The organism is Streptomyces sp. NPDC052496 (assembly GCF_040679095.1).
Taxonomy (GTDB): domain Bacteria; phylum Actinomycetota; class Actinomycetes; order Streptomycetales; family Streptomycetaceae; genus Streptomyces.
The window spans coordinates 126,863-240,060 of the sequence record NZ_JBFAUH010000001.1; the positions used below are offsets into that span (position 1 = coordinate 126,863).

Annotated in this window: 102 protein-coding genes, 3 tRNA genes and 2 pseudogenes (1 of these 107 cut by a window edge); 50 read left to right on the plus strand and 57 right to left on the minus strand. The window is 72.6% G+C overall.

The genetic code is table 11. The features are described from left to right. The first annotated feature begins 303 nt into the window (after window positions 1-303). The 4 genes from AB0L45_RS00670 to AB0L45_RS00685 are packed head-to-tail and all read left to right on the plus strand — an operon-like array spanning window position 304 to window position 3,020. Window positions 304-1,119, plus strand: coding sequence for a methyltransferase domain-containing protein (locus AB0L45_RS00670; protein ID WP_365834634.1), 816 nt, complete (start codon window positions 304-306; stop codon window positions 1,117-1,119). A 4-nt stretch (window positions 1,120-1,123) separates the two neighbouring features. Further along, a complete protein-coding gene (locus AB0L45_RS00675) occupies window positions 1,124-2,077 on the plus strand; it encodes a hypothetical protein (RefSeq protein ID WP_365834636.1) in 954 nt (317 codons plus the stop codon). 3 nt (window positions 2,078-2,080) lie between these two features. Continuing rightward, window positions 2,081-2,317: a Trm112 family protein gene (locus AB0L45_RS00680; RefSeq protein WP_365834638.1), complete on the plus strand. Its 237-nt coding sequence runs from the start codon at window positions 2,081-2,083 to the stop codon at window positions 2,315-2,317. Window positions 2,318-2,345: 28 nt separating this feature from the next. After that, entirely contained in the window at window positions 2,346-3,020 is a 675-nt protein-coding gene (locus tag AB0L45_RS00685) for a hypothetical protein (RefSeq protein WP_365834640.1), read from the plus strand. A gap of 66 nt (window positions 3,021-3,086) precedes the next feature. Here AB0L45_RS00685 and AB0L45_RS00690 read toward each other — a convergent pair whose 3' ends face one another. Next, window positions 3,087-5,549, minus strand: a complete 2,463-nt coding sequence (locus AB0L45_RS00690) for an excinuclease ABC subunit UvrA (RefSeq protein WP_365834642.1) — start codon at window positions 5,547-5,549, stop codon at window positions 3,087-3,089. Between the two features lie 61 nt (window positions 5,550-5,610). On the opposite strand from AB0L45_RS00690, the gene AB0L45_RS00695 reads away from it, so the two are divergent. Beyond that, a complete protein-coding gene (locus AB0L45_RS00695) occupies window positions 5,611-6,627 on the plus strand; it encodes a YafY family protein (RefSeq protein ID WP_365834644.1) in 1,017 nt (338 codons plus the stop codon). A 174-nt stretch (window positions 6,628-6,801) separates the two neighbouring features. Further along, on the plus strand, window positions 6,802-7,833 hold the full coding sequence (locus tag AB0L45_RS00700; RefSeq protein ID WP_365834646.1) for a rod shape-determining protein: 1,032 nt from the start codon (window positions 6,802-6,804) through the stop codon (window positions 7,831-7,833). A gap of 46 nt (window positions 7,834-7,879) precedes the next feature. On the opposite strand, the gene AB0L45_RS00705 is transcribed toward AB0L45_RS00700, so the two are convergent. The 4 genes and pseudogenes from AB0L45_RS00705 to AB0L45_RS00720 form a co-directional block, all read right to left on the minus strand. Beyond that, window positions 7,880-8,476: a histidine phosphatase family protein gene (locus AB0L45_RS00705; protein ID WP_365834648.1), complete on the minus strand. Its 597-nt coding sequence runs from the start codon at window positions 8,474-8,476 to the stop codon at window positions 7,880-7,882. Continuing rightward, the gene (trxA, locus tag AB0L45_RS00710) at window positions 8,469-8,870 is read right to left on the minus strand and encodes a thioredoxin (RefSeq protein ID WP_365834649.1); all 402 of its coding nucleotides are present in this window, start codon (window positions 8,868-8,870) and stop codon (window positions 8,469-8,471) included. Before trxA ends, AB0L45_RS00705 begins: the two co-directional genes overlap by 8 nt. Window positions 8,871-8,987: 117 nt before the next feature. Continuing rightward, entirely contained in the window at window positions 8,988-11,654 is a 2,667-nt protein-coding gene (locus tag AB0L45_RS00715; RefSeq protein WP_365835586.1) for a molybdopterin cofactor-binding domain-containing protein, read from the minus strand. 204 nt (window positions 11,655-11,858) lie between these two features. Beyond that, window positions 11,859-12,662, minus strand: a pseudogene (locus tag AB0L45_RS00720) (FAD binding domain-containing protein); the annotation flags it as partial. Between the two features lie 277 nt (window positions 12,663-12,939). Here AB0L45_RS00720 and AB0L45_RS00725 point away from each other — a divergent pair. Then, a pseudogene (locus AB0L45_RS00725) lies at window positions 12,940-13,224 on the plus strand (helix-turn-helix domain-containing protein); the annotation flags it as partial. An 83-nt stretch (window positions 13,225-13,307) separates the two neighbouring features. Here the strand turns inward: AB0L45_RS00725 and AB0L45_RS00730 are convergent. The 10 genes from AB0L45_RS00730 to AB0L45_RS00775 form a co-directional block, all read right to left on the minus strand. Further along, entirely contained in the window at window positions 13,308-13,733 is a 426-nt protein-coding gene (locus AB0L45_RS00730; RefSeq protein WP_365834651.1) for a hypothetical protein, read from the minus strand. 388 nt (window positions 13,734-14,121) lie between these two features. Then, on the minus strand, window positions 14,122-15,564 hold the full coding sequence (locus tag AB0L45_RS00735) for a glycosyltransferase family 39 protein (protein ID WP_365834653.1): 1,443 nt from the start codon (window positions 15,562-15,564) through the stop codon (window positions 14,122-14,124). Between the two features lie 424 nt (window positions 15,565-15,988). Beyond that, window positions 15,989-16,750, minus strand: coding sequence for an ABC transporter permease (locus AB0L45_RS00740; RefSeq protein WP_365834656.1), 762 nt, complete (start codon window positions 16,748-16,750; stop codon window positions 15,989-15,991). Continuing rightward, a complete protein-coding gene (locus tag AB0L45_RS00745; protein ID WP_365834659.1) occupies window positions 16,744-17,715 on the minus strand; it encodes an ATP-binding cassette domain-containing protein in 972 nt (323 codons plus the stop codon). Before AB0L45_RS00745 ends, AB0L45_RS00740 begins: the two co-directional genes overlap by 7 nt. A 164-nt stretch (window positions 17,716-17,879) precedes the next feature. After that, complete coding sequence (locus tag AB0L45_RS00750) at window positions 17,880-18,602, minus strand: ABC transporter ATP-binding protein (RefSeq protein ID WP_365834661.1); 723 nt, start codon at window positions 18,600-18,602, stop codon at window positions 17,880-17,882. After that, window positions 18,599-20,206, minus strand: coding sequence for a hypothetical protein (locus tag AB0L45_RS00755; protein ID WP_365834662.1), 1,608 nt, complete (start codon window positions 20,204-20,206; stop codon window positions 18,599-18,601). The genes AB0L45_RS00750 and AB0L45_RS00755 overlap by 4 nt, the downstream gene beginning before the upstream one ends. A gap of 103 nt (window positions 20,207-20,309) precedes the next feature. Then, a complete protein-coding gene (locus AB0L45_RS00760; protein WP_365834664.1) occupies window positions 20,310-20,741 on the minus strand; it encodes a hypothetical protein in 432 nt (143 codons plus the stop codon). Window positions 20,742-20,867: 126 nt separating this feature from the next. Next, window positions 20,868-21,521: a hypothetical protein gene (locus AB0L45_RS00765; protein ID WP_365834666.1), complete on the minus strand. Its 654-nt coding sequence runs from the start codon at window positions 21,519-21,521 to the stop codon at window positions 20,868-20,870. Continuing rightward, on the minus strand, window positions 21,491-22,009 hold the full coding sequence (locus AB0L45_RS00770; protein ID WP_365834668.1) for a stage II sporulation protein M: 519 nt from the start codon (window positions 22,007-22,009) through the stop codon (window positions 21,491-21,493). The genes AB0L45_RS00765 and AB0L45_RS00770 overlap by 31 nt, the downstream gene beginning before the upstream one ends. A gap of 115 nt (window positions 22,010-22,124) precedes the next feature. Further along, window positions 22,125-22,409, minus strand: a complete 285-nt coding sequence (locus AB0L45_RS00775) for an uberolysin/carnocyclin family circular bacteriocin (protein WP_365834670.1) — start codon at window positions 22,407-22,409, stop codon at window positions 22,125-22,127. 566 nt (window positions 22,410-22,975) lie between these two features. Between AB0L45_RS00775 and AB0L45_RS00780 the strand changes: the two genes are divergently transcribed. After that, entirely contained in the window at window positions 22,976-23,569 is a 594-nt protein-coding gene (locus tag AB0L45_RS00780) for a DUF4232 domain-containing protein (RefSeq protein WP_365834672.1), read from the plus strand. A gap of 493 nt (window positions 23,570-24,062) precedes the next feature. Here the strand turns inward: AB0L45_RS00780 and AB0L45_RS00785 are convergent. The 3 genes from AB0L45_RS00785 to AB0L45_RS00795 all read right to left on the minus strand — a co-directional run bounded on the left by AB0L45_RS00785 (window position 24,063) and on the right by AB0L45_RS00795 (window position 24,470). Next, window positions 24,063-24,139 (minus strand) — tRNA-Ile (locus AB0L45_RS00785). Between the two features lie 180 nt (window positions 24,140-24,319). Next, window positions 24,320-24,392, minus strand: a tRNA-Asn gene (locus AB0L45_RS00790). A 5-nt stretch (window positions 24,393-24,397) separates the two neighbouring features. Then, window positions 24,398-24,470, minus strand: a tRNA-Asn gene (locus tag AB0L45_RS00795). A gap of 255 nt (window positions 24,471-24,725) precedes the next feature. Here AB0L45_RS00795 and AB0L45_RS00800 point away from each other — a divergent pair. Further along, the gene (locus tag AB0L45_RS00800; protein ID WP_365834675.1) at window positions 24,726-25,025 is read left to right on the plus strand and encodes a YtxH domain-containing protein; all 300 of its coding nucleotides are present in this window, start codon (window positions 24,726-24,728) and stop codon (window positions 25,023-25,025) included. Window positions 25,026-25,137: 112 nt separating this feature from the next. Beyond that, window positions 25,138-26,577 (plus strand): FGGY family carbohydrate kinase, encoded by a 1,440-nt coding sequence (locus AB0L45_RS00805; RefSeq protein ID WP_365834677.1) that lies wholly within the window; start codon window positions 25,138-25,140, stop codon window positions 26,575-26,577. A 198-nt stretch (window positions 26,578-26,775) separates the two neighbouring features. Here the strand turns inward: AB0L45_RS00805 and AB0L45_RS00810 are convergent, their stop codons facing one another. The 6 genes from AB0L45_RS00810 to AB0L45_RS00835 all read right to left on the minus strand — a co-directional run bounded on the left by AB0L45_RS00810 (window position 26,776) and on the right by AB0L45_RS00835 (window position 35,106). Further along, entirely contained in the window at window positions 26,776-27,972 is a 1,197-nt protein-coding gene (locus AB0L45_RS00810) for a sigma-70 family RNA polymerase sigma factor (protein WP_365834679.1), read from the minus strand. 192 nt (window positions 27,973-28,164) lie between these two features. Next, entirely contained in the window at window positions 28,165-30,087 is a 1,923-nt protein-coding gene (gene dnaG, locus AB0L45_RS00815; protein WP_365834681.1) for a DNA primase, read from the minus strand. Window positions 30,088-30,199: 112 nt separating this feature from the next. Beyond that, window positions 30,200-31,162, minus strand: a complete 963-nt coding sequence (locus AB0L45_RS00820) for a threo-3-hydroxy-L-aspartate ammonia-lyase (protein ID WP_365834683.1) — start codon at window positions 31,160-31,162, stop codon at window positions 30,200-30,202. Window positions 31,163-31,235: 73 nt separating this feature from the next. After that, window positions 31,236-32,513: an FAD-dependent oxidoreductase gene (locus AB0L45_RS00825; RefSeq protein ID WP_365834685.1), complete on the minus strand. Its 1,278-nt coding sequence runs from the start codon at window positions 32,511-32,513 to the stop codon at window positions 31,236-31,238. 317 nt (window positions 32,514-32,830) lie between these two features. Continuing rightward, entirely contained in the window at window positions 32,831-34,204 is a 1,374-nt protein-coding gene (locus AB0L45_RS00830; protein ID WP_365834687.1) for a deoxyguanosinetriphosphate triphosphohydrolase, read from the minus strand. Continuing rightward, window positions 34,201-35,106, minus strand: coding sequence for a CbiX/SirB N-terminal domain-containing protein (locus AB0L45_RS00835; RefSeq protein WP_365835587.1), 906 nt, complete (start codon window positions 35,104-35,106; stop codon window positions 34,201-34,203). The genes AB0L45_RS00830 and AB0L45_RS00835 overlap by 4 nt, the downstream gene beginning before the upstream one ends. A 316-nt stretch (window positions 35,107-35,422) precedes the next feature. Here AB0L45_RS00835 and AB0L45_RS00840 point away from each other — a divergent pair, with 316 nt between their 5' ends. Continuing rightward, a complete protein-coding gene (locus AB0L45_RS00840) occupies window positions 35,423-37,624 on the plus strand; it encodes a molybdopterin oxidoreductase family protein (RefSeq protein ID WP_365834689.1) in 2,202 nt (733 codons plus the stop codon). On the opposite strand, the gene AB0L45_RS00845 is transcribed toward AB0L45_RS00840, so the two are convergent. The 4 genes from AB0L45_RS00845 to AB0L45_RS00860 all read right to left on the minus strand — a co-directional run bounded on the left by AB0L45_RS00845 (window position 37,582) and on the right by AB0L45_RS00860 (window position 40,289). Beyond that, window positions 37,582-38,040, minus strand: coding sequence for a nuclear transport factor 2 family protein (locus tag AB0L45_RS00845; protein WP_365834691.1), 459 nt, complete (start codon window positions 38,038-38,040; stop codon window positions 37,582-37,584). The genes AB0L45_RS00840 and AB0L45_RS00845 overlap by 43 nt on opposite strands. Before the next feature lie 126 nt (window positions 38,041-38,166). Next, window positions 38,167-38,622 carry a MarR family winged helix-turn-helix transcriptional regulator gene (locus AB0L45_RS00850; RefSeq protein ID WP_365834693.1) on the minus strand — a complete coding sequence of 152 codons (456 nt, stop codon included), beginning with the start codon at window positions 38,620-38,622 and terminating at the stop codon, window positions 38,167-38,169. Between the two features lie 97 nt (window positions 38,623-38,719). Further along, on the minus strand, window positions 38,720-39,733 hold the full coding sequence (locus tag AB0L45_RS00855; RefSeq protein WP_365834695.1) for an adenosine deaminase: 1,014 nt from the start codon (window positions 39,731-39,733) through the stop codon (window positions 38,720-38,722). Window positions 39,734-39,809: 76 nt separating this feature from the next. Next, complete coding sequence (locus AB0L45_RS00860; RefSeq protein WP_365834697.1) at window positions 39,810-40,289, minus strand: gamma-glutamylcyclotransferase family protein; 480 nt, start codon at window positions 40,287-40,289, stop codon at window positions 39,810-39,812. 122 nt (window positions 40,290-40,411) lie between these two features. Here AB0L45_RS00860 and AB0L45_RS00865 point away from each other — a divergent pair, with 122 nt between their 5' ends. Next, window positions 40,412-41,125, plus strand: a complete 714-nt coding sequence (locus AB0L45_RS00865) for an ElyC/SanA/YdcF family protein (protein ID WP_365834699.1) — start codon at window positions 40,412-40,414, stop codon at window positions 41,123-41,125. A 52-nt stretch (window positions 41,126-41,177) separates the two neighbouring features. On the opposite strand, the gene AB0L45_RS00870 is transcribed toward AB0L45_RS00865, so the two are convergent. Both AB0L45_RS00870 and cutA read right to left on the minus strand, forming a co-directional pair. Then, entirely contained in the window at window positions 41,178-42,122 is a 945-nt protein-coding gene (locus tag AB0L45_RS00870) for a hypothetical protein (RefSeq protein WP_365834701.1), read from the minus strand. A 31-nt stretch (window positions 42,123-42,153) separates the two neighbouring features. Continuing rightward, a complete protein-coding gene (gene cutA, locus AB0L45_RS00875; protein ID WP_365835589.1) occupies window positions 42,154-42,450 on the minus strand; it encodes a divalent-cation tolerance protein CutA in 297 nt (98 codons plus the stop codon). A 334-nt stretch (window positions 42,451-42,784) separates the two neighbouring features. Here cutA and AB0L45_RS00880 point away from each other — a divergent pair, with 334 nt between their 5' ends. Continuing rightward, complete coding sequence (locus AB0L45_RS00880) at window positions 42,785-43,117, plus strand: cupin (RefSeq protein WP_365834703.1); 333 nt, start codon at window positions 42,785-42,787, stop codon at window positions 43,115-43,117. A gap of 30 nt (window positions 43,118-43,147) precedes the next feature. Here AB0L45_RS00880 and AB0L45_RS00885 read toward each other — a convergent pair whose 3' ends face one another. The 3 genes from AB0L45_RS00885 to fes all read right to left on the minus strand — a co-directional run bounded on the left by AB0L45_RS00885 (window position 43,148) and on the right by fes (window position 45,904). Next, complete coding sequence (locus AB0L45_RS00885; RefSeq protein ID WP_365834705.1) at window positions 43,148-43,933, minus strand: TSUP family transporter; 786 nt, start codon at window positions 43,931-43,933, stop codon at window positions 43,148-43,150. Between the two features lie 187 nt (window positions 43,934-44,120). Then, window positions 44,121-44,354: a hypothetical protein gene (locus tag AB0L45_RS00890; protein ID WP_365834707.1), complete on the minus strand. Its 234-nt coding sequence runs from the start codon at window positions 44,352-44,354 to the stop codon at window positions 44,121-44,123. Next, window positions 44,351-45,904 (minus strand): enterochelin esterase, encoded by a 1,554-nt coding sequence (gene fes, locus AB0L45_RS00895; RefSeq protein WP_365835591.1) that lies wholly within the window; start codon window positions 45,902-45,904, stop codon window positions 44,351-44,353. The genes AB0L45_RS00890 and fes overlap by 4 nt, the downstream gene beginning before the upstream one ends. 286 nt (window positions 45,905-46,190) lie before the next feature. On the opposite strand from fes, the gene AB0L45_RS00900 reads away from it, so the two are divergent. Continuing rightward, window positions 46,191-48,221 carry a glycoside hydrolase gene (locus AB0L45_RS00900; protein ID WP_365834709.1) on the plus strand — a complete coding sequence of 677 codons (2,031 nt, stop codon included), beginning with the start codon at window positions 46,191-46,193 and terminating at the stop codon, window positions 48,219-48,221. 113 nt (window positions 48,222-48,334) lie between these two features. On the opposite strand, the gene AB0L45_RS00905 is transcribed toward AB0L45_RS00900, so the two are convergent. Then, window positions 48,335-48,628 (minus strand): general stress protein, encoded by a 294-nt coding sequence (locus AB0L45_RS00905; protein ID WP_365834711.1) that lies wholly within the window; start codon window positions 48,626-48,628, stop codon window positions 48,335-48,337. A 117-nt stretch (window positions 48,629-48,745) separates the two neighbouring features. Further along, on the minus strand, window positions 48,746-49,687 hold the full coding sequence (locus tag AB0L45_RS00910; RefSeq protein ID WP_365834713.1) for a beta-ketoacyl-ACP synthase III: 942 nt from the start codon (window positions 49,685-49,687) through the stop codon (window positions 48,746-48,748). 150 nt (window positions 49,688-49,837) lie between these two features. Here AB0L45_RS00910 and AB0L45_RS00915 point away from each other — a divergent pair, with 150 nt between their 5' ends. From AB0L45_RS00915 to AB0L45_RS00945, 7 genes are all read left to right on the plus strand, one after another. Next, window positions 49,838-50,461 carry a TetR/AcrR family transcriptional regulator gene (locus AB0L45_RS00915; protein WP_365834715.1) on the plus strand — a complete coding sequence of 208 codons (624 nt, stop codon included), beginning with the start codon at window positions 49,838-49,840 and terminating at the stop codon, window positions 50,459-50,461. Window positions 50,462-50,474: 13 nt separating this feature from the next. After that, window positions 50,475-51,293 (plus strand): hypothetical protein, encoded by an 819-nt coding sequence (locus AB0L45_RS00920; protein ID WP_365834717.1) that lies wholly within the window; start codon window positions 50,475-50,477, stop codon window positions 51,291-51,293. Between the two features lie 117 nt (window positions 51,294-51,410). After that, window positions 51,411-52,715, plus strand: a complete 1,305-nt coding sequence (locus AB0L45_RS00925; protein ID WP_365834719.1) for an FAD-dependent oxidoreductase — start codon at window positions 51,411-51,413, stop codon at window positions 52,713-52,715. A 2-nt stretch (window positions 52,716-52,717) separates the two neighbouring features. Then, entirely contained in the window at window positions 52,718-55,354 is a 2,637-nt protein-coding gene (gene nirB, locus AB0L45_RS00930) for a nitrite reductase large subunit NirB (RefSeq protein ID WP_365834722.1), read from the plus strand. Then, window positions 55,351-55,713 carry a nitrite reductase small subunit NirD gene (nirD, locus tag AB0L45_RS00935; protein ID WP_365834724.1) on the plus strand — a complete coding sequence of 121 codons (363 nt, stop codon included), beginning with the start codon at window positions 55,351-55,353 and terminating at the stop codon, window positions 55,711-55,713. Before nirB ends, nirD begins: the two co-directional genes overlap by 4 nt. A gap of 118 nt (window positions 55,714-55,831) precedes the next feature. Continuing rightward, window positions 55,832-56,770 carry an oxidoreductase gene (locus tag AB0L45_RS00940; protein ID WP_365834726.1) on the plus strand — a complete coding sequence of 313 codons (939 nt, stop codon included), beginning with the start codon at window positions 55,832-55,834 and terminating at the stop codon, window positions 56,768-56,770. A gap of 86 nt (window positions 56,771-56,856) precedes the next feature. Continuing rightward, entirely contained in the window at window positions 56,857-57,450 is a 594-nt protein-coding gene (locus tag AB0L45_RS00945; protein ID WP_365834728.1) for an RDD family protein, read from the plus strand. Window positions 57,451-57,464: 14 nt separating this feature from the next. On the opposite strand, the gene AB0L45_RS00950 is transcribed toward AB0L45_RS00945, so the two are convergent. Continuing rightward, window positions 57,465-57,974, minus strand: coding sequence for a hypothetical protein (locus AB0L45_RS00950; RefSeq protein ID WP_365834730.1), 510 nt, complete (start codon window positions 57,972-57,974; stop codon window positions 57,465-57,467). A 556-nt stretch (window positions 57,975-58,530) separates the two neighbouring features. Here AB0L45_RS00950 and AB0L45_RS00955 point away from each other — a divergent pair. Both AB0L45_RS00955 and AB0L45_RS00960 read left to right on the plus strand, forming a co-directional pair. Beyond that, window positions 58,531-60,360 carry an APC family permease gene (locus AB0L45_RS00955; RefSeq protein ID WP_365834732.1) on the plus strand — a complete coding sequence of 610 codons (1,830 nt, stop codon included), beginning with the start codon at window positions 58,531-58,533 and terminating at the stop codon, window positions 60,358-60,360. 60 nt (window positions 60,361-60,420) lie between these two features. Continuing rightward, on the plus strand, window positions 60,421-60,714 hold the full coding sequence (locus AB0L45_RS00960) for a hypothetical protein (protein WP_365834734.1): 294 nt from the start codon (window positions 60,421-60,423) through the stop codon (window positions 60,712-60,714). Window positions 60,715-60,822: 108 nt separating this feature from the next. Here the strand turns inward: AB0L45_RS00960 and AB0L45_RS00965 are convergent, their stop codons facing one another. Both AB0L45_RS00965 and AB0L45_RS00970 read right to left on the minus strand, forming a co-directional pair. Continuing rightward, window positions 60,823-61,257 (minus strand): VOC family protein, encoded by a 435-nt coding sequence (locus AB0L45_RS00965; RefSeq protein ID WP_365834736.1) that lies wholly within the window; start codon window positions 61,255-61,257, stop codon window positions 60,823-60,825. 96 nt (window positions 61,258-61,353) lie between these two features. After that, window positions 61,354-61,917 (minus strand): hypothetical protein, encoded by a 564-nt coding sequence (locus AB0L45_RS00970; RefSeq protein ID WP_365834738.1) that lies wholly within the window; start codon window positions 61,915-61,917, stop codon window positions 61,354-61,356. Window positions 61,918-62,170: 253 nt separating this feature from the next. Between AB0L45_RS00970 and AB0L45_RS00975 the strand changes: the two genes are divergently transcribed. Then, window positions 62,171-62,842: a protocatechuate 3,4-dioxygenase subunit beta gene (locus tag AB0L45_RS00975; RefSeq protein WP_365834740.1), complete on the plus strand. Its 672-nt coding sequence runs from the start codon at window positions 62,171-62,173 to the stop codon at window positions 62,840-62,842. Here the strand turns inward: AB0L45_RS00975 and AB0L45_RS00980 are convergent. Further along, complete coding sequence (locus AB0L45_RS00980) at window positions 62,829-63,251, minus strand: ATP-binding protein (RefSeq protein WP_365834742.1); 423 nt, start codon at window positions 63,249-63,251, stop codon at window positions 62,829-62,831. The genes AB0L45_RS00975 and AB0L45_RS00980 overlap by 14 nt on opposite strands. A 194-nt stretch (window positions 63,252-63,445) precedes the next feature. Here AB0L45_RS00980 and AB0L45_RS00985 point away from each other — a divergent pair, with 194 nt between their 5' ends. From AB0L45_RS00985 to AB0L45_RS01000, 4 genes are all read left to right on the plus strand, one after another. Next, window positions 63,446-64,297 carry a helix-turn-helix transcriptional regulator gene (locus tag AB0L45_RS00985; protein WP_365834744.1) on the plus strand — a complete coding sequence of 284 codons (852 nt, stop codon included), beginning with the start codon at window positions 63,446-63,448 and terminating at the stop codon, window positions 64,295-64,297. A 7-nt stretch (window positions 64,298-64,304) separates the two neighbouring features. Next, window positions 64,305-64,493 (plus strand): DUF397 domain-containing protein, encoded by a 189-nt coding sequence (locus AB0L45_RS00990; protein ID WP_365834746.1) that lies wholly within the window; start codon window positions 64,305-64,307, stop codon window positions 64,491-64,493. Then, window positions 64,490-64,681: a DUF397 domain-containing protein gene (locus tag AB0L45_RS00995; RefSeq protein WP_365834748.1), complete on the plus strand. Its 192-nt coding sequence runs from the start codon at window positions 64,490-64,492 to the stop codon at window positions 64,679-64,681. The genes AB0L45_RS00990 and AB0L45_RS00995 overlap by 4 nt, the downstream gene beginning before the upstream one ends. A 375-nt stretch (window positions 64,682-65,056) precedes the next feature. Beyond that, window positions 65,057-67,291, plus strand: coding sequence for a VCBS repeat-containing protein (locus AB0L45_RS01000; RefSeq protein WP_365834750.1), 2,235 nt, complete (start codon window positions 65,057-65,059; stop codon window positions 67,289-67,291). Window positions 67,292-67,433: 142 nt separating this feature from the next. Here the strand turns inward: AB0L45_RS01000 and AB0L45_RS01005 are convergent, their stop codons facing one another. Next, window positions 67,434-67,817 carry a helix-turn-helix domain-containing protein gene (locus tag AB0L45_RS01005; protein WP_365834752.1) on the minus strand — a complete coding sequence of 128 codons (384 nt, stop codon included), beginning with the start codon at window positions 67,815-67,817 and terminating at the stop codon, window positions 67,434-67,436. A 277-nt stretch (window positions 67,818-68,094) separates the two neighbouring features. Here AB0L45_RS01005 and AB0L45_RS01010 point away from each other — a divergent pair, with 277 nt between their 5' ends. The 4 genes from AB0L45_RS01010 to AB0L45_RS01025 all read left to right on the plus strand — a co-directional run bounded on the left by AB0L45_RS01010 (window position 68,095) and on the right by AB0L45_RS01025 (window position 73,837). Further along, window positions 68,095-70,362 (plus strand): VCBS repeat-containing protein, encoded by a 2,268-nt coding sequence (locus tag AB0L45_RS01010; protein ID WP_365834754.1) that lies wholly within the window; start codon window positions 68,095-68,097, stop codon window positions 70,360-70,362. Window positions 70,363-70,727: 365 nt separating this feature from the next. Next, the gene (locus tag AB0L45_RS01015; RefSeq protein WP_365834757.1) at window positions 70,728-72,008 is read left to right on the plus strand and encodes a sugar ABC transporter substrate-binding protein; all 1,281 of its coding nucleotides are present in this window, start codon (window positions 70,728-70,730) and stop codon (window positions 72,006-72,008) included. A 26-nt stretch (window positions 72,009-72,034) separates the two neighbouring features. Continuing rightward, window positions 72,035-72,949, plus strand: coding sequence for a sugar ABC transporter permease (locus AB0L45_RS01020; protein WP_365835592.1), 915 nt, complete (start codon window positions 72,035-72,037; stop codon window positions 72,947-72,949). A 3-nt stretch (window positions 72,950-72,952) separates the two neighbouring features. After that, complete coding sequence (locus AB0L45_RS01025; protein ID WP_365834760.1) at window positions 72,953-73,837, plus strand: carbohydrate ABC transporter permease; 885 nt, start codon at window positions 72,953-72,955, stop codon at window positions 73,835-73,837. A gap of 16 nt (window positions 73,838-73,853) precedes the next feature. Here the strand turns inward: AB0L45_RS01025 and AB0L45_RS01030 are convergent, their stop codons facing one another. Continuing rightward, window positions 73,854-74,750: an SGNH/GDSL hydrolase family protein gene (locus AB0L45_RS01030; protein ID WP_365834762.1), complete on the minus strand. Its 897-nt coding sequence runs from the start codon at window positions 74,748-74,750 to the stop codon at window positions 73,854-73,856. A 211-nt stretch (window positions 74,751-74,961) separates the two neighbouring features. Here AB0L45_RS01030 and AB0L45_RS01035 point away from each other — a divergent pair, with 211 nt between their 5' ends. The 3 genes from AB0L45_RS01035 (at window position 74,962) to AB0L45_RS01045 (ending at window position 76,677) form a co-directional block, all read left to right on the plus strand. After that, window positions 74,962-75,423, plus strand: a complete 462-nt coding sequence (locus AB0L45_RS01035) for a GNAT family N-acetyltransferase (RefSeq protein ID WP_365834764.1) — start codon at window positions 74,962-74,964, stop codon at window positions 75,421-75,423. A 49-nt stretch (window positions 75,424-75,472) separates the two neighbouring features. Beyond that, window positions 75,473-75,616 carry a hypothetical protein gene (locus AB0L45_RS01040; protein WP_365834766.1) on the plus strand — a complete coding sequence of 48 codons (144 nt, stop codon included), beginning with the start codon at window positions 75,473-75,475 and terminating at the stop codon, window positions 75,614-75,616. Between the two features lie 113 nt (window positions 75,617-75,729). Further along, window positions 75,730-76,677 (plus strand): TauD/TfdA family dioxygenase, encoded by a 948-nt coding sequence (locus tag AB0L45_RS01045; protein ID WP_365834768.1) that lies wholly within the window; start codon window positions 75,730-75,732, stop codon window positions 76,675-76,677. Between the two features lie 24 nt (window positions 76,678-76,701). On the opposite strand, the gene AB0L45_RS01050 is transcribed toward AB0L45_RS01045, so the two are convergent. The 3 genes from AB0L45_RS01050 to dusB all read right to left on the minus strand — a co-directional run bounded on the left by AB0L45_RS01050 (window position 76,702) and on the right by dusB (window position 82,459). Continuing rightward, window positions 76,702-77,610, minus strand: coding sequence for a winged helix-turn-helix domain-containing protein (locus AB0L45_RS01050; RefSeq protein ID WP_365834770.1), 909 nt, complete (start codon window positions 77,608-77,610; stop codon window positions 76,702-76,704). 552 nt (window positions 77,611-78,162) lie between these two features. Beyond that, window positions 78,163-80,901: a pyruvate, phosphate dikinase gene (gene ppdK / locus AB0L45_RS01055; RefSeq protein ID WP_365834772.1), complete on the minus strand. Its 2,739-nt coding sequence runs from the start codon at window positions 80,899-80,901 to the stop codon at window positions 78,163-78,165. A gap of 430 nt (window positions 80,902-81,331) precedes the next feature. Further along, the gene (gene dusB, locus AB0L45_RS01060; RefSeq protein WP_365834774.1) at window positions 81,332-82,459 is read right to left on the minus strand and encodes a tRNA dihydrouridine synthase DusB; all 1,128 of its coding nucleotides are present in this window, start codon (window positions 82,457-82,459) and stop codon (window positions 81,332-81,334) included. Window positions 82,460-82,731: 272 nt separating this feature from the next. On the opposite strand from dusB, the gene AB0L45_RS01065 reads away from it, so the two are divergent. Next, complete coding sequence (locus tag AB0L45_RS01065) at window positions 82,732-84,222, plus strand: MFS transporter (RefSeq protein WP_365834776.1); 1,491 nt, start codon at window positions 82,732-82,734, stop codon at window positions 84,220-84,222. Here AB0L45_RS01065 and AB0L45_RS01070 read toward each other — a convergent pair. Continuing rightward, complete coding sequence (locus AB0L45_RS01070; protein WP_365835594.1) at window positions 84,195-85,073, minus strand: helix-turn-helix transcriptional regulator; 879 nt, start codon at window positions 85,071-85,073, stop codon at window positions 84,195-84,197. The genes AB0L45_RS01065 and AB0L45_RS01070 overlap by 28 nt on opposite strands. Window positions 85,074-85,186: 113 nt before the next feature. On the opposite strand from AB0L45_RS01070, the gene AB0L45_RS01075 reads away from it, so the two are divergent. The 4 genes from AB0L45_RS01075 (at window position 85,187) to AB0L45_RS01090 (ending at window position 89,197) form a co-directional block, all read left to right on the plus strand. Then, window positions 85,187-86,635, plus strand: coding sequence for an MFS transporter (locus AB0L45_RS01075; protein WP_365834778.1), 1,449 nt, complete (start codon window positions 85,187-85,189; stop codon window positions 86,633-86,635). A 189-nt stretch (window positions 86,636-86,824) separates the two neighbouring features. Continuing rightward, window positions 86,825-87,832 carry an aldo/keto reductase gene (locus AB0L45_RS01080; RefSeq protein WP_365834780.1) on the plus strand — a complete coding sequence of 336 codons (1,008 nt, stop codon included), beginning with the start codon at window positions 86,825-86,827 and terminating at the stop codon, window positions 87,830-87,832. 110 nt (window positions 87,833-87,942) lie between these two features. Continuing rightward, window positions 87,943-88,527 (plus strand): TetR family transcriptional regulator, encoded by a 585-nt coding sequence (locus AB0L45_RS01085; RefSeq protein ID WP_365834782.1) that lies wholly within the window; start codon window positions 87,943-87,945, stop codon window positions 88,525-88,527. 73 nt (window positions 88,528-88,600) lie between these two features. Continuing rightward, window positions 88,601-89,197 (plus strand): Uma2 family endonuclease, encoded by a 597-nt coding sequence (locus AB0L45_RS01090; protein ID WP_365834784.1) that lies wholly within the window; start codon window positions 88,601-88,603, stop codon window positions 89,195-89,197. Between the two features lie 5 nt (window positions 89,198-89,202). Here AB0L45_RS01090 and AB0L45_RS01095 read toward each other — a convergent pair whose 3' ends face one another. Continuing rightward, complete coding sequence (locus AB0L45_RS01095) at window positions 89,203-89,835, minus strand: response regulator transcription factor (RefSeq protein WP_365835596.1); 633 nt, start codon at window positions 89,833-89,835, stop codon at window positions 89,203-89,205. Between the two features lie 20 nt (window positions 89,836-89,855). Next, window positions 89,856-91,067 carry a sensor histidine kinase gene (locus AB0L45_RS01100; RefSeq protein WP_365834786.1) on the minus strand — a complete coding sequence of 404 codons (1,212 nt, stop codon included), beginning with the start codon at window positions 91,065-91,067 and terminating at the stop codon, window positions 89,856-89,858. Between the two features lie 175 nt (window positions 91,068-91,242). Between AB0L45_RS01100 and AB0L45_RS01105 the strand changes: the two genes are divergently transcribed. Continuing rightward, complete coding sequence (locus AB0L45_RS01105; protein ID WP_365834788.1) at window positions 91,243-91,650, plus strand: hypothetical protein; 408 nt, start codon at window positions 91,243-91,245, stop codon at window positions 91,648-91,650. A gap of 103 nt (window positions 91,651-91,753) precedes the next feature. On the opposite strand, the gene AB0L45_RS01110 is transcribed toward AB0L45_RS01105, so the two are convergent. After that, window positions 91,754-93,136 carry a glycine--tRNA ligase gene (locus AB0L45_RS01110; protein WP_365834790.1) on the minus strand — a complete coding sequence of 461 codons (1,383 nt, stop codon included), beginning with the start codon at window positions 93,134-93,136 and terminating at the stop codon, window positions 91,754-91,756. Between the two features lie 200 nt (window positions 93,137-93,336). On the opposite strand from AB0L45_RS01110, the gene AB0L45_RS01115 reads away from it, so the two are divergent. The 4 genes from AB0L45_RS01115 (at window position 93,337) to AB0L45_RS01130 (ending at window position 96,664) form a co-directional block, all read left to right on the plus strand. Continuing rightward, window positions 93,337-94,335: a metal ABC transporter substrate-binding protein gene (locus tag AB0L45_RS01115; RefSeq protein WP_365834792.1), complete on the plus strand. Its 999-nt coding sequence runs from the start codon at window positions 93,337-93,339 to the stop codon at window positions 94,333-94,335. Between the two features lie 67 nt (window positions 94,336-94,402). Further along, window positions 94,403-95,212 carry a metal ABC transporter ATP-binding protein gene (locus AB0L45_RS01120; RefSeq protein ID WP_365834794.1) on the plus strand — a complete coding sequence of 270 codons (810 nt, stop codon included), beginning with the start codon at window positions 94,403-94,405 and terminating at the stop codon, window positions 95,210-95,212. A gap of 16 nt (window positions 95,213-95,228) precedes the next feature. Next, entirely contained in the window at window positions 95,229-96,137 is a 909-nt protein-coding gene (locus AB0L45_RS01125) for a metal ABC transporter permease (protein ID WP_365834796.1), read from the plus strand. A gap of 98 nt (window positions 96,138-96,235) precedes the next feature. After that, window positions 96,236-96,664, plus strand: coding sequence for a transcriptional repressor (locus AB0L45_RS01130; protein ID WP_030021954.1), 429 nt, complete (start codon window positions 96,236-96,238; stop codon window positions 96,662-96,664). Window positions 96,665-96,742: 78 nt separating this feature from the next. Here the strand turns inward: AB0L45_RS01130 and AB0L45_RS01135 are convergent, their stop codons facing one another. The 4 genes from AB0L45_RS01135 to leuA all read right to left on the minus strand — a co-directional run bounded on the left by AB0L45_RS01135 (window position 96,743) and on the right by leuA (window position 101,230). Continuing rightward, window positions 96,743-97,558 carry an isoprenyl transferase gene (locus AB0L45_RS01135; protein ID WP_365834798.1) on the minus strand — a complete coding sequence of 272 codons (816 nt, stop codon included), beginning with the start codon at window positions 97,556-97,558 and terminating at the stop codon, window positions 96,743-96,745. A 97-nt stretch (window positions 97,559-97,655) separates the two neighbouring features. Next, the gene (recO, locus tag AB0L45_RS01140; RefSeq protein ID WP_365834800.1) at window positions 97,656-98,402 is read right to left on the minus strand and encodes a DNA repair protein RecO; all 747 of its coding nucleotides are present in this window, start codon (window positions 98,400-98,402) and stop codon (window positions 97,656-97,658) included. A 64-nt stretch (window positions 98,403-98,466) separates the two neighbouring features. Further along, on the minus strand, window positions 98,467-99,192 hold the full coding sequence (locus AB0L45_RS01145) for a TerB family tellurite resistance protein (RefSeq protein ID WP_365834803.1): 726 nt from the start codon (window positions 99,190-99,192) through the stop codon (window positions 98,467-98,469). Window positions 99,193-99,442: 250 nt separating this feature from the next. After that, window positions 99,443-101,230, minus strand: coding sequence for a 2-isopropylmalate synthase (leuA, locus tag AB0L45_RS01150; RefSeq protein ID WP_365834805.1), 1,788 nt, complete (start codon window positions 101,228-101,230; stop codon window positions 99,443-99,445). Between the two features lie 303 nt (window positions 101,231-101,533). Between leuA and AB0L45_RS01155 the strand changes: the two genes are divergently transcribed. The 4 genes from AB0L45_RS01155 to AB0L45_RS01170 all read left to right on the plus strand — a co-directional run bounded on the left by AB0L45_RS01155 (window position 101,534) and on the right by AB0L45_RS01170 (window position 105,649). Next, window positions 101,534-102,598 (plus strand): M4 family metallopeptidase, encoded by a 1,065-nt coding sequence (locus tag AB0L45_RS01155; RefSeq protein WP_365834807.1) that lies wholly within the window; start codon window positions 101,534-101,536, stop codon window positions 102,596-102,598. Between the two features lie 61 nt (window positions 102,599-102,659). Continuing rightward, window positions 102,660-102,926 (plus strand): protealysin inhibitor emfourin, encoded by a 267-nt coding sequence (locus AB0L45_RS01160; protein ID WP_365834809.1) that lies wholly within the window; start codon window positions 102,660-102,662, stop codon window positions 102,924-102,926. 75 nt (window positions 102,927-103,001) lie between these two features. Beyond that, on the plus strand, window positions 103,002-104,393 hold the full coding sequence (locus tag AB0L45_RS01165) for a GH1 family beta-glucosidase (protein ID WP_365834811.1): 1,392 nt from the start codon (window positions 103,002-103,004) through the stop codon (window positions 104,391-104,393). Then, window positions 104,390-105,649 carry an MFS transporter gene (locus AB0L45_RS01170; RefSeq protein WP_365834813.1) on the plus strand — a complete coding sequence of 420 codons (1,260 nt, stop codon included), beginning with the start codon at window positions 104,390-104,392 and terminating at the stop codon, window positions 105,647-105,649. Before AB0L45_RS01165 ends, AB0L45_RS01170 begins: the two co-directional genes overlap by 4 nt. Before the next feature lie 16 nt (window positions 105,650-105,665). Here the strand turns inward: AB0L45_RS01170 and era are convergent, their stop codons facing one another. The 5 genes from era to AB0L45_RS01195 all read right to left on the minus strand — a co-directional run bounded on the left by era (window position 105,666) and on the right by AB0L45_RS01195 (window position 112,263). Next, a complete protein-coding gene (gene era, locus AB0L45_RS01175; protein WP_365834815.1) occupies window positions 105,666-106,604 on the minus strand; it encodes a GTPase Era in 939 nt (312 codons plus the stop codon). Window positions 106,605-106,732: 128 nt separating this feature from the next. Continuing rightward, window positions 106,733-108,001 (minus strand): cation:proton antiporter, encoded by a 1,269-nt coding sequence (locus tag AB0L45_RS01180; protein ID WP_365834817.1) that lies wholly within the window; start codon window positions 107,999-108,001, stop codon window positions 106,733-106,735. 124 nt (window positions 108,002-108,125) lie between these two features. Next, window positions 108,126-109,550, minus strand: coding sequence for a cytochrome P450 (locus AB0L45_RS01185; protein ID WP_365834819.1), 1,425 nt, complete (start codon window positions 109,548-109,550; stop codon window positions 108,126-108,128). Beyond that, the gene (locus AB0L45_RS01190) at window positions 109,547-110,647 is read right to left on the minus strand and encodes an alpha-hydroxy acid oxidase (protein ID WP_365834821.1); all 1,101 of its coding nucleotides are present in this window, start codon (window positions 110,645-110,647) and stop codon (window positions 109,547-109,549) included. Before AB0L45_RS01190 ends, AB0L45_RS01185 begins: the two co-directional genes overlap by 4 nt. Next, window positions 110,644-112,263, minus strand: coding sequence for an NAD(P)-binding domain-containing protein (locus AB0L45_RS01195; protein ID WP_365834823.1), 1,620 nt, complete (start codon window positions 112,261-112,263; stop codon window positions 110,644-110,646). Before AB0L45_RS01195 ends, AB0L45_RS01190 begins: the two co-directional genes overlap by 4 nt. Window positions 112,264-112,551: 288 nt before the next feature. Between AB0L45_RS01195 and AB0L45_RS01200 the strand changes: the two genes are divergently transcribed. Next, window positions 112,552-113,198: the start of an AMP-binding protein gene (locus tag AB0L45_RS01200; RefSeq protein ID WP_365834824.1), read on the plus strand. It continues 901 nt past the right edge of the window; only the first 647 of its 1,548 coding nucleotides appear in the window; it begins with the start codon at window positions 112,552-112,554; its stop codon lies off the right edge, out of view.

Genomic DNA, 113,198 nt, shown 5'->3' on the forward strand with positions numbered 1-113,198 from the left:
ATCCGAAGACAGCCCGGAGACCGGGCACGGCCCGGGATCCGAAGACAGCCCGGAGACCGGGAACGGCCCGGGATCCGAAGACAGCCCGGAGACCGGGAACGGCCCGGGATCCGAAGACAGCCCGGAGACCGGGCACGGCCCGGGATCCGAAGACAGCCCGGAGACCGGGAACGGCCCGGGATCCGAAGACAGCCCGGAGACCGGAGACAGCCCGGAGTCCGAAGACAGCCCGCAGCCCGAAGGCAGCCCGGAAGGCAAGGGCGTCCCGGGATCCGGAGGCGACCCAGCGGCAGGAGCCGCCCCATGACCCGGCAGGCGGCCGCCCGGCAGGCAGCCGCCCGGCAGGCGGCCACCCGGCGGGACGGCCCGCAGGCCGGGGCGGGCCGCGAATCCCGCGACGGGCTCCGGGAGTTCTACGAGAACCCCGCCGTGCCCGTCGCCTCCGGTGACGCCCGCAGCCGCCGTCAGGCGGTGATGCTGGCCCGGGCCCTGGGGCCGGTACGTTCCGGCGCGCCCCCGGCCACCGTCCTGGACATCGGCTGCGGCGATGGCAGCGCGGCCGCCGTCGCGGCCGGCTTCCTGCCCGGTCACCGCATCGTCGGCGTCGACTGGTCGCAGGACGCGCTGCGCCGCGCCGCGGCCCGCGTCCCGTACGCCGTGCGCGGCGAACTGAGCGGCGGCGGGCTGCCGTTCGCGGCCGGCAGCGCCGACGCCGTCCTGTTCAGCGAGGTCATCGAGCATCTCGTCGACCCCGACGCGGCCCTCGACGAACTGCGCCGGGTGCTGCGTCCCGGCGGTCACCTGATGCTCTCCACCCCCAATCTCGCCGCCTGGTACAACCGCGGACTCCTCCTCGCGGGAGTCCAGCCCGTCTTCTCGGAGGTGAGCATGCGAGGCATCCACGGCCGGCCCGGCTCCCAGGTCGTCGGCCATCTGCGCCTCTACACCGCCCGCGCGCTGCGCGGCTTCCTGCCGGCCTGCGGCTTCGAGGTCGTACGGATCGCGGGCGCGCCGTACCACGACGTACCGCGTCCGCTGCGGCCCCTGGACCGCGCCGCCTGCCGTCTGCCGTCACTGGCCTCCGTCCTGCTCGTCCATGCCCGCCGGAGAAGGGAGTAGGGCCGTGCTGTGGTGGGGCGTGGCGGCCGCGCTGCTCGCCAACGTCCTGTACAGCACCGGGTTCGTGCTGGAGAAGCGCGCCCTGTCCGCGCTGCCCACGCTCAGCACCCGCCGGCCCGCCCGTCTCGTCCGCCACCTGCTGAGCAGCCCGCTGTGGCTCGGCGGCTCGCTGGCCCTCGCCGCCGGTTTCGCCGCCCAGCTCGCGGTCTACCGCACCCTTCCCATCGCCGCCGCGCAGGGCATCTTCGTCTCCGGTCTGGTCCTGCTGCTGCTCCTGTCCTCGGTCTTCCTCGGCGAGCGCACCACCGGCCGCGAGCGGCAGAGCATCCTCGCGATCCTGCTCGCGCTCGGCATGGTCGTCGCATCGCTCCAGGGCAGCGGCGCCGGTACCGTCACCCGCACCGCGCCCACCGGCACCCTGCTCGCCATCGCGCTGCCCTCACTGGCGGCGGGGCTGTGGCTGTACGGGTCCGCCGAGCGGCGGGCCAGGCGCCGCCACCGCCAGCCCACCTCGGGCGTCCCCTACGGTGTGGCCGTCGGCCTGCTCTACGGCGTCAGCTCGCTCGCCATCAAGGGCGTTTCCGGGCTGCTGAACGCCCACGATCCGGCGGGCGTCGTCCGTGACCTGTTCACCTCCCCGTATCCGTACCTCCTCCTCTTCACCGGCGCGGTGGGGCTGGTGCTGTCCCAGACCGCGCTCCAGCGCTGCCGCGCCTCCCTGATCGTCCCCGTCTGCACCACCGTGACCTGCGTCTTCACCGCCGCCTGCGGCACGGTCGCCTTCGGTGAGCCGCTGCCCGCCGACCCCCTGCGCCTCGGCCTGCGCCTGGGTGGCACCGCGGTCGCCGTGATCGTCCTGCTCGCCCTGCCCCGTCAGGACGGGCCGTCACCGCAACCGCCGCCGGACGCCGCCCCCGCGGACGCCGAGCCGGCCGAACCCGACCTCCCCAGGAGCTGAGCCATGACCCCCGACGACCCGCTGCTGCAGATCCTCGCCTGCCCCATCGACAAGGGCCCGCTCACCCTGCTCGTCCCCGACGACGTGCTCTACAACCCGCGGCTGCGCCGCCGTTACCCGATTCTCGACAACATCCCCCAGCTCCTCCCCTCCTCCGGTGAACAGGTCACCGAGTCCGAACACGAAGCCATCCTGCGCCGCCTGCCCCCGGACGCACGCCCACCCGACGAGTCCTGTTAGCCCCCGCCCGCCCACGGCGTCCGCGAACATGTCCATCATGAACCCCACCACTGACAACGCCCCGGACAACGGCCCGGACAACGACTCGGCCCCCGGCTCGGACCCCAGCCCGGACAACGACCCGGACCCTGGCCCCGGCGGGTCTGCCGGCGGCCCCCGCGCCTTCCAGCTCGTACTGCTGCGCCGCATGGCCGACCACCAGCCCGGCCTGGTCGAGGACGCGCTGCGTGCCCTCGGCGCCTCCCGCGCCGAGCTGCGCGAGGCCAACCGCCGCTGGCAGGCGTGGACCCACTCGCCCCGGTCGCGCGGCGCGGTGCAGCGCTACCGCTCGCTGCTCGGCCGCCCCGAGTCCGTCACCGCGCGCCGCGTCGGCGATCTGACCTGCGAGGCGCTGACCTGGCCGGTACCGCTCTGGCCCGACCTGCGGTTCGAGGTACTGACCGGCCCGCAGGGCACCGCGTGGAACGCCTGGCTCGTCCGGGCGCCGGGCGCCGCGGCCCCCGCCCTGCGGACCACGGCCGACCTGGTCCCCTGGTCCTGCACGGTCGACGAGGTGGCACGCGCCTTCGCCCCGGCCCGCCCCATGGAGGGCTCAGCCCCCACCCGCTGGCGCCTCGCCTTCACGGCGCCCGGCGCGGACGGCGAACCGCGCCCGACCGTCGCGGAGTTCACCTGGGGGCTGTTGCAGCGCACCGTGGAGTGAAACCCGGGGCGTGACACGGGCCGCGTGAGAGCCGGAGCTACGGCACGAGCCGAATGCCGGCCGGGGTCACGACACCGGCCCTGACGCCCGCAGACACTCGGCGGTCACCGAGCCGCGCGCCGACAGCAGATCGCGCGGCGTCCCGGCGAACACGATCTGCCCGCCCCGCCGGCCGCCGCCGGGCCCGAGGTCGACCACCCAGTCCGCCCGTTTGACGACGTCGAGGTCGTGCTCGGTCACCAGGACGGTGCTGCCGCCGTCCACCAGCCGGTCGAGCAGCGCCAGCAGCCCGGCCACGTCGGCCATGTGCAGCCCGGTGGTCGGCTCGTCGAGCACGTACACGCTCCCCGTACGGTGCAGCCGGGTGGCCAGTTTCAGGCGCTGCCGCTCGCCGCCGGACAGGGAGGACACCGACTGCCCCAGCGTCAGGTAGCCGAGCCCGACCTCCACGAGGGCGGCCAGCTTCCGTACGACTCCGGGCACCTCGTCGCCACCGGCGGACGCGAGCCCGTCCGCCCCGAAGAACTCCACCGCCTCCGCCCCCGTCATCTCCAGCACGTCCGCGACCGACCTGCCGCGCAGGGTCAGCCCGAGCACCTCGTCCTTGAAGCGCCGGCCCCGGCACGCCTCGCAGGCCGAGGTCACCGGCTCCATGTACGCGAGGTCCGTGTGGATCACCCCGCGCCCCCGGCACTCCGGGCACGCCCCGGCCGCGTTGAAGCTGAACAGTCCCGCCGGCACGCCGTTGTCCCGCGCGAAGAGCGCGCGCACCGCGTCCATCACCCCGAGGTACGTGGCCGGAGTCGACCGCGCGGACACCCCGATCGCCGACTGGTCGACCACGACCGCCTCCGGGTGCGCCCCCACGAACGCCTCCGACACCAGGGTGCTCTTGCCGGAGCCCGCCACCCCCGTGACGACCGTGAGCACCCCGGTGGGCACGCGGAAGTCCACCCCTTTGAGGTTGTGCAGCGTCACGTCCCGTACGGTCAGCCAGCCCCTGGGCGTACGGACGTCCTTCTTCACCTCCGTCACGCGCCGCAGCGCCCGCCCCGTCGGCGTGCCGGCCGCCGCCAGCCCGCGCACCGTCCCCGTGTAGACCACTTCCCCGCCGTCCGCCCCGGCCCCCGGGCCCATGTCCACCACGTGGTCCGCGGCGGCTATGACGTCCCGGTCGTGTTCGACGACGAGGACGGTGTTGCCCTTGTCGCGCAAGCGCACCAGGAGGTCGTTGAGACGGCGTACGTCGCTGGGGTGCAGCCCGGTGCTCGGCTCGTCGAAGACGTACGTCATGCCGGTCAGGCTGCTGCCCAGGTGGCGCACCATCTTCAGGCGCTGCGCCTCGCCGCCCGACAGGGTGGCGGCCGGGCGGTCGAGGCTGAGGTAGCCGAGGCCGATGCCGGTCAGCCGGTCCAGCGCGGTGACCGCCCGGGCCGCGACGGCCGCGCCCACCGGCTCCCGGTCCGGGTCGATGCCCCGCAGGACCTCGCTCAGTTCGGTGACCTCCAGGGCCGCCATCTCGGCGATGGACCGCCCGGCGACGCGCGACTTCAGCGCCGCCGCGGTCAGCCGCGCCCCCTGGCACTGCGCGCAGGTCCCCTCCCGTACGAAGCCGCGCACCAGGTTCCTGGTCTTCTCGGAGAGCGCCGAGAGGTCCCGCTTCACATAGCGCCGGTCGAAGTGTTCGACCAGTCCCTCGTACGTGTTGTTGTAGGCCCGCTCACCGCGCTTGACCGTGAACCCCTTGCCGTAGAGGAGCAGATCCCACTCCCGCGGCGCGTACCGGTCCAGCGGTTTGTCCGGGTCGAAGAGGCCGGAGGTCGCGTAGAGCTGCCAGCCCGCCGTGCCGACGGCGAGCGGCGGGAAACGGATCGCGCCCTCGTTGAGCGACCGGCCGGTGTCCAGGAAGCGGTCGAGGTCGATGCGGGTGGTACGGCCCAGCCCGGTGCACTCGGGGCACATTCCGGCGGGGTCGTTGAAGGAGTACGCGGTGGCCTCGCCGGCGCTGGGCGTGCCGCAGCGCGAGAAGAGCACCCGCAGGATCGCGTAGATGTCGGTCAGCGTGCCGACGGTGGAGCGGGCGCCGCCGCCCAGAGGCCGCTGGTCCACGACGATCGCCGGGGTGAGTCCCTCGATGGTGTCGGCCTTCGGCCGTTCGTGTTTGGGCAGCTGGTTGCGTACGTACCAGGTGAAGGTCTCGTTCAGCTGGCGCTGCGACTCCACCGCGATCGTGTCGAAGACCACCGAGGACTTGCCCGAGCCGGACACCCCGGTGAAGACGGTGATACGCCCTTTGGGGATCTCCAGGTCCACGTCCTTGAGGTTGTGCTCGCGGGCCCCGGTGATCCTGATGCTGTCATCGTTCCTGACCCTGTCGTCGTTCCCGATGCTGTCGTCGTTCCCGATGCTGTCGTCGTTCCCGATGCTGTCGTCGTGCTGTGTCCCCGTACGGCATGCCCCTGCCTTTGCTCCTGCTCCTGCTCCTGCTCCTGCTCCTGCTCCTGCTCCTGCTCCTGCTCCTGCTCCCATACGGCCACGCTACGAACGAAGTAGGTCAGAACATGGCCGCCTTCTGCGGCACCCTGAGCACATGAGCGACACCCCGGCGCGCCTCCTGAAGCTCCTCACCCTCCTCCAGACCGGCCGCGAGCGGACCGGCACCGAGCTGGCCGAGCGGCTGGGCGTCAGCCCCCGTACGGTCCGCCGCGACATCGACCGGCTGCGCGGCCTCGGCTATCCCGTGGACGCGGCGATCGGCGCGATCGGCGGTTACCGCCTCGCCTCCGGCACCGCGATGCCGCCGCTCCTCCTGGACGACGAGGAGGCCGTCGCCATCGCGGTGGGCCTGCACACCGCGGCGGGCGGCACCGTCGCGGACGTGGCGGAGACCTCGGTACGGGCCCTGGCCAAGCTGGAACAGGTGCTGCCCGCGCGCCTCCGGGACCGGGTCACCGCCCTTCAGGAGGCCACCGTTCCCCTCTACGGCCTGCTCACCGGCGGCGGCACGGCGCCCGTCACCGACCCGGCCGTGCTGACGGCCCTCGCCACCGCCTGCCGCCGCGGCGAGCGGGTGCGCTTCGCGTACACGGCGGCGGACGGCGCGCCGGGCAAGCGGCACACCGAGCCGTACCGCCTGGTCAGCGCGGACCGGCGGTGGTACCTCGTCGCGTACGACCTGGACCGTACGGACTGGCGTACGTTCCGCACCGACCGGATCAGCGGACCGCGGCTCACCGGCGCCCGCTGCGTACCGGACCGCCGCCCGCCCACTCCGGACGCCGCCGCGTTCGTCGCCGAGTCCGTCACCAGCCATCGCGCGCGGCACCGGGCGCTGGTCACCCTGCACACCTCCCTGGAGGACGCCACCGCCCGGCTCCCGGCCGGCACCGGCCTGCTGGAGCCGCTCACCCCGGACTCCTGTCTGCTGCGCACGGGAGGTGACGCGCTGGACTGGCTGGCGTTCCGGCTCGGTCTGCTGGGCGTCCCCTTCGAGGTGCACGAACCGCCGGAACTGATCGCCTACTTGCACGACCTCGGCACCCGGCTCCTCGACGCCTCGCAGCGCTCCGCGCCACCGGCGGCACCGGCCCGCCCTCAAGCCCCCTGAATCTCCCCCGCCCCTGAAGCCCCGACGTACGCCAGGTCTCCCGCGTCCCCCAACCGGACCTTTCCAACGCGCACCTGACGACCCGTTGGCACACGATGGATCACGAGTGGCCGCCGGCGGCCACTCGGCCCGTACTGCCGTAACTGCCGAACGCTCCCCGGGGAGGCACCCTCCATGACCGCCAGCCTGGCACAGTTGCTCCGATGCTCGGTCGCCGTCGACCTGGGCGCGGCCCGCACCCGGATGTACGTCAAGAACCAGGGCCTGGTGGTGGACCAGCCGACCGTCGCGGCCGTCAACATCCGCACCGGCGCGCTGATCGCCGTCGGGGACCGCGCGGAGGTGATGGACGGCCGCACGCCGGACCACATCCGCGTGGTGCGCCCGGTCTCCGGCGGCACCGTCGTGGACATCGACATGGCCCAGCGGCTGCTGCGCAACCTGGTCGACGACAAGCTGCGCAAGGCGTGGCGGCGCCGGCCCGCCATGCGGGCCGCGATCTGCCTGCCGTACGGCAGTGAGCCGCTGGCGCAGCGGGCCGCGGTGGAGACCCTGAACGGGATCGGCGCGCGCCGGGTGGAGATGGTCGACACCCTGGTCGCCGCGGCCGTCGGCTGCGACCTGCCGGTGGAGCACCCCGAAGCCACCATGATCGTGGTGTGCGGGGCGGGGACCACGCAGATCGCGGTGCTCTCGCTCGGTTCGATCGTGGCGGCGGAGACCGTCACGGTGGGCGGCAACGCCATCGACCACGCGGTCGTGCAGCATCTGAGGCTGCACCACAAGTTGATGCTGCCGGGTCAGTCCGTACGGCCGCTGCACCTGATGCTCTCCAGCAACGGCGACCTGGCGGCGGGCCCGACCGAGGTGCACGGCCGGGACGTGGTCAGCGGGCTGGCCCGTTCGGTCATGGTCGAGACCGAGCCGGTCCAGCGGGCCATCGCCTCACCGCTGACCACCATCCTGGACGGCATCGGATCGGTGCTGCGGCGCTGCCCGCCGGACCTGGTGGCGGACCTGGGCGAGCGCGGCATCATGCTGGCGGGCGGCAGCGCGCTGATTCCCGGCCTCCAGTCGATGATCCGGCAGGCCACGACCATGCCGGTGCACATCGCGGACCGGCCGGACACCTGTGCGGTGCTGGGGCTGGGCGCCATGATCGAGGGCAAGGTGGAGCCCCTGCACCTCGATCCGATGGCCACCTAGGCCGGGTCTCCCGGAGCGCCCAGGGCCCCCGGGCACGCTCCTCCGCTCACAGCGCCCGCGTGTTCCAGCCCACCACCGCGGGCCGCCCGTGCTCCTCGCCGAGTACGCCGACCGTACCGGTCTCGAAGGTGAACAGCGCACCCGCCGACGCCGGCAGCCCGAGCCGACGGGCCGTCAGCACCCGCTGGAAGTGCCCGTGACCGACCAGCACCACGTCACCGTCCGCCGTGCGCAGCTGTTCCGCGATGCGGGCCAGCACCCGGTCGGCGCGTGCGCCGACCTGCTGGGGCGACTCGCCCGGGTGCTCCGGGGGCCCGGCGGTCACTCCGTCGGTGAACAGGAACCAGTCGGGGCGGGTCCGGTGGATCTCGTCGGTGGAGATGCCCTCGTACCCGCCGTAGTCCCATTCGCTGAGGTCGGCGTCGACCTGCGGGTCCGGCAGTCCGGCCAGCTCGGCGGTGCGCCGGGCCCGCCGCAGCGGGCTGCTGAGCACCGCGCCGATCTTCCGTTCCGCCAGGACCGCCCGCAGGGAGCGGGCCTGCTCCTCACCGCGGGCGGTGAGCGGCAGGTCGGTCCAGCTGGTGTGCTGCCCCGACCTGCTCCACTCCGTCTCGCCGTGGCGGATCAGGAGCAGTTCATTCACCGCCGGCCTGCCCGTCCTGCTTCTGGGCCTCCTGCTGCTGGGCTTCCTCCACGGAGGCGCGGACCTCGTCCATGTCCAGGGCGCGGGCCTGGCCGATGACGTCTTCCAGGGCCTCCGCCGGCAGCGCGCCGGGCTGCGAGAAGACCGCGATGTTCTCGCGGACGATCATCACGGTCGGGATCGACTGGATCTGGAAGGCGGACGCCAGCTCGGGCTGCGCCTCCGTGTCGACCTTCGCGTAGACCAGGTCGGTGTGCTTCTCGGACGACCGTTCGAAAACCGGGCCGAACTGCTTGCACGGGCCGCACCACTCGGCCCAGAAATCGATCAGGACGAAATTGTTGCCGGAGACAATCTCGTCGAAGTTGTCCTTGGTGAGCTCTACCGTGCTCATGCGCACTTCCCTGCTTCCGGTTCCGGTCTCTCTTCGGTCCCGCTGCGTCAACGGGTTGATCACCCGACGTATTCCGCACGCCGGACCGTCCCGCACCCCTGCCCAGCAAACGCCGTCCTATCCATATGAATTTCCACGGCCGTACGGCGGCGCCCCGGACGCCCCCCGCGACAGCGCCCGCCACACCCGGTCCCGGGCCAGCGGCAGCCGCGTGCAGCGCACCCCGGTGGCGTCGCGGAGCGCGTTGGCCAGGGCCGGCGCGACCGGGTTGAAGGGGCTCTCGCTCATGGACTTCGCGCCCAGCGGACCGATCGCGTCGGACGTCGGTGTGAAATACACCTCGGTACGGGGCACGTCCGCGAAGGCCGGCAGCCGGTACTCGCGGAACGCCGCGGTGCGCACCGCGCCACGCCCGTCCAGCCGCACCTCCTCGAAGAGCGCCGCCCCCAGCGCCTGCGCCACCCCGCCCTCGACCTGCCCCCGGCACTGCATGGGGTTGATCACCGTGCCGGCGTCCGCCGCGTGCACGCTGCGCAGGATGCGGATCTCCCCGCTGCCGGGGTCGACCGCGACGCGGAACCAGTGCGCGTTGAAGGCGACGGTGCGCGGGGTGCCGGTGAAGTGACCGTGGCCGGTCAGCGGGCCGCCCCCCTCGCTCCCCTCCTCACCGCCTCCGTCCCGGCAACCGGCCCGGTCCCGGATCAGCCCGGCCAGGGACCGTGCCGCGCGCAGTACCGCCTTGCCCGCCACCACGGTCCCGGTCGAGCCGAAGCCCCCGGTGTCGTGCCCGACCACGTCGGTGTCGGCCTGCCGTACGGTGATCCGCTCCGCGGGGACGCCCAGCTCGGCGGCGGCGATCTGGCACAGGGCGGTGGTGGCCCCGCTGCCGGATTCGATCGTGCCGACGGCCAGTTCGTACGTGCCGTCGGCGTGGCGCGTGACCCGGGCGTCGGCGAGGTGCCCGCCGGGGCCGCCCGCGGCGATCAGCGACACCGCGCTGCCCTCGCCCACCAGCCAGCCGGCCGGCGCGGGGAGCCCTCCGGACGACGCGGACGCCTCGCGCAGCACGTCCAAGCACGCGTCGAGACCGTAACTCCCGATGCGGACATCCGTCTGCCCGTCGACCACCGTCTCCAGACCGTCCCCCGGCCGCACCGCGTTGCGCTCCCGCAGCAGCAGCGGGTCGATGCCCAGCCGCCGCGCCAGTTCGTCGAGCGCGCTCTCCAGCGCGAAGACGACCTGCCCGAGCCCGTAACCGCGGAAGGCACCGGCCGGGACGGTGTGGGTGTGGACGGCGAACCCGTCCACCTTCTTGTGCGGGCAGCGGTAGAGGGCCATGGCATCGCCGCATCCGTGCAGCAGCACGGTCCGGGCGTGGTTGCCGTACGCGCCGGTGTCGGACACCACGTGCAGTTGCAGCGCGGTCAGCGTTCCGTCCCGGCGCGCGCCGGCCTTGACCCGTACGGTGAACGGGTGCCGCGTCGTCGCGCCGTGGAACTCCTCGGCCCGGGTGAACTCCAGCTTCACCGGCCGCCCGGTCCGCAGCGCCGCCAGCGCCACCACGTCCTCGACGAGCATCTCCTGCTTCCCGCCGAAGGCACCGCCGACCCGCCCCGCGACGACCCGTACCGCCTCGGGCGGCAGGTCCAGCAGCGCGCACAGGGAACGCCGTACGAGGAACGGCACCTGCGTGCTGGTCCGGACCACCAGCCGCCGCCCGGGCCCCGCGTCCCCCTCCCCCGGTTCGAAGAACGCCAGCGCTCCGTGCGTCTCCAGGCTCGCGTGCTGCACCCGTGGGGTACGGAAGGTCTCCTCGTACACCATGTCGGCCGCCGCGAATCCGCGCTCGACGTCTCCGACTTCCCCGTGCGCCTCACCCGCCACATTGGCCACGGGCCGCCCGTTCCCGTGCAACGCCCCCTTGTCGTGCACCGGAGGAGCGCCCGGCCGCATGGCCTCCTCCGGTTCCAGGACAGCGGGCAGCACCTCGTACGTCACCTCGACGCGGCGGCAGCCCTCCTCCGCCGCCGCCTCGCTGTCCGCCACCACCGCGGCGACCCGCTGGCCCACATGACGGACCGTGTCGTCCAGGAGGCGGGTGTCGGACGGGTCGTCCTCCGGGTGCTCGTGCTGCGCGGTGGAGAAGGGGCGGCCGGGCGCGTCGTGGTGGGTGAAGACCGCGGCCACGCCGGGCACGCGCAGCGCGGCGCGGGTGTCGATGGCGGTGATCCGGGCGTGGGCGTGCGGTGAGCGCAGCAGCTTCATGTGCAGCAGGCCGGGCGGGGCGTCGGGGCCGGTGCCGAGGTCGAGGTCGAAGGTGTAGCGGGCCGTGCCGGTGACCACGTCCCGGCCGCCGGGCGCGGGAACGTTACGGCCGACACCACGCCCCGGCGCCGCCTCCTCGGTGTGCCGGACACCTCGTACGGCGTCCTCGATGGCCCGGTAGCCGGTGCAGCGGCAGAGATTCCCCTTGAAGGCGCGCGGCAGGTCGGCGAGCAGCCCCGCGTCGAGTGCGGCAGCCGTCATCACGAACCCGGCCGTACAGAAGCCGCACTGAAAGCCTTGCGCTTCCAGGAACCGCCGCTGCACGGGGTGCAGCCGGCCGCTCCCCGCGCCGGCCAGCCCCTCGACGGTGGTGACCGACCGCCCGTCAGCCCGTACGGCCGGATACACGCAGCTGTGCACCGGCTCGCCGTCCACGTGCACCGTGCACGCCCCGCAGTCCCCCGCGTCACACCCCTTCTTGACGCCGAAGCAGCCCCGCTCGCGCAGGTAGGTGCGCAGGCACTGGCCGGGGCGGGGTACGGCTTCGGTGGTGCAGCCGTTGACTTCGGTGCGGAAGCCGGCGCGGGGGCGCGGCCGCGCGGGCGCCCCCGCTTTCGGCTCCGCCCCGGCCGTCTCCCGGATCTCCTCCCGGATCTCCGTCCGGACGCCCTCTCGGATCTCCGTCCGGACGCCGTCCCGGACCTCCTTCCGGACGCCGTCCCGGATCTCCGTCCGGATCTCCTCCCCCATCCGATACGTCATGTGCCGCCGCCACTCCGGCAGCCCGTGGACGTCGTCGAACCAGCTGCCGTCCGGCACGGCGTCCGCGATCGCCGCCCGCAGCGCGCGGGCGTCCGGCGGTGTGCGGAACCGCAGCCGGACCGGCCGTACGGTGGCGGCGGTGATCGTCAGGGCGAACGCCCCGTCCACCGGGTCGAGCGTCCCGATCAGCAGCGCGGCCGAGCGCCCGAGTCCGTACAGCGACGTCTGGCGGAACGCCGTACGGCATGCCAGCGCGCGGGCCGGCAGCGTGACCGAGCGCAGCAACTCGCCCTCCGCCAGCGCGTTGCGGCCGGCGCCGGTGACGAGGTCCGTCACGGGCAGCCGCCGGGCGGTCCCGTCCGTGGCCAGCAGGAGGCAGGTGCCGTCCAGCGCGGCGGTGAGGGCGATCATCGGGCCGGCGGGCTGCGCGTGGCACAGGTTCCCGCCGACGGTGGCCGTGTTCCAGATCTTGAAGGAGGCCAGGAAGGCGCGGCAGCACTGTCCGAAGAGCGGCCCCGCCGGCCGGTCCGTGCCGCTGCCGAACCGGGACACCTCGGCGACGGTGCACGTCGCCGCGATCTCCAGCGCGCCGTCCGGCAGCCACCGGAGCGGCTCCCAGCCCATCCGGCTCAGGTCCAGCAGCCGGCGCAGTCCCGGCTGCGGCTCGGAGAAGAGGTACGTACCGCCGCCGAGCCAGGCGTCACCCGGCCGCCATTCCGGACGTTCCCGGGCGTCCCGGACCTCCCGCACCGTATTCAGGTCCATGCCCCGAGTGAAACAAGCGCACCCCACCGACAGCCGCAGCCACGCACGGAACCGTCACCCCGCCGCCCGCGCCCGTCACCCCGCCCCGCCCCTCGCATCAGCGCTACTACACACCCGATCCCCTGGCATTTACGATGCGATTCCGCACCCCCGCCTGGTGAGTGCGCACGGCAGAATCCCGGGCCCGGCGCCCGGAACGGTACGAGGAGCACGCCCCATGCCGCACACCGCCCCGCCCGCCCCCGGACACGGCTCCGTCCCCGCCACCCTCGAACGGCTGCTGGCCGCCGTCCCCGCCGACGTACGCGCCGTCTTCAGCGCCCGCACCCTGCGCCCGCTCCTCCCCGAGCACGACCGGACCGGCGCCCTGCTGCACACCCTGGAGGTCTTCCTCCGTCATGACGCCTCGTGGGCCCGCACCGCCGCCGCCCTCCACCTCCACGTCAACACCGTCCGCTACCGCATCCAGCGCATAGAACGCCTCACCGGCCGCGACCTCACCCGCCTGAGCCACCGCCTCGACCTGCACGCGGCCCTGCTGTGCCGCGCGGGGACGGCGTAAGGGGCGCACAGGCACGGAGGGCGCACGCGAAAGGCGGGACGGCAGTCGCCGTCCCGCCCGCCCGCTTCCGGATGCCGTCCGGGTCAGATGTGCAGCAGGTACACGTACTTGCCGCCCGCGCCCGCGTTGAGGTCCTTGTCGTAGCGCTCCCAGGGCTTCGGGGGCTGGTAGTCGCGGTTGTCGGTGAGCGCGACGTCCAGCGAGTTGATCGGCGAGCCCTGGTCGGCGCTGCGGGTGTACGCGGCGTAGATGTACTCGCCGCCCGCGCCGGAGTTCAGGTCCTTGTTGAGCTTGCGGTAGCCGTGCGGAGGCTCGTCACCCTTGGACAGGAAGATGATGTCCGTGATGGGCCCGAACGCGGCGTTGGGCGCGGTGAGCTTGCTGTCGGTCTCGAAGGCGAAGTACAGGTACTGGCCGCCGGCACCGGCGTTCAGGTCCTTGCTGATCTTCGTCCAGCCCTCGGGCTCCTGCTCGTCCCCTTCGAGGACCATGAGGTTGATGACAGCCATTGCGTCCGTTCCTTTCTCGTCGGCGTACTGAGAAGAGGCGGGCTCACGCTATGGCTGCCACCCGTGGAACACATCGTGCGCGATCGGACAGTGGGGCGTTCGAATCGGCATTCGGTCATGGCGGGGCTGAGCTGCCGACCAGGTGGTTCATCCGGCAAACAGGGTCGAACAGCCGCAGGGGGCCACAGGTGGCCCCCTGTAGCCCCCTGTCCGGTTCCGCCGCCGGGGCCCACTCGCTTCACCCTGGCCCCCCTCGGGCGGGCGGACGGCCCGAATGGCACCGGTGGGGGCGGCCGGCCCCGGGGCCCCGACCGCTCCCCAGGCCCAACCGTCCCCACAGCCTCAACCACCCCTACAGTCTCAACCGCCCCCGGTCGGCCCCTCCCCCTCACCGCCGCTCGTACACCACCACCCGCCGGCCGCGGACCTGCTGGTCCGCTGTCACCGTGAAGTGCTCCTTCAGCACCGCGGTCTTCGCCCGGTCGCGCTCCGCCGACACCGGCCGGGCCGCCCGCCCGGCGTCGGTGACCAGCACGATCCGCCGTTGCGTCAGCATCGCGGCCCGGATCCGCTCCGGACCGGCCTCCTCGCCCTTCAGCGTCCCGGACGCCACCGGGCTCTCGGCCAGCGCGATGTCCCGCGTGCCGGCGAAGGCGCCGGGAGAGACGAGGGCGGTGTCCCGCCGGGCTGCCGGTATGAAGATCACCGCGTCGCCGGGCTTCTTCAGCTCCCGTACCTCCGCTGCCGCCGACAGGACATCGTCCACCCGGCTCCCGGGCGAGCGCTTCTCCAGCGACTGCGGCAGCAGCGCGGCCACCGCCACCACGACCGCCCCCGGCACCAGCCACGGCGCCGCCCGGGGGAACCGCGGCCGGGCCGCCCGTACCGCCGCACCCAGCGCCGCCCCGATCAGCAGCGCCAGCCCCAGCATGCTGAACAGGATGTAGCGGTCCAGGTACAACGGCTGGACCAGGGAGAGCCCGATCAGACCGAGCTGCGGCACCGCCAGCAGCGGCAGGCCGACAGCCGCCACCGACAGCCGGCCCGCCCGCGGCCGGTCCAGTGCGGCGCCGAGACCCCCGATCGCCAGCAGCACTGCCGGGCCGATCATCATGTGCCACGTCAGTGGCGGGATCCACGACACCTGACCGGACTGGGTACGGCTGAACAGGATCAGCGGCAGCGCCCCCGCCACAGCGGCCGCCGCAGCAGCAGCCCACCGCATCCACACCTTGCGCCCGGCCTTCACCCAGAGCAGGGTCGCCACGTGTGCGGGCAGCATCAGCAGCGCCAGCCAGTTCAGCAGGGCACACACCAGGACCACGCCCCCGTACCCCACCCAGTGCACCGCCCGGCCGGCCCCCCTGAGCACGGTCACCAGCAGCAGGGTCGATACGGCCGCTCCCGCCGCGACCAGCGCGTACGGGCGCCCCTCCTGCAGATAGAACTGCACCGCCGGGAGCAGACCGAACGCCAGCCCGCCCGCCAGCCCGGCCCAGCCGCCGGCCAGCCGCTTGCCGATGGCCGTCACACAGGCCGCCGCCACCGCCATGGCCAGTACGGAGGGAAGGCGCAGAATCGTGGTGCCGGGTCCGAAGCACGAGAAGAGCCCGTGCATCAGCAGGTAGTAGAGGCCGTGGACGACGTCGACCTGCCCCAGCATGTGCCAGATCTCGGCGGTGGAGCGCTGGGCCACCTGCCAGGTCGCGGCCTCGTCCCGCCAGACACTGTTCTCCCGGGAGAGCCCCCACAGGCCGAGGAGGAGAGTCCACAGCAGCGGCAGCAGCCAGAGGGGCAGGCGGCGTCGAAGGGCCGATATGTGACTGGTCATGAAGGGAGTTCTATGTGACTGGTCATGAAGGGAGTTCGCGTCCTAGGGCCGGCGGTGCAGCCCGGAACCAGGTCAGGCACGGGCCGGCGGAAGCCGCCCGGCGGACGGCTGCGCATGGGGTGGCTCCCGGCCTGCGGGAGCAAGATCCGAGCGAGGTCCCTGACCACTCCCGCGGCACACACCCGTTCGACCCAGGAACACACGATCGGACGAGGATCCTATCCGGTCCCCTCAAGCAACCCATCCGAGCCCTGGCGCCCCTACCCGGCCCCCGCTGCCCCCTCCGCCGAAAGCCCCCGTCCCCTCGTCCGCCACCGTCGCCCGCCGAGGGCCCCTCCCGCACGGAATACGAGCCGGCCCGGCTTCAGCCCGCAGGCCGGCACCAGCCACCCTCGCAAACCTGGCGGAACCAGCGGAAAACCGCTCAGACCAACCTGCCCGCCCGGGCGAGGTACCAGGCACTTCCGGAAGCGAACACGGCACACCAGACGGCGACGGCCAGGGCGGCCGGCCCCCAGTGGGTCTCGGAGGCGAGTCGCGTGAGCGCGGAGCCCGGCAGCCACGTGGACACGGCCCAGCCCTGAGCTGCCGCGAGAGTCGTCAGGGCGGACTCGCCCACGAGGATCCACCCGAAGAGCACGCCGAGAGCGGCCCCGGTGCCGCGCAGCAGCAGCCCCGCCGCGGCACCGTAGACCGTCGCGGCGACCAGCGCGGCCAGCGTCCGAAGGACGACGGGGACGCTGCCGAGCCATACCGGGGCGGCCGCCCAGTCCGAGGTGTCCAGGTGGCGCGCGCAGGCCGCGATCCACGTCGTCGCCCCGGTGGCCAGTGCGGTGGTCGCGCCGACCAGTACCGCCGGCACCGCCTGCCCGGCGGTCTTCCCCAGGAGGAGGGCGGACCGGTTGGGCAGGCGGACGAGCAGATTGCGCCACGTGCCGTACCGGTACTCCTTCGTGAAGGAAGCCGCCGCCACCGACATGATGACCAGGCAGGTGAAGGACGTCGTGGTCGGCAGCGCTCTCAGCGGCCCGCCGGCTCCCGCCGCGGCAGAGCTGCTCAGAGCGCTCATGGCGGCTGCCACGAGCGCGCCGGTGGCGCCCGTACCGACCAGAAGGGGAATGAGAACGCGAGGACGCAGAGCCTTGACGCGTTCGCTGCGGCAGGCGAGTACGAGGGCGGTCAGCACGTCGGCTCCTGGCTGAGGAGGGAGAAGAAGGCTTCTTCGAGCGTGGGGCGTCGCACTGCCAGGTGGGCCAGGGTGATGCCGTGCGCGGCCGCCGTACGGTTCAGTGCGGCCGCCCGCTCGGCCGTGGTGTCGATCAGCAGGCGATTCCCGTGCCGTCGCAGGTCGTAGCCTGCCTCGGCGAAGGCACTGCTGAGCGCGGGGAGCTGGTCCTCGCGTTCCGGAGCCACCTCGACAGCCGCCCGCTGGGAGGCCGCGAGGGCGTCCCGGTCCCCTTGGAACAGCGTGGTGCCCTGGTGCAGGAAGACGAAGTGGTCGCAGAGGGCGTCGAGTTCGTTGAGCTGGTGGCTGGAAATCAGCACCGTGGTCCCGTCGGACGTCAGGCCGCGCAGCAGTGCGCGCAGCTGTGCGGTGCCGACCGGGTCGAGGCCGTTGGTGGGTTCGTCCAGGATCAGCAGGCGCGGTGCGGTCAGGAGGGCCACGGCGATGCCGAGCCGCTGACGCATACCGAGCGAGTAGGCGGAGACCGGGCGATCGGCTTGCTGCTCCATGCCGGTGCGGCGCAGGGCGCGATCGATGTGCGCACCGCCGAGGCCGGCGAGTTCGGCCAGGACGCGGAGGTTCTTACGGCCGGTGAGCTGGGGGTAGAGGGCGGGTTGTTCGATGAGGGCACCCACCTGGGGCAGGTATCGGGCGGGCCGGTCGAGAGGGCTGCCGAGCACCGTGCCCGTACCGGCGTCGGGCCGGTCCAGGCCCAGCAGCAGCCGCATCGTGGTGGTCTTGCCGGAGCCGTTGGGGCCGATCAGGGCGGTGAGGGAGCCGGTGGGCACAGTGAGGTCGAGATGGTGCAGGCCCGTACGGCCGGCATAGGCCCGCCGCAGGCCCTTGACCTGCACGGCGGGCCCGGCCGGCGGGCCGGACGCGGCAGCCGCCGGGGGCGCCGGGACGGCCGGGACGGCCGGCGTCACTTCACGGGCCTCACTGAGTTCACGAGCATCACGGGCCTTACTGAGTTCACGAGCATCACAGGCCTCACTGATTTCACAGGCCTCACTGGCTTGACGGGTCTGACGGTTCTGACGGTTCTGACGGTTCTGACGGTTCTGGCGGGGGCATGGTGCGGCGGCCTGGGTCATGAGGCGGGCTCCGCGGTGGTCGGCTCCGGGCGGGTGAGGGCGTCGGTGGCGCCCAGGCGCCGCAGGGCGGCGGTGACGGTTTCGCCCGCCAGCCGCACGTCGTGCGCCAGGCGGCCGTGCTGGAGGACGAGGAGGCGGTCGGCGAGGTCGTCCGCCCAGCTGAGGTCGTGCGTGCACAGGACGACGGTCCGCTGCTGGGCGTGCCAGTGCCGTACCGATTCCCGCAGGGTGGTGACGGCTGTGGCATCGAGCGCGTTGGCCGGCTCGTCCATGAGGACGAGCGCGGGATCGTGCAGGGTGGCCGCGACGAGGCCGAGCTGTTTGCGCATCCCCAGGGAGAGCTCTCGGACCAGGGCGTCGTGGCGATCCGCCAGTACGGTGCGCGCCAGCCGCTCCAGGGCGGACGCCAAGGGGACTCCGTACAGCCGGCAGACGAAGGACAGTTGCTCGCGGACCGTGAGGTAGTCGTACAGCGGCGGCTCGGCCTGGGCGAAGCCACGGACGGCCCGCGCGGCCAGGCTGGTCGCGGCCTGGCCGGCGACGCGTACCCGGCCCGTGGTGGGTTCGGACAGCCCGGCCAACAGCCGCAGCAAGGTGGTCTTGCCGGAGCCGTTGCGGCCCACGAGACAGACGAATTCCCCGTCGGCGACGGTGCATTGCACCTCTCGCAGCGCCAGGTGGTCGCCGAAGCGTACGGTGACGGATTCGACGTCGATCACGGTGTTGCCTTCCTGATGTGCGGATCCCGACGGGCCAGGACGCCCAGCCCCCCGCCCAGCAGGAGCAGGGCGGCGAGGCCGGCGCCGGTGTCGATCGCGAGTGCGGTGCCGCCCTGCGCTCCGGTCGCGCCGCGGAGCACGGGGCCGAGTGCGGTCGGAGAGGCCAGCAGTGCGGCGAGTACGCCCTCGACCGTCTCGGCGACACCGGAACGGCTGGTCCGCTCGTCGTCGAACCTCTCCGGCAGCGGTACGAGGAACGCCGTCGCCACGACCGCGCAGCTCCCGGCGAGCAGCGCGACCGGCAGCGCCGGGAACGTACTCGGGACCATCGGGCCACCCCCGGCGAGCAGCAGCCCGAGGTAGCCGGGCACCACCGGCAGCGCGGCGACGACGGTGCACGCCGCGACCTTGCCGACGAGGACACGGCCGAAGGGGACCGGCGCCTGCCGCAGTACCTCGATGGACCTGTGCTCCGCCTCGACGCCCGCGATCTGGGCGACGACGCCGGAAACGGCGAGGTACATCGCGACCGCCGCGGCGGTCCCCCATGTGCCGGCGGGCAGCGACCACGGGAGATGAGTGCCGTAGCGGATCCGCACACCGCAGCCGAGCGCGGCCAGGCCGAGGCCGAGCACACACACGCGGTACAGCGGGCCGGTCACAACCGCGGAGCGGCGCCGCGCCGACAGCAGATCCTTGCGGACGACAGCGGTGATCAGCCCCGTGGTGTGCAGGGGGCGCGAAGCGGCCGGGCCGGCGGTGCCGGGCGAGACCGCCGGGCGGTCCGGGTGCAGGGCGCTGTGGCGCTCGGCGCGCCGCACCAGTCCGCAGGCCAGCGTGGCGAGTAGGAGTACGGCGCCGGACCACACCGCCCAGGTCCAGCTCAGGTGCCCGGGCAGGAACAGTTCGTCCCACCACTGGGGACGCAGGCCGGAGGCGGTGTCCCGGAAGGAGGCGGTGACCGTCTCCGGTTCCAGCGTGGCGGCCGGCAGGACGCCTGCCACGAGCGGCGAGGCGAGGTAGCCGAGGGCGAACGCCGCCACCATGGTCCAGGCGGCCCTGCGGCCCGACGAGTGCATGCCGCGGGACGTGGCCAGGGCAGCGGTCGCGCAGATGCGTGACAGGGCTGCCGTCAGCGCCGTACCCGCCGCTGCCACCAGGGCCGCCGGCAGCACCCGCAGACCGGCCCGGGACGCCGACAGCCACGGCACCGCGACCAGCGCCGCTACGGTGAACACCCCGGCTGCGCCCAGCAGTTGAGGTAGCCACAGGCGGGCCAGAAAGACCGCCCGGGGCGGAACACGCCAGGCCGACAGCAGACCGCGGTCGGGAGGCTCCAGCAGCAACCGCGTCTGGGAAGGCCGCGCCGCGAGCAGGTTCGCCAGCACGACCACCACGGCCACGGGCCAGCAGACCCAGGCCACCGTGGCACCGTCGGCTGCGGTCACCGGACGGACCCGCCCGGCAGCCGTACTGACCGCCCAGAGCAGCGCGGCGACGAACAGCAGGCCACCTGCCCCGACGGCCAGCACGAAAGCGCGCAGCGGTGCTGACAGGTCGCGGTACCCCGGCAGCCGGTTACGCCGACGACCTAAGTCCCCCACCAGCACGGTCAGACCGGCCCGCCACGCATACCGGCGGTCGGGCGCGGTCTGCCCGCGTGGTGCTCGATCTCCTGGCCGACGTCTCATACCGCACCCCAGCCGCTCAAGCAGGCCGGCGCCAGAGCAGCGCGACGGCGCTCGCCGCCACCACGCAGCCGATGAACGCGAGCGCCACGGCGTCCAGCCCTTCCGCCGCCGGAAGCCGCCACCCGGCGACGCCCAGGGGCACACAGACCAGCGCGGCGACACCGAACAGCAGCCACGTTCCGAACGACGCCAGCCCGACCAGCACGGCGAGCACGACCAGCAGCACCGCCACCGCGAACCAGCCCCAGTTGAGCAGGTCCTGCGTGCGCAGCACTCCGGCACGTGCGGGGTCGACGACCTGCGGAGCCTGTTCGATCGCGGTCTTCGTGGCGTCCCGTGTCATGCGGTACCAGACACCGCGGACCACAGCCAGCACTGCGGCTGTCGCACACAGGGCACCCGTGACGATCATCGCGGCGCGCGGGTTGCGGCGGTGAGGGGGCGGCATGGCGTTCCTTTCGTGAGGACTGGAGGGCGAAGGGCTTGCGAGAACCCGTGGGGGATCGAGGTGTCCCGGGCCGGCCGGAAGCCGGACCGGTCCGCGGTCGGCAACCGGGGCAGGCCATCAGCAGCCTCAGGTGATCAGGCAGACCATCGTGTAGAAGGCCGTGGGGCCCACGGCGCAGGCCACACTCCGAGGCCAGGACAATCCGGCCGAACGCCGTGCGGCGAGCGCACAGACGATGGCCAGCACCGCCAGCGCCGGGTCCGCTCCGCCCAGTACGGCCACGAGGTGATCGGGGGCGGGGAGGGAGAACAGTACGCACCCCAGCGCCAGCACCAGGAGCTTGCCGGCGAGGAAGCCCGCGACCGCGCACCCGAGGAAGGTCCGGTCGTCGGCGAAGGTCCCCCGGCTCCCGGCGAGCCGGCACGCGACGGCGCCGGCCGCTCCCGCGACGAGCACGATGCACAGCACACCGAGGGCGTTGAGCACCGAACCGAACAGCCACGCCGCAGCCACTCCGGCCTTGACCGCTCCCGCGTCCGCATCCGGAACCCGTTGCACCACGCCGTCCCGGTACTGGCCGAGCAGCGTGAGTCCGGCCGCCGGAATCGCCAGTACGAGCAGCAGGAGGAGGAGCCGGTACGTCCGGCGCGGAGTGAACCACGACCGGCCGGGCTCCGCCGCCGCCTCTTCCCGCAGGGCCGTACCCGGTAAGGCGCTGCCGTGCAGGCCGGCTCGCGCCACGTCGGAGTTCACCTCGTACTCACCCACGTTTCCACGCATGCGGCCACGACGAGCATGGCCATCGACAACCCGAGCAGAGCTGCCGCATCGACAAGACTTTCACTGACCTTCACCTTTCGCCCGGCCAGCAGGGCGCGCACCACGGCCAGTGCCGGGGCCAGGCCTGCGGCGACAGCCACGCCGAATGCGGGCAGTTCCAGTACGGCGTGCGGCAGCACGGTCCGCGCGAACGGCATGGCACCGAGCGCGTAAGCCTGCGAGATGAACAGCCCGCTGCTGAGCCCCGCGAAGAGCGCGAGCAGAACCGCACCGAGCCCGAAAGTGACGACTCCGCTGAATGCCACCGCGGCAATACCGCAATTGTTTGCCAGAATTCCGGTGAACAGATCCAGGCTCGGCTGCTTGGGTGCGACATGGACGGACTGCGACTTCTCGTCGGCTATGAGGACCCCGCACAACAGACAGCCGAACCAGAGCACTTGCCCCAGGGCGAGCGTCAGGCGCTGACGCCTCGCGATCGAAGCCACTAAGGCCATCACGGCCCTCTCTCAGAAAACTCGAATGTGCAACTGATCCCTGGCGTATGACTCTTGCGAGGCCCCGAACGCCGGGACCTCGCAAGAGTTCATCGATTCACCGGAATCAGGCGACGGCAGCGGTACGTCCCGCCCGCTGGATTGCCTTCTTCAGGATCCAGAGGCCAATGCCGCCGGCGGCCGTCACGCCACCGAACATAGCGAGTGCGGAGGCAATGTCCGTCCCGGCCATGATGGCGTCGAAAGCCTTGTTCGCAGCGGCGGTCGAGAGACCGAAGTAGCTGGTCAGCGCGTCAGGGGTGGACAGTGCCAGCGTGCACGGCGCGGCGAGACCGACAACGGCGGCACCGGCTGCGGCCAGCCGCTTCTTGGACATGGCGACAACAGACATGTATTCTCCAGTAACTGCTCTGATGAGTGGTTGGCTGCATGGCAGCCGCGGGGTGCGTCAGTCTTGGTAGGGCGGCGCACCCCATTTTCATGCCGTCACGACAGGCATCAGGCGGAAATACCGGATTCCGCGGCAACAGGCCGCAAGAAGCACCGGGAACATGGCGGCACCGTGGTCAGCGGCGTCTGCCTGGAACTCCCCCTGTTTCTCACCCCCCGTGACGACCGGACCATGTAATCATTCGACCACTCAACCGTCAACTCCGCCCAACGGCCCGATATCGGACTTCACGAAGTATGCGCCGAAGCGGGAAGTCGACCTTATAGCGGCCCGCTCGACTCGCGCCCCACATCTCGCCGCCCGTAACCCGAAGCATTGGCGCTGAAATCCGCACGCGCACGCCCCATTCAGCTTCCAACCGAAAAGAACCAGCCACACGCGCCGGAGCTACGCGCGACTAAACCAGCCCTCCCGCGCGTCACTTGGAAGTGACCAGTGGGGGTGCCTCGTACACCACCTGTCCGATTTCGGACGCTCATCGTGTCGCCATATCGCGGCGCCATATCGTGTCGCCATTCCGAGCGCCCTCCGGACAAGGGCGAGGAGAAACCCGTACGCCATCGCCGAACCGCGGGGCCGCACGCCACCGAACGCGCGGTCCCAAAACGAGCGCCGGCGCCACCGCCCGCACCAACACCAATCCCCACACCAACTCCAAGACTGACACCAAGGCGGGAACCGCAGACCGGCAGGCAGGCAGTTCCCAAGCCACCCGCAGCGGCAAGACCAGCTCCGGCATCCAGCGCTGCGACACCTCCGACCTCGACGCCGTCTTCGCCACCGGCGAGGACGGCACCCCTGACCCGAACGCCAACGGCTCGACCACCACCAGCATCGCGCTGACCAACACCGGCAGCCGGACCTGCAAGATCGGCGGCTTCCCCGGCATCACCCTCCAGCCGGACGCCGACGGCCCCGTCCGGTCCCTGGCCCACTCCTCCGCCAAGCACGGCTCCATCACCCTCCAGCCCGGCGACAGCACCGACTTCACCATCAACCTCTCCCTGGCCAGGGAGAACGAGGAGGACTTCGGGAAGCCCGCCACCGTGACCGCCACCCCGCCCGACGAGCCCCCCGCTCCGTGGCAGCCGAGCAGCTGACGCGTGACCCGAGCACGGCCGGCGTCCACGAGCGGTGCTCGCACCCGAAGCGGATCAGGACGCCGGGACAGCGCTGAGCGACTGACTGGCGTGCCATCGAGCTACTGAACTGTTTGCCTGCGGCGGTGCGACCGCAGGCTCGATGAACACGCCGATCGAACGAAGGGAGCCCTCGGACAGAATGACGCCCATCGGCCGCGGAAGTTCCCGCGGCGCGTGCGACGTCGCGGGTGATCGACTTGACGACAGGCCGTGCCGACGGCCTGCCTGTGAGGTAGATCGCACACGTTCCGTGACCGGGCCGAGCGAAGCGGGACGGGGCCGAGCGAGGACAGCACCGAGTCGATGCTCCGGCTCAGGGGCGCCTCTCACGCGGAGCGCGCGGTGGCGAGGGTGCTGGGGACCATCACCCATGGATTCCGCTCAGGCACCGCACGTAAACCCTCTTCAGCGGCGTTCACGCAGGTCACATCGTTTCTGCACAGCAGTGCAGTGGTGGGGCGGGTGGGACTCGAACCCACGGCCGACGGATTATGAGTCCGCTGCTCTAACCGGCTGAGCTACCGCCCCGAAACGGCGCGCCGCGCACATTTGTGCGCGCCGTCTGCCGCAGCATAGCCGCTCATACGATCTGTTGCGCGGGTGGGTCCTCGATGGGCCGCCATGCTCGTCCAAGAGGACTTCGGGTGCCGGGTGTTCGGTTCCCCCGGACAGGAAAAAGGACCCCCGTGGGGGTCCTCTTCCGTGCTGCTCCCCCGACTGGACTCGAACCAGTAACCCTCCGGTTAACAGCCGAATGCTCTGCCAATTGAGCTACAGGGGACCGAGCTCCCCCGACTGGACTCGAACCAGTAACCTGCCGGTTAACAGCCGGCTGCTCTGCCAATTGAGCTACAGGGGAATGCTCTGTGTGCCTCGAATGCACTCCGATCCGGGGGCTCCGGACGGCGTGCGCTCGCTGCTGCACATACATTAGCGCAAGCAGGGGGGTGCTCCGCCAATCGGTATGCCTGCGGTGGTCCCGGATGATCTTCTGGTCCGCGGGTAGGCGGGCAGCACAGACCGGCGGTCCCACGGGCAGGCGCGCAGCACGAGCCCGGCGGACCGACCTACAGCGCGCGCGAGCGAGACCGACGAGAGGGAAGGTGGAGCGACGATGCGCTACCGGCTCACGTTCATCACAGGACTGGCCATCGGGTACGTGCTCGGCACCAAAGCCGGCCGGGAGCGCTACGAGCAGCTCCGTAAGAGCGCCCGGCGGATCGCGCAGAACCCGGCCGTCCGCAACACCGCGGAGTCCGCCGCCCTCGGCGGGCGTGAGGTGGCCACCAAGGCGTTCGACAAGGTGTCCGCCAAGGTCGGCGACCGGATGCCGGGCCCGGTGGCCGAGCGCATCCGGGCGCTGCGCGAGCAGCGCGGTGACAGCGAGGACGACTGGGGTACGAGCAACACCTGACCCCCGGGCCGCGCGGGCGGCCGACAGCGGCCGCCCGCGTCCACCGCCCCGGCCCCCGGGGGTGTGAACCTGGCGGCCGTCGTGTCCCGTGGATGGGGCATCATCTGGGGGCATGGGGATAGTCGCCGGGCTGGACAGTTCGTCCGAGAGCACACGGATCGTCGTCTGCGACGCGGACACGGGTGCCGTCATCAGGCAGGGGTACGCGCCGCACCCCGCCGAAAAGGGACACGAGATCGACCCGCAGGCGTGGCTGATGTCACTCGGCGAGGCCGCGGGCAACGGGCTGCTCGAAGGCGTGCAGGCGATCGGGGTCTCCGCCCAGCAGCAGGGGATGCTGCCGCTGGACGCCGACGGCGCCCTCGTACGGCCCGCGCTGGTCGGCAACGACAAGCGGGCGCAGAGCGCCGCCGCCGACCTGATCGACGCGCTCGGCGGGCGGGCCGCGTGGACGCAGGCCGTCGGTGCCGTCCCGCACGCCGCCCAGCCGCTGACGAAGCTGCGCTGGCTGGCCCGCAACGAGCCGGCGAACGCGGTGCGCGTCGCCGAGGTCCTGCAGCCGCACGACTGGCTGGTGTGGCAGCTGCTGGGGCGCCCGGCACGGCGTACGACGGACCGGGGCGGCGCCTCGGGCACCGGGTACTGGTCGGCGGCGACCGGCGCGTACCGGCCTGACCTGGTGGAACTGGCGCTCGGGCACCAGGTGCGGCTGCCGGAGGTGCTGGGTCCGTCCGGCACCGCCGGGTTCACGCCGGAGGGGCTGCTGATCTCCGCCGGTACGGGCGAGACGATGGCCGCCGCCTTCGGGCTGGGGGTCGGCGCGGGCGACGCGGTGGTGTCGCTGGGCGCCTCGGGCTCGGTCTTCGGCATCCACCACGAGGCGCTGGCGGACTCCAACGGAACGATCACCTCGTTCGCCGACGCGACGGGGATGCACCTGCCGGTGGTGCACACGAGCAACGCGGTACGGGTGCTGCGCGGCACGGCCGAGATGCTGGGCACCGACCTGACGGGGCTGTCCGAGCTGGCCCTGAAGTCGACGCCGGGCTCGTACGGGCTGGTGCTGCTGCCCTACCTGGAGGGCGAGCGGACGCCGCACCTGCCGCACACGGCGGGCTCCCTGCACGGGCTGCGCCGCGAGAGCATGAAGCCGGAGCACCTGGCGCGGGCGGCCTTCGAGGGCATGCTGTGCGGGCTCGCGGACGCGCTGGACGTGCTGCGCGGGCGCGGCGTCGAGGTGCGCCGGGTGTTCCTGCTGGGCGCGGCGGCCGAGCTGGGCGCGGTGCAGGCGGCGGCGCCGGGGCTGTTCGGGGCGCAGGTCGTGGTGCCGCAGCCGGCGGACTACGCGGGGCTGGGCGCGGCGCGGCAGGCGGCCTGGGCGCTGGGCGCGGCGCACGGCACGCTGGCTCCGCACGAGCCGCCGCGCTGGCCCGCGGCGGCCAGCCAGGTCTTCGAGCCGGGCGAGGACCTGCCGGTCGGGCAGGCGGTGCGCCAGCAGTACATCGCGGTGCGGGAGGAGAGTTACGCGGGGGCGTTCCTGTCCTCTCAGTAGGCGCGCAGGGGTGTACGTGGAGGCACGTGACAGGTGGGTCCGTACGGGCGCGCACCGGCCGCGCTCACGGCGGTCCAGCACGAGGGGCGCCACGACGGGTCCGTACGGGCGCGCACCGGCCGCGCTCACGGCGGTCCAGCGCGAGGGGCGCCATGGTGGGTCCGTACGGGCGTGCATGGGCCGGGCGGACCCGCCGGGTCAGTCCAGGTAACCCCGCAGCTGGTCGGCGAAGGCGTGGTCGCGGAGTTTGTTCAGGGTCTTGGACTCGATCTGGCGGATGCGTTCGCGGGTGACGCCGAAGATCCGGCCGATCTCCTCCAGGGTGCGGGGGCGGCCGTCGACGAGCCCGTACCGCAGCTGGACGACCTTGCGTTCCCGTTCGCCGAGGGTGGACAGGACCGCTTCGAGGTGTTCGCGCAGGAGCAGGAAGGCCGCCGATTCGACCGGGGACGCGGCGTCGCCGTCCTCGATGAGGTCGCCGAGGGCTACGTCGTCCTCCTCGCCGACGGGGGCGTGCAGGGAGACCGGCTCCTGGGCGAGCCGCAGGACCTCGCTGACGCGTTCCGGGGGCAGGTCGAGCTGGGCGGCGACCTCCTCGGGCGTGGGTTCGTAGCCGCGTTCCTGGAGCATCCGGCGCTGTACCCGGACGACCCGGTTGATCAGTTCCACGACGTGTACCGGGACGCGGATCGTGCGGGCCTGGTCGGCCAGCGCGCGGGACATGGCCTGGCGGATCCACCACGTGGCGTACGTGGAGAACTTGTAGCCGCGGGCGTAGTCGAACTTCTCCACGGCGCGGATCAGCCCGAGATTGCCCTCCTGGACGAGGTCGAGCATGGTCAGGCCGCGGCCGACGTAACGCTTGGCGACGGAGACGACCAGGCGCAGGTTGGCCTCGATGAGGCGGCGTTTGGCCATCCGGCCGAGGACGACCAGCTTGTCGAGGTCGAGGGCCAGTTGGGAGTCGAGGTCGGGGGCGAGCCGCAGGCGCTCCTCGGCGAACAGACCGGCTTCGACGCGGCGGGCCAGTTCGACCTCCTCCACGGCGGTGAGCAGCGGTATCCGGCCGATCTCGCGCAGGTACTGGCGGAACAGGTCGGAGGAGGGGCCGCCGGCCTCGGCACGTGGCGGCGGCTCCGGGGCGATCTCCTCCACGAGGATTTCGGGCGCGGGCGGCTCGGCCTGCTGCGGCACGGTGGCCGAATCCGCGGCCGGCGCGTCGGCGAGGGTCCGGGTCTGCACGGGGGCGACCTCCAGTGTGATCGCTGCTGAGGCGGCGGAAGGGCCGGGACCGTCTGCGGCCGAGCCGCTGTCCGTCCCGTACATCAAGAGCGGTTCCGCGGGGGATTCCGGTTCCGTACGTCCGGACCCGCCGCGCTCCGAGGACTCAGGCACCGCTCCTCAGTGTGGAGTACGACACACGCCCGCCACGAGGGGCGTGCGGGCACTTTTTGGGTCCGGACGGTGACCGCGCGGCTACGGCGGGGTGGGTACGGGCGGTCCGCGGCGCCGCGGCCGTGTACGGGCCGCTCGCGCGGGCGGTGGCCTCCTGGCTCCGCGGGCCGCCCGGCGGCCGGGGGCGGGCGGCTACAGGGCCGCGTAGCCCCGCTCGCGCAGGGACTGGCCGTACTGCTGGAGGACCCACAGCTCGTTCTGGACGGCGGTCAGGTGCTGGGGGTCGGCGTTCGGGCCGAGGCGCTGGAGGGCGCCGCGGATCTCCGTGACGCGGCGGTTGACGGCGGCCAGCCGGACGGCGACCAACTGGACGCCCGCGTACGCCTCGTCGGGGTCGCGGCGGGTGTGCAGCGGCTCCACGGCCAGCTCGGTGACCATGGCGCGGACCGTGTCGTCGGGGGCGGCCTCGCGCACCCGGGCGAGGTAGGTGTTGTCGCCCGCGGCCGACAGGGCGCCGCCGGCGTCCTCGATGCACCGGCGGACGGTGGCGTACGGGGGCGCGGTGAACTCGTCCGCGCCGTACGCGTCGAAGGCGGGCGAGACCAGGTCGGGGCGCTGGAGGGCGAGCTTGAGCAGTTCGCGCTCGACGCGGTGGGCGGGGCTGCGGAGGTTCAGCGCGGGGCCGCGCGGGCCGGGCGGCGGCGGGGCGCCCTCGGAGGCCTGCGGGGCGCCGCGGCGGCCCGTACGGGACGGGTCCTGGCCGTTCTGGCCGTCGCGGCCGCGGTCGCGGGCCCAGCGGGCGAGCTGGCCGACCCGGCGGACCACGAACTGGGTGTCGAGGATGCCGAGCATGCCGGCCAGCTGGACCGCGGACTCGTGCTGGATGGAGCTGTTCTTGATGTTGGCGACGATGGGTGCCGCTTCGTCCAGGGCGGCGGCGCGGCCCACGGTCGTGTCGAGGTTGTGCCGGGCGACGACCTGGCGCAGCGCGAACTCGAACAGCGGCGTACGGGACTCCACCAGGCCGGCGACGGCGCCGTCGCCCTCGGCCAGGCGCAGGTCGCAGGGGTCCATGCCGCCGGGGGTGATGGCGATGGAGGTCTGGGCGGCGAACTTCTGGTCGTCCTCGAAGGCGCGCAGGGCGGCCTTCTGGCCGGCCGCGTCACCGTCGAAGGTGAAGACGACCTCGGCGCCGGAGTTGTCCATCAGCAGCCGGCGCAGGATCTTGATGTGGCCCTCGCCGAAGCTGGTGCCGCAGGTGGCGATGGCGGTGCGGACGCCGGCCAGGTGGCAGGCCATGACGTCGGTGTACCCCTCGACGACGACCGCGCGGCTGGTCTTGGCGATCTCCTTCTTGGCCAGGTCGATGCCGTACAGGACCTGGGACTTGCGGTAGAGGGGGGTCTCCGGGGTGTTCAGGTACTTGGGGCCGTTGTCGTCGTCGCGCAGCTTGCGGGCGCCGAAGCCGACGACCTCGCCGGCGATGTCGCGGATCGGCCACATCAGGCGGCCGCGGAAGCGGTCGATGGGGCCGCGGCGGCCGTCCTGGGAGAGGCCGGAGAGGATCAGCTCCTTGTCGCTGAAGCCGCGGCCGCGCAGGAAGCGGGTGAGGTGGTCCCAGCCGGCCGGGCTGTAGCCGACGCCGAAATGCTGGGCGGCGGCCTGGTCGAAGCCGCGCTCGGCGAGGAACTTGCGGCCGATCTCGGCCTCGGGGCTGTCCAGCTGCTCGATGTAGTACTGCGCCGCGATCTTGTGCGCCTCGACCAGGCGGGTGCGCTCGCCCTGCTGGCGGCCCGGGGTGTAGCCGCCCTCCTCGTAGCGCAGCGTGATGCCGGCCTGGGAGGCCAGGCGCTCGATGGTCTCGGCGAAGGAGAGGTGGTCGAGCTTCATGATGAAGTCGACGACGTCCCCGCCCTCTTGGCAGCCGAAGCAATGGTAGAGGCCCTTGGCCGGGCTGACGTGGAACGACGGGGACTTCTCGTCGTGGAAGGGGCACAGGCCCTTGAGGTTGCCGCCGCCCGCGTTGCGCAGCTGGAGGTACTCGGACACGACGGCGTCGATCGGGACCGCGTCCCGCACCGCCTTCACGTCGTCATCGTTGATCCTGCCTGCCACGCCTGAATTCTACGGGTGGGGTACGACAGTCCGGTCCGGGCCCGCCCGGCCGGGCGCGACGGCCCGGTCCGGCCGGGTCGTCCCGTCAGCCGCGGGGCCCGGTCCGGCCGGGTCACCCCATCAGTTCCAGGAACCGGTCCAGCCCGACGTTCCCGCCGGAAATCACCACGCCGACCCGGCGCGGCAGCGGCTCGACCGCCCCGGCCAGCAGGGCGGCCAGCGCGCTCGCCCCGCTGGGCTCGGTGACGATCTTCAGCCGTTCGAAGGCCAGCCGCATCGCGGCCCGGATCTCGTCGTCGCTGACCAGCACCACCGAGTCCAGCAGCCGCCGGTTGATCTCGAAGGTCAGTTCGCCGGGCTCGGGCAGCGCCTGCCCGTCGGCGATGGTCCGCGGTACGGGGACGCGCACCCGCTCGCCCGCCGCCAGCGAGCGCGCGGTGTCGTCCCCGGCCGCCGGCTCGACGCCGATCATGCGGATGCCGGGCGACAGCGCGGTGGCGGCGACCGCCGAGCCCGCCATCAGCCCGCCCCCGCCGACCGGCGTGAGCAGGGCGTCCAGCGGGCCGGCCGCCTCGATCAGCTCCAGGGCGGCGGTGCCCTGCCCGGCGATGACGTGCGGGTGGTCGTACGGCGGGATCAGGGCCAGGCCGCGTTCGGCGGCGAGCCGCGCGCCCAGTGCGGTCCGGTCGCCGGTGTAGCGGTCGTACGTGACGATCTCGGCGCCGTACCCCTCGGTGGCGTCCCGTTTGGAGCGCGGCGCGTCCTCCGGCATCAGGATCACCGCCCTGCTGCCCAGCTCCCGGGCGGCCAGGGCGACCGCCTGGGCGTGGTTGCCGGAGGAGTACGCCGCGACGCCGCGCGCGAGCTGTTCCGGCGCCAGCCGGGAGACGGCGTGGTAGGCGCCGCGGAACTTGAAGGCGCCGGCCCGCTGGAAGTTCTCGCACTTGAGGTGCACCTCGGCGCCCACGAGGGCGTCGAGGGTGCGGGACCGCAGCACGGGGGTGCGGTGGACGACGCCCTTGATTCGGGCGGCGGCGTCCTGGACGTCGTCGAGCGTGACGGTGGCTTCGCTCACGGGCGGGTCTCCTGGGCGTCGGCTGCGGTACGGGTGCTCGTCCTCGGGGCGGCGGGCCGCGGGCGGCCCGGGCTCAGAGCAGTGAGTCCAGCGGGACCTGCGGGTTGGCGAGCGCGTTCGGGTCGAGGGGCCGGCCGGAGCGGATGAGCTGCTGGATCGGCTCGGTGACGTCCCACATGTTGACGTTCATGCCCGCCAGCAGCCGTCCCTCGCACAGCCAGAAGGCGATGAACTCGCGCTTGCCGACATCGCCGCGGCACACGACCTGGTCGTACGAGCCCGGGGGCGCGTAGCCGGAGTACTCCAGCCCGATGTCGTACTGGTCGGAGAAGAAGTACGGGATCCGGTCGTACGTGACGTCCTGGCCGAGCATGGCGCGGGCGGCGGCGGGGCCGCCGTTCAGGGCGTTGGCCCAGTGCTCGACGCGCAGGCCGGCGGGCTCGCCGTCCGCGGAGGGCAGCAGTGAGTACGGGAAGGCGGCGATGTCACCGGCCGCATGGATGTGCGGGTCCGAGGTGCGCAGCGCGGCGTCCACCGCGACGCCGCCGCCGTGCGCCGGGTCGACCAGGGTCAGCCCGGCCTGCTCGGCGAGGGCGGTGCGCGGGGCGGCGCCGATCGCGGCGAGCACGTCGTGGGCCGGGTGCTCCTCGCCGTCGTCGGTACGGGCGGCCAGCACCACGCCGTCCTGTCCCGCGATCTCGGTCAGCCGGGCGCCGAAGTGGAAGCGGACGCCGTGCTCGCGGTGCAGGTCGGTGAAGAGGCTGCCCAGTTCGGGCCCGACGACGCTGTGCAGCGGGGTCGGCTCGGGCTCCACGACGGTGACCTCGGCGCCGTACGAGCGGGCCGCGGCGGCGACCTCCAGGCCGATCCAGCCGGCGCCGGCGATGACGAGGTGGCCGTTGTCCCGGCCGAGGGACTGCAGTACGCCGCGCAGCCGCTCGGCGTGCGCGAGGCGGCGCAGGTGGTGGACGCCGACCAGGTCGGTGCCGGGGATCTCCAGGCGGCGCGGCTCGGCGCCGGTGGCCAGCAGGAGTTTGTCGTACGCGATCAGGGTGCCGTCGCCGAGCCGGACCGTGCGGGCCGCCGGGTCGAGGTGGACGGCGGGCTGGCCGAGGTGCAGTTCGATGTCCGCGCCGGCGTACCAGGCCGGTTCGTGGACGAAGACGCTGTCGCGCTCCTCCTTGCCAAGCAGGTACCCCTTGGAGAGCGGGGGGCGCTCGTACGGGTGGTCGCGCTCGTCACAGATCAGTATCACCCGGCCGGTGAAGCCTTCCGCACGAAGGGTCTCGGCGGCCTTTGCCCCGGCCAGGCCACCCCCGACGATGACGAACGTCTGGTGTGCGTCGACCACTTGCTTCCTCCTCGCTGCGGCGCGGTGCGTCCGCGTCCGTGAACGCCCCCGGTCGTGTCCCCGTTCTACCCCCCGCAGTGCTGCTGCCGCGTACTGCCCCGCGCGGCCGGCCGCGTGTCCCCCGCCCGGTCGTGTGACGCCGCTATGTCATACCGCGTTCCGCGGCCGTCCACCCCGTCGTGCCCCTGTTTTGTTTCCCCCGTCCGAAACACTCAAGCCCGAGCGTCCCGCACCGGGCGTGCCGCGGGAAGGGGGCCCGCTCCCCAGGGGCCGCACCGGCCCCGTCCATGGTGGCCCGGCGGTGCGGGTGCCGCTGGTCAGAGCGTGCCACGCGGCCGGGTGAGCCGGGCGTGCAGGGAGCGTGCCGAGGCGTCGGTGAGGGCGGCGATCTGGTCGATCAGGGCGCGCATCCGGGCGGTGTCGTCGCCGGCCGCCTCGGCCCGGTCGTACAGGGCGCGGAACTGCGGGTCCAGGCCGTCGGGGGCGCGGGCCACCAGTGCCTCGGCGAGTTCGGCGATGACGATGCGCTGGTCGGCGCGGAGAGCTTCCTGGTCGGGGCGGCGCATGACGTAGCGTTCCGCGACGGCCTTCAACACGGCGCATTCCAGGCGGGTTCCGGGCGGTACGACGAGCCGGGCGCGGTGCCGGGTGAGTCCCCGTGTGCCGGCCGTGCCGGCTGCCGTACCGGAACGGCCGGGGAGGTGCCCCCACTCGGCGCGGGTGGCGGTCTCCGCGGCGAGGCAGAAGCGGCCGATGAGCTGGCTGGTGGCGTCCTTCAGGCGGGCCTGGGCGACGGCCGTGCCGTCGTAGCCGTGCGGCCACCACTCCTGGTCGAGCAGGCGGTCGAGGGCTTCGCCCAGTTCCTCCGGGTCCGCGCCGGGGGCGTAACGTTCGGCGGCGATCGCGAACACTTCGGCACGTTCGGGCTCGGCGAGCAGGCAGTTCGGGTCGAGGTAGCCGGCGTGCAGCCCGTCCTCCACGTCGTGCACCGAGTACGCCACGTCGTCGGCCCAGTCCATGATCTGCGCCTCGAAGCTGCGTGCCGTCTCCGGCGCGCCCTGCCGGAACCAGGTGAAGACCGGCAGGTCGTCCTCGTAGACACCGAACTTGGCCGAACCGGGGTCGGTGGGGTGGCCGCCGCGCGGCCACGGGTACTTGGTCGCGGCGTCCAGGGCGGCGCGGGTGAGGTTGAGGCCGACGCTGACGGCCGTGCCGTCCGTGTCGGGCACGAACCGCTTGGGTTCCAGGCGGGTGAGCAGCCGCAGCGACTGGGCGTTGCCCTCGAAGCCGCCGCAGGGCGCGGCGACCTCGTTCAGCGCCTGCTCGCCGTTGTGCCCGAAGGGCGGGTGGCCCAGGTCGTGGGCGAGGCAGGCGGTCTCCACCAGGTCCGGGTCGCAGCCGAGTGCCGCGCCGAGTTCGCGGCCGACCTGGGCGCATTCCAGGGAGTGGGTCAGGCGGGTACGGGGGCTGGCGTCCCACAGGTGTTCGGTGGTGCCCGGGGTGACGACCTGGGTCTTGCCTGCGAGGCGGCGCAGCGCGGCCGAGTGCAGCACCCGGGCCCGGTCGCGTTGGAAGGCGGTGCGCCCCGGGCGTTTGTCGGGCTCGGGAACCCAGCGTTCGGTGTCGGCCGCTCCGTACCCCGTACCGTCGTGGCCCGCTTCGCGGCCGGTCGTCGTTCGTGTGCCCGTCATACGGCGACGGTAGCCGCCCCGGAGGAGTCCTGGAGGCACCCGCCGCGGGCAGCGAGTGCCTGGTCGTAACGGTGCAGCACCAGCCGGGCCAGCGCGGGGTGGTCGCCGAGGGGCGCGGCGGCGGGCCCGGGGGCGGCCGCGGCGCACTGCGTGGCGAAGCGGCCGGGCGCGGTGAAGCAGGAGGCCAGGGCGGGCCGGTGGTGGCCGCGGGCGGCGAGGGCGCGCAGCGCGGCGGGCACGGAGAGCGGGGTGCCGGCCGGGCCGCCGTCCGGGGGCGCCGAGGCGTACGCGGGCAGGACGGGTACGCCGCCGAGCCGTTGGGACAGCAGCCGCGCCGTACGGGCCGTGTCGGCGGCCGATTCGGGCGCGCGGGATCCGGCGGCGGCCAGTACGACGGCGTCCGGGCGCCGGGCCCCGGCCTCTTCGAGGCGGGCGTGCAGGGCCGCGGCGAGCAGGGGGTGCGGGCCCAGCGGGCGGGCCGTACGGGCCGTCAGGTGGGGCGCGCCGGCCAGCGCGGCCGGTATGTCGTGGCCGGCGTGCTGTCCGCGCGCGAGCAGCAGCGGTACGACGACGGCCGTACCGCTCAGCTCCGCCAGCGCGTCCGGGAGCAGCGGCGCGTTCAGCTCGATGTGGCCGAGACGGACGACGAGCCCGGGGCGCAGTCGCCGCACCCGGTCCAGGAGGGCGGTGACGGTACGCAGCGCGGCGGGGTCACGGCTGCCGTGCGCGACGGCGACGAGGGTGGGGCGGGTGGCGCCGGAGGGACGGACGGGGTGCGGGCCGTCCGGGGCGCGGACGGGGCAGGGGCCGTCGGGGACACGGGCGGCCGGGGTCCGCGGGGGCAGGCCGTGCAGCCTGACCCGGCTGAGGCGGTCGCTGAGCTGGGTGCTGATCTCCGTCATGAGCTGCGCCGTACTGTCGAAGGTGACCGCGGGCTGCGAAGGGTCCGCGGGGGGCTGCGGGCCGCCGGGCGGCGGTGTCGACGCCTTCATGAGGGGAGCCTGGCAGCCGGGCGTTGCCGGGCCGTTGCGCGGGTGTGACGGCTGATTACCGGTGGCTGTCGGGGGGCCGGGGGCGGGCGTGAGGGGCGAGGCGGCCGGCGCCCCCCATGCCCGCCGGGCGCCCTCACCTCGCCCGGCCGCGCGCCGTGAGGCACGCTTCCCCGGCCCGTAACGCCGCCCCGGACCGGCGGAAACACGGACGCCGCAGGCTGGCCGCATGAACGCCGCCACCCCCCGCACCACCGCCGCCCCGGCGGCCCCGCTCCAGGCCCCGGACGCACAGGTGGACACCCACTGCCCCTACTGCGCCCTCCAGTGCGGCATGGGCCTCCGCCGCCTCCCGGCGGGCGCCGACGGCGCCCCCGTCGAGGTCGTGGAACGCCCCGCCTTCCCCGTCAACCGGGGCGCCCTGTGCGGCAAGGGCCGCACCGCCGCCGAGGTGCTCGCGCCCGGCGTCCGGCTGACCGAGCCCCTGGTACGCGACCGGGCGACCGGCCGGCTCGTCCCGGCGGACTGGGACACGGCCCTCGACCGGATCGCCGCGGGCCTGTCCCGTACCGGCACGCGGTACGGCAAGGACGCGGTGGGGGTCTTCGGCGGGGGCGGTCTGACCAACGAGAAGGCGTACGCGCTGGGCAAATTCGCGCGGGTGGTGCTCGGTACCTCGCAGATCGACTACAACGGCCGGTTCTGCATGTCCTCCGCCGCCGCCGCGCACCAGCGGGCCTTCGGCCTGGACCGCGGCCTGCCCTTCCCGCTGGCCGACATCGCCCGTACCGGCTGTGTCGTCCTGGTCGGCTCCAACCTGGCCGAGACCATGCCGCCCGCGCTGCGCTACCTGACGGAGCTGAAGGAGAACGGCGGCCGGCTGATCGTCGTCGACCCGCGCCGTACCCGTACGGCCGAGCACGCGGACCTGCACCTGGCGCCGCGCCCCGGCACCGACCTGGCCCTCGCGCTCGGTCTGCTGCACCTGGTGGTGGCGGAGGGCCGTACGGACGAGGAGTTCATCGCGGCGCGCACCAGCGGCTGGCCGGCGGCCCGGGCCGCCGCGATGGCGCACTGGCCGGAACTGGTGGAACGGATCACCGGCGTACCCGCTCCCCAACTCCGCGCCGCGGTGCGCCTGTTCTGCGACGCGGACAGCTCCATGGTGCTCACGGCCCGCGGCCCCGAACAGCAGTCCAAGGGCACGGACACGGTCGGCGCGTGGATCAACCTGTGCCTGGCGACCGGCCGCGCCGGGCGGAAGTACTCCGGTTACGGGTGCCTGACCGGCCAGGGCAACGGGCAGGGCGGCCGCGAACACGGCCAGAAGGCCGACCAGTTGCCGGGCTACCGCAAACTGACCGACCCCGCAGCGCGGGCACACGTCGCGGGGGTGTGGGGGGTGCCGCCCGAGTCCCTCCCCGGCCCCGGGCGCAGCGCGTACGAACTCCTCGACGCCCTGGGCCGCGACGTCCGCGCCCTGCTCCTGATGGGCTCCAACCCCGTCGTCTCCGCCCCCCGCGCCGCCCACGTGGAGCAGCGCATCCGGGCGCTGGACTTCCTCGCGGTCGCCGACGTCGTGCTCTCGGAGACCGCGGCCCTCGCGGACGTGGTGCTGCCGGTGGCCCAGTGGGCCGAGGAGACCGGGACGACGACGAACCTGGAAGGCCGGGTCCTGCTGCGGCGCCGCGCGCTGACCCCGCCCCCCGGCGTCCGCACCGACCTCCACGTCCTGCATGCCCTCGCCGCCCGCCTCGGCTGGGAAAAGGGCTTCCCCGCCGACCCGGAAGAGGTCTTCGACGAACTGCGGCGCGCCTCGGCCGGCGGCCCAGCGGACTACGCCGGGATCACCTACCGGCGGATCGCCACCGAGGACGGCGTCTTCTGGCCCTGCTCCGGCGAGGACCACCCCGGCACCCCACGCCTCTTCCTGGACCGCTTCGCGACCCCCGACGGCCGGGCCCGCTTCGTCCCCGTCACCCACCGCCCGGCGGCCGAGGAACCCGACGGCCGCTACCCGGTGGTCCTGACGACCGGCCGCGTACTGGCCCAGTACCAGTCGGGCGCCCAGACCCGCCGCGTCCCGGACCTGAACACCGCGGCCCCCGGCCCGTACGTGGAGATCCACCCACGGCTCGCCCGCCGGCACGGCATCGAGGACGGCCACCAGGTCGCCGTCGTCTCCCGCCGCGGCCGCGCAGTGGCCCCCGCCCGCTACAGCGAAGCGATCCGCCCCGACACCGTCTTCATGCCCTTCCACTGGCCCGGCCCCGGCCGCGCCAACACCCTGACCAACCCGGCCCTGGACCCGGTCTCGGGCATGCCGGAGTTCAAGGTGTGCGCGGTGCGGCTGGAGGCGGTCACGGGGGCGGAGGGAGACAAGGAGGGCTACGCCCCGCACGCCTCCGCCACCGACAAGCTGTTCTCGTAGAGGTGGTGGCGGGTGATGCGGCCGTTCTCCACGGTGAGGTGGAGGGCGAAGGGGCCCTGGAAGGACTTGCCCGTTGCTCGTACGGTGCCTGCCACGTGTCCCATCAGGACGGCGTCGGTGCCGTCCACGAGGAAGGTGTCGACGGAGGCGCGCGACTTCTCGGGCACGGTGTGGGCCGCCAGTTCCTCGGCCTGGGCCGCGCATTCGGCGGCCGTGCGCCGGGGGCGTATCCACGGGACGGCCGGGTTCTCGGCGAGCAGCCAGTCGACCTCGTCGGCGAAGAGTTCCGTGAGCCGCTCGGTGTCGCCGGCCAGCCGGGCGGTGAGGAACTTCTGCACGACGGCCCGGGTGGCTTCGGCGGCGGGGCGCGCGGGGGTGGCCGGCGTCGTCGTGTGCGGGGTGACCTCGGCGGTCATCGGGTACTCCTCGCTGCTGCGGGCGGATTTCCGGGGCTTCGGGTTCGGCTTCCCCGGTGTGCCCGATCCTGCCGTGGGCGGGGCGGGTGGGCGATTACCCGCGGGGTCATGAGTACGGGGGCCGCCTCAGTGGTGCCACATCGGCGCGCCGACGTTGTGGATCATGCGCTGGAGCACCTTCAGCGTGCGGACGTACTCCTCGTCGCTGATGCCGTCGTGGATCCGGGCCCGCATCTCCTTCTGGAGGGCGGCGCAGCGGGTGTGCAGGGCCGTGCCGTCGGCGGTGATGTGCAGTCGGCCGCCGTCCTGGGTGAGCAGGCCGCGGCCGAGGAGGCCGTCGACGGCCGTGGCCATTCCCTCGGCGCCGGTGTCCAGGTAGCCCTTGAGCATGTCGGTGACCTCGGCCCGGTCGCGGCCGCCGGCGTGGCCCACGAGCTGGTTCAGCACCCACCACTCGGGCTGGCTGAGGCCGTGGCGGGCCAGGCCGGCGCGGATGTGGGTGACGGCCGCCGTGTGGGCGGCCCAGGCCCAGTAACCGATGGGCTGTCCCGCGAGGTCGGCGTCGCTGTGCGAGTACTGCATGGTCGTGTCCTCACCTGTGGGTGGTGGGCGTGGCGCCCCGGTGAGGAAGAACCTAGAAGCTCAAGCCGACTTGAGGTCAACAGCGGCCGGGCCCCGTTCAGCCCCGCCCGTGCGCCTCGACCTCCTTGAGGTACGCCTCGCGGGTCGCCTCGTCCAGGAAGGAGGCGCGGAAGGAGTTGCGGGCGAGGGTGCGCAGCGTCTCCTCGTCCAGGTGCAGGGCGTCGCGTACGGCGGTGAAGTTGTCGTCGGCGTAGCCGCCGAAGTAGGCCGGGTCGTCGGAGTTGACGGTGACCAGCAGGCCGGCGTCCAGCATCGCGGGCAGCGGGTGGTCGGCCAGCTCGTCGATCACGCGCAGCCGGACGTTGGACAGCGGGCAGACGGTCAGCGGCACCTGGTCGGCGACCAGGCGGGCGACCAGCTCCGGGTCCTCCAGGCAGCGCACGCCGTGGTCGACGCGGTCCACGCCGAGCACGTCCAGCGCCTCCCAGACGTACGCGGGCGGGCCCTCCTCGCCCGCGTGCGCCACGCACTTGAGCCCGGCCTCCCGCGCCAGCGCGTAGACCTCCTTGAACTTCGACGGCGGGTGCCCGACCTCCGCCGAGTCCAGGCCGACGGCGGTGATCCGGCCCAGGTACGGGCGGGCCGCCTCGAAGGTGGCCAGCGCGGACTCGGCGCTCTCGTCGCGCAGGAAGCACATGATCAGGCGGGTGGTGATGCCGTACCGCTCCTCGGCGGTGTCCAGGGCCCGCGTCAGGCCCTCGACGACCGTGCCGAGGGGGACACCGCGCGAGGTGTGCGCCTGCGGGTCGAAGAAGATCTCCGCGTGCCGGACGCCCTGCGCCTGGGCGCGCGCCAGGTAGGCGTGGGCGAGATCGGCGAAGTCGTCCTCGGTGCGCAGCACGGCCATCAGCGCGTAGTACAGGTTCAGGAACGACTGGAGGTCGCTGAAGGAGTACGCGCGGCGCAGTTCGTCCTCGGTGGCGTACGGCAGGGTGACGCCGTTGCGCTCGGCGAGGGCGAAGGCCAGCTCGGGTTCCAGCGTGCCCTCGATGTGGAGGTGCAGTTCCGCCTTCGGGAACGGGTTCGCTGAGGCCGGTGGGGTGGGGGGCACGCTGGGATCACACCTGTCTGCTGCTGGGACTGCCGGGGCTGCCGGGTCCTGTGCGGTACGGGGGAAGTCGTCCAGGTTAGCGGGGCGGGGCCCCCGGACGGGCGGGCGGGGCGTCCGTCCGGTGCGTCCGTGGCCGGCGCAGCCAGTCGCCGCCGAGTATCGGCGTGCCGCTCGCCCGCAGCTGCGCGGCAAGCGCTTCGGCCGCCACGTACACCCACGCCCGGACGCTCCGGCCGTCCGCGCACTCGGTCTGCCGCGCCACCCGCTCGTAGAGGTTGCCGGGGGCGCCGGGTACGTGGCCCTCCAGCCGGTCCAGGGTGGCCCGCACGGCGTCGTAGGCGCCCTCCAGCGGCTGTACGAGAGCGCCGTGCACGACCGCTTCGGCGGGGCCGGTCACGGCATACGGGTAGCCTGGCCCTTCGTACAGCGACAAGCCTCTGACCAGCGCGGATTCCTCGCTCGCGGTGCGGCCGCGCAGGCACCGGGCGTGGTTGGCCCGGCCGGGGCGCAGCGTTCCGTAGACGAAGAACGGCAGGCGCTCCGGCTCGATGCTCATCCGGGCGGGCTCCTTCGGGTGGGGTGCGGGACGGGCGGCGCCCGGCCCCCTCGTTCCCGCAACCATGCCAGGCCACGGCGCGTCGCTGCTTGCGACGGTGACGAGAGCAACGGGGGCACCTGATGACACAGCAGACGCAGCGGTCACAGCGGAAACGGTGGATACGGCAGGTACGGAACCGGGTGCGGCTGCCCAGGACGCGGCGCGGGCAGCGGCGTGCCTTCCAGGTCGCCGTGCTGGCCTGCGTCCTGGCGCTGCTGCCGGCGACGTGGCTGAACGCCGCCGCGAGCTCCCGGGTCCGTACGGTCGAGGACGTGCCCGCCGCGCCGGTCGCCGTGGTCTTCGGCGCGGGGCTGTGGGACGGCGAGCCGTCGCCCTACCTGGCGCACCGGCTGGACGCCGCCGCCCGCCTGTACGAGCGGGGCACCGTCCGCGTGGTCCTCGTCACCGGCGACAACAGCCGCACGGACTACGACGAGCCGGACGCCATGCGCCGGTACCTGGTCGCGCACGGCGTCCCGGCGGACCGGATCGTCAGCGACTACGCGGGCTTCGACACCTGGGACTCGTGCACCCGCGCCCGCCGGGTCTTCGGCGTGGACCGGGCCGTCCTGGTCAGCCAGGCTTTCCACATCCGGCGCGCGCTGGCGCTGTGCGGGGTGGCCGGCCTGGACGCGTACGGGGTCGGCGTCGAGGACCGGCACGACGTCACCTGGTACTACGGCGGCACCCGCGAGGTGTTCGCGGCGGCGAAGGCGGCGGCCGAGGCCGCCGTACGGCCCGATCCGCACTTCCTCGGGCCCGAGGAGGACGGGGTGGCGGTGGCCCTGCGGTGACCGCCGCCCCGCCCGCCGCCCCGCCCGCCGCCCCATCCGCCGCGGCGCGTGCTCAGCCGGCCACGGCGCGGGCGTAGAGCCGGAAGACGTCCGCGCCGTAGAACGGGCTGTACGAGGTCCGGTGGCTGTCCGGTCCGGACGGGCCGCCGCCGTTCAGGCCGCCGATGTTACCGACCACGTACCCGGTCCTCGTCCGCTCGTCGAAGCGGCTCAGCCACGGGCTGCCCGAGGTGCCGCCGTAGAACCCGCCGCACTCCATGCGCAGCTGCCGCTGCCCGGTGAGCCGGGTGGTGCGTACCGCGCACCGTATGGCCTGGTCGGCGGGGTCGTTGCGGACGCTCGGATAGCCGATGACGGTGACGTCCGTGGTGTATCCGGGCGTGCGGGCCAGGAGGTTGCCGCCGGTCACCGACTCCAGGTCGCGGCCCTCGTCGTCCGGCTTGACCGTCGCGAACGCGAAGTCGAGGTCGGATCCTGGGCCGGTGTCGGTGCGCCGGGGGTCGGTGTAGCCGCGGTCGACCGCCCAGATCCCGTACGGCTGGGTGGCGGCGCCGGAACGATACTGCGGGACGAAAGCCGCGCGGGAGTCCGGATCGCAGTGCCCGGCGGTGAGGATCAGGTTGCGGTGCGGACTACGCACCACACTGGCGGTGCAGTGGTGCGCCCGCGCGTCCTTGTCGACGGAGAACAGCACGCCGACGGAGGGCACCCCGTCGAAGTGCCGGGCGGACGGAGCGGCGCCCGCCGTGCTCCGCGCGCCCGGCGCACCGGCGCTCTTGCCGGTGCCCGGCCCCGCGGGGACGGCCGCCGCCATCCGCCCGGCCGTCCAGTACTGGGCCGCGGCCCCGCTCGTCCAGCCGCCCGCGCCGTCATCGTCGTCGGCGGTCGCCCCGCTCGCGGGCGCCACCAGGACGCACAGCGCGAGAGCGGCCCCGGCCGCGGCCGTCCGGACCAGGCCCGGCCGGCCGCCCCGGCGCCTGCTGCCGTGCCGCCCCACGTGCCGCCGCCTCCCGTGTCGCCGCCCCACGTCAGCTCGTCTCTTCCGTGACCCACGCGAGGTAGCCCGCCCCGCCCCGCGTGACCGGGGTCGCGATGATCTCCGGCGTGTCGTAGTCGTGCGCGTCCAGGAGGTACGCCTCCAGCGCCTCGTAGCGCGCGGCCGCCGTCTTGAACAGCACCTGCCACTCCTGCGCCGTCTCGATCGCCTGCTCCCACCGGTACACGGACGTGACGGGCGCACTGATCTGCGCGCACGCCGCCACCCGTGCCTCGACCGCGCCGCGCGCCAGCGCCTCCGCCTTCTCGGCACTGTCGGTCGTCGTCATGACGGTCAGAAAGCCGGCCGGTCCGCCGCCGTTCGCCGCGGCTTCCTCGGGCCGGCCCCGCTCCGCCGGTTCGCCTCGCACCTGGACGCCTCCTTCGGACACTGGTCGATGATCAGGTCCCCGCATCGTACGGATCCCGTGATCGTCCCGCTGCCGGACACCGGTCACGCGGCGCCCTCCGGCCGTTCGGCGGGCGTCCGGCCATTCGGCAGCCGCCGGCCACCCGTCGGACGGACCACGCCGGGTGACGTGCGATGGGCCGGGCCGATACGGGTACCAGTACCGGCACCGGTGCCGGTCCCGGCGCCGTGGACCCCGAACGAAAGGCCGCGTCATGGACGACCTCAGCTCGCTCGCCCGCCGCCAGCTCGACGACGCCAGGGCCTCCGCGCACGGGCGCAGCGCCCACCTCTTCCTCCAGGACGGCCCGCTGCGGCAGACCGTGATCGCGCTCATCGAGGGCGCCGCCCTGGACGAGCACGTCACCCCGCCCGCCGCCAGCCTCCAGGTGCTGCACGGCCGGGTACGGCTGACCGGGACCGGCGACGACCGGGACCTGATCGCCGGGCAGGTGATGCCGGTCCCCCACGAGCGGCACGGGCTGCAGGCCCTCCAGGACTCCGCCGTACTGCTGACCGCCGTCACCGCGACGAAGTCCATGAACTGACCCGGGGAGGCGGGGCGACCGGACCGGCCGTCAGGCCAGCCACTGGTCGAAGGCCAGCTTGCACAGCAGCGACACGACCACCACGACCAGCACCCCGCGGACGAACCCGGCGCCCCGCTTCAGGGCCATCCGCGCGCCGACCGTACCGCCGGCGAAGTTGAACACCGCGAGCAGCGCTCCCAGTTGCCACAGGACCGTGCCCTGGTAGGCGAACATCGCCAGGGCGCCGACGTTGGTGCACACGTTGACGACCTTGGCGGTGGCCGAGGACGTCACCAGGTCCATGTGGAGGATCGCGGCCAGCGCGACGACGAGGAAGGCGCCGGTGCCGGGGCCGATCAGGCCGTCGTAGAAGCCGATGCCCAGGCCCGCCACCAGGACCGCGGCCAGGACGCGCCGCCGGGTGACGGGCCCCGAGGGCGGCGGGGCGGTGCCGAACGCCGGGCGGAGCAGGACGAACGCCAGGACGCCCACCAGGACGGCCATGATGAGCGGGCGCAGCACCGCGCTGTCGATGCCCGCCGCGAAGAACGCGCCGCCCAGCGAGCCGCCGAGCGCGGCCAGGCCGATGCGCAGGGCGGTGCGCAGATCGATCGGGGCCTTGCGTACGTACGTCCAGGCCGCGGCGGCGGTGCCGACGACGGCCGTGGACTTGTTGGTGCCCAGGACGTACGCGGCGGGGGTGTGCGGGAGGCCGACGAGCAGCGCCGGCAGGAGCAGCAGTCCGCCGCCGCCCACGACGGCGTCGATCCAGCCTGCCGCCAGGGCGGCCAGGCACAGCAAGAGGGTCGTCGTCAGGGATATGTCTGCGGGCACCGGCCGATCTTATGGAGCCGAGTGGGGCGGGAGAGGCTCGGGTGGCGGGAGTCACAGAAGGGACGTCCGCCGGCCGGGGGCCGGGCGGGCGAGGGGCGGATGGCGGGCGGCCCGTGACCGCTGCCCGCCACCCGTCCGTCTCAGGGGCGCCCCGCCCCGGCACTGGTGGGGCGGGGCGCCGCGTCCGTCATCCGGCGAGGGCCTTGGTACGCCGGTGCGGACGGTCAGGGGCGGACCGCTGGGGGCGGTCCGGGAACATCCGTGGCGGACGGTCCAGGGAGCACCGTTGCGGACGGTCCGGGCGGTGTTCCGTGGCGGCCGGCGCCGACTTGGCCGTACGGAAGCGGGGCGCGCGCAGGACGGCGTGGTACGCGCGGGACTTGAGGACGTAGTACGCGAGGCGCGGCGTGAAGGACCTCATGCGGACCCCGGTGTTCCGGCGTCGGGCCGCGGCGCCCCCGGTGCGGCGTCCGGCCGGCCCAGGAGGTCCGCCAGGCCCTCCGCCAGGCCGCCCGCCCAGCACGCGTGGTCATGACCGCCGTTGTACTCCCTGTACGTGACGGGACGGCCGAGGACACGCAGGGTGTCGCGCAGTTCCCGGGACCGTTTGCGCGCGTCCCCCTCGTACCGGCTCACCCGCAAGTGCGTCCGCAGCGCGCGGCACCCGTCCTCGGCGAACCGTTCCGCCAGCCAGGACGGCCGTCCCGCGGCATCGGCGCCCGCCACGGGCCCGGAACCCTCCGGCCGCCACCACAGCGACGGCGACTGGGCCAGCACCTTGCCGAACCGGCGCGGCGCCGCGAACCCGGCGTACAGCGCGGTGAGTCCGCCCAGGCCCTCGCCCGCGACGACCGTGCGCGACGGGTCGAACGTCACCGGCAGCCGCGCCGCCGCCCACGGCAGCAGTTCGGCGGCCAGGAAGTTCGTGTACGCCTGCCGGCCGCCGAACTCGCGGGCGCGGGTGGCGTGGTCCACGGCGTCCGGGGCGAGTACGGCCAGCGGCGGCAGCACACCGTCCGCGATCAGCCGGTCGAAGAGGTCCGGCACGCCGAGCCGTCCGAACCACAGGTCGCCGTCCAGGAGCACCAGCGTGTCGGCCCCGCCGTCCGGGAGCGGTCCCGGCGGCAGGTACGTCCAGACGTCGCGGTGGGCGGCGAGCGCGGCACTGGTCAGCCGGTGCCGTTCCACCACGCCCCGGCCGCCCTGGGCTCCCCGACCGCCCCCGCCCGGCCCGGCCACGGACGCCCACGGCCGCCACGGCTGCGGCGGCGCGTCGGGCAGCTCGAACACCGAGCTGCCCGCACCGCCCCAACGGGGCGGCAGGAAGCGCGGATTGAGCGGGTCGGGTCCGGCGGCGGCGAGCAGCGGGAGGAGCCGGGCCTGGAAGTCGTCCGCGGGGCCGGAATCGGGGGCGGACGGAAGGGGCGTGCGCCGCCGGCCGCTCTCCGCGCCCTCGTCGGGCGCGATGACGTACGACCCACGGTGGTCGGAGGGCAGCCGGTAGGTGAGGTGCCAGACGTCGGTGCCGTGGATCCGGCGCATCAGGCTGCCCGCGAGGTGCGAGCGGTCCACCAGGCGGTTGACCAGGAGGAGGACCCGGCGGGTCCGCTCCGTGCCGCGCCACAGGAAGGTGACGGCCCGGTGCCCGGGATCCCAGGGGATCGGCTCGACGAGCGGCGTCCCCTGCGCCTCCGCCTCGGCCCAGAACTCCCGTACGGCGGCGTCGCGTCCGCCCGCGACGGAGGCGGCCAGCGCGACGATCCGCGGGCTGTCCACGGTCTCGGCCGGTGCCGGGCGCGACGGACCGGCGGGTACGGCTTCCGCCGCCCCCGTTCCCGCCGGTCCGCCGGAGGGTGCGCCCGGCACCGTCCCCCCTGCCGCCCCCGTCGCCGTACCCGTCGCGGCGCCCGGCAGGGTGCTCCCGGCCGCGCCCGTCGACGTGCCCACCGATGCCTTGACCGACGCTCCCATCGACAACCCGCTTTCCCGCCCGGCGCGGCGGCGCGGGCACAGACGACTTCGGCCGGGCCGTACGCGGCGCGCGACGACCTCGACTTAGGTAAGGCTAACCTAATTCAGCTGGGCTGCCGGGACAACACCCCAGGGCGATGCGACGCGCGGCGGGCGACGGGCGACCGGCGACCGGCGACCGGCGACCGGCGACCGGCGACGGAGCAGACCGGCGGGACGGGCCCAGGGAACCGCCCCCACCTGGGCTCTTAAAGAGTTCTTATCCCCGCTCACTATCCACGTGTCCATGGATTCCAAGATCGCCTCAACCGGCGGCCGCCCCGGCCCCGGTCCCAGCGGCCGCCCCCGCTCCCGCCCCCGCACGCACGTCCTCGCCGCCTCCCTCGTCCTGACGGCCACGGTCACCGTCGGCGCCTCCGGATGCAGTGGCCAGGCCGTGGCCGGGACCGTCGAGGGGCGGCACGTCGCGATTCCCGTCAGGGGCGGTACGGCCACCGTCGACACCGGCACCCTCGCCGTGAACGCCCGTACGGCGGACGGCCGGAACCTGGTCCTGTCCGCCCCGTCCGGCACCGGCCTCGGCAAGCCCGGACCGGTCGAGCGCACCGACGGCGGCGCCCGCTGGAGCTATCCCGGCAAGGGCCTGACGGTGACCGCGCGCGCCGATCACGGGCGGCTGCGGGTCAGCATGAAGGCCGACCGCGACGGCTCGCTCACCTGGCCGGTGACCGGCACCGACCGGGCCGCCTCGGCCGTCCAGCTGCCGCGCGGCGAGGGCCTGGACATCCCCGTACGCGACGCGTTCTGGAACTCCGCGAAGGCCGGCCTCACCGGCGACGCCATCGACGTGGGCGGCCAGCTCGAACTGCCGCTGTGGGGCTACTCCCTGGGCAAGGGGCACGGCGTCAGCTACCTCACCCCCACCGACCTCGGCACCTCGCTGACGTTCCGCTCCGACGGCGGGCGGCTGCACACCGCCACCACCCACGCCTTCGACGGCGGGGAGGGCACCCGCGACTACACCGTCACCTTCGCCCTCACCGACGGCAACCCCGTCGCGCCCGGCACCGACTACCGCGCCTGGCTCGCCGAGCACGGGCAGCTCGGCAGCCTGCGCGAGAAGATCAGGAGGAATCCGGCGAACGGCCGGCTGCTCGGCGCCTTCCACGCGTACGTGTGGGGCGACGCGCGCAAGGCAGCGGGCGTCGAGGCGCTGCGGAAGCTGGGCGTGGACCGGATGTGGCTCGGTTACGACGCCGGGCCCGACCCGATGGACGCCGCCGCCGTCCGGGCCGCCAAGAAGGCGGGCTATCTGGTGGGCCCTTACGACACGTTCGCCAACGGCCAGGACCCGAAGACCGCCGACTCCCCCACCTCCGCGTGGCCCGGCACCGTCTACCCGGACTTCTGCGTCCGGGACGCGCAGGGCAAGCCGGCGACCGGCTTCGGCAACCGCGGCTGCTACCTCAGCTCGCGCGCCTTCGAACAGGCCGAGCCGAAGCACCACTACCTCGCCGACCGCACCCGCGCCATGACCGCCAACGGCGCCGACAGTTACTTCCTGGACGTCGACGCGACCGGCGAGGACTTCCGCGACCACAGCGCCGCCCACCCGATGACCAAGGCCGGTGACCGCGACAACCGGCTGGCCCGGATGCGCCGCCTGGCCGAGGACAAGAAGCTCGTACTGGGCTCGGAGAGCGCCCAGTCGTGGGCCAACAAGGTGCTGGCCTTCGACCACGGCGCGGCCACGCCGGTCGCCGACGGCCTGTGGAAGCTCCAGCGCGACAAGAAGAACTGGGGCGGCTACTTCCCGCAGAACGCCCCCAAGGCCTTCTTCAAGCCGGTGGAGCTGCCGGCCGATGTGGCCAAGGCGATGTACGACCCGGCCTACCGGGTGCCGCTGTACGAGGCCGCGCTGCACAGCTCGCTCGTCAACGCCGAACGCTGGGAGCTGTCGTACGGCAAGCTGCCGAAGCAGAAGACCGCCCGCGCGCTGCTGGCGATGCTCTACAACATCCCGCTGAACTACGTGCTCGACGGCCCGGCCATCGAGAAGTCCGGGCCGGAGCTGGCCGCGCTGCAGAAGTACTTCTCGCCGCTGCACAAGGCGGCGGGCACCGAGAAGCTGACGTCGTTCCGCCGGCTGACCGGCGACCACCTCGTGCAGCGCACGGAGTTCGGAAACGGCAAGCTGACCGTCACCGCCAACTTCGGCAGCACGCCGTACGCCGGTCTGCCCGGCGGCTGCGTGGACGCGAAGCTCAGCGGCGACGGGCAGCCGCGCCGTCTGTGCCCGGCGAAGGCCGCGGGCTGACGGGCGGCAGCGGCTGACGGCGGTCACGCGCCGGCGCAGCAGTGGGGCGGACGTCCGGTGGACGTCCGCCCCTGCGCTCTCCGCCGTCCGCTCTTCGCGGGCGCCCGGCCGCGCTATTCGCCGTGACGGCTGCGGCCGCCCTTCTGCCCGGCCTCGGCGGCCCGCTCGCGGTCGTTGGCGAAGTTGCCACCGCTTTCGTGGCCGCCCTTCTGCCCGGCCTCCGCCGCGCGCTGCGGGTCGTTGGCGAAGTTGCCGCCGCTTTCGTGGCCGCCCTTCTGCCCGGCCTCCGCCGCGCGCTGCGGGTCGTTGGCGAAGTTGCCGCCGCTCTCGTGGCCGCCCTTCTGCCCGGCGCGTGCCGCCTTCTCGCGGTCGTTGGCGAAGTTGCCGTTGTTGGTGGACTCAGCCATCACTACTCACCCTTACTTGTTGTGGGGGCTGTTTCCTTCCAGTCACGCGGGTTGCCTCGCGCCCCGGGACTAAACACCCACACCAGAAAGAAAATCGGCGAACCGGCCACCCCCGCCCTACGGGCACTCCACCACCTGCCCCGCATACGACAGCCCCCCGCCGAAGCTCAGCAGCAGCACCGGCCCGCCGGACGGCAGATCACGGCGCTCGACCAGCTTGGACAGGGCGAGCGGCACGGACGCGGCGGAGGTGTTGCCGGAGTCGACCACGTCCCGGGCGATCACCACGTCCTCAGGCAGGCCGAGCTGCCGCACCACGGCCTCGATGATGCGCAGATTGGCCTGGTGCGTGACGACACCGGCGAGGTCCGCGAGGGCGACACCGGCCCGTGCGCACGCCTCCTCGGCCAGCGGGGCCAGCTCGGTGGTGACCCAGCGGAACACCGTCTGCCCCTCCTGCGCGAAGTACGGGTGCCAGTCGCCCATCAGCCGCACCGCCTGGGAGCGGGTCGGGTCCGAACCCCAGACGACGGGCCCGATCCGCTCGGACTCCGCGGCGCTGACCACGGCGGCGCCCGCGCCGTCACCGAGCAGCACGCACGTACTGCGGTCGGTCCAGTCCGTCACGTCCGACATCTTCTCGGCGCCGATGACCAGGGCGTGCCGGGCGGCGCCCGCGCGCACCGAGTGGTCGGCGGAGGCGAGCGCGGTGCAGAAGCCGGCGCAGCCGTTGTTCAGGTCGTACGCGACGGCCGCGGGGATGCCGAGCGCGGCGGCGACCTGGGCGGCGGTGGACGGGCAGCGGTCGACGGCCGTGCAGGTCGCCACGGTGACCAGGCCGATGTCGCCGGGCTCCAGCCCGGAGGCGGCCAGCGCCTTGGCGGCGGCGGCCGTGGCCAGGTCGGCGACGGACTCCTGGCCGGCGATCCGGCGGGTGACGATGCCGGTGCGCCGCCGGATCCACTCGTCGCTGGTGTCGACCATGCCCGCCAGCTCGTCGTTGGTCAGGACGCGGGACGGCTGGTGGTGGCCCAGCGCGGCGATACGGGTTCCGGGCACGGCTGCTCTCCTCGGCTCGCGGACGGCACGGCGCGGCGCGGCCGGGGCGCCTGGTGCGGCGGTGCCGGCCGCACCGGACGGAAATATAGCAACCGACCGTTCGGAAGCTAATGACGGGAGCGCCGGGACCGCGCTGGCTACGATGGCGGCATGAGCCCACGCAAGTCCGTCGCCGAGTCCCGCAGGACCCGCGAGCGGATCATCGACCGCAGCATCGCGATCGCCTCGGTCGAAGGGCTGGACGGGCTGACCATCGGCCGCCTCGCCACCGACCTGGGCATGAGCAAGGCCGGCGTCCTCGGCCACTTCGGTACGAAGGAGGCGCTCCAGCTCGCCTCCCTGGACGGCGCGTCCGCGATCTTCTCCAGAGCGGTGTGGGAACCGGCCGCCGGAACGGCCCCCGGTCTCCCCCGGCTCCGGGCCGTCTGCGAGTACTGGATCACCTACCTGGAACGGGAACGCGGTGCTTTCCCCGGCGGCTGCTTCTTCACCACGGCGGCGGTCGAGTTCGACGCGCGGGTGGGCCCCGTCCGGGACGCGGTGGTACGCCGTTCCCAGCTCTGGCGCCGCCGCCTGGCCAACGAGATCCGGTACGCCGTCGAGGCGGGCGAACTGCCCCCGGGCACCGACCCGGACCAGCTCGTCTTCGAGTTGATCGGCCTCTACACCGGCCTCAACCAGGCCATCCAGCTCTTCGCCGACCCGATGGCCCAGGACCGCACCCGCCGCGCGCTCAGCCGCCTGCTGGCTCCCGCGCCGGAGCAGGCCCGGTGACCGGAGGAGCCCGGTGACGGAGCGGCCCGACGACCAGGGAGGCGCGGTGCCGGGCGCCCGCCGGGCCTCCGTCGCGGACCTGCTCAGGACCGAGATCGAGGTCATCTGGCCCACGGACGCCCGGGGCCGCTTCCGGGGCCCGCACCACATGGTGATCGCCGTGTCCGCCGATGGCCGGCACCAGCTCCCGGCCGTCGCCGATCACCTGCCGGACCCGCTCGCCGCCGGCCTGCTGGCGGCCGTCACGCCACGGTCCGCCCCGGTGGCCCCGGAGTTACCGCCCCCGGCCCTCCCCCGTGTCCAGCACCTGCTGGAGGCGGCCCTCGGCCCCGTACACGTCAGCTCGGGCCCCAGTTACCTGGTCCTCCCCGACCGCATCCGGTACGCACCGACCGCCCCCGTCGTACGGTCCGACACCACGGACTCCGCCGCCGTCGCGGCCCTGCGCGGCGCCAACCCCGGCAACTGGGACACCGACGCATGGCGCGACCTGCTCGACGGGAAACTCGGCTGGTGGGCCATGGCCCTCGACCCCGCCGCCCCGGCACCGGACACCGGACGCCCCGCCCACGTCGTCTCGATCTGCCACACCCCCTGCTGGACCGATCACGGCGCGGAAGCCGGCACCTGGACCCGCCCCGGTCACCGCGGCCGGGGCCATGCCGCCACGGTCACCGCCGCCTGGTCCCGCCTCGTCGCCCCCACCGGCCGCCACCTCTTCTACAGCACCTCCAGCACCAACCAATCGTCCCGCAACGTCGCCGCCCGCCTGAACCTCCCGCCCCTGGGCCACCTGTGGAAACTCTCGCCCCCGGCCGGCATCGCCCTCTGACCCCCGTCCCGCCCCCCGTCCCCTCACACCCCGCCCTCCCGCACGCTGAGGGCAGCGTTCCCCGCGGGAAACAGTGCAGATGCGGACGGGTAACAGCCGGACCGCACGCTGGCGGACATGACCTCGCAACAGCGTGTGGTGGTGATCGGTGGCGGCATGGCCGCCGCCCGGCTCGCGCAGCGCCTTCGCCCGGCAGCCGCCGGTGACACCGACGGCGGCGGCCCGGCGCTGACCGTCGTCGGTGAGGAGCCGCACGCGCCGTACAACCGTGTCCTGCTCGCCGAGGTGCTGGCCGGCCGGTACGCGCACGAGGTCATCGCCCTGCCGGCCCCGCACGACGGGGTGCGGTGGCTGAGCGGGGTGCGGGCGGTCCGGATCGACCGGGCGAGCCGTACGGTGCTGTGCGACGACGGGCAGGCCGTGCCGTACGACCGGCTCGTCCTGGCGACCGGCTCCAACCCGGTGCTGCCGCCCCTGCGGGGGCTCTTCCCGCCCGGCCACGACGGACTGCCCGACGGCGTCCACCCCTTCCGCACCCTGGACGACTGCGCGGCGCTGGACGCTGCCGCCGCCCGGCCGGGTGTGCGCGCCGTGGTGATCGGCGGCGGGCTGCTGGGCGTCTCCGCGGCCCGGGCGCTGGCCGAGCGCGGCGTGTCGGTGCTGCTCGCGCAGCAGGGCGAGCACCTGATGGAACGGCAGCTGGACGCCGGCGCCGCTGACCTGCTGCGGGCGCACGTCGAGGGGCTGGGGGTGGAGGTCCATACGGGGTGCCGGGTGCGCGGGCTGCGCGTCGAGGACGGTTCCGTACGGGCCGTGGAACTCGCGGACGGTTACGTGTCCGACGCCGGCCTGGTCGTGCTGGCCTGCGGCGTACGGCCGCGCGTCGGGCTCGCGCGGGCGGCCGGACTGCCGGTGGACCGCGGCGTGCTCGTCGACGACCAGCTGCGGACGGCCGACCCGCGGATCCACGCGATCGGTGACTGCGCGCAGCACGACGGCGTGGTGTACGGCCTGGCCGGGCCCGCCCTCGAACAGGCCGACCTGCTGGCGCGCGTCCTCTCCGAGGAGGCCGCCCGCTACCGCGGCACCCGTGCCCTCACCCGCCTCACCCTCACCGGCCCCGGCCCCCGTTCCGGCTCCGTCCCGGCCCCCGTCCCTCTCGACCTCGCCGCCTTCGGCTCCCCGTCCCCCCGCCCCGGCGACGACGTGATCCACCTGTCCGACGCCACCCGCAGCGCCTACCGCAAGGTCATCGTCCGCGGCGACCGCCTCGTCGGCGGCATCCTCCTCGGCGACCTGGGCGCCGTCGGCACCCTCGCGCGTACCTGGGAGGCCGACGACCCGCTCCCGCCGGCGGCCCCGCTCCTGCACCTGCTCACCACCGAGACCGCCACCCCTTCCCACCCCGACGGAGGCTCCTGACCATGGCCGCAACCGCCGTTCCCACCCTCGTGCTCATCGGCCACGGCATGGTCGGCCAGCGCTTCCTCGAAGCCCTCGCCGACCGCGGCGTGCCCGCGCGGACCCGGGTGGTCGTGCTGTGCGAGGAGCCGCGCCCCGCCTACGACCGGGTCCAGCTCACCTCGTACTTCTCCGGCCGCACACCGGAGGACCTGTCCCTGGCCGACCCGGACTTCATGGCCCGGCACGGCATCGAACTGCACCTCGGCGACCCGGCCACCGCCATCGACCGCGCGACGCGCACCGTCACCGCCCGTTCCGGCCTGACGGTCACCTACGACACGCTCGTGCTGGCCACCGGCTCGTACCCCTTCGTGCCGCCGGTGCCCGGCGCGGACAGCACCGGCTGCTTCGTGTACCGGACCGTCGAGGACCTGCTCGCCATCGAGGAGTACGCCAAGAACTGCCGCACCGGCACGGTCGTCGGCGGCGGCCTGCTCGGCCTGGAGGCGGCCGGTGCCCTCAAGGGGCTCGGGCTGCGCACCCACATCGTGGAGTTCCAGCCGCGGCTGATGGCGGTCCAGGTGGACGAGGGCGGCGGCAGCGCGCTGCGCCGTACGGTCGAGGAGATGGGCATCGACGTCCACACGGGCGTCGGCGGCAAGGAGATCGTCGCGGGCGGGGACGGGGCCGTACGGGCCATGGAGCTGTCCGACGGCTCACGCGTCGAGACCGACCTGGTGATCTTCTCGGCGGGGGTGCGCCCGCGCGACCAGCTCGCCCGCGACTGCGGGCTGGCGGTCGGTGAGCGCGGCGGCATCGGCGTCGACGGGCGGTGCCGTACCAGCGACCCGGCCGTGTACGCGATCGGCGAGTGCGCGCTGGCCGCCGACGGCAAGGTCTACGGCCTGGTGGCGCCCGGTTACGAGATGGCCGAGACGGCGGCGGCCACGATCGCCGGGGACCAGGAGGCCGCCGCCTTCACCGGCGCGGACACCTCCACCAAGCTCAAGCTCCTCGGCGTGGACGTGGCCTCCTTCGGGGACGCGCACGGCACCACCCCCGGCTGCCTCGACGTCGTGTACGCCGACTCCCGTTCCGGTGTCTACAAGAAGCTGGTCGTCGGCGCGGACGGCGCGCTGCTGGGCGGTGTGCTGGTCGGCGACGCCGAGTCGTACGGCCTGCTGCGCCCGCTCACCGGCTCCGTGCCGCCCGTCGCCCCGGAACAGCTCGTGCTGCCCGCGGGCACCGGCGCGCCGGCCGCGCTCGGTCCGGCCGCCCTCCCCGACGACGCGGTGATCTGCAACTGCCACAACGTCACCAAGGGCACCATCCGTTCCGCCGTCTCCGAACACTCCTGCACCACCGTGCCCGAGGTGAAGAAGTGCACCAAGGCGGGCACCGGCTGCGGCAGCTGCGTCAAGGCGCTGACCACCCTGGTCAACGACGAGCTGGCGGCCGGCGGCGTGGTCGTCGACAAGGGCCTGTGCGGCTGCTTCCCGCACACCCGCGCCGAGCTGTACGAGATCGTCCGCACCCGCCGTCTCACCTCGTACGCCGAGCTGCTGGACGGCCACGGCCGGGAGGAGGCGCGCGGCGGCGACGGCTGCGAGACCTGCAAGCCGACGGTCGCCTCGATCATCGCCAGCCTCGCCCCGTCGGTCGGCGCCGACGGGTACGTCCTGGACGGCGAGCAGTCCGCCCTCCAGGACACCAACGACCACTTCCTCGCCAACCTCCAGCGCAACGGCTCCTACTCGGTCGTACCGCGCATCCCCGGCGGCGAGATCACCCCCGAAAAACTCATCGTCATCGGCGAGGTGGCCCGCGACTTCGGCCTCTACACGAAGATCACCGGCGGCCAGCGCATCGACCTGTTCGGCGCCCGCGTCGACCAGCTCCCGCGCATCTGGGCCCGCCTGGTCGACGCCGGCTTCGAGTCGGGCCACGCGTACGGCAAGGCCCTGCGCACCGTGAAGTCCTGCGTCGGCCAGACCTGGTGCCGCTACGGCGTCCAGGACTCCGTCCGGATGGCCATCGACCTGGAACTGCGCTACCGGGGCCTGCGCTCCCCGCACAAGCTCAAGTCGGCCGTCTCCGGGTGCGCGCGCGAGTGCGCCGAGGCGCGCGGCAAGGACTTCGGCGTCATCGCCACCTCCAACGGCTGGAACCTCTACGTCGGCGGCAACGGCGGCGCCACCCCGCGCCACGCCGACCTGCTGGCCCAGGACCTCTCCGACACCGAACTGATCCGCCTCATCGACCGCTTCCTGATGTTCTACATCCGCACCGCCGACCGCCTGGAGCGCACCTCCGCCTGGCTGGAGCGCATCGAGGGCGGCCTCGACCACGTACGCGACGTGGTCGTGCACGACTCCCTCGGCCTCTGCGACGAGCTGGAGTCCCTGATGGCCGCGCACGTCTCGGCCTACCGCGACGAGTGGGCCGACACCCTCGCCGACCCGGAGCGCCTGGCCCGCTTCGTCTCCTTCGTCAACGCGCCGGACGCCCCCGACCCGGCCGTCCGCTTCGTCCCGGAGCGCGACCAGATCAAGCCGGACCTGGTGCTGCTGGCCGGTCCGACCCTCCCCGTCCGTGCCCAGGCCGGCTCCCCGGCCGCCTCCGGCACCCGCACCCTGGAAGGAACCGCCGCCCGATGACTCCCGTGACACTCGCCGTCGAACTCCCCGCCGACCGGCACGAGGACCGTGCCTGGTTCCCGGTCTGCGACCCGGCCGCCCTCGTCCCCGGCCGGGGCGTCGCCGCCCTCCTCCCGGACGGCGGGCAGGTGGCGCTGTTCGTGGACCGCACGGGACGCCCGTACGCCATCGGCAACCGCGACCCGTTCACCGGCGCGTACGTCCTGTCCCGCGGCCTGACCGGCTCGGCGGACGGCCGCCCGTTCGTCGCGTCCCCCCTCCTCAAACAGCGCTTCGACCTGGAGACGGGCGCCTGCCTGGACGATCCGGCGGTGTCGGTGCCCGTCTACCGGGTGCGGGAGGTCGGCGGACGGCGGTGAGCCCGGCGGCTCCCGCTGTCGGCGCGGGAGCCGCTGCCGTCGATCTCGCGTCGGACGTCTCACCGGGTCCGGGCGTACGCTGGTGCCCCCGACGCCCCGGAGAAGGAGCGCAGCAGGCGTGACCCGTTGGACCACGAGCCACATCCCCGACCAGACGGGCCGCTCGGCAGTCGTCACCGGCGCCAACAGCGGCATCGGCTACATCACCGCCCGCGAGCTCGCCCGCCGCGGCGCCAGGGTCGTCCTGGCCTGCCGCGACGAGGCGCGCGGGCACACGGCGCTCGCCCGGCTGCGCTCCGAAGTCCCGGCCGCCGAGGCCGAGTTCCGCCGGCTCGACCTGGCCGACCTGGCGTCCGTACGCGCCTTCGCGGCGGACCTCGACAGCTTCGACGGCGACCGCCTCGACCTGCTGATCAACAATGCCGGGGTGATGGCGCTGCCGCACCGCCGTACCGCCGACGGCTTCGAGATGCAGTTCGGGACCAACCACCTCGGCCACTTCGCGCTGACCGGCCTCCTCCTGCCCAAGCTGCTGGCCACCCCCGGAGCGCGCGTCGTGACCGTCTCCAGCGGTTTCCACGCGCTGGGCAACGTCGACCTGGACGACCTCAACAGCGAGCGCGGTTACCGCCGCTGGATCGCGTACGGCCGCTCCAAGAGCGCCAACCTGCTCTTCGTCCACGAGCTGTCGCGCCGCCTCGCACGGGCCGGTTCGCAGGTACTGGCCGTCGCCGCGCACCCCGGGTACGCCGACACCAACCTGCAGACCGCCGGCGTCCGCATGGAGGGCCGTACGGGCGCCGAACGCCTGGTGGCGCTGGCCAACCGCGTCGTCGGCCAGCCCGCCGAGTCCGGCGCCCTGCCGACCCTGTGCGCCGCCACCGCCCCGCACATGAAGCCGGACGCCTTCCTGGGCCCCCGCAACGGCCTGCGCGGCGCGACCGCGCCGTCCCCCCGCGCCCCGTGGACACGCAACGACGTGACGTCGGCGCGGCTGTGGGAGGCGTCGGAGAAGCTCACGGGGGTGCGGTACGACTTCGGCGGGGCGAAGGGCTGAGTCCCTGAGTCCCTGGGGGCGGGGCTGGAGGGCTGAGGCGGAGGGGCCGGGGTGCGTACCGGCCGGCCATGGCAAGATCCGCTCTCATGTATGACGAGCGTTACGCCGGGCCGCCTGCCGCCGCCCCTGCCCCCGGTCCGGCCCAAGGGCCCGCCCATCCGTACCAGCAGCCGTACCAGCAGGCCTCTCAGCAGGCGTACCAGCAACCGCCGGGCCCGGCCCACCCGTACCAGCAGCACCCCCACTCCCCCACCCACCGCCTCCCCGACATCCCCGAGCCCGCCGGTGATCTCCGCCGGCTCACCGCGATCGCGGTCGACAGTGTGCTGCTCACCGGGATGCTCGGTTTCCTGTCGCTGGGGTTGCGGGTCGCCGACGGCCGTCCGTTCGGGGCGTTCTGGGCGGCGGCCATCGGGTGCGCGGTCGGTGTGTCGTTCCTCAACCATGTGGTGCTGACGCGGATTCTCGGCGCGAGCGTGGGGAAGTTCCTGGTGAGGACGCGGGTGATCCTGGAGAAGACCGGCACCAGGCCACGCGTCCCCCGGCTGGTCAAGCGCTGGCTGGCCGGTTACGGCTTCCTCGTACTCTGGCTGATCATGGCGCTCTTCGACGGCGAGGACGACCCCGAGGACCTGTGCGGTGTGCGCATGGTGCGCCGCCGCGACCTGCTGCCGTCGTAACGCCCGGCGGCCGGTCACTCCAGACCGGAAGCCTCGAAGATCTTCCGGGCGCCGTCCCGGTCGACGTGCTCGCCCAGCACCCGCAGCACCTCACCGCCCGACCGCAGCAGACCGCGCTCCCGGGACAGCCGGGCGCCGCTGTCGAGCAGGTGCCACAGGGCCGGGTCGGCGGTGAGGACCTTGGGGTCCAGTTCGACGCGGCCGCCCACCGCGTCGCGCAGCACCAGCCGGGGCGCCATACCGTCGCTGCGGTGTACGAGCACCAGCAGGTCGGTACGGACCCGGCGTTCGCGCAGCAGCCCGCGTACGGCGAGCCACCCCGCCCCGGCCGTCACCCGTGCCGGGAAGAGCGCCGCGAAGAGCACCACCGCGAGGGCCGTCCAGCAGGCGGCGCGCAGCGGGTCGAGGGTGTGGGCGGCGAGGTCGACGGCGAGCATGAGGCACAGGACGCCGGCCGTGCAGCAGGCCGCCGTGCGCAGTTCAGCCGCCCACCGCCGGTCGCGGTACGCCGCCGGGCCGTGCACCGGGGGTGGAAGGGCGTACCTCTTCCGCGTATGCCGTCCATCGCGCGCCACACCGCCTCTCGGTTCCATGGCCGTGACGCTAGGGCCGCGGCGCGCACGCCGCCGGGACCTTGACGCGACGCTGACGGCGCGTCGTGGCTACTTGACGCACCGCTGACAACGCGGCCCCGCCGTACGCCGTACGCGCACCGGTACGCCACTCGGTGCCCCCGCCACCTGGTGCCCCGGCCACCCGTCCGCGTCGGCACGCCCCCACCGGGCATCAAAGAAGCGCGAAGAAAGCCGGATCACCCGCCAAAGCCACGCCAAGAACCGGCGCGCCCGTACGAACCGGCACTCACGCTGGGCTGGCCCTGTCACCGGGGTTCTCTTCCCGCAGCGCACGGAGGTACGGCGAACGATGTCGATGGTGTGGAAATCCACGGGCCGGGCCCCTAGCCGGACCCTGGGCACAGCCAGGGTCCGGACCGCGGGCCGGACAGCGGGCCGGACAGCGGACGGGAGAGCGAACCGGACCGCAGGCCGGGCCTCCGACCCGGCCGCGTCCCCGTCCACCGTGCCGCCTTCCGCCACTTCCCCCGCTGCCGCCCCTCCCGACCCGGACGCCCGGCACCGCCTGACCTCCCTCCAGGGCCTGGCCGCCCTCTCCCTCGACGCGATGGCCTCCGTCGCGTACGGGCCCGAGTCCGTCGTCCTGGTGCTGGCCGCCGCCGGCGCGTACGGCCTCGGCTTCACGCTCCCCGTGACCCTGTGCATCGCGGCGCTGCTCGCCGTCCTGGTCGCCTCGTACCGCCAGGTGATCGCGGCGTTTCCGAACGGCGGCGGTTCGTACGCCGTCGCCAAGGCGCACCTCGGGCGCCGCACGGCGCTGGCCGCCGCGGCCTCCCTGCTCCTGGACTACGTCCTGAACGTCGCCGTCTCGGTGACGGCCGGCGTCGCCGCGCTGACCTCCGCCTTCCCGGGGCTGTACGGCCAGCGGCTGTGGCTGTGCCTGGCGGTGCTGGTCCTGGTGACCGGCGTGAATCTGCGCGGCATCGTCGACTCCGCGAAGGCGTTCCTGCTGCCCACCGCCGCGTTCGTGGGCTCCATCCTGGTCCTCGTCGCGGTCGGCCTGTTCCGGGACGCCCCCGTATCGACGGCGTCGGCCGCCGGCCACGCCTCCGTCCTGTCCGACAACGCGACCTCCGTGGGCGCGCTGCTCCTCCTGAAGGCGTTCGCCGCCGGGTGCTCGGCCCTGACCGGCGTCGAGGCGGTCGCCAACGCCGTACCGTCCTTCCGGGCCCCCGCCGTCAAGCGCGCGCAGCGCACCGAGATCGCCCTGGGAGTCCTGCTCGGCGTGATGCTGATCGGCCTGTCCGTGCTGATCGGGCGCTTCCACCTCCAGCCGGTCGAGGGCGTCACCGTCCTCGCGCAGCTCGCGGACGCGTCGCTCGGCCACAACTGGGCGTTCTACGTCGTCCAGTTCGCGACCATGGTGCTGCTCGCCCTCGCCGCCAACACCAGCTTCGGCGGGCTGCCGGTCCTGATGGGGCTGCTGGCCCGCGACCATTACCTGCCGCACGTCTTCGGGCTCAAGGGGGACCGGCAGGTGCACCGGCACGGTGTCCTCGCACTGGCCGCCGTCGCCGCCCTGCTCCTGGTCTTCTCCGGCGGTGACGTGAACACCCTCGTGCCGCTCTTCGCCATCGGTGTCTTCGTCGGCTTCACCATCTGCCAGGTGGGCATGGTCCGCCACTGGCGGCAGGAACGATCCGCCGGCTGGCGCGGCAAGGCCGTGCTCAACGGTTCCGGCGCGCTGCTGACCGGCGTGTCGGCCGTCGTCGTCACGGCGACGAAGTTCACCGAGGGCGCCTGGCTGATCGTCATCGCGCTGCCCGCGCTCGTCCTCGCCTTCGAGGCGGTGCACCGCGCGTACGGCCGGATCGCGGACCACCTGCACCTGGGCCGTATCCCCGAGCCCCCGCACCGCGACCGCTCCCTCGTCGTCGTCCCCGTCTCCCACCTCTCCAAGCTGACCTGCGAGGCGCTGAACGCCGCGGTGTCGCTCGGCGACGAGGTGGTGGCCGTCACCGTCACGTACGCCGCGCCCGAGGACCGGCGCGCGGCGGAGTCCCTGCGCCGCGACTGGGAACTGTGGAACCCCGGCGTCGACCTCCTCGAACTGCCCTCCGCCACCCGCACCGTCGGCCGCCCGGTCGCCGCGTACGTACGCGAACTCGGCGCCCGCCACCCCGGCGCCCGGGTCACCGTCCTGATCCCCGAGGTCGAACCGGCCCACGTGTGGCAGCGCCTCCTCCAGAACCAGCGCGGCGCGGTCGTCGCACACGCGGTACGGCGCACGACGGACGCGACGATCTGCCGGCTGCGGTTCCGGGTGCGGGCGTAGCCGGCCCGGGGGCAGGGGTCGCGGGGGCAGGGGGTGGTGGGGGCAGGGGTGGCGGAGCTGATGTCGCTGTTAGGGTCGCTGGGCCGGAAACCGGTGGACGCCGGGGAACCCGGGCACCGGCCCCCGGGCACCGGGGCACCGGACTCCCGGACACCGGCCGCCATCGATCACCTCTGCCAGGACCTGTTGTTCATGCTTCTCGGACGCATACTCGCCACCCTCTCGCTGCTCTGCGCACTCGTTGTCGCCGCCATCGGTTTCTGGCGCGGCGACGGGTGGGGCATCGGCCTCGGCGTCTATCTGATGTGCAGCGCGGTGTTCACCATGGTCGTGGTCTGGCGAGCCCGCAGGTAGGCGCTCGGCCGACGCTCGCCTGCGGACCGTCCCGTACCGGCTGATCCTGCCCGGGCCGGGCCGGGGAAGCGGCTCGCTCCGTCTCCCCGGCCCGGCTCGGAGAGTTGCTCAGTCGATACAGAACTCGTTGCCCTCGATGTCCAGCATCGGGATGCACGACTCGTTCTCTTCGTCGGCATACAGCGTCTGCACGTGGGTGGCGCCGAGCGCGACCAGCCGTGCGCACTCGGCTTCGAGTACGGCGAGGCGCTCGTCCCCCACCAGCCCGGTGCCGGCCCGGACGTCCAGATGCACCCGGTTCTTGGCGGTCTTGCCTTCGGGAACGCGCTGGAAGTACAGGCGCGGGCCCACGCCTGTGGGGTCGCTACAGGCGAACCAGGCGTCCCGCTTCTCAGGAGGCAGAGAGTCGTTGAAGTCGTCCCAGGTGGTGAACCCCTCCGGTGGCGGCGGTATGACGTATCCCAGCACTTCGCACCAGAAACGAGCCATGCGCTCGGGTTCTGCGCAGTCGAAGGTGACTTGGAACTTCCTGATCGTTGACATCGGCGCACCGTAGCAGGCGGGCTCCGCCTGGTCTGCAGAAATTCAGCTTCGCTCACCACCTGTGCCCCACCGCCGGTTACGGGGCGCGCCTCGGCCTCACTTCCCGGAACCGGGGGGCTGGAGGTCCCGCTCCGTCGGGTCCTCCCGCTCGGGCCGGTCCGGCGCCCGGACGAAGTCGTGCGAGCCGTTGTCCGAGGACTGGCCGCCCCAGTGGGGCAGCGGGCGGTCGCAGGCCGGCGGTACGGGCCGGTTGCCCATCGGCATCAGCCCCAGGTCGGAGCCGAGGAACGGCACGATGGAGTACCCGCCGTTGCACATCGGCAGTACGTAGAACCGCTGCGCCTCCAGCTCCTTGCTGTTCGGCGCCTTGGGGTCCTGCGGGTCCGTGAAGCGCATGCCGTCCCGGAGGTTGTCCGGGTTGACGGCCAGCCGCTTGCCCTCCCGCTTGTTCTCGAAGCTGTAGACCGTGTTGTTCTTGTAGTAACCCACCAGGTGGACCACCCACAGGTGCCGCTTGTTGTCGATGTTCTCGACGGGGTCGGTCTCGATCTGGAGGTCACCGTTGTGGGTGAGGTATCCGCCGGTGACCCGGTGGATGATCATCAGCTCGCGCTGGTGCTTCACGGAGGCGACGAAGGTGTCCAGGGTGTTGGGGTACATGACTGCGCCTTTCTCCCGGTGGGTCGATGTGGGCATGCCCGTACCCATGGCACCGGACGCCCGCATATGCCCGGGGCCGGAAGCGTTCACCGCGTACTCGCGAAGACGCAGCTGATATGAACAGCGCCCGCCGCGCACCAGCTCGGCGCGGTCGTACGCCCCCGTCCCGCACCGCACGACGCGCGCCCGCCGATCGCCCCCAGGGCCGGTTCCCCTTCTTGCCGACCCCGCCGCCACGTGCGACAACGACCCCATGCCGACCTCACCGGCCCCGTACCGGGGCTTCCCCCTGCGCCGGCCCGCCCGGCCGCCGTTCGTTCTCCCCGCCGACCCGGAGAGTTGCGAGCGGTACGGCCCGGTCTTCGGCCACACCGACGTGACGCCGCTCGACAGCGACCTCACCCGCCACCACGCGGGCGCCCCCATCGGCGAACGCATCACCCTGACCGGCCGCGTCATGGACGGTCTCGGCCGTCCCGTCCCCCACCAGCTCCTCGAACTCTGGCAGGCCAACGCCGCCGGCCGGTACGCGCACCAGGGCGACCAGCATGACGCGCCCTTGGATCCCCACTTCACCGGAGCGGGCCGCGCCCTCACCGACGCCGACGGCCGCTACACCTTCACCACGATCAAGCCGGGCCCGTACCCGCTCGGCACCCCCGACGGCGCCTGGCGCGCCGCCCACCTGCACTTCTCCCTCTTCGGCCGCGCGTTCACGCAACGCCTGGTCACCCAGATGTACTTCGAGGGCGACCCACTCCTGGCCCACGACTCGGTCCTGCACGCGGCCCCCGGCACGGCGGCCCGCCGCGCCCTGATCGCGGCCTACGCCCCGACCCCACCGCTACCGGACCGCCCCACGTCCCTCACCTACCACTGGGACATCATCCTCGGCGGCCCGTCCCCCACGGTCACTCCTGCCTGACGTCCACCTCGCACCACACCGTCTTACCGACCTCCCGGTCCCGCACCCCCCACCGCGCGGCCACCTCCTGCACGAGCACGAGCCCGAGCCCACCGGGCCTGTCGTCCCCCGACTCCCGTACACACGGCCGGACTTCCCCCCGCGCATCACTGACCGACACCCGCAGCACCTCTTTCCCCACCGTCAGATGCACCCGCACCAGCCGCCCGGGCACCCGACCGTGCGTGATCGCGTTCGTCAGCAACTCGGACACCAACAACTCGGCGTCATCCACGAGGTGCCCGTACCCCCAGTCCCACAACAGCCGCGCCATCCGATACCGCGCGAGCCGCACACTCTTCGGGAACGGCGAGTAGTCGAGCAAGTCCTCGTGGAGAACCACTTCCGTGGGGTCATGCGGAGAGATCATCAACGGCCACCTCCGATTACGAGCAGCACACACCCTCGCGCCAACTGATGCGGCCGCGTGAGCAGTTCGGTCGTTACGGACGGTAGGGGCGCGATCGTGGCGCCCACAATCAAGCGGTGCAAATTTCACCCGTGCGGGTTGTAGGCACCCGCTTTCGCACCCGCACCGCCTTGCCACAAACGAAGGTGAGCAGCATGGAACGTAGCCAGACACCACAGGGCAACCGCATGTCCACCGTGCTGGGCCGCCGCCTCGGCGGCGAACTCACCAGACACCGCCTCGCCGCCGGCCTGACCCAAGGCCAAGCGGCCAAGGTCATCAGCGCGTCGACCGGCAAGGTCGCCAGGATGGAGAGCGGCTGGGTACCGATGCGCGACCCGGACATCCGCATCCTGTGCGAGCTGTACGAGGTGAGCGACCCGGCAACGGTGGGCGGCCTACTGGAACTGGCCCGCGTGGATCGCGAGCGACGCAAGGCGAAGGGGTGGTGGAGTAGCGCGCCCTTCTCCCCGTCGATGAAGGAGTACGCCGTGCTGGAGAACGCGGCCACCGCCATCAGGACGTGGCAGCTGGCGTTCATCCCGGGACTACTCCAAGCGCCCGGCTACATCCGCGCTCTCAACCCGAACGTTCAGTTCGTGACGGCGAGGATGGCTCGCCAACACCGGCTCACCGACGACGTGCCCCTCAACCTACAGGCGGTGATCCACGAGACGGCCTTGAGGAGCCGCGTCGGCAGCGCGAGGGTGATGCGCGAGCAACTGGAACACCTCACTCGTGCCAGTCAACAGTCGAACGTGACCATCCGAGTTCTCCCTCTCAGCGCAGGAACGCTGGTGGGCATGGGCTGCGGCTTCAGCGTCATCTCTTTCGCGGCGCCCGGGGCGATGGACGTGCTGTACATGGACCTCCCCCTGCACCCGATGTGGCTGGAAGGCGGAGAAGCAGTCACCACTCATGGTGAACTGTTTGATGGGATTGCCGCACATGCACTCAGCGAGAGCGACTCACAGACGTTCATCCATGACCTCAGCAAGGAATGGTGACCGATCCATGTTCACGTACGTCTTTCGCAAGTCCAGTTACAGCGATCACCTGGAGGAGTGCGTCGAAGTAGCCACGAACACGCCCCACACCATCGTCATACGCGACTCCAAACGCACCGACGGACCGACCCTCCACGTCACACCAGCCGCCTGGACGGCCTTCCTCACCACCCTGCACGTGAAGCAGCGGCCATGACATCCCCGGCATACCGCAAGTCCAGCTACAGCAACGCCCACGAGGAATGCGTCGAAGTAGCGACCACTCACCCCCACCTCATCACCATCCGCGACTCCAAGAACCCCACCGGCCCCACCCTCCACCTCACCCCCACCGCCTGGGCCGCCTTCCGGAACGCACTCGTGGGCGGCGGCTTCAAGCCCTGACGGCGGTTCGTGCCTTGGGGACTTGGCGAAGTGACAGCTCGCCGGGGAGCGTCAGGAGCCGGTCCCCGCGGGGCGCGGTGGCGGGCCGCGGGGAGACGTGCACGGTGTCGTAGGGCTCTGTTACGGCAGGTGTGATCAGCGCGGTGTCGTGTTCGGCGGCTGTCGTCGAGCGTCCTTCGCCCGCCCCGGGGTCCGGCGGTGGTCTGCCCCCGTGGGCCTACGCCCCGTAATCCCCTGACCTCCCCATTGTTAGGATTTGCCGGACCTTGGGGGGCTCGTGAGATCAGCTGGTCGGGAGAGGTGTGACCTCTTCCTGCCCTCCGTCGGACACCGCGGCACCTGCATCTGCGCTGCCGCACGTCGCCAGGAGGGCACTTGAAACGTTCGACCGCGCCGGGACCGAGACGGGCCCGGCCGTTCCGGCAGATCGTGGGCGGAGCCGTCGCGCTCGGGCTCGCCGTGAGCGGTGGCGCGCTCGCGTCCCCCGCTGCCGCCGCCCCTGCCGCCCCGGCGCTGAAGATCGCGCCGGGGTCGGAGATCGTGAGCGCCGGCACCACCGGCTTCCTCTCCGTCGACCCGAAGAACACCCTCCGCTGGACGCGTTACGCGGACGGGTCGACGACCGAGGTGGGCCAGGACAGCGCCCAGCACACGCAGGACATCTCGCACGGTTCCGCGTCCGACGTGGTGGTGGTGGGTGACAACACCACCGTCACCGCGTCCCACAAGATCACCCTGCGGGACATGGCCGCCGGGACGCCCACCGTCGTGGACCTCGACACGTACGGCTACCAGTACGAAGGCGCGGTCGGCTCCTGGGTGCTCGCGGTCAAGTACCTGGAGGACCGCCAGGAAGTCCACGTCCTCGGGGTCGTGGACGGCGAGCTCACCGACCGGAAGATCACCGGGCTGCCGGAGAAGACGCGGAAGTTCAGGGCGGTGGCCGGGGCGCCGGGCTCGGCTCTGGTGCGGTTCGCCGGGACGCCCGAGCCCTTCGAGAGCAATGACTACGCGGTGGTCGACCTGGCCGCCGCGAAGGTCAGCGACAACCGGGGACTGATCACCGACGACTGGGCGGGTGCCGCCCTGTCCCGGACGCACATGGCATCGATCGGCGCGTTCCGCACCGGCGACAAGCAGGTGAGCGTCGACGTCTCGCAGCGTGGGCCGGAACGGCGGCCGTGGTCCAGGGAGCTGTCCGGCGTCTACAGCAACATGGTGGGCCTGGTCGGCAACTGGGTGCTGTACGGGAACTCGGACAAGGTGTCGGAAGGGCACTCCGCGTGGTCCTCGGCGCTCATCGGCAGCTTCATCGGCGGCGGTATGGAACGCAAGGTGCTGGACCACGCCTCCTCCACGACCCCCACGCCCGAGGGCGGCCTGCTGGTGATGGGCGGTACCGTCGACCAGGGTGAGGGCGTCTACCAGCTTTCCGCCGGGGCCGACGGCGCGCCCGTCGCCAAGCTCGTCGCGAGCACCGGCGAGCCGACCAGGATCACCCTGCTCGGCTCGGCCGTACCCGCCGTCGCCGAACTGGGCCGTGGCGGCTGGAATCCGCGCTGGCAGCTTTCGCGGCTCAACGCCCACGTGATCCTCACGCTGCGCCACACCGCGTCCGGCAAGGAACGCACCGTCGACTGGTTCCGCGACGACAGAGACCCTGGGCCGAAGTGGCTGGACATGGAGTGGGACGGCCTGCTCGACTCCGGCGGCGAGACCCTGGCCGCGCCCAACGGTGACTACACCTGGAAGCTCACCGCCGAGCCCAACAACGGAATCGGTCCGGCCCTGAACGTGGACGGCAAGTTCACCGTCCGCCGCAAGCCCGCCCCGCACGACTACACCGACAACGGTTCGCCGGACGTGCTCCTCCGCGACTCGGCGGGCAACCTGTCGAGCCAGGACACCTACCACGACCCGGGAAAGACACCGCAGCTCAGGAGCACGGAGCTGAAGTCGATCGGCAGGGGCTGGAACATCTACGACCAGGTCGTCGCCACCGGTGACGTGGCCGGTGCCACCGCCGGTGACGTGGTGGCCCGGGACGCGGACGGCGTGCTGTGGCTCTACCTCGGCAAGGGCGACGGGACCTTCGACGGCCGACTGAAGATCGGCGCCGGCTGGGACGCGTACGACCAGCTCACCGGCGGCAGCGACCTCAACGGCGACGGCCGCAGCGACCTGCTCGCCCGCGACCGCACCGGCACCCTGTGGCTCTACGCCGGCACCGGCGACTGGCGCGCCCCCTTCGCGCCCCGCAAGAAGATCGGCGCCGGCTGGGGCATCTACGACACCATCACCGCCGTCGGCGACGTCGCCGGCGCCACCGCCGGCGACCTGGTCGCCCGCGACCGCACCGGCACCCTGTGGCTCTACCTCGGCACCGGAGACAGCAAGGTCGACACCCGCATCAAGATCGGCGCCGGCTGGGGCGGCTACCGCCAACTCGTCGGCATCGGCGACTCCAACACCGACGGCCGCGCCGACCTCCTGGTCACCACCCCGGACGGCACCTCGTACCTCTACCACGGCACCGGCAACTGGCAGGCGCCCTTCGCGCCGCGCGAGCAGACCGCGCTCTGGACGCCGTCGTACGAGACCATCGCCTGACGGGAGCCTCGAACAAGGCCCGGGGCTCCTGCCGCTGACCCACGGTGCGACATAGCGAAGGGCTCCGGCGGGTGCTTCCGCCGGGGCCCTTCGCGCGGTTCTGCGGCGTTGCGCACCGCGCGAGGGTGCCGCCGCGTGCCCGTCAGGCGTCGAAACGGACGCGGGCACTCTCGATGTGACCGAGGTGCTGCTGGGTCCAGTCGCAGAGGACGTCGACCGCGGTACGCAGGGCCCTGCCCGGCTCGGTGAGGGTGTACTCGACCCGCGGCGGCACGGTGGGGTACACCTTCCGGTCGACCAGGCCGTTGCGCTCCAGCATGCGCAGGTTCTGGGTGAGCATCTTGTGGCTGACGCCCTCGACCTCGTTCCGCAACTCGCTGAAGCGCAGGGTGCGCTCGCCGAGGGCTTCGATGATCAGGAGCGCCCATTTGTTGGCGACGTCCGAGAAGATCTCCCGCGCCAGGGAGTCCGCGCGCCGCAGATCCGCGTCCTCGGGCAGGCCCTTGAGCAGCTGCTTGGTCACCATCAGGTCCCTCAGTCACCGAAAAGTGCGTCCTGCCAGGTCAACCGCCACTCTCCTACAGTTCCCAAGTAACGACAAGAGAGCCGGCCGGAAGGTCCGGACGGCTCTCGTTCGGGGCCACCCGCACCTGACTCCCCATGATCCCCGACTCAACCTCCATTGTTAGGATTTGCCGGACCTCGGGGGGCTCACGCAGTTGGTCGGCTGGGAGAGCTATGACCTCTTCCTGCCCTCCGTCGGACATCGCGGCGCTTCGTGCCGCACGCTGCCAGGAGGGCACATGAGACGTACCATCGCGCCCGGGCCGAGACGGTCCCGGGCATTCCGGCGAGTGCTGGGCGGAGCCGTCGCGCTCGGGCTCGCGGTCAGTGGCGGGGCGCTCGCGTCCCCGGCCGCAGCCGCTGCCGCGGCATCCCCCACGTGGGACTACGTGCAGGACGCGGTGCTGAAGATCGCGCCGGGCTCCGTGATCGTCAGTGCGGGCCGGACCGGGTTCCTGTCCCTGAGCCCGCAGAACGACGTGCTGTGGACGCGGTACGCGGACCGTACGACGACCGATCTGGGCCGGGACCAGGGCCAGTTCACGCACCTGACGGCACACGGCTCCGTGTCCGACATCGTGGCGCTCGGCAACAAGCCGTCCATCGAAGACTCCGACAAGATCACCTTGCGGAACATGGACACCGGGTCCTCCACGCTCATCGACCTGGGCACGTACGGGTACCGGTACCTCGGCACCGTCGAGGGCCGGGTGCTCGCCGTCGAGCAGACCGCCACGGGCGAAACGGTTCACATCCTGGAACCCCAGGGCGCGAAGCTGACCGACCGGCCCGTCACGAAGATGGCCTCCACGTGGCACGATTTCCAGGTGGTGGCGGGGGCTCCCGGGAAGGCACTGCTGCGGTACGAGCTGGACACCCCCGGCGTGAAGTCGCCCACCTACTCGACGATCGACCTGGCCACCGCCGACGTCATCTCGGGCCGCAACATGCTGGGCCCCCGCACCGAGGGCGCAGCCCTGTCGGCCACCCACATGGCCTCCGTCGGAGAGCAGGGCGACGGCCGGGGGAACTACCTGAAGACCGTCGAGCTGGGCGACCTGCGCAACCCGAAGACGTCGTCCACTCCCCTGCCCGGCATCCACGACCCGGCCATGGGCCTGGTCGGCACCTGGGTGCTGTACGGGAACCGGGGGAAGATCACGGAGGGGACCTCGCCGGACGAGATCGCCTTCCAGGCGGCTCCGATCGGTGGTGGCAGCCCCCGCAAGGTGATGGACCACGCCACGTCCGCCACGCCCACCCCGGACGGCGGCCTCCTGGTGATGGGCGGCACCGTCGCCCACGGTGAAGGGCTCTACCGGGTGTCCGCGAAGACGGGTGACGAGGCGCCGGCCGCGGAACTCGTCGCGGGCGCCGGGGAGCCCACCGCGGTCACCCTGCTCGGTTTCGACGCACCGAGCACGGTGCAGCCGGACCAGCAGCGGTGGCACCCGCGCTGGAAGCTGTCCCGGCGCAACGTCAACATGAGCATCACCCTGCGCCACGACGCTTCCGGCAAGCAGACCACGCACTACCTGATCCCCGAGATCGGGGCCGACAGTGGGCCCGGCTGGGCGGAGATGGAGTGGGACGGCCTGGTCAAGGCCGGCCAGGGGAAGGCGGCAGCGCCCAACGGCGGCTACACCTGGGAGGTGACCGCCGAACCCCGTAACGGTCTCGGCCCCACCCTCCACGAGAAGGGCTCCTTCACCGTCGTCCGCAAGCCCGCGCCGCACGACTACACCGACAACGGTTCGCCGGACGTGATCGTGCGGGACCAGGCGGGCCGGCTCGCGCTCGAAGACACGTACCACGACCCGTCGGACCCGCAGCTCCGCAGCGCGCCCCGCAAGGTGGTCGGCGGCGGCTGGAACATCTACGACCAGGTCGTCGCCACCGGTGACGTGGCCGGTGCCACCGCCGGTGACGTGGTGGCCCGGGACGCGGACGGCGTGCTGTGGCTCTACCTCGGCAAGGGCGACGGGACCTTCGACGGCCGACTGAAGATCGGCGCCGGCTGGGACGCGTACGACCAGCTCACCGGCGGCAGCGACCTCAACGGCGACGGCCGCAGCGACCTGCTCGCCCGCGACCGCACCGGCGTCCTGTGGCTCTACGCCGGCACCGGCGACTGGCGCGCCCCCTTCGCGCCCCGTAAGAAGATCGGCGCCGGCTGGGGCATCTACGACACCATCACCGCCGTCGGCGACGTCGCCGGCGCCACCGCCGGCGACCTGGTCGCCCGCGACCGCACCGGCACCCTGTGGCTCTACCTCGGCACCGGAGACGGCAAGGTCGACACCCGCATCAAGATCGGCGCCGGCTGGGGCGGCTACCGCCACCTCGTCGGCATCGGCGACGCGAACCGCGACGGCCGCGCCGACCTGTTCGTCACCACGCCGGACGGCACCTCGTACCTCTACCAGGGCACGGGCAACTGGCAGGCGCCCTTCGCGCCGCGCAAGGAAACCCTCCTCAGCACGCCCTCGCACGAGACCATCGCCTGACGGGGAGTCACAGAAGCGCACGCACCGGGGCCGGGGCCAGGAGCACTCAGACATGGGTGCCCGGCCCCGGCCCTGTCCCGTTCCGGCGGCTTCGAGGCCGGATATCCGGTACGTGCTCACTCCCGCGTCAAGAACCGCGGGCCGCTTGCCCTCGGTACGGGAACACCGGGCCGCGCTCCGGTGCTCACTCATACGGCGTCCTCACCGGCCGGTTTCGTGCAGGTGCACTGCGTTCTGCGCGCCGGTGCGGCAGAGTAGGCGCCCGTGGCGGACGGTGATCGTCGATCACTGGAAGCCGCACGACAGCCGTACGACGATCACGCCCGTCGCGCAACGGGCGACGGGCGACGCAGGGGGCGATCGGCATGACTCGCGGTATCGGCAGACGGCGGCTGCTCGGTGTGGCCGGAGGGGTGGCCGGGAGTGCGGCCCTGACGGCTGTGCTGGCGGCCTGTGGTACCAACACGGGGCGGAACGGGAAGGGTTCGGGGCCGGCGCTCAGTCAGTGGTACCACCAGTACGGGGAGCCGGGCACCGAGCAGGCCGTCAAGCGGTACGCCGCGTCGTACGGCGCGGCGCGGGTCACCGTGCAGTGGCGGCCCGGTGACTACGACCGGCAGACCGCCGCCGCGCTGCTGACGGACTCCGGGCCCGACGTGTTCGAGGTCAACGGGCCGAAGCTGGACCAGATCAAGGGGGGTCAGGTCGTGGACCTGACCGCGGAGATCGCCTCCGTGCGGGACGACTTCAACCAGGCGGTGCTGGCACCGAAGATCTGGCAGGACAAGGTCTGGGCGGTGCCGCAGACCATCGACACGCAGCTGCTGTTCTACCGGAAGAGCATGCTGAAGGCGGCCGGTGTCGAACCGCCGCGCAGCGTGGACGAGCTGGTCGAGGCCGCGAAGACGTTGACCGAGCGGCACCGGAAGGACAAGGTCAAGGGGCTGTTCCTGGGGAACGACGGCGGGGCCGCGGTACTGGGCGGTACGCCGCTGTTCGCCGCGGGGCTGAGTCTGGTGACGGAGGACGGGAAGGTCGGTTTCGACGATCCGGCCGCCGCCCGGGTACTCGGCAAGATCCGGCAGCTGTACGCCGATGAATCGTTGCTGCTGGGGGCGCCGACGGACTGGTCCGACCCGGCGGCGTTCGTCCAGGGGCTCACCGCCATGCAGTGGTCGGGCCTGTGGGCGCTGCCGCAGGTCGAGAAGGCCCTGGGGGACGACTTCGGGGTCCTGCCGTTCCCGAAGGACGGTGCCGGGAAACCGGCCGTCCCGGTAGGCGCGTACGGCTCGGCCGTCAGCGCCCGCGGCAAGCACCAGAAGGAGGCCAAGGCGTACGTGAAGTGGCTGTGGGTGGACGGGACCGACAAGCAGGAGGACTTCGCCCTCTCGTACGGCTTCCACATCCCCGCCCGCACCTCGCTCGCCAAGAAGGCGAAGCAGCTCAAGGAGGGTCCGGCGGCCGAGGTGGTCGGTTACACCACCGCGTACGGTCACGCCGAGCCGCTGCTCTGGACCACGCCGAGCAGCACCGCCTATCAGGACGCCCTCAACCGCATCATCAAGGGCGGCGCGCATCCGGAGAGCGAGCTGAAGGGCGTGGTGCGCAAGGTGGAGGCCGAGTTGCAGCGGGCGAAGAAGAAGTGAGGGGGACGGGCGCGCGTACCGGCGGGCTGCTCGCGCGTCTCCGGGGGCAGCAGAACCGGAACCTGTGGTTCTGGGCCTTCGTGGGCCCGTTCGCGCTCGGCCTCGCGCTGTTCACGTACGTACCGCTGGCCTGGAGCGTCTACCTCAGCTTCTTCGACGCGCACAACACCGTCACCCCGACGGACTTCGTCGGGCTGGACAACTACACGGCGATGCTGGGCGACGACGCCTTCCTGAGCAGCCTGGGCACGTTCCTGCTGTTCACCGCGTTCATCGTGCCGGCCACGTACGTGCTCTCGCTCGGCCTCGCGCTCATGGTCAACCGGCTGCGCTTCGCCCAGGCGTTCTTCCGCTCGGTCTTCTTCCTGCCGACCGCGTGCAGTTACGTGGTCGCGGCGCTGATCTGGAAGCTGTCGATCTTCAACGGGGTGCGGTTCGGGCTCGCCAACACCGTGCTGGGGTGGTTCGGCGCGGACCAGACCGCCTGGCTGTCCACGACCGACCCGCCCTGGTACTGGCTGGTGATCGTGACCGTACGGCTGTGGTTGCAGGCGGGGTTCTTCATGATCCTGTTCCTGGCGGGACTGCAACGGATCCCGCCCCGCCTGTACGAGGCCGCCGCGGTGGACGGCGCGCGGCCCGGCTGGCAGACGCTCCGGTACATCACCCTGCCGCAGTTGCGCGCCACGTCGGTCGCCGTCGTCCTGCTGCTGGTGATCAACGCGTTCCAGGCGTTCGACGAGTTCTACAACCTGATGTCCGACGCGCGCGGCTACCCGCCGTACGCCCGCCCGCCACTGGTCTACCTCTACTACACCGCGCTCGGCCAGGAGCAGAACCTCGGCCTGGGCAGCGCGGGCGCGGTGATCCTGTCGCTGATCATCGCCGTGGCGACCGTCGTCCAGGCGCGCTGGTTCGGCCTCGGACGGAAGGAGGACTGACCGATGGTGAGCACGTCCACGCAATCGGAACGGGTACGGCGGCCGGGGGCCCCGCGCGATCCCCGCGTGCGGGCCGGACGCGCGCTGCGCGCGGTGAGCGTCACCGTCCTCGCCGTCCTCTTCCTCATCCCGTTCTACCTCCTCGTACGCAACGGCCTGGCCACCGAACAGGACATCACCTCCCCCGACTGGACGTTCTTCCCGCGCGACATCCAGTGGTCCAACCTGACCGAGGTCTTCGCCGACCCGAACCTGCCGATGGCGCGGGCCCTGCTCAACTCCACGCTCATCGCGGTCTCCACGACGGTGGGCACGGTGCTGCTGGCGTCGCTGGCCGGGTACGGGCTGGCACGCATCCCGTACCGGCACGCGAACCTCGTCTTCTACGCCATCCTCGGCACGCTGATGGTCCCGGCGGCCGTCACGTTCGTCCCCAGCTTCGTCCTCGTCTCCTCGCTCGGCTGGATCTCGACGCTGCGCGGGCTGATCGTCCCGACCCTCTTCAGCGCCTTCGCCTGCTTCATCTTCCGCCAGTACTTCCTGGGCTTCCCCCGGGAGCTGGAGGACGCGGCACGGGTGGACGGGCTCGGGTACTGGCGGACGTACTGGCGCATCGTGGTGCCCAACTCGCGCCCCGTCTTCGCGGCCGTCGGCACGATCGTCTTCATCGGCGCGTGGAACGCGTTCCTGTGGCCGCTGGTGATCGGGCAGGACCGCGAGTCGTGGACGGTACAGGTCGCGCTCTCCACGTTCACCACGGCGCAGAGCCTCAACCTGCACGAACTCTTCATCGCCGCGGCGGTCTCGATCGCGCCGCTGGTGGTCGTGTTCCTGTTGTTGCAGCGGTACATCGTGGCGGGGGTGGAGCGGTCGGGCATCGACGACTGAGCGCGGGCGCGGGAGGTCAGGGCGAGCCGACGGCATCGGCCACCGTCGCGCCCGCGTGCGCCATGCCGGTGCCGTTCGGGTGGTACGGGGCCGCCGCCGCGCCCGGCAGCAGCCCTTCCATCCACCTCTCGCCCCGCGCCGCGCAGACACCGTGCCGGGCGCTGGGCGTACGGAGGTCGATGTAGTCCGCGTCGCCCGCGGCGGCCCGTTCGGCGAGCATCGTGTGCAGGCGGTCGAAGGTGCGCTGAAGGTAATCGGCGTCACTGGGCCAGACGGGTTCTTCCGGCCAGCAGCCGCCCGGCCGGAAGTACGTGCCGTACGAGACGACGTACACCCGTGCCTGCGGGGAACGGTGGCGGATCTGCCCGAGCGCGGCGGTGATCCGGGGCGCCGTCCGCGTGATCCGTTCCGCCAGCCGGTCCCGGCCGCCCGCCGTGTACGCGGCCTCGCACGTCCGGAGCGGGCCGACCGGCCCGGGGTGCAGCCGGAAGCAGGACGTCAGGGCGGTGCCCAGTCTGATGTCGTTGGCGCCGACGGCCAGGGTGACCAGGGCCGTGTCCGCCCGCAGGGCGTCCAGCTGCGGCGGTACGCGGCCGGCCTGCCGCCCGGCCAGGTCGGCGGTGGTGGCGCCGCTGCACGTGACGTCGGTGAGGTCGGCGCCCAGGCGCGCGGCGGCGACGGCCGGCCAGTTCCGGTCGGAGCGCAGGCACGACAGGTCGGTCTGGAGCGGGATCAGCGGGCCGGCGGCCGAGGAGTCGCCGAGGGCGACGTAATGGGGGTTTTGTACGGAGGCGGAGGTGGAGGTGGAGGCGGATGTTGGTGTGGAGGTGGGGTCCGCGGTCGCCGGAGTGGCGAGCGCGGCCAGGGCGGCGGCCGCGACAACGGATGCGGTACGGCGCGGGCTTCGGGCCATCACACTCTCCTGCTGCTCGTGGGGGGACGGCGACGACCGTGGTGACCACGGCCGAGGGAGACTCCCCGCTGGGCCCGGCCGCCAAAAGTCCACGGTCCGCGAGGTCCCCAAGGCCTACGAAGCCCGCGAGCCCCCAGCCGTCCGCCCAGCACTGCCCAGCGGCGCCGAAATCCGGTGGCGGCATGAGCGAGACGTATGGGAGAACTCAGGCATGAGCGATGCCCTACCCCCTGCCCAGGAATCGGCACTCACGGTCGGCGCACACGACCCGGCCCTGGACAAGCGCCTGGAGGACGAACTCGACGCGTTCAACGCCGCCGCGACAAACCACGCCGAGCAGGCCGAGTTCTCGGTACGGGTGACGGACGCGGACGGCGAGCTGATCGGCGGGCTGAGCGCCTGGACCTGGGGCGGGCTGTGCGGGATCCATCTGCTGTGGGTGCGGGAGGGCGACCGCGCGGCCGGCTGGGGCGCGAAGCTGCTGCGTGCCGCCGAGGAGGAGGCGGTACGGCGCGGCTGCGACCGCGCCACGGTGTCCTCGTACACGTTCCAGGCCCCGGGCTTCTACCAGAGCCAGGGGTACGTCGAGGTGGGGCGCGTGCCGGGGATGCCGGGCGGGCACGCGGACGTGTACCTGTACAAGGAGTTGACGGGCCGGGGGGACGCGGGCTGACGCCACGAGGGGGCGACGGGCCCGGAGGTCGTACGGTACGGTGCGTGCCATGGCCACGTACTCGACCTTCCGTGAGGCGGAGCCGCTGCGCTGCGGCCCCCACGGCGAGTGCGCGCCGCGCGGGATGACGTTCCTGCGCCGCCGTGGCCGGGTGGGTTCGCCCCCGGCCGCCGTTTTCCGCCGCTGTCGGTGATGTCCGGGCGCTGAGCCCACCCGGCGGCGACCGCGCACCGCGGCAGCTCCGCACTCCGTACGGCCGCCGTGCTCCTTCCCGCACCCTCCCTTCCCGCGCGCCAGGAGGCTCCGTTGACGGCCACAGCCGACCCCGCCACCACTCCCGCCCCCGCCCCCGTTCTCCGCGACCACCGCATCCCCGCCGACGGCCTCTACGAGGGCACCCGCGTCCTGCGCCGCACGCCCGAGGGCTGGGCCGACCGGCCGTACGAGCGCTTCGAGGTCCTTCCGCAGGCCGCCACCATCGGCGCGGAGATCCGGGGCCTCGATCTGTCCCGGCCCCTCGATGCGGCGCTGCGCGAGGAGTTGAACCGCGCGCTGCTGGAGTGGAAGGTGCTCTTCTTCCGGGAGCAGCACCTCACCTCCGCCGCGCAGCGCGCGTTCGCCCGCAACTGGGGCGAGCTGGAGACCAATCCGCTGCTGGCGACGGGGGACGCCGAGGACGTCGTACGGTTCGACCGCAGTGCGGTGCCGACCTTCGAGAATGTCTGGCACACGGATGTGACGTTCCGCGAACGCCCCGCGATGGGCGCGGTGCTGCAGCTGCGCGAGGTGCCGCCGTCCGGTGGCGACACGATGTGGGCGGACATGGCGGCCGCGTACGACAATCTGCCGCAGGACGTACGGGACCGTATCGACGGTGCGACCGCCGTGCACGACTTCCTGCCGGGCTTCGCCCGGTTCTACACCGCCGAGCGGCTGGCGCCGTTCCAGGAGCGGTTCCCGCCGGTGGAGCACCCGGTCGTGCGGCGGCACCCGGAGACCGGGCGGCGGATGCTCTTCGTCAACACCTCCTTCACCACCCGCATCGTGGGGTGGGAGCAGGCGGAGAGCGACCGGATGCTGCGGCTGCTCTTCCAGCAGGCTCATGTACCGGAGTTCCAGGTGCGCTTCCGCTGGCAGGCGGGGGACATCGCCTTCTGGGACAACCGGGCCACGCAGCACTACGCGGTCAACGATTACGGGGCGCGGCGCCGGGTGGCCGAGCGGGTGGCGATCACGGGCGACCGGCCGTACTGAGGGGACCGGCCGGGCGCCGGAACGTTACTGCACGGCCCCGGCGCCCGGCACCCGCACCCCTGCCTCCCGCGCCTCCAGCGCCGATATCTCCAGCCCCCGGGTGTCCACGCCCCGCACATCGACCTCCGGGCCGCCCCTCAGCAGCGCCGCTCCCAGCGGCGTCAGCGTGTGCAGGACGGCGTTGCCGTGGCGCAGCGTCAGCAGCAGGCCCGCGTCGCGCAGCACGGTCGCGTGCTGGCTGGCCGAGGCCAGGGAGACGTCGACGCGCCGCGCCAGCTCGCTGGTCGTACAGCCGCCGCCGACGCCGTGCAGGATCGCCGAGCGGGTGCGGCCGACGAGCTTGCCCAGCGAGTGGCCGGGCGCGACCGTCGGCATGACGCGGGGCGCGGGGTGTTCGAGGGGGTAGACCAGGACGGGCGTCAGGTCGGGGTCGTGGAAGGTGACGGGCGTACGGCGGCAGAAGAACGACGGCAGCAGGAGCAGCCCCCGGCCGTTCAGGAACAGGTCGCGGTCCACCGGGTAGTCCACTTCCAGGACGGGCGGCCGCCACCGCATCGTCGGCGGGAGCGAGGCGAGCAGGTGGTCCGCGCCGCCGTCCAGGAGCGCCCGGCCGCGCGCGGCGCGGTCCGCCTCGATACGGGCCTGGAGCAGCGGCCAGTACGGCTCGACCGCGTTCTCGTAATAGCTCCGCAGCGCACCGGTGAGCCGGCCGAGCGCGGCGGAATCGCCTTCGCTCAGCTCCCGCAGCCACGACGGCAGCGGCCGGGTCGCGGGCAACCGCGAAAGTTCGGCGTGCAGTCGCGCGGGCGGGGTTGCGCGGAACGCTTCCAGCCCTTCGTCGATGCCGAGCAGGCCCTCCGGCGGCGTCAGGAAATCCGGAAAATAGCCACGCGTGGGAACAAGTGGCGCCAGCAGCCGTGTTTCACCATTCAACCTGCAACGTGCTTCGGAGCGCCATTTGCCGAAGGCCGCGCCGGGCCGCCGGTCGCGCAGTCGGTGAAAACTTAAAACGGTCTCCCACAGCACGTCAGGGCGCGCGGCAATGCGCACCCGGGCCAGATCCGGTCCACTGAAATGGACGCGTAGCACCGAACCCCCACCAATGCTCCCTAGTCGACCCCCGGCCATCTGAGTATGCACGCAGACACAGCCTGTCACCACGCCCTTTTGGCCAGAGTTGAAAGGGGTCGCGCCAACACGGCGGTCAGGGAAAGCTGTAACTCAATTCGACGGCAGTGCGAATGGAACGGATTGCTCGATCCCGTGGGGGGTGACGAGGCAATGACCGACCGCTCAGCATTTGCCGTGGAAGGCCGTCAACCAGGCCGACATGGCTGACGGCAGCTCCCGAGGGGGGAGTCCGGAGAAAAGCGAGGGCGGCACCTCCGCACAGGTGCCGCCCTCGTCGGGTTCCGGAGCCGGCGTCAGGGTGAGGGTCGAAGTGGTCTGACGCCAACTCCGGTCGGTCTTCCGGCTGTTACCGCCTCAGCGGCTGTCGCTGCCCAGCGACTCCGCCGCCGCGCGGCCCGCTTCGAGGCGGGCGACCGGGATGCGGAACGGGGAGCAGGAGACGTAGTCCAGGCCCACCTCGTGGAAGAAGTGCACCGACTCCGGGTCGCCGCCGTGCTCGCCGCAGACGCCCAGCTTGAGGTCGGGGCGGGTGGCGCGGCCGGCCTCGGCGGCGCTGCGGACCAGGGAGCCGACGCCGTCCTTGTCGATGGTCTCGAACGGGCTGACGCCGAAGATGCCCTTCTCCAGGTACGCGGTGAAGAAGCTGGCCTCGACGTCGTCGCGGCTGAAGCCCCAGACCGTCTGGGTCAGGTCGTTGGTGCCGAAGGAGAAGAAGTCGGCGGACTCGGCGATCTGGCCGGCGGTCAGCGCGGCGCGGGGCAGTTCGATCATCGTGCCGAGGGTGAGCTTGAGGTCCACGCCGTGGGCCTGCTCGACCTCGGCGATGACCTGCTCGGCCTCCTCGCGGACGATTTCCAGCTCCTGGACGGTGCCGACCAGCGGGATCATGATCTCGGCGCGCGGGTCGCCCTTGGCGGCGTTCTTGCGCTCGGCCGCGGCCTCGGCGATGGCCCGTACCTGCATGGCGAACAGGCCGGGGATGACCAGGCCGAGGCGGACGCCGCGCAGGCCCAGCATCGGGTTCTGCTCGTGCAGCTTGTGCACGGCCTGGAGCAGGCGCAGGTCGTTCTCGTTGGCGTCCTTGCGGGACTCGGCGAGGGCGACGCGTACGGACAGCTCGGTGATGTCGGGCAGGAACTCGTGCAGCGGCGGGTCCAGGAGGCGGACCGTCACCGGCAGGCCGTCCATGGCCTCGAACAGCTCGACGAAGTCGGCCTTCTGGAGGGGCAGCAGCCCGCCGAGGGCGGCCTCGCGGTCGTCGTCGGTGTCGGCCAGGATCAGGCGCTCGACCATCTCGCGGCGCTCGCCGAGGAACATGTGCTCGGTGCGGCACAGGCCGATGCCCTGGGCGCCGAAGCGGCGGGCGCGGGCGGCGTCCTCGGCGTTGTCGGCGTTGGCCCGTACGCGCAGCCGGCGCACCCGGTCCGCGTACGCCATGATCCGGTGCACGGCCTTGACCAGCTCGTCGGCGTCGTCGGCGCCGGCGTGCATGCGGCCCTCGAAGTACTCGACCACCGGGGACGGGACGACCGGCACCTCGCCGAGGTAGACCTTGCCGGAGGAGCCGTCGATGGAGATCAGGTCGCCCTCTTCGACGACGATGCCGCCGGGCGCGGTCATGCACCGGCGCTTGGTGTCGACCTCCAGCTCCTCGGCGCCGCAGACGCAGGTCTTGCCCATGCCGCGGGCGACGACGGCGGCGTGCGAGGTCTTGCCGCCGCGCGAGGTGAGGATGCCCTCGGCGGCGATCATGCCGTTGAGGTCGTCGGGGTTGGTCTCGCGGCGGATCAGGATGACCTTCTCGCCGGAGCGGGACCACTTGACCGCGGTGTACGAGTCGAAGACCGCCTTGCCGACGGCGGCGCCCGGCGAGGCGGCGATGGCCCGGCCGATCATCTGCGTCTTCGCGTTCTCGTCGAAGCGCGGGAACATCAGCTGGGCGAGCTGCGCGCCGTTGACCCGCTGCAGCGCCTCGGCCTCGTCGATCAGCCCCTGGTCGACGAGCTGGGTGGCGATGCGGAAGGCGGCGCCCGCGGTGCGCTTGCCGACGCGGGTCTGGAGCATCCACAGCTTGCCGCGCTCGATGGTGAACTCGATGTCGCACAGGTCCTTGTAGTGCGTTTCGAGCGTTTCCATGATCTGCATCAGCTCGTCGTACGACGGCTTGTCGATGCCTTCGAGGTCGGCGAGCGGCACGGTGTTGCGGATGCCCGCGACGACGTCCTCGCCCTGCGCGTTCTGCAGGTAGTCACCGTAGACGCCCTGCTGGCCGCTGGCCGGGTCGCGGGTGAAGGCGACGCCGGTGCCGGAGTCCGGGCCGAGGTTGCCGAAGACCATGGAGCAGACGTTGACGGCCGTGCCGAGGTCGCCGGGGATGCGCTCCTGGCGGCGGTAGAGCTTGGCGCGGTCGGTGTTCCACGAGTCGAAGACCGCACGGACGGCGAGGTCCATCTGCTCGCGGGGCTCCTGCGGGAAGTCCCGGCCGGTCTCCTTGGAGACGATGTCCTTGAACTGCCCGACGAGGGTCTTCAGGTCGGCCGCGTCGAGGTCGACGTCGACGCGTACGCCCTTGGCCTGCTTGGCCTCCTCCAGCGCCTCTTCGAAGAGGTCGCCGTCCACGCCGAGCACGGTCTTGCCGAACATCTGGATGAGGCGGCGGTAGGAGTCCCACGCGAAGCGCTCGTCACCGGCCTGCTGGGCGAGGCCGGAAACCGACGCGTCGGACAGGCCGATGTTCAGCACGGTGTCCATCATGCCGGGCATTGAGAACTTCGCCCCGGAACGCACCGATACGAGAAGGGGGTTGTCGGCCTGGCCGAGCTTCTTGCCCATGGTCGCTTCGAGCGCTTCGAGGTGCTCGGTGACTTCGGCACGCAGTGCCGCGGGCTCCTGGCCGCTCTCCAGGTAGACCTTGCACGCCTCGGTGGTGATGGTGAATCCCGGCGGAACGGGAAGCCCCAGGTTGGTCATCTCGGCGAGGTTGGCGCCCTTGCCGCCGAGAAGGTCCTTGAGGTCCTTGTTGCCCTCGGTGAAGTCGTAGACGAACTTCGAAGGCTCGGACGGGGTTACGTGGGGATCTTGTGTTTCCGGCACGGGACTCTCTCCTCGCCGCGGGCTGCCCTGACGGCGAGGAACATACCCAGATCGAAGGCGTCTGGGTACGTCCACTCGGTCGACATGCGCCCGTAACCCGTCGTCCGCCAGCAGATCGAAAGTTGCGGCGGATGGAGGGATGTTTTCAAGCCTTGAAGGCAAGGTGGCGCAGAGCAATCGGCTGGGCGCCTGATGGATACGCGGTGCGACCTTCATTTGATCACTCGAACGCGGGAGGGGTGGCACCCAGTGCCACCAATTGGAGAGGTGCACTCCCCTCCGAAACGCTCATATGAGCGCGACCCCTATCAGGGGTGGCGAGAATCACGCCGTCGCGCGGCTCCCGGTCCCGCCATGCGGACCCGGAATCGGACCCGCCGAACGCAACGGGGCCGGGCTTCCGCCCGGCCCCGCGCAGCACGTTTGCTCCTCAGCCGCCCGAAGTATCCAGTTCCGCGTCGGCCGTGACGCCCGCGCAGTCGTACGGGTCGTCCAGCCAGCCGTCCGGCAGGACCACCCGGTTCCGGCCAGATGTGCGGCCGCGCGGTCCGTCGGCGCCCACCGGCCAGGGCTGGTCGAGATCCAGCTCGCTCATCAGAGCGTCCAGTTCGTCCAGCGACGAGGCGATTGCCAGCTTCTTGCGGGACTCCGAGCCGATCGAGAAGCCCTTCGTGTACCAGGCGACGTGCTTGCGGAAGTCGATGACACCGCGCGCCTCGTCCCCCAGCCACTCGCCCAGCAGCGTGGCGTGCCGCAGCATCACGGCCGCGACCTCCTTGAGGGTGGGCCTGGCGTACGTACCGGTGCCCTCGAACGCCGCCACCAGATCGCCGAACAGCCACGGCCGCCCCAGGCAGCCGCGCCCCACGACCACCCCGTCGCAGCCGGTCTCGCGCACCATGCGCAGCGCGTCGTCCGCCGACCAGATGTCCCCGTTGCCCAGCACCGGGATCTCCGGAACGGCCTCCTTCAGGCGCGCGATGGCGTCCCAGTCGGCGGTGCCGCCGTAGTGCTGGGCCGCTGTACGGCCGTGCAGCGCGATGGCCGTGACGCCCTCCTCGACCGCGATCCGGCCCGCGTCGAGGTAGGTGATGTGGTCGTCGTCGATGCCCTTGCGCATCTTCATCGTCACGGGCAGCTCGCCGGCGTGGGAGACCGCCTCGCGCAGGATGGAACGCAGCAGGTGGCGCTTGTACGGGAGGGCCGAGCCGCCGCCCTTGCGGGTCACCTTCGGCACCGGGCAGCCGAAGTTCAGGTCGATGTGGTCGGCCAGGTCCTCCTCGGCGATCATGCGGACGGCCTTGCCGACGGTGTCCGGGTCCACGCCGTAGAGCTGGATGGAGCGCGGCTTCTCCGTCTCGTCGAAGTGGATCAGCTGCATGGTCTTCTCGTTGCGCTCGACCAGCGCCCGCGTCGTGATCATCTCGCTGACGAACAGGCCCTTGCCGCCGGAGAACTCCCGGCACAGCGTCCGGAAGGGGGCATTGGTGATCCCGGCCATCGGCGCGAGGACCACGGGCGGCTGCACCGCGTGCGGGCCGATCTGCAGCTGAGTCATGGGGAGCGGGCTTCCTTCGGGGTCGGCGGGCGGGGGGCGACCTCCCATTGTCGCGCACCCGCGCGGTGGCCTCGCCGGAGCCGTAGGTCATCGTCGTCACGGTCAGCGGGAGCGGCTTCCTTCGCGGGCCTGTGCCGTGCAGCTGTGCGGCCCCTCGCGCATCCGCGCGACGGCTGCCTTCGTTCGCCTCCGCCGGACCCGGGCAGCCCCTCACCCACCCGGGCGGCGGCCGTCCCGGAGCCACCGCCCCGCATTCGTTGTAGCGTTCATCTATGCCTGAGTTGAGCCATCGGCGGCGCCTGCTCGTCCTGGCGATCTGCTGTATGAGCCTGCTGATCGTCAGTCTCGACAACACCGTCCTGAACGTCGCCCTGCCGTCCATGCAGAAGGACCTGGACACCACCGTCTCCGGGATGCAGTGGACGATCGACGCCTACACGCTGGTGCTGGCCTCGCTGCTGATGCTGGCCGGCTCCACCGCCGACCGGCTCGGCCGCCGCCGGGTCTTCCAGGCGGGGCTGGTGGTCTTCTCGCTCGGCTCGCTGCTGTGCAGCCTGGCGCCGAACCTGGAGTGCCTGGTGGCGTTCCGTATGGTGCAGGCCGTCGGCGGCTCGATGCTCAACCCCGTCGCCATGTCGATCATCACCAACACCTTCACCGAGCCCAGGGAGCGGGCCCGCGCGATCGGCGTGTGGGGCGGTGTGGTCGGCATCAGCATGGCGGCCGGGCCGATCGTCGGCGGGCTGCTGGTGCAGACCGTCGACTGGCGCGCGATCTTCTGGATCAACGTGCCCATCGGGGCGCTCGCGCTGTTCCTGACCCTGCGGTACGTGCCGGAGTCGCGCGCGCCCAGGCCGCGCCGCGTCGACCCGGTCGGCCAGCTGCTGGTGATCGCGCTGCTCGGCGCGCTGACGTACGCGATCATCGAGGCGCCGGCGGCCGGCTGGACCTCGCCGCTGATCCTCGGCTTCGCGGCGGCGGCCGTCGCCGCGCTGGCGGGACTGCTGCTGTACGAGCGGCGCCGTGCCGACCCCCTCATCGACCTGCGGTTCTTCCGCAGCGCGCCGTTCAGTGGCGCGACGGTCGTGGCGGTCTGCGCGTTCGCCGCGCTCAGCGGCTTCCTCTTCGTGAACACGCTCTACCTCCAGGACGTGCGGGGCCTGTCCGCCCTGGACGCGGGCCTCTACATGCTGCCCATGGCGGGCATGACGCTGGTCTTCGCGCCGCTGTCCGGGCGGCTGGTCGGTTCGGTGGGCCCGCGGCTGCCGCTGCTGCTGGCCGGGCTGGCGATGGCGGCCAGCGGGGTGCTGTTCGCGGGGTTCGAGGCGGAGGCGAGCACACCGCTGCTGTTCACCGGGTACGTGCTCTTCGGTGTCGGCTTCGGGCTGGTGAACGCGCCCATCACCAACACCGCGGTGTCCGGGATGCCGCGTACGCAGGCGGGTGTGGCCGCGGCCATCGCCTCCACCAGCCGGCAGGTGGGCAGTTCGCTGGGCGTCGCGGTGATCGGCGCCGTACTGGCCGGCGGGATCCGCACCGCCGCCACCGGCAGCCGGTTCGTCGAGGCGAGCCGCCCCGCCTGGTGGATCATCGCCGGGTGCGGCGCGGCCGTCCTGCTGCTGGGCGCGCTGACCACCGGCCGCTGGGCGCGCGGCACCGCCCGCCGTACCGCGGAACGGCTGGAGTCCGCGCCGGACGCGCCGGACGGGCAGCACCCGCCGCACGGGCCCGGCGGTCAGCCCTCGGCGCGGATCAGGGCCTGAAGCTGTTCCAGGCGCTCGCGCGACTGCTCGTCGTCGGGCGAGTAGGTGAGCATCTTCGGGCCGTGGCTGGGGCCCGTCCACAGGCCGGTGGAGGACAGCCGCAGCAGGCCCACGTCCCGCTGGCGGAAGAGCTTGGACTGGCTCACCGGCCGTACGACCTCCTGGCGCGCCCAGATCTCACGGAACTCCGGCGACGCCTCCTCCAGCCGCGCCACCAGCGTCTTCCAGGCGGGCTCGGCGACATGGCCCGCCATGGAGGCGCGGAACTTCGCGGCCATCACCCGCAGCGTCTCGTGCAGGTCCACCAGGCTCGCCCGCCACTCCTCGTCGGTGAACGCCAGCCACAGGCAGTTGCGGTCCTCCTCGGGCAGCGCGTCCAGGTCGCGCAGCAGCCGCCCGTAGGTGCTGTTGTACGCGAGGATGTCGAAGCGGCTGTTCTGCACGACGGCCGGGAACGGCGCCAGCTGGTCGAGCATCCGCCGCATCGGCAGCGGGACGCCCGTGCACTCCTTGCCGCGCACCGGATCGGTCGCGCCGGCCAGCGCGAAGAGGTGGCCGCGCTCGGCCCGGTCCATCTGGAGCGCGCGGGCCACGGCGTCCAGCACCTGCGGTGAGACCTTGATGTCCCTGGCCTGTTCCAGCCACGTGTACCAGGTGACGCCGACCGCGGAGAGGTGGGCGACCTCCTCGCGGCGCAGGCCCGGCGTACGGCGGCGGGGGCCGCGCGGCAGGCCGACCTGCTCCGGGGTGATCCGCTCGCGGCGGCTGCGCAGGAAGGCGGCCAGTTCGCCGCGCCGGACGTCACCGTCGGTCCGCGCGGGCCCGGTGCGCTGCGGCGTTCTCTCCGGCATGGTGGCGGTCATGGACTCAGGATGCCGGAGTGCTCAGCGGGTTGCCAGGTAGCACCGGTACCAGGATAAGGAGACTCTGGTACCCCTCTGGGCGGCGGACGATCGTCGTCCCTGTGAGCGATACCGACGTACGAACCCTCCCCACGCGGACCCCGGAGTCCGCCCCCACCCGCCCCACCCACCCCGTCCTGACCACGCTCGGCCTGGTCACCGTGCTGCTCGGCGCCGCCCTGCCGATGATCGACTTCTTTATCGTCAACGTGGCGCTGCCGACCATCGACCGCGACCTGCGTGCGGGCCCGGCCCTCCTGGAGATGGTCGTCGCGGGTTACGGCGTCGCGTACGCGGTGCTCCTCGTCGTCGGTGGCCGGCTCGGCGACATCGTCGGCCGGCGCAGGCTGTACCTGTGGGGGCTGGCCGCCTTCGGGATCACCTCGCTCGCCTGCGGACTGGCACCGGACGCCTGGACGCTGGTGGCGGCGCGCGTCGCCCAGGGCGCGGCGGCCGCGCTGCTGCTGCCGCAGGTGCTGGCCACCATCCAGGCCACGACGAGCGGGGCGCGCCGGGCCAAGGCGGTCAGCCTGTACGGCGGTACGGCCGGGGTCTCCAGCGCCCTCGGGCAGGTGCTCGGCGGGCTGCTGGTCGCCGTCGACCTGGCCGGGACCGGCTGGCGCGCGGTGTTCCTGGTCAACGTGCCGATCGCCGCGGCGGCACTGCTGCTCGCGCTGCGCACCGTGCCCGAGACCCGCTCGCCGCACCCCAGCCGGGTGGACGTGCCTGGCACCGCGCTGCTGGCCGTGGCACTGGTCAGCCTCCTGCTGCCGCTGACCGAGGGGCGCGCGGCGGGCTGGCCGGTGTGGTCCTGGCTGCTGCCGGTGGTCTTCCCGTTCGCCGCGGCGGGGTTCGTCGCCGTGGAACGGCGCGCGGAACGGGCCGGGCGCGCCCCGCTCGTCCCGCCGTCCCTGCTGCGCCTGCCGTCCGTCCGCAGCGGCCTGAGCGTGATCCTGCCGTTCTCGATCGGTTTCGGCGGGTTCATGTTCGTGGTGGCCGTCGCCCTCCAGGACGGCCTGCGGTACGGGCCGCTGGCCGCCGGGCTCGCCCTCGCGCCGCTGTGTGTGGCGTTCTTCTTCGCGTCGCTGGCCGGGCCGCGGCTGGTGGCCCGCTTCGGGCGGCGCGTGGTGGTGGCCGGGTCGCTGATCCAAGGCACCGGCCTGCTCACGCTGGCGCTCGTCTTCCGTACGCAGTGGGACGACGTGTCCGCCCCCGCGCTGGCGGCGGCGATGACGGTGCTCGGTGTGGGCCAGGGCCTGGTCCTGCCGGTCCTGCTGCGGATCGTCCTCAGCGAACTGCCGGCAGCGCAGGCCGGGGTGGGCAGCGGCGCGATGGTCACCACCCAGCAGGCCGGTCTGGCGCTGGGCGTCGCGACGCTCGGCACGCTCTTCCTCGCACTGGTGCCGTCGGCAGGGGTACGGGACGCCCTCGTCGTCGCACTGCTGGCGCAGTTGGCGACGGTCGTGCTGAACACGGCGCTGACGTTCCGGCTGCCGCGGGTGGTGCGGTAGGCACGGGGCGAGGAAGTGGGAGGGCTTGCGGCGCGGGGCGGCCGGTTCGCCGGCCCACACGAACACTGAATGACAGATATTGAAATCTGTCATCGCAAGTGCCATGGTTGAGGTGTGCCGCCGCGCGTACCGCGTCCGCCGCGACGCGCGCCGGCCTCCACCACCCCCTCCGTTTCTGAGGAGCACCCCGTGCAGACCCGCACCCTCGGCACCACAGGCCCGCAGACCTCGGCCCTCGGCCTCGGCTGCATGGGCATGTCCGCCCTGTACGGCGACCCGGGCGACCGCGCCGAATCGATCGCCACCGTCCACGCGGCCCTCGAAGCCGGCATCACCCTGCTGGACACCGGTGACTTCTACGGCATGGGCCACAACGAACTGCTGATCAACGAAGCGCTCCGGACCGCACCGGCGGCCCGCCGCGAGCAGGCCCTGACCAGCGTGAAGTTCGGTGCCCAGCGCACCGTCGAAGGCGACTTCATCGGGTTCGACGGCCGCCCGGCGGCGGTCAAGAGCTTCGCCGCGTACTCGCTCCAGCGCCTGGGCACCGACCACATCGACATCTACCGGATCGCCCGCCTCGACCCCGCCGTGCCGATCGAGGAGACGGTCGGCGCCATCGCCGAACTGGTCGAGGCCGGACACGTACGGCACATCGGCCTGTCCGAAGTGGGCGCGGACACCCTGCGCCGGGCCGCCGCCGTCGCCCCGATCTCCGACCTCCAGATCGAGTACGCGCTCGTCTCCCGCGGCATCGAGGAGAAGATCCTGCCGACCGCGCGCGAACTGGGCATCGGCATCACCGCGTACGGGGTGCTCTCCCGCGGCCTGCTCAGCGGCCACTTCACCCGCGACCGCAAGCTGGCGGCCGACGACTTCCGCGCGGCCAGCCCGCGCTTCCAGGGCGAGAACCTGCACCGCAACCTCGACCTGACCGACGCGCTGCGCAAGATCGCCGAGCAGAAGGGCGTCACCGTCGCGCAGACCGCCATCGCCTGGGTGCTCGCCCAGGGCGAGGACATCGTCCCGCTGGTCGGCGCCCGCCGCCGTGACCGGCTGACCGAGGCGCTGGGCGCGCTGGACGTCACGCTGACCGCCGACGACCTCGCGGCCATCGAGCGCGCCGTCCCGGCGGACGCCGTCGCCGGCGACCGCTACCCGGAGCAGCAGATGGCCCTCCTGGACAGCGAGCGCTGACCTTAAGGGCACGGCCAGGGGGCGTCCGGGTACGGTCCGTAGGAGGACGTCTCCGCGTCCGTACCAGGACGCCCCGCACGGCGCCCCCGACCGAAAGGCCGTACGCCCCCATGCCACCCGCCGAGACCCTGACCCCCGAACGCATCCTCGAAGCCACCGAGGACGTCCTGCGCCGCTACGGCCCGGCCAAGGCGACCGTCGTGGACGTGGCGCGCGCGCTGGGCGTCAGCCACGGCAGCGTCTACCGGCACTTCCGTACGAAGACGGCGCTGCGCGAGGCGGTCACGCAGCGCTGGCTGGACCGTACGAGCGGCCAACTGCGGGCCGTCGCCACCGAGGACGGCCCGGCGCCGGAGCGGCTGCGCCGCTGGGTGCACGAACTGTTCACCGCGAAGCGGCACAAGGCGGGCGACGATCCCGAACTGTTCGCGACCTACATGACGCTGGTCGGCGAGAGCGGCGGCGTGGTGGAGCAGCACGTCGCCGACCTGACCGGCCAGCTCGCGGCGATCATCCTCGACGGCATCGAACAGGGCGCTTTCGCGCCGGGCGACTCGGCGAAACTGGCACGCGCCGTCTTCGACGCGACCGGCCGCTTCCACGATCCGTGCTACGCGGCGGAGTGGGCGCAGCCGGGGATCGAGGAGGCGATGGAGGCGGTGGTGGAGTTGGTGTTGCGGGGGTTGGGGGGTTGAGTAACGGCGGCGATTGTCAGCGGCGCCCACTACGCTGAGTGTTGACTGGATCACTTCGCGGGGAGGGTGCATCATGACAGTGATGCTCGAACGACCGAAGACCATAGACGTTTCCCACGGCTCGGCAGCCTTCCAGGAGCTGTGCCGCACCGTCCTGAGCATGGACGTGCCCGATGGCTACCGGGCGGAAATCATCGGGGGAAAGATCGTCATGTCGCCGTGGTCGAAGCCTTACTGCACACCCATCATGCTGTCGATCGAGGCACAGCTGAGGCCGCACGCTCCTGAGGGTCACCTCATCGCAAGCGCCCCCAACCTGGTCGCTTTCCCGGGCCAGGAGCGATGTTACGGGCCAGATCTTTACGTCGCCGCTGCGAGCGCCTTCGACACCGACGCCTCCTTCCTCGACGGCGAAGTGCTCTCACTCGTCGGCGAGCTGACCTCCACGTCGACGCGCGGTGCGGACTGGGAGGACAAGCTTCCTGTGTACGGACGCGCCGGTGTTCCGGTGTACCTACTGCTGGACATGCAGGAGCAGCACGCAATCGTCTTCTGGGAACCCTCTGAAGACGGCTACACCAAGCGCCGCACCGCGCCGTTCGGTGACAAGCTCCGCATCCCCAAGCCCTTCGACTGCGTCCTGGACACTACAGACTTCATCCGGCCCTGACCCCCTCACACCCCCAAGAACCGCAACACCGCCAGCACCCGCCGATGATCCGCGTCCGCCTTCGGCAGGTCCAGCTTGGCGAGGATGTTGTTGATGTGCTTCGCCACCGCGGACTCGCTCACCACCAGGGCCCCGGCGATGCCCGCGTTGGAGCGGCCCTCGGCCATCAGGGCCAGCACCTCCCGTTCGCGTTCGGTCAGCCGCTCCAGCGGATCGCTCCGCCGCCGTACGAGCAGCTGCGCCACCACCTGCGGGTCCAGCGCCGTACCGCCGTCGGCGACCCGGCGTAGCGCCTCGATGAACTCCTCGACGTCGGCGACCCGCTGCTTGAGCAGATAGCCGATACCGCTGGTGTTCGAGGCGAGGAGGTGGGCGGCGTACCGTTCCTCCACGTACTGCGACAGCATCAGTACGGCCGTGTCCGGCCACCGCTCCCGGATCTCCAGCGCCGCGCGCACCCCCTCGTCCGTGAAGCCGGGCGGCATCCGTACGTCCACCACCGCCAGGCCGGGGCGGTGCTCCGCCACCGCCGCCAGCAGCGCCTCGGAGTCGCCGACCTCGGCGGCCACCTCGAAACCGGCCGTCTCCAGCACCTTCACCAGCCCGACCCGCAGCAGGACGGAGTCCTCGGCGATCACGGCGCGGCGTACGGCGGGCGTCAGGTCGTGCACGGCAACTCCACGGTCATGGCGGTCGGGCCCCCGACGGGGCTGCTCATCCGGAACGTCCCGTCCACGGAGCGCACACGCTGGGCGAGCCCCTTCAGGCCGCTCCCCCGGGCCGGATCGGCACCGCCCACCCCGTCGTCGGTGACGACCACCCGCAGTATCTCCCCGAAGCGGGTCGCGGTCACCTCCGCCCGGGTGGCCTCCGCGTGCTTGGCCACGTTGTTCAGGGCCTCGGAGACGACGAAGTAGGCGACCGCCTCGACGGCGGGCGCGGCCCGGACGGGCAGGTCCGTCCACAGCCGCACCGGCAGCGGCGCCCGGGCCGCGAGGCCCGACAGGGCGGCGTCCAGGCCGAGTTCGTCCAGTACGGCCGGGTGCAGTCCGCGTACCAGGCTGTTCAGTTCCTCGATGGCTTCCTTGGCCTCGCGGTGCGCCTCGTCGATGACCTGCTGGGCCTCGGGCGGCAGGTCCTTGAGCGTGGCCTTGGCCAGCCCCAGGTTCAGCGCGAGGGCGACCAGCCGCTGCTGCGCGCCGTCGTGCAGGTCCCGTTCGATACGGCGGCGTTCGGCGTCGGCGGCGTCGACCGCGCCGGCCCGGCTCTCGGTCAGGTCCTCGACGCGCCGTTCCAGTTCCTCGGAGCGGCTGACGTGCAGCACTGCCCGGCCGACCACGTTCTCCAGCCGTACGAGGGCGCCGGCCAGGGCGGGCACGGCGGCCAGGACCAGCAGGCCGGCGGCCGTGGCGTACCCGGCCCAGGTCCAGACCCCCATGTGATCCACCCGCCACTGCCACCCCAGCAGCTCGACCCACAGCAGACTGGTCACCGCGGCCAGGGCCACCGCGAGCACGCCGAGCACGAGGAGTTCGAGCAGCCCGAAGAGCGGCCCGATCAGGCAGTTGTAGGCCCACTGCCGCTTGCCCTCACGGAAGCGCAACCTTGGCAGGTCCACGCCGCACAGCGACCGGAACCGCCGGCGCTGGGCCTCGGTGAGGCCGTACGCGGCGAGCAGGAGCAGCCCCACCGGGAACGGCAGCAACAGCGTCCCGACGTCGGACGCCGGCCCCAGGATGTCCTGCAGCTGCACGAGGATCCAGAAGAACAGCAGCGGCGGTACGGCGTGCAGCGGCAGCCCGGCGGCTATGAAGAGCAGATCGCGGCGCAGGCGTACGAGCGCACGGCGCAACCGCGGTGGGATGGTCATGTCCGAACGGTATGCGGCGGCCGGCCGGCGGGCCATGAAGCCACTTTCCGCTCCGGGGGTGCAATTGGTGCCACCCCAGGTCGGACACCGGCGTTACTGACCGCGGCCGGTCCCGCCGGAAGAGTGGATCACGAGCCCGAAGGCCGGGCTCAGCCACTTCGGAAGAGGCCCGTCCATGGCGCTGCTCGCCGTCAACTCCCCTTGCACCACCCGCCCGTTCTCCCTCTCGGCGAGCCGCCGTACGTGGGCGGGCCGCGTCCTGACCGGCGCCGGGCTGGCCCTGCTGCCGTGGATGGGGTACCTGGCGGGGACGCTGCCGCCCGCGGAGGCGGTGGCGTGGGTGGCGCTGGACGCGGTCGAGGCGGCGTGCCTGTTGGTCGCCGGTACGCGGCTGACGGCGGGGCGGCCGGGACACCGGGGTGCCGCGGCGGCGGCAGCGGTGCTGCTCCTCGCCGACGCGTGCGTCGATGTGGCAACGGCCGGGCCGGGTGGCGAGCTGGCGAGTGCCATGGCCATGGCCGTCGGGGCGGAGCTGCCGCTGGCGGCGCTCTGTGCGGCTCTCGCCACGCGGGCGGCCCGGTGAAAGACGGCCGCAAACGCCGGCCGGGCCGCAAGGTCCCGGTACACGCATCGGCCGGGCCGGGTATCCCCCCCGGCCCGGCCGATGCACGGAAAACCGGCTGACGTCAGCAGCCCAGCAGGCGCCCGCCCAGGTACGACTGGATCTGGTCCAGCGAGACCCGCTCCTGCTTCATCGTGTCGCGCTCGCGCACGGTGACCGCGTTGTCGTCCAGGGTGTCGAAGTCGACGGTGACGCAGAACGGCGTGCCGATCTCGTCCTGGCGGCGGTAGCGGCGGCCGATGGCGCCCGCGTCGTCGAAGTCGATGTTCCAGTTCTTGCGCAGGTCAGCGGCCAGGCCCTTGGCCTTCGGCGAGAGCTGCGGGTTGCGGGACAGCGGCAGGACGGCGACCTTGACCGGCGACAGGCGCGGGTCGAGGCGCAGCACGGTGCGCTTCTCCATCTTGCCCTTGGCGTTCGGCGCCTCGTCCTCGTTGTACGCGTCGAGCATGAAGGCGAGCATCGCGCGGCCGACGCCGGCCGCGGGCTCGATGACGAACGGGGTGTAGCGCTCGCCGGCCTCCTGGTCGAAGTAGGACAGGTCCTGGCCGGACGCCTTGGAGTGCGAGGACAGGTCGTAGTCCGTGCGGTTGGCGACGCCCTCCAGCTCGCCCCACTCCGAGCCGCCGAACTGGAAGCGGTACTCGATGTCAGCGGTGCGCTTGGAGTAGTGCGAGAGCTTCTCGGCGGGGTGCTCGTACCAGCGGATGTTCTCCTCGCGGAGGCCGAGGTCGCGGTACCAGTTCCACCGCTGCTCCATCCAGTACTCCTGCCACTGCTCGTCCTCGCCCGGCTTGACGAAGAACTCCATCTCCATCTGCTCGAACTCGCGGGTGCGGAAGATGAAGTTGCCGGGCGTGATCTCGTTGCGGAAGGACTTGCCCATCTGCGCGATGCCGAACGGCGGCTTCTTGCGGGAGGTCTGCTGGACCTGGGCGAAGTTGGTGAAGATGCCCTGTGCGGTCTCGGGGCGCAGGTACGCGACGGAGCCGCTGTCCTGGGTCGGGCCGAGGTGGGTGGAGAGCAGGCCGGAGAACTGCTTGGGCTCGGTGAACTGACCCTTGTTGCCGCAGTTCGGGCAGTTGACGTCGGTCAGGCCGTTCTCGGGGAGGCGGCCGTGCTTGGCCTCGTACGCCTCTTCGAGGTGGTCGGCGCGGAACCGCTTGTGGCAGGCGGTGCACTCGGTCAGCGGGTCGGTGAAGGTCGCGACGTGGCCGGAGGCCACCCAGACCTCGGGCGCCAGGATCACCGACGAGTCGATACCGACCACGTCGTCGCGCGAGGTGACCATGGAACGCCACCACTGGCGCTTGATGTTCTCCTTGAGCTCCACACCGAGGGGACCGTAGTCCCAGGCGGCGCGCTGGCCGCCGTAGATCTCACTGCACGGGTATACGAAGCCACGGCGCTTGCTCAGGCTGACGATTGTGTCGATCTTGTCGGCGGCCACGGTGCTCTCTTCATTGCGACGACGAACGATTAATAGGAGCGGCGCCCTGGCGCCTCCTGGAGGGGTGGTGGCCGGGAAGCGTACGGGCGAATGACTCAGGTTACCGGCGGCCCTGCCCCCCGGATCAAATCGGTTCGCCGCCCGCCCGCTCCAGGAGCCCTTGTTGACAATCGTTTCCACTTTTGTTGAAAATGAGTGTCATGAACGTACGACGTCACCTCCCCACCGCCGTCATAGCCGGAGCCTCCGTGATCGGCATGCTGGCCCTCTCCGCCTGCTCCGACTCCGGCGGCGGCAAGGCCGACGGCAAACTGAACGTGACGGCGTCGTTCTACCCGATGGAGTTCCTCGCCAAGGAGATCGGCAAGGACCACGTCCAGGTCACCGACCTGACCAAGCCCGGCACCGAGCCGCACGACCTGGAACTCAGCCCCCGCCAGATCGCCGACCTCGGCGAGTCCGACGCGATCGTCTACCTCAAGGGCGTCCAGCCCGCCGTCGACAAGGCCGTCCAGCAGTCCGGGGTGCAGCACACCGTCGACGCGGCGTCCCTGACCGAGCTGAAGAAGCACGGCTCGGAGGTCGACGGCCACGACCACACCACCGGCGACAACGGCACCGGCCACGACGAGCACGGCCACGAGGGCCATGAAGGCCACGACCACGAAGCCGACGGCGACGACCCGCACATCTGGCTCGACCCGGTGAAGTTCGCCCAGGTCGCCAAGGGCGTGGGCAAGACCCTCGCGGACGCCGACCCCGCGCACAAGGCGGACTACGCCCGTAACACCGACGACGTGGTCAAGAAGCTGAACGACCTGAACAAGAAGTTCCAGGACGGGCTGAAGAACAAGAAGACGGACACCTTCATCACCACCCACGCCGCCTTCGGCTACCTCGCCGAGCGCTACGGCCTGACCGAGGAAGCCATCAACGGCATCGACCCCGAGTCGGGCGACGTCAGCGGCAGCCGCATGAAGGAACTGCAGAAGCTCGCCAAGGACCACCACGTCGACACGGTCTTCTTCGAGACGCTGACCAGCCCCGCCATGGCCAAGACGCTGGCCAAGGACCTCGGCGTCAAGACCGCCGTGCTCGACCCCATCGAGGGGATCACCGAGAAGTCCCAGGGCACGGACTACGTCCAGGTCATGGAGTCCAACCTGGCGGCGCTGCAGAAGGCGCTCGGCGCCAAGTGACCGGCCGGACGGCGCGGCCGGGTACCCGGCGGGACACATACGTACGGCACGACGGGAGGACCCGGCCATGAAGGACCAGGACACGGTCATATCGCTGCGCGGGGCGGGTGCGGCGCTCGGCGCACGCCCCGTCCTGCGCGGCGTCGACCTGACCGTACGGCGCGGCGAGGTGGTGGCCCTGCTCGGCGCCAACGGCTCCGGCAAGTCCACCGCCGTCCGCGCGGTGGTCGGCCAGGTGCCGCTGACCAGCGGCGAGCTGGAGCTGTTCGGCACCCCGCAGCGCCGCTTCCGGGACTGGGCGCGCATCGGGTACGTCCCGCAGCGCACCACGGCGGCGGGCGGCGTGCCCGCCACCGTGCGCGAGATCGTCTCCTCCGGCCGGCTGGCCCGTACGAAGCTGAAGTGGCCCGGCCGGGCCGACCGGGACGCCGTCCACCGGGCGCTGGACCTGGTGGGCATGGCGGACCGCGCCAAGGACTCCGTCGAGGCGCTCTCCGGCGGCCAGCACCAGCGGGTGCTGATCGCCCGCGCGCTGGTCGGCTCCCCCGAACTGCTGATCATGGACGAGCCGATGGCCGGCGTCGACCTGGCCAGCCAGGAGGTGCTGGCCGAGACGCTGCGGGGGCAGGTCGCGGCGGGCGCCACCGTGCTGCTCGTGCTGCACGAGCTGGGCCCGCTGGAGCCGCTGATCGACCGCGCGGTGGTGCTGCGCGACGGCTGTGTGGTGCAGGACGGGCCGCCGTCCGAGGCGGTGGCCAGCACTCCCCCAAGCTCTCAACTCTGTTCGAGCAGGGGGTACCCCCAGCCCGGCCACGACCACGTCCACCCGCACGCGGACCCGGCCGCCGAGCCGGTCCGTACCGGGCTGCTGACCTGAGACGGACTGACCTGACATGGATCTCCTGAACTACGCCTTCATGCAGCGCGCGCTGCTCGCCGCCCTCCTGGTCGGCATCACCGCGCCGGCCGTCGGCATCTACCTCGTCCAGCGCCGTCAGGCGATCATGGGTGACGGCATCGGCCATGTCGCGCTGACCGGTGTCGCGCTGGGCTTCCTGCTGCGCACCTCGCCCGTGTGGATGGCCGTGCTGGTCGCCGCGCTCGGCGCGATCGCGATGGAGCTGGTGCGCTCCAAGGGCCGTACGCGGGGGGACATCGCGCTGGCGATGCTCTTCTACGGCGGTATGGCCGGCGGTGTGCTGATCGTCAACCTGGCGCCCGGCGGTTCCACCGCCAACCTCACCAGTTACCTCTTCGGCTCGATCACCAGCGTCTCCGCCGAGGACGTCACGGTCACCTGTCTGCTGGCCGCCTTCGTGATGGCCGTCACGCTCGGACTGCGCCGGCAGCTGTTCGCCGTCTGCCAGGACGAGGAGTTCGCCCGGGTCATGGGCCTGCCCGTGCGGTGGCTGAACCTGCTGCTGGCCGTCACCGCCGCGCTCACCGTCACGGTCGCGATGCGCGCCGTCGGCCTGCTGCTCGTCAGCGCGCTGCTGGTGGTACCGGTGGCCGCCGCCCAACAGGCCACTCGCGGCTTCGCGATAACCCTCGCGCTGGCCGTCGCCATCGGTGTCGTCGTCACCCTCTCCGGTACGGTCTTCTCCTTCTACGTGGACGTGCCGCCCGGCGCGAGCATCGTGCTGCTGGCCATAGCGGTCTTCGCGCTGATGGCGGCGCTGGCCGCCCCGCTGGCCAGAAAGCGCGCGCGGGCCGCGGCCGAAGCCGCCCGGCAGTGCACTCTGGACGTGCCCGGCAGCCGCTCCCCCGGCGACGATGTCAGCGTGCAAGGGGCCAAGGGATAGGTACGTCGCGTAAGCGTTGCACCCGGGCTCCGGTCATCACCTGGCACAATGGCCGGACTGATGTGCAGGGGGACGTCCCGAGACCTAGGGAGGCAACGGTGGCGAGCGCTGGATCTCCGGTGCGCGGCCGGTCGACGCGGCAGCGGGCCGCCGTGGCAGCGGCACTGGACGAGGTGGACGAATTCCGCAGCGCGCAGGAACTGCACGACATGCTCAAGCACCGGGGGGACTCGGTCGGCCTGACCACCGTCTACCGGACGCTGCAGTCCCTCGCCGACGCGGGCGAGGTGGACGTGCTGCGCACCAACGAGGGCGAAGCCGTCTACCGGCGGTGCAGCACCGACGACCACCACCATCACCTGGTGTGCCGCAACTGCGGCAAGGCCGTCGAGGTGGAGGGCCCGGCCGTGGAGAAGTGGGCGGACCAGATCGCCGCCGAGCACGGCTTCCAGGACGTCGGGCACACCATCGAGATCTTCGGTACGTGCGGTGAGTGCGCGGCCAAGGCGGCCGCCGGCTCCGCCTGACGCGGAGCACCGACGGCAACGGCGCAACGACAGCGGCCGGACCCCTGACCAGGGGTCCGGCCGCTGTCCCGTACGGCCTTACTGCTGCGCGGTGCCCACCTCGGGGGCCGCGCCGAACCGGCGGTCCCGCTTGGCGTATTCGAGGCAGGCGTCCCACAGGTTCCGCCGGTCGAAATCCGGCCAGAGAATGTCCTGGAACACCATCTCGGCGTAGGCGCTCTGCCAGATCAGGTAGTTGGACGTGCGCTGCTCGCCCGAGGGCCGCACGAACAGGTCCACGTCCGGCATGTCCGGGTAGTACAGGTACTTGGCCACGGTCTTCTCGCTGACCTTCGCCGGGTCCAGCTTCCCGGCCCGCACATCGGCCGCGATGGCCGCCGCCGCGTCCGCGATCTCCGCCCGGCCGCCGTAGTTCACGCAGAAGTACAGCGTCATGGCGTCGTTGTCCTTGGTCTGCTCCTGGGCGACCTGGAGCTCCTGCACCACGGACTTCCACAGCTTCGGCATCCGGCCGACCCAGCGGATCCGGATACCCAGCGCGTCCATCTCGTCCCGGCGGCGGCGGATGACGTCCCGGTTGAAGTTCATCAGGAAGCGCACCTCTTCGGGCGAGCGCTTCCAGTTCTCGGTGGAGAAGGCGTACAGCGACAGGTTCTTGACGCCCATCTCGATGCAGCCCTTGAGCACGTCGAGGACGACACCCTCGCCGACCTTGTGGCCCTCGGTACGGGGCAGGCCGCGCTCCTTGGCCCAGCGGCCGTTGCCGTCCATGACGATCGCCACGTGGTTCGGGACGAGCTCGCCGGGGATCTTCGGCGGACGCGCGCCGGACGGGTGCGGCTCGGGCGTCTCGTAGTCGCGTCGGCCGCGCCCCAGGAATCCGCGTCGTGCCATCCGGTCCACATCTCCTATGCGTAGTGCGTGGTGCGGTCGTGTCCGAGCCGCCGCCCGCCTCCCGGGCCGGGGCTCGCCCCCGAACTGCTGAGCCTATCTACTTCTCGACGTACCGCAGGGAGCGCAGCCCGCGCTCCAGGTGCCAGTGCAGGTAGGCCGCGACGAGTCCGCTGCCCTCCCGGACGTGCCGGGGTTCGCACGCGTCCGCCGTCGCCCAGTCGCCGGACAGCAGCGCCGCCAGCAGCCCGATGGCCTCGGAGGAGGGTACGACGCTGCCGGGCACCCGGCAGTCGCCGCACACCACGCCGCCCGAGCCCACGGAGAAGAACCGGTTCGGTCCTGGCAGGCCGCACTTGGCGCAGCCGTCGAAGCTGGGGGCGTAGCCGTTGACCGCGAGCGAGCGCAGCAGGAAGGCGTCCAGCACCAGGTGCGGCTCGTGCTCGCCGCGCGCGAGCGTGCGCAGCCCGCCGACCAGCAGCAGGTACTGCTGCACGGCCGGCTCGCCCTCGTGGTCGGTGAACCGCTCGGCGGTCTCCAGCATGGCCGTACCGGCGGTGTAGCGGGCGTAGTCCGTGACGATGCCGCTGCCGTACGCGGCGATGGTCTCACTCTGCGTGCACATCGGCAGGCCGCGCCCGACCAGCTCGCTGCCGCGGGCGTAGAACTGCACGTCGACGTGGGAGAACGGCTCCAGCCGCGCGCCGAACTTGGACTTCGTACGGCGTACGCCCCGGGCCACGGCCCGGACCCGGCCGTGCCCGCGGGTGAGGAACGTGATGATCCGGTCCGCCTCGCCCAGCTTCTGGGTACGCAGCACCAGGCCGTCATCGCGGAACAGACTCATGCGGTCCATTCTCGCGCACCCGGCGGGAGGGGCCGCACCGGCGGCTCTGCGGGCCCCTACGGCCTCAGGACGGCGTACGGGCCGCCGCCAGCAGCCGGGCGGTGTCGTCCGGGCACAGCAGCAGGGCCGCGCCCACGGTGGTCAGGACCTCCCGCTCGGACGGCAGGTACGGGCCGTCGGCGAGGGCGATCCGCGCGCCCTGGAGGAGCAGCGACTCGCGGCCCGCCGGGGCGAGGTGCGGGGCCAGCGGCTCCAGCGCCTCGTGCAGTTCTATGGCCAGCGCCGTACCGCACGGGTCGAGGCCGCCGCCGGGACGGCCCGGGCTTCCGGAGGCGGCGCGGGACAGGGCGCCGTCGTGCGCGCCGGGCAGCCGGCCGGTGTCGGCGGCGAGCGCGGCGAGCAGGGTCAGCAGCTGGTCCTCCGTACAGTCCGCGAAGCCCGCCGCGCGCACCGTGCCGACCGCGGTGCTGCGCACCCCCGGCGAGGCCGTGCCGCCGGCGGCCAGCACGGCCAGCGTGACGGTGTGCACGGCGTCCCGGAGCATCGCCGAGAAGCGTGTCGTGGTGGGGTGGTCCAGCGCGTCCAGCGCGAAGTGGCCGCGGCAGGCGGAGCACTCGACGACCGGGCCCGCGGTGCCGCGCGGCAGCAGCGGCACACCGAGCACGGTGAGCCGGCGGCGGCCGGTCCGCCGGAGGTAGTTGCGGTCCCCGCCGCACTCGGGGCAGAAGAACTCGCCGTCGGCGACGGTGCGCCAGGACGTCCGCACACCCATCACAGCCAGCTTGTGCATCACGTCGACCCTCCGTAACGCTCCGGCATCTTTGCCGCGTTGACGTGATGTTAGCCACATCCGTGATGCGACGTCAGTAGTGCGGACCGGACAAGACGGCCGTTTAAACCGGTTGAACGCCCAAGCGCCCCCCGGCGCTCGCGGCGAGAATCGGGGGACGCTCCGTACGTCGCAGGTCACAGGCGGTGTGCGGCCCGGATGCCGGTCAGGCCCTGGGCCCGGGGGCACGGGCCGCACGACGGCCCGGTGATCAGCGGCTCGCGCGGTTGACCGCGGAGACGGCGGCCTTGATCGAGGCGCGCACGATGTTGCCGTCGATGCCGACGCCCCACAGCACCTTGTCGCCGATCGCGCACTCGATGTACGCGGCGGCCTGGGCGCCGACGCCCTCGCTCATCGTGTGCTCGACGTAGTCCAGCAGCCGTACGTCCACGTCGATGGCGTGCAGCGCGTCGAAGAACGCGGCCAGCGGACCGTTGCCGGTGCCGGTCAGGACCGTGTCGGCGCCGTCCACGACCGCCTCGACGGTCAGCGCGTCGGTGCCCTCGGTCGTCGTGGAGGTCTGCGCGCTGCGCAGCGCGATCCGGCCCCAGGCGTTCTCCGGGGTCGGCAGGTACTCGTCCTGGAAGACCGACCAGATCGCCTCCGGCGTGACCTCGCCGCCCTCGGCGTCGGTCTTCTCCTGGATGGTCTTGGAGAACTCGATCTGCATCCGGCGCGGCAGGTCCAGCTTGTGCTCGTTCTTCAGGACGTACGCGATGCCGCCCTTGCCGGACTGCGAGTTGACGCGGATCACGGCCTCGTAGGAGCGGCCGACGTCCTTGGGGTCGATGGGCAGGTACGGAACGGCCCACTCCAGGTCGTCCACGCTCCTGCCCTGCTCCGCGGCCTGGGCCTCCATGGCCTCGAAGCCCTTCTTGATGGCGTCCTGGTGGGAGCCGGAGAAGGCGGTGTAGACCAGATCGCCCGCGTACGGGTGGCGCGGGTGGATCTCCATCTGGTTGCAGTACTCGGCGGTCCGGCGGACCTCGTCGATCTGCGAGAAGTCGATCTGCGGGTCCACGCCCTGGCTGAACAGGTTCATGCCCAGGGTGACCAGGTCCACGTTGCCGGTGCGCTCGCCCTGGCCGAACAGGCAGCCCTCGATCCGGTCCGCGCCCGCCATGATCGCCAGCTCGGCGGCGGCGACCGCGGTGCCGCGGTCGTTGTGCGGGTGCACGGACAGGCAGATGTGCTCGCGCCGGGACAGGTGGCGCGACATCCACTCGAAGCGGTCGGCGTGGGTGGAGGGGGTGGAGCGCTCGACGGTGGCCGGCAGGTTCAGGATGATCTCGCGGCCCGCCTCGGGCTGCCAGACGTCCATCACGCCCTCGCAGACCTCCAGCGCGAAGTCCAGCTCGGTGTCGGTGAAGATCTCCGGGCTGTACTGGTAGCCGAAGACCGTCTCCGGGCCCAGGATCTTCTCGGCGTACTCCACGACCAGCCGCGTGCCGTCCACGGCGATCTGCTTGACCTGCTCGCGGGAGCCGCGGAAGACCACCCGGCGGAAGACCGGCGCGGTGGCGTTGTACAGGTGGACGGTGGCCCGGTGGGCGCCGCGCAGCGACTCCACGGTCCGCTCGATCAGCTCCTCGCGGGCCTGCGTCAGGACGGAGATCGTCACGTCCTCGGGGATCGCGCCCTCTTCGATGATCGACCGTACGAAGTCGAAGTCGGTGGCGCCGGACGAGGGGAAGCCGACCTCGATCTCCTTGTAGCCCATCTTGACCAGCAGGTCGAACATCTCGCGCTTGCGGGCCGGCGACATCGGGTCGATCAGCGCCTGGTTGCCGTCGCGCAGGTCGGTGGAGAGCCAGCGGGGGGCCTTGGTGATGCGGTTGTCCGGCCAGGTGCGGTCCGGGATGTCGACGGCCTCGTAGCCGCCGTAGCGGTGCACCGGCAGGCCGGAGGGCTTCTGGGTGTGGGTCGCGTTCGTGACGGGCGTGGGGCGGCCGACCGAGTTTTCAGCGATCTGAGCAGAAATCGACGGATTCGTCATGGTGGCGCGGGGCTCCTCGTATGTCCGCGGGGGGAGAGGCCGACGGGGCGAAAATCGCAGCACCGAATCCCGCGGGGAGGGGGTCGGCCCTATGACAACAGACCCTCGCCGCGGCAGCTAAGGAGAAGCAGCCCGTAACGCATGATGCACAGCACCCTAGCCGAGGCGACGCGGAATCGGCGGCCCCGTATCAGTATGCGGGACCGGGCGGATCCAACCCCTCAAACGCGATCAACCACACGATTTCAGGAATCATGGCGGCAGGGAGTGACACGCCCGTGACCCAGTGCCACATTGCCGTGCATGAACCCTGAAGCCACTGAGGCCCACCCGGTCTTCTGCACGATCGTGCCGCCCCACGTCCTCGACCACCTCTCGCGACTGGAGGACGCGGACCGCTCCGAGCGCGCCCTGCGCACCCTGGAGCACGACGCCCTGCAGCGCACCCGCCGCCGCATCACCACCGTCCGCGGCATGGCCGCGCCCACCGGCACCCCCTCGGACAAGCCGAACCGCACCATCTACGACGCGCGGCACCTGGAGACGCTGCCGGGCAAGAAGGTGCACTCCGAGGCCGACAAGCCCTCGAAGGACGCCTCCGTCAACCGCGCGCACGCGGGCCTCGGCGCGACCTTCGAGCTGTACCTGAAGGTGTACGGCCGGCACTCCATCGACGACTCCGGCCTGCCGCTGGACGCCACCGTCCACTACGGCGTGAAATACGACAACGCCTTCTGGGACGGCCGGCGGATGGTCTTCGGCGACGGCGACAACGACCTGTTCCTCGACTTCACCATCCCGGTCGACGTCATCGGCCACGAACTGACCCACGGCGTCACCCAGCACACCGCCAACCTGGACTACTACGGCCAGTCCGGCGCGCTCAACGAGTCCATGTCGGACGTCTTCGGCTCCCTGATCAAGCAGTACGCGCTCGGCCAGAACGCCTCCCAGGCCGACTGGCTGATCGGCGCCGGGCTGCTCGGCCCCAACGTCACCGGCGAGGCGCTGCGCTCGATGAAGGCCCCGGGCACCGCGTACGACGACGACGTGCTGGGCAAGGACCCGCAGCCCGCGACGATGGACAACTACGTCAAGACCTCCCGCGACAACGGCGGCGTGCACATCAACTCCGGCATCCCCAACCACGCCTTCTACCTGCTCGCCACGGACCTCGGCGGCAACGCGTGGGAGCGGGCCGGCCAGATCTGGTACGACACGCTGACCGGCGGCGAGCTCGACAAGGACGCCCAGTTCGCCGACTTCGCACGCCTGACCGTCGCCACCGCACGCACCAAGTACGGTGAGGGCGCGGAGTTGCAGTCGCTCCTGAAGGCCTGGTCGCAGGTGGGCGTCCCCACCGGCTGATCCGCCGCGGTCCGGCCCGTTCTGTCCGTTTCCCTGAGCTCCACTGGGTAGGAAGCCCGTCATGCGGATTCAAGTACGACGCACCGGCGGCTTCGCCGGCATCGAGCGCCACGCCGAGGTCGACACCTCGGGCCTGCCCGATGCCGCGGAATGGCACGCCCTGGCCGAGCGGGCAGCCGCGGCCGGCCGGGGCACGCCCCCGGTAGGCGTCCCCGACGGTTTCAGCTACCAGATCACCATCGACGGCGACACGGTCTACGCCTCCGACCCCCGCCTCACCGAGGAACAGCGCAAGCTGATCAGCAGAGTCCTCAAGGAGGGCAGCTGACCGGCACCTACCGGTAACTCCCGTACCGCGCGCGCCTCTTGACACCCGTACGCGGCGGTAAGCACGATCCGGCGCATGGACGCTTCGCGTGTGCCGGACGGGCTGCCGTCGTCTGCGCTGCCCCGCTTCCCCGCGGGGTTCGTGTGGGGAGTCTCGACGTCCGCCTACCAGATCGAGGGCGCGGTGGCCGAGGACGGCCGGGGACGGTCGGTGTGGGACGACTTCGCCGAGCGGCCCGGGCGGATCAAGGACGGGTCGGACGCGCGGGTGGCGACCGGCCACTACCACCGGTACCGGGAAGACGTGGCGCTGATCGGGGAACTGGGCGTCGGCGCCTACCGGTTCTCGGTGGCCTGGCCGCGGGTGATGCCGGACGGCGGACCACGGGTCAACCCGGCGGGGCTGGACTTCTACGACCGGCTGGTCGACGAGGTGTGCGCGGCGGGCGTACGGCCCGTGCCGACGCTCTTCCACTGGGACACGCCGCAAGCCGTCGAGGCCGGGGGCGGATGGCTGGCGCGGGACACGGCGAGCCGGTTCGCGGCGTACGCGGACGCGGTGGCGGCGCGGCTCGGGGACCGGGTGGACCGGTGGATCACGCTCAACGAGCCCGCCGAGCTGACGCTGCTGGGGTACGGGCTGGGGCAGCACGCGCCCGGGAAGCAGCTGGGATTCGCGGCGCTGCCGGTGGCGCACCACCTGCTGCTGGGGCACGGCCTGGCCGTGCAGGCGCTGCGGGCCCGGGGAGCGGGCGGGATCGGGATCGCCAATTCGCACGGGCCGACGTGGGCCGCGTCGGAGTCGGTCGCCGATCAGGAGGCGGCGGGGCTGTACGACCTGCTGCTGAACCGTTTGTTCGCGGAGCCGGTGCTGCTGGGGCGCTACCCGGAGGAGGTGCAGGCGGCGGGGCTGCTGTCCGGGGCCGGGCCGGTGGACGAGGACCTGCGGGTCATCGGTGAGCCGCTGGACTGGTACGGGGTGAACTACTACCAGCCGACGCGAGTGGGAGCGCCGCGGGCGGAGGACGCCGGGCCGGCCGACTTCGCCGGGATCGAGCTGCCGCCGGGGCTGCCCTTCGCGCCACGCCGGATCGAGGGCTACCCGTTCACGGACTTCGGCTGGCCCGTGGTGCCCGCGGCGCTGACCGAGCTGCTGACCGGGTTCCGCGACCGGTACGGCGACCGCCTGCCGCCCGTGGTCATCACCGAGAACGGCTGCTCCTACGAGGGCGTCGAGGACCGGGAGCGGATCACCTTCCTGGACGCGCACATCCGGGCCGTGCACGACGCGCTCACCGCCGGGGTGGATGTGCGCGGCTACTTCGTCTGGTCGCTGCTGGACAACTTCGAGTGGGCGGAAGGCTACGCCCGCAGGTTCGGGCTGGTGCACGTCGATTACGGGACGCTGGCGCGGACGCCGAAGGCCTCGTACCGCTGGCTGCGGGACGCGCTGCGGGCCCAGCGGTGACCGGCGCGGGGGCCACGGGCACGCCCGGGGCCCTCGCCGAGCCCGCCGGGCGGGTGGGCCGCGGCTGGACCGCCGCGCTGGCGCTGGCCAACGGGGCGGTCTGGGTCGGCTGGTACGGCCCGATCCAGGTCCTGCTGGCCCTCCAGGCGGCCGAGCTGGCGCCGCCGGGCACGTCGAAGGAGTCGGTGCTGGCCTGGGTCACCGGACTGGGCGCCGCGGTCTCGCTCGTCGCCAACCCGGTCTTCGGGGCGCTGTCGGACCGTACGGCCTCGCGGTTCGGACGCCGTACGCCGTGGATCGTGGCCGGGGCCCTCGGCGGGGCCGCGGCACTGTGCCTGCTGGCGGCCGCCCGGACCGTCGCCGTGATGGCGGCCGGGTGGTGCCTGGTGCAGCTCACGCTCAACGCCGCGTTCGCGGCGGTCACCGCCGCCGTACCGGACCGGGTGCCGCACCTCCAGCGCGGCGCGGTGGGCGGCTGGCTGGGCGCGGCGCAGATCCTGGGCGTGGTGGCCGGTACGGGGCTGGCGTCGGCCGCCGGCGGCATCGCGGCGGGGTACGTGGCCTGCGCCGCGTTCACGGTGCTGGCGACGCTCCCGTACGTACTGCGCTACCAGGATCTGCGGATCGGGCCCGGCGACCGGCCGCCGTTCGCGTGGCGGCCCTTTGTCGCCGGGTTCTGGATCCGGCCGCGCCGCCACCCCGACCTCGCCTGGGCCTGGCTGACCCGCTTCCTGGTCAACCTGGGCAACGCGCTCGCGCTGCTGTACCTGCTGTACTACCTGCGCGACGCGCTGCACCGGCCCCGCCCCGAGGACGGCGTGCTGATCCTGACCGCCGTCAACGCGGTGACGCTGCTCGCCACCGTCGTCGCCGGCGGGATCTGGTCGGACCGTACGGGCCGCCGCAAACCGTTCGTGCTCGGGGCCGGCGTGCTCATGGCGGCGGCCACCGCGCTGCTCGCCGGGTGGCAGACCTGGACCGGCGCGCTGGTCGCCGCGGCGCTGCTGGGCGTCGGCTTCGGCGTCTTCACCTCGGTGGACTTCGCGCTGATGACGGACGTGCTGCCGGCCGCCGGCCATCGGGGCCGGGACCTCGGCGTCATCAACATCGCCAACTCGCTGCCGCAGGTCGCCGCCCCCGCGCTGGCCGCGCCGATCGTGACGTACCTGGGCGGCTACCGGGTGCTGTACCTGGTCGCGGCGGCCACCGGGCTGGCGGGGGCGCTGCTGGTGCGGCGGATCCGCGGGGTGGCGTGAGCCCGCCCCGCGGGTCTCAGAAGCCGAGCTTGCGGAGCTGCTTCGGGTCGCGCTGCCAGTCCTTGGCGACCTTCACGTGCAGGTCGAGGAAGACCGGCGTGCCGAGCAGCGCCTCGATGTGCTTACGGGACTTCACGCCGACCTCCTTGAGCCGCTTGCCCTTGGGGCCGATGATGATGCCCTTCTGGCTGGGCCGCTCGATGTAGACGTTGGCGTGGATGTCCAGCAGCGGCTTGTCCGCCGGGCGGTCCTCGCGCGGCAGCATCTCCTCGACCACGACGGCGATGGAGTGCGGCAGCTCGTCCCGTACGCCTTCGAGCGCCGCCTCGCGGATCAGCTCGGCGACCATGACCTGCTCGGGCTCGTCGGTGAGGTCACCCTCGGGGTAGAGCGGGGGGCTCTCGGGGAGCATCGGGACGAGCAGGTCGGCGACGAGCTGCACTTGCTTGTCGCCGACCGCGGAGACCGGAATGATCTCCGCCCACTCGATGCCCAGCTCCCGGCCGAGCTGGTCGACGGCGAGCAGCTGTTCGGCGAGCTGCTTGGAGTCCACCAGGTCGGTCTTGGTGACGATGGCGATCTTCGGGGTCTTCTTGATGCCGGCCAGCTCACCCGCGATGAAGCGGTCGCCGGGGCCCAGCTTCTGGTCGGCGGGCAGGCAGAAGCCGATCACATCGACCTCGGCCCAGGTGGTGCGTACGACGTCGTTGAGCCGCTCGCCGAGCAGGGTGCGCGGCTTGTGCAGGCCCGGGGTGTCGACCAGGACGAGCTGGGCGTCCGGGCGGTGCACGATGCCGCGCACGGTGTGCCGGGTGGTCTGCGGGCGGTTGGAGGTGATCGCGACCTTGGTGCCGACCAGAGCGTTCGTGAGGGTCGACTTGCCCGCGTTCGGGCGGCCGACGAAGCACGCGAAGCCGGCGCGGTGCTGGGCGGAGGACTCTGTACGAACGCTCATGGCGCCCATTGTCCCCGATCGGCGGGGGCGCGCCGACCACCGGCCCGGCCACGGCCGTACGGACCGGGCGGGCGGCCCGGCCCCGGGGCGGGCGGCCGGGCGCCGGGGCGGGGTGGGCCGGGCCGGTGCTACGGCGCGGCCCCCACCCGCTCCGCCTGTGGCCGGCCGGGCGCCCGGCGTGCGTCGAGGCGGTCCCAGAGGGTGAGCATCGGGGTGGCCATCAGCGTCGTCACCAGGGCGACCACGACCAGTACCGCGAACATCGACGGGGTGACGATGCCGGCCGCCAGGCCGATGTTGATCGCGATCAGCTGCATCAGGCCCCGCGCGTTCATCAGCGTGCCGATGCGCAGCGCGACCGCGCCCTCCTCCCCCGCCGCCCGGGCCGCCAGCCAGCAGGCGCCCAGCTTGCCGAGGACGGCCAGCACCACGCAGCCCGCGGTGAACAGCAGCAGGCCGGGCGAGGCCAGCAGCGCGAAGTCGGTGTTCAGGCCGGAGTAGGTGAAGAACAGCGGCAGGAAGACGATCCGGCTGATCGGCGCGATCGTCCCGATGGCCCGGTCCACCGGTTCGGAGCGCGGGAAGACCACGCCCAGGCTGAACGCGCCGAAGACGGCGTACAGGCCGATGCGGTCGGTGTACCAGGCGGCGATGAACAGCGCGACCACGGTGACCAACAGCAGCTCGTCGGGGCTGCGGCGGTTCACCAGGCCGGTGAGCCGGGTGCCGGAGCGGGCGAGGAAGACCAGGGCGGCCACCAGACCCGCGCTGCCCGCGAGGGCCACGACCAGCGGCCCGGCGCCGCTACCGGTCAGGCTCAGCACCCCGGCGAGCAGCACCCACGCCAGCGCGTCGTCGACCGCCCCGGAGGCCAGGGACAGCGAGCCGAAGCGGGTGCCGGTCAGGCCGCGCTCGGTGATGATGCGGGCGAGCATGGGGAACGCGGTGATGGCCAGGGTCACACCGACGAACAGGGCGGAGACGGTGACGGACACGTCCTTCGGGAAGACGTCGACCCGGCCGTGCACGGCGTAGGTCAGGCCCACGCCCAGCGCGAGCGGTACGAGGATGCCGGCTCCCGAGATCATCGCGGCCGGCCTGGCCACCGACCGGATGCCGGCCGACCGGAACTCGTACCCGGTCTGGAACATGAAGACGACCAGGCCGATCTGCCCGGCGACGTACAGCGCGGGCCGCAGCTCCGGCGGGAAGAGGGCCGTCTCCACGCCGGGCGCCAGCAGGCCGAGCACGGACGGCCCGAGCATCACCCCGGCGACCATCTCGCCCACCACGGGCGGCTGGCCCAGCGCGCGCAGGGCGCGGCCGACGAGCCGGCAGAGGAGCAGGATGACGACGACGGCCAGGAAGAAGACCGGTCCTAACTCCGTGACGGTCATGGCGGGAGGCCCTTCGGCTCGCGGGGAGGGACGGGGACGGGCGGGCCCGGGGAGCTGGGTCGTGGCGTGCGGGCCGGGTGAGCGGGTCGGGTGAGCGGGTCGGGTGAGCGGTTCAGGCTGCGGGTCAGGCGTGCGGGTACGGGCAGCGCGCCGGCCCGTCGGTGCCGGCCGGCAGCGGGGCGCCCTGGGTGTCGTGGGCGGCGAAGTAGCGCTCGGCCGGACGCAGGCGGCGGGCGTCCAGCACCATCCACGTACCGAGGAGGAGCTGGCCGCAGCTGCGCCACACGTCCTCCCACCGGTCGCGCGCCCGCAGGAAGACGCGGGCCGCGAGCAGCCGGTGGTACGGCAGCGGACGGCCGCGCCGGACCAGCAGGCAGGGTGCGCGGTGCGGGATGGAGCGGGTGTGGGCGACGGAGGAGTGGAGGGTGAAGCGGCGCAGTACCTCGCGGGTCGCGGCGCGCATGGCCAGCGGGGCCAGCCGCCAGGCCGGGCAGGGCCGGTTGGCGGCGACGCCGAACGGGATGTGGTGCTGGCGCTTGGCGACGAGGCGGTCCCAGCGGTCGGGGTCGAAGACGTCCGGGTCGGAGTAGCCGGTGGCGTGGTAGTCCGGGTAGTTGAAGCACAGCACGGAGCCGGCGGGCAGGACCGCGTCCGGGCCGAGCGGGATGTCGGCGGTGCTGATGCGGTGGGCGACGCCGAAGAGCGGGTAGAGCCGCAGGGTCTCGTCCAGGACGTTGGCGAAGTACCGGTCGTCGTCCGGCGCCGCGGCCAGTCTCCGCTGGACGTCCGGGTGCTGCGCCAGCACGAGCAGCAGGTGGGCCATGGCCTCGGACAGCTGGACCACGGCCGTGTTGAAGAAGGTGCCCTGGAGGTAGTACGCCTGCTCGTCGGGCGTCAGGGAGGCCGGCAGGTGGTGCGGCGGTACCTGCCCGGCGGCGATGCGCCGCCGCAGGTGGCGGGTGAGACGGGCGCGGCGGGCCGGGTGGCGGAGCCGGGTGCACTTCAGGGAGTTGACGACGTCCTCGGCGTTGTCGACGATCAGGCGCCGGACGCGGGGCGGGCACGGTTCGCGGAAGACCAGGCCGTGGAAGAACTCCGCCCACACCGGCATCATCAGGTCACGCAGCCGTACGAACGTGGCGCGGCCGGTGACCAGTTCGTCCAGTACGGCGGCGGTACGGCGGGCCGCGGCGGCGGACAGGTCCTGGCTGGGCCCGGCGAGCACGGCGAGGGTGGTGCGGGCGACCTCGTCGTAGCGCGGGCCGGCCTCCAGGTGCTCCTGGTGCACTTCGGCGCCGGGCGCGAGCCAGTACCAGAAGAGGTCGGAGAGGGCGGCGCCCCGGCTGCGGCCGTTGGCGGCCGGGTGGGAGTAGATCTCCTGGAAGCGTTCGGCGGGGACGTCGGCGTTGGGGAAGGCGATGCCCTCGTCACCGTTGATGCGGGCGAAGAGCGCGACGCGGGCGGCGACGACGGAGCGCGGCAGCCAGTACGGGACGGAGAGGGCGGCGGCCGCGGCGGCGAGGAGCCGGACGGTACGGGGGCGGCTCACCGGTCCGCCCCCTCGCGTGCGTCCCGGACCCTGCCCCGCGCGACGACCAGGTCCGGCCCGAGATCGGCCGGGCTGCCGCCGCCGCACAGCGCCAGTACGTGGTCGAACTCGGCACGCAGCAGCTCCAGTACGTGCCGGACGCCCTTCTCGCCGTCCGCGGCCAGCCCCCACAGCACCGGGCGGCCGACGCCGACGGCGCACGCGCCCAGCGCGAGGGCCACGGCGGCGTCGGAGCCGCGCCGGACGCCGCCGTCCAGCAGGACCGGCACCCGGCCCGCGACGGCCGCGGCGACGGCGGGCAGCGCCTCGACGCTCGCCGGGGCGGCGTCGAGCTGCCGGCCGCCGTGGTTGGAGACCACCAGTCCGTCCACGCCCTCGGCGACGGCGATCCGGGCGTCCCCCGGGTGCAGGACGCCCTTGAGCAGCACCGGCAGCCGGGTCTGCGCCCGCAGTCTGCGCAGGTCGTCCCAGGAGAGCCCCGGGGACATGGCGATGTCACGGGGGCGGCCGTCGGGTGCGCCGGGCAGGCCGCGCATGTTCTCGGCGGCCAGGCCGTCGGGCAGATCGTCGAAGCCGTGCCGGGCGTCGCGTTCGCGGCGGCCGAAGACGGGCGAGTCGACGGTGACGACCAGCGCCGTGCACCCGGCCCGCTCCGCGCGGCGTACGAGGGCGAGGGTGACCTCCGGTTCGGGCTGGAGGTAGAGCTGGAACCAGACGGGCGATCCGTCCCGTACGGCGCGGGCGGCCGCAGTCACCTCGGCCACCGGCACGGTCGCCGCCATGCCGGTGACCAGGACCGTGCCGGCGGCCGCCGCCGCGCGGGCGGTGGCCGTCTCGCCCTCGGGGTGCGCGAGGCGGTGGAAGGCGGTGGGCGAGACCAGGACGGGGAAGGCGAGGCGGTCGCCGCACAGCGTCACGGACAGGTCGCGGGTGGCCGCCCCGCGCAGCACGCGCGGCAGCAGGGCGAGCCGGCGGAACGCCGCCTCGTTCTCGTGGAGCGCCGTCTCCCCTCCGGCGCCCCCGGCGAAGAAGTCGTACACCCGCGGGTCCAGCCGCTCCCGGGCCCGCTCGCGCAGGTCGGTGAGGGTGGGGATCACGGCCGGGCCGCCGGGGCCTGCTCGGTGAGCCGGGAGCGCAGGAAGGTCCGCAGGGGTGCGCGGTGGACCTCCTCGCTGTCCCACTCGTTCTCCAGGTTCTCGGTGAGGTGGTGTTCGGCGGTGGCCTTGCCGGGGGCGGTGCCGTCGAAGGCGCGGACCACCGGGTGGAGGTAGCGGCCGTCGAGGCCGGTGGTGTCCTGCTGGGAGACGCGGCCGGCGGTGATGTCGAACGGGTTCACCCGGTCGTGGCCCTCGCCGTATTCGAGGGTGACGGTGAAGTAGGAGCCGACCTCGCCGAAGCCGCCGTCGGCGACGGCGGTGTGCAGGTGGTCGACCGGGACCTCCTCGCAGTAGCGGACCGTGCCGTCCCGGTCGACGAGCACCGCGTCGCCGAGGAAGCCGAACACCTGGAACAGCGCCGAGCTGCGGTTGACACGGTCGATCACGGCGTCGCTGACCGCTTCGGCGGTGGCGGGCAGGGCCCGGGCGGGCCAGGGGCGGTCGTGGTACCGGGCTTCGAGGATGCGGTGCAGGGCGCGTACACCGTACCGGAAGCCGTGGATGAAACCACTGGTGGATTTCTTGAAATCGCGTACCTGGGTGATGGTGCCGGCGAAGTAGAGGCCGGGTACATTCGGGGATTCCCAGGCGTCGGTCTGGGCCGGAAAGCGGTCGTTGACGGCGAGTTCGGGCCGGCACTCCGGGGCGAATATCGACGGGTCGAAGCGGAAGCCGGTGGCGAGAATGACCCGGTCGTAGCGGATGTCCTTGACGACTTCCGCGACCCGGGAAAAGGAAACGGACACCAGGTACCCGCCGTCCGACTGCCGGCGGATACGCAGGATGTTCCCGTCCAGCACCGCGTTCTGCAATTTCAGCTGATACGTGTCGAGGAAGTTGTTGTTGACGGCCCGCAGGTGCCCGACGAAATGGGTCTGCCAGGCGAGCTTCAGTGAGCCGGGACCGGCCACGTGGATGACGGCGGCGGTCTCGACGAGGTTGTCGGCGGTCTCGAACGCGGAGTTGCCGCGGCCGATGATCAGCACCCGCTGCCCGGTGAAGCCGGCCGGGTCGACGTCCACCTCGCCGTAGCGCTCGGCCGTCTCGACGCCCTCGACGGCGGGTACGTACGGGCGGGTGACGCCGGTCGCCACGATGATCCGCCGCGCGCGGTAGGCGGTGCCGTCCGCGGCGCGGGCGAGGAAATCGCCGGGTCCGTCCGGCCCGCCGTACGGACGGGCGATGTCGGTGATGCGCGTGTGGTGGCGGATGCGCAGCCGGTGGGTGGCGGCGAAGTCGGCGAGATAGCCGACCATCTCGTCGGCGGCCGGGAAATAGCGCGGGGTGCGCGCGGTGAACAGCGGGGCGTGCTCGTCCGAGAGCAGCGAGTTCCAGTCGGTCCGCATGTTCAGTTCGGGATCGTCCCAGCCGGTGTGCACCTTGTTGACCGAGATGAGGGTGCGGTGGCGGGGGAAGCGGGTGAAGAACGTACCGGGAGCCGCGCCCGACTCCACGATGAGACAACTGCGTCCGGCCCGTTGCAGGAAATATCCGGCCTGTAATCCCGCGGGGCCCGCGCCGATCACCAGATAGTCGAGCTGTTCTTCGTGGCTCACGCAATTCTCCTGTCACCTGCGGGGGATGGAGATGGAGCGGAAACCGACAGTACTTGAGCATTAAAGAACAGCACCAGGGCGCGCTTAAGTGATCTGCGTCACACTCGAATCCAGGTTTACGAGTACGCTGCACAAGCCAGTGTCACAAGGTCCGGGACTTTTACCCGGAACGCCCTTCTGTCGTACCCGGCGGGCCGCCGCATTACTCTTCCCGCACTCCCGGCCCCGTCCGTCCCGCCGGTCCCGCGACACATTTCAGCCGTTCACACCCACCGGAGCGGATACGAAATGAACCAGCCGCCCGAAAGCCCATTCCCGCAGGCTCTCGTCGACGCCTTCCGCCGGCTGCCGGACCTGCCCGCGTTCGAACACCGGGGGCGCGCCGTCCCGCGCCGCGAGATCCTGGACCTGACCGGCCGCTGTGTGCGCGGGCTGCGCGCGGCGGGCGTGGGGCCCGGGACGTCCGTCGCGGTCGCCGCCGGTGTCACCCCCGAGGCATTCGCCCTGCACATCGCGGTGCACCTGCTGGGCGCCCGGCTGACCGGGCTGCGCCCCGGCCTGCCGCCGGCCCACCTCGCCCGCATCCTGGCCGACGGCGTCGCCGTCCTCGTGCACGACGAACCGTCCGGCACCACCGGACTCTTCGCGGCAGCCGGGCCCGTCCGCCGCCTCCGGCTGGAGAACGACCTGCTGAGCACGGCGGAGCCCGCCTCCCCCGACGACCTCCTGGCCCGCGGCCGCCCGGACGACATCGCCCTGACCACCCTGACCAGCGGCAGCACCGGACTGCCCAAGGAATGCGCGCACACCTACCGCAGCCTGACCGCGAGCTGGTCGTGGCAGCCGGCCCGCCGGTCCGCGCGGACCGCCGCGCTCGCGGCGGCCTACGCGCGCTTCCTGCTCTTCGGCACCCTCACCAGCGCGGTGATCTTCGA

Excerpts from the sequence above, each read along its gene's own strand:
- AB0L45_RS00670 (WP_365834634.1), top strand. The coding sequence starts at position 304 with ATGACCCGGCAGGCGGCCGCCCGGCAGGCAGCCGCCCGGCAGGCGGCC.
- AB0L45_RS00680 (WP_365834638.1), top strand. The coding sequence starts at position 2,081 with ATGACCCCCGACGACCCGCTGCTGCAGATCCTCGCCTGCCCCATCGAC.
- AB0L45_RS00685 (WP_365834640.1), top strand. The coding sequence starts at position 2,346 with ATGTCCATCATGAACCCCACCACTGACAACGCCCCGGACAACGGCCCG.
- AB0L45_RS00690 (WP_365834642.1), bottom strand. The coding sequence starts at position 5,549 with ATGGGAGCAGGAGCAGGAGCAGGAGCAGGAGCAGGAGCAGGAGCAGGA.
- AB0L45_RS00695 (WP_365834644.1), top strand. The coding sequence starts at position 5,611 with ATGAGCGACACCCCGGCGCGCCTCCTGAAGCTCCTCACCCTCCTCCAG.
- AB0L45_RS00700 (WP_365834646.1), top strand. The coding sequence starts at position 6,802 with ATGACCGCCAGCCTGGCACAGTTGCTCCGATGCTCGGTCGCCGTCGAC.
- trxA (WP_365834649.1), bottom strand. The coding sequence starts at position 8,870 with ATGAGCACGGTAGAGCTCACCAAGGACAACTTCGACGAGATTGTCTCC.
- AB0L45_RS00730 (WP_365834651.1), bottom strand. The coding sequence starts at position 13,733 with ATGGCTGTCATCAACCTCATGGTCCTCGAAGGGGACGAGCAGGAGCCC.
- AB0L45_RS00735 (WP_365834653.1), bottom strand. The coding sequence starts at position 15,564 with ATGACCAGTCACATATCGGCCCTTCGACGCCGCCTGCCCCTCTGGCTG.
- AB0L45_RS00760 (WP_365834664.1), bottom strand. The coding sequence starts at position 20,741 with ATGCCGCCCCCTCACCGCCGCAACCCGCGCGCCGCGATGATCGTCACG.
- AB0L45_RS00765 (WP_365834666.1), bottom strand. The coding sequence starts at position 21,521 with ATGCGTGGAAACGTGGGTGAGTACGAGGTGAACTCCGACGTGGCGCGA.
- AB0L45_RS00775 (WP_365834670.1), bottom strand. The coding sequence starts at position 22,409 with ATGTCTGTTGTCGCCATGTCCAAGAAGCGGCTGGCCGCAGCCGGTGCC.
- AB0L45_RS00800 (WP_365834675.1), top strand. The coding sequence starts at position 24,726 with ATGCGCTACCGGCTCACGTTCATCACAGGACTGGCCATCGGGTACGTG.
- AB0L45_RS00805 (WP_365834677.1), top strand. The coding sequence starts at position 25,138 with ATGGGGATAGTCGCCGGGCTGGACAGTTCGTCCGAGAGCACACGGATC.
- AB0L45_RS00830 (WP_365834687.1), bottom strand. The coding sequence starts at position 34,204 with ATGACGGGCACACGAACGACGACCGGCCGCGAAGCGGGCCACGACGGT.
- AB0L45_RS00835 (WP_365835587.1), bottom strand. The coding sequence starts at position 35,106 with ATGACGGAGATCAGCACCCAGCTCAGCGACCGCCTCAGCCGGGTCAGG.
- AB0L45_RS00840 (WP_365834689.1), top strand. The coding sequence starts at position 35,423 with ATGAACGCCGCCACCCCCCGCACCACCGCCGCCCCGGCGGCCCCGCTC.
- AB0L45_RS00845 (WP_365834691.1), bottom strand. The coding sequence starts at position 38,040 with ATGACCGCCGAGGTCACCCCGCACACGACGACGCCGGCCACCCCCGCG.
- AB0L45_RS00850 (WP_365834693.1), bottom strand. The coding sequence starts at position 38,622 with ATGCAGTACTCGCACAGCGACGCCGACCTCGCGGGACAGCCCATCGGT.
- AB0L45_RS00860 (WP_365834697.1), bottom strand. The coding sequence starts at position 40,289 with ATGAGCATCGAGCCGGAGCGCCTGCCGTTCTTCGTCTACGGAACGCTG.
- AB0L45_RS00865 (WP_365834699.1), top strand. The coding sequence starts at position 40,412 with ATGACACAGCAGACGCAGCGGTCACAGCGGAAACGGTGGATACGGCAG.
- cutA (WP_365835589.1), bottom strand. The coding sequence starts at position 42,450 with ATGACGACGACCGACAGTGCCGAGAAGGCGGAGGCGCTGGCGCGCGGC.
- AB0L45_RS00880 (WP_365834703.1), top strand. The coding sequence starts at position 42,785 with ATGGACGACCTCAGCTCGCTCGCCCGCCGCCAGCTCGACGACGCCAGG.
- AB0L45_RS00890 (WP_365834707.1), bottom strand. The coding sequence starts at position 44,354 with ATGAGGTCCTTCACGCCGCGCCTCGCGTACTACGTCCTCAAGTCCCGC.
- fes (WP_365835591.1), bottom strand. The coding sequence starts at position 45,904 with ATGGGAGCGTCGGTCAAGGCATCGGTGGGCACGTCGACGGGCGCGGCC.
- AB0L45_RS00900 (WP_365834709.1), top strand. The coding sequence starts at position 46,191 with ATGGATTCCAAGATCGCCTCAACCGGCGGCCGCCCCGGCCCCGGTCCC.
- AB0L45_RS00905 (WP_365834711.1), bottom strand. The coding sequence starts at position 48,628 with ATGGCTGAGTCCACCAACAACGGCAACTTCGCCAACGACCGCGAGAAG.
- AB0L45_RS00915 (WP_365834715.1), top strand. The coding sequence starts at position 49,838 with ATGAGCCCACGCAAGTCCGTCGCCGAGTCCCGCAGGACCCGCGAGCGG.
- AB0L45_RS00925 (WP_365834719.1), top strand. The coding sequence starts at position 51,411 with ATGACCTCGCAACAGCGTGTGGTGGTGATCGGTGGCGGCATGGCCGCC.
- nirB (WP_365834722.1), top strand. The coding sequence starts at position 52,718 with ATGGCCGCAACCGCCGTTCCCACCCTCGTGCTCATCGGCCACGGCATG.
- nirD (WP_365834724.1), top strand. The coding sequence starts at position 55,351 with ATGACTCCCGTGACACTCGCCGTCGAACTCCCCGCCGACCGGCACGAG.
- AB0L45_RS00945 (WP_365834728.1), top strand. The coding sequence starts at position 56,857 with ATGTATGACGAGCGTTACGCCGGGCCGCCTGCCGCCGCCCCTGCCCCC.
- AB0L45_RS00960 (WP_365834734.1), top strand. The coding sequence starts at position 60,421 with ATGTCGCTGTTAGGGTCGCTGGGCCGGAAACCGGTGGACGCCGGGGAA.
- AB0L45_RS00965 (WP_365834736.1), bottom strand. The coding sequence starts at position 61,257 with ATGTCAACGATCAGGAAGTTCCAAGTCACCTTCGACTGCGCAGAACCC.
- AB0L45_RS00970 (WP_365834738.1), bottom strand. The coding sequence starts at position 61,917 with ATGTACCCCAACACCCTGGACACCTTCGTCGCCTCCGTGAAGCACCAG.
- AB0L45_RS00975 (WP_365834740.1), top strand. The coding sequence starts at position 62,171 with ATGCCGACCTCACCGGCCCCGTACCGGGGCTTCCCCCTGCGCCGGCCC.
- AB0L45_RS00980 (WP_365834742.1), bottom strand. The coding sequence starts at position 63,251 with ATGATCTCTCCGCATGACCCCACGGAAGTGGTTCTCCACGAGGACTTG.
- AB0L45_RS00985 (WP_365834744.1), top strand. The coding sequence starts at position 63,446 with ATGGAACGTAGCCAGACACCACAGGGCAACCGCATGTCCACCGTGCTG.
- AB0L45_RS00990 (WP_365834746.1), top strand. The coding sequence starts at position 64,305 with ATGTTCACGTACGTCTTTCGCAAGTCCAGTTACAGCGATCACCTGGAG.
- AB0L45_RS00995 (WP_365834748.1), top strand. The coding sequence starts at position 64,490 with ATGACATCCCCGGCATACCGCAAGTCCAGCTACAGCAACGCCCACGAG.
- AB0L45_RS01005 (WP_365834752.1), bottom strand. The coding sequence starts at position 67,817 with ATGGTGACCAAGCAGCTGCTCAAGGGCCTGCCCGAGGACGCGGATCTG.
- AB0L45_RS01010 (WP_365834754.1), top strand. The coding sequence starts at position 68,095 with ATGAGACGTACCATCGCGCCCGGGCCGAGACGGTCCCGGGCATTCCGG.
- AB0L45_RS01015 (WP_365834757.1), top strand. The coding sequence starts at position 70,728 with ATGACTCGCGGTATCGGCAGACGGCGGCTGCTCGGTGTGGCCGGAGGG.
- AB0L45_RS01025 (WP_365834760.1), top strand. The coding sequence starts at position 72,953 with ATGGTGAGCACGTCCACGCAATCGGAACGGGTACGGCGGCCGGGGGCC.
- AB0L45_RS01030 (WP_365834762.1), bottom strand. The coding sequence starts at position 74,750 with ATGGCCCGAAGCCCGCGCCGTACCGCATCCGTTGTCGCGGCCGCCGCC.
- AB0L45_RS01035 (WP_365834764.1), top strand. The coding sequence starts at position 74,962 with ATGAGCGATGCCCTACCCCCTGCCCAGGAATCGGCACTCACGGTCGGC.
- AB0L45_RS01040 (WP_365834766.1), top strand. The coding sequence starts at position 75,473 with ATGGCCACGTACTCGACCTTCCGTGAGGCGGAGCCGCTGCGCTGCGGC.
- dusB (WP_365834774.1), bottom strand. The coding sequence starts at position 82,459 with ATGACTCAGCTGCAGATCGGCCCGCACGCGGTGCAGCCGCCCGTGGTC.
- AB0L45_RS01065 (WP_365834776.1), top strand. The coding sequence starts at position 82,732 with ATGCCTGAGTTGAGCCATCGGCGGCGCCTGCTCGTCCTGGCGATCTGC.
- AB0L45_RS01070 (WP_365835594.1), bottom strand. The coding sequence starts at position 85,073 with ATGCCGGAGAGAACGCCGCAGCGCACCGGGCCCGCGCGGACCGACGGT.
- AB0L45_RS01085 (WP_365834782.1), top strand. The coding sequence starts at position 87,943 with ATGCCACCCGCCGAGACCCTGACCCCCGAACGCATCCTCGAAGCCACC.
- AB0L45_RS01090 (WP_365834784.1), top strand. The coding sequence starts at position 88,601 with ATGACAGTGATGCTCGAACGACCGAAGACCATAGACGTTTCCCACGGC.
- AB0L45_RS01100 (WP_365834786.1), bottom strand. The coding sequence starts at position 91,067 with ATGACCATCCCACCGCGGTTGCGCCGTGCGCTCGTACGCCTGCGCCGC.
- AB0L45_RS01105 (WP_365834788.1), top strand. The coding sequence starts at position 91,243 with ATGGCGCTGCTCGCCGTCAACTCCCCTTGCACCACCCGCCCGTTCTCC.
- AB0L45_RS01115 (WP_365834792.1), top strand. The coding sequence starts at position 93,337 with ATGAACGTACGACGTCACCTCCCCACCGCCGTCATAGCCGGAGCCTCC.
- AB0L45_RS01120 (WP_365834794.1), top strand. The coding sequence starts at position 94,403 with ATGAAGGACCAGGACACGGTCATATCGCTGCGCGGGGCGGGTGCGGCG.
- AB0L45_RS01125 (WP_365834796.1), top strand. The coding sequence starts at position 95,229 with ATGGATCTCCTGAACTACGCCTTCATGCAGCGCGCGCTGCTCGCCGCC.
- AB0L45_RS01135 (WP_365834798.1), bottom strand. The coding sequence starts at position 97,558 with ATGGCACGACGCGGATTCCTGGGGCGCGGCCGACGCGACTACGAGACG.
- recO (WP_365834800.1), bottom strand. The coding sequence starts at position 98,402 with ATGAGTCTGTTCCGCGATGACGGCCTGGTGCTGCGTACCCAGAAGCTG.
- AB0L45_RS01145 (WP_365834803.1), bottom strand. The coding sequence starts at position 99,192 with ATGCACAAGCTGGCTGTGATGGGTGTGCGGACGTCCTGGCGCACCGTC.
- leuA (WP_365834805.1), bottom strand. The coding sequence starts at position 101,230 with ATGACGAATCCGTCGATTTCTGCTCAGATCGCTGAAAACTCGGTCGGC.
- AB0L45_RS01155 (WP_365834807.1), top strand. The coding sequence starts at position 101,534 with ATGAACCCTGAAGCCACTGAGGCCCACCCGGTCTTCTGCACGATCGTG.
- AB0L45_RS01160 (WP_365834809.1), top strand. The coding sequence starts at position 102,660 with ATGCGGATTCAAGTACGACGCACCGGCGGCTTCGCCGGCATCGAGCGC.
- AB0L45_RS01165 (WP_365834811.1), top strand. The coding sequence starts at position 103,002 with ATGGACGCTTCGCGTGTGCCGGACGGGCTGCCGTCGTCTGCGCTGCCC.
- era (WP_365834815.1), bottom strand. The coding sequence starts at position 106,604 with ATGAGCGTTCGTACAGAGTCCTCCGCCCAGCACCGCGCCGGCTTCGCG.
- AB0L45_RS01180 (WP_365834817.1), bottom strand. The coding sequence starts at position 108,001 with ATGACCGTCACGGAGTTAGGACCGGTCTTCTTCCTGGCCGTCGTCGTC.